Source organism: Prauserella muralis (assembly GCF_003202285.1).
GTDB lineage: Bacteria > Actinomycetota > Actinomycetes > Mycobacteriales > Pseudonocardiaceae > Prauserella_B > Prauserella_B muralis.
This window is the reverse complement of record NZ_MASW01000007.1, coordinates 283,402-394,223: the sequence shown is the minus strand read 5'-3', so window position 1 is coordinate 394,223 and position 110,822 is coordinate 283,402. Positions and strand designations below refer to the sequence as shown.

At 72.3% G+C, this 110,822-nt stretch carries 113 protein-coding genes and 1 tRNA gene (2 of these 114 only partly in view); 51 read left to right on the top strand and 63 right to left on the bottom strand.

What is annotated here, in order from left to right; all coding sequences use genetic code 11:
* The 3 genes in view from BAY60_RS31455 to BAY60_RS31445 are tightly spaced (each overlapping or abutting the next) and all read right to left on the bottom strand, a layout consistent with a single transcriptional unit that may run on beyond the window.
* Positions 1 to 652, bottom strand: partial view of a 3-hydroxyacyl-CoA dehydrogenase NAD-binding domain-containing protein gene (locus BAY60_RS31455; RefSeq protein ID WP_112285038.1) — the 5' portion only. Its footprint begins 302 nt before the window's first position; only the first 652 of its 954 coding nucleotides appear in the window; its start codon is at positions 650 to 652; the stop codon falls past the left edge of the window.
* On the bottom strand, positions 645 to 1,562 hold the full coding sequence (locus BAY60_RS31450; protein ID WP_112285037.1) for a beta-keto acid cleavage family enzyme: 918 nt from the start codon (positions 1,560 to 1,562) through the stop codon (positions 645 to 647). The genes BAY60_RS31455 and BAY60_RS31450 overlap by 8 nt, the downstream gene beginning before the upstream one ends.
* Positions 1,559 to 2,422: a TetR/AcrR family transcriptional regulator gene (locus tag BAY60_RS31445; RefSeq protein WP_112285036.1), complete on the bottom strand. Its 864-nt coding sequence runs from the start codon at positions 2,420 to 2,422 to the stop codon at positions 1,559 to 1,561. Before BAY60_RS31445 ends, BAY60_RS31450 begins: the two co-directional genes overlap by 4 nt.
* 213 nt (positions 2,423 to 2,635) lie before the next feature.
* Here BAY60_RS31445 and BAY60_RS31440 point away from each other — a divergent pair, with 213 nt between their 5' ends.
* Together BAY60_RS31440 and BAY60_RS31435 are read left to right on the top strand one after the other, a co-directional pair.
* Positions 2,636 to 3,883, top strand: coding sequence for a sensor histidine kinase (locus BAY60_RS31440; protein WP_112285035.1), 1,248 nt, complete (start codon positions 2,636 to 2,638; stop codon positions 3,881 to 3,883).
* The gene (locus BAY60_RS31435; protein ID WP_112285034.1) at positions 3,880 to 4,542 is read left to right on the top strand and encodes a response regulator transcription factor; all 663 of its coding nucleotides are present in this window, start codon (positions 3,880 to 3,882) and stop codon (positions 4,540 to 4,542) included. Before BAY60_RS31440 ends, BAY60_RS31435 begins: the two co-directional genes overlap by 4 nt.
* Here BAY60_RS31435 and BAY60_RS31430 read toward each other — a convergent pair.
* Positions 4,519 to 5,634, bottom strand: a complete 1,116-nt coding sequence (locus tag BAY60_RS31430; RefSeq protein ID WP_112285033.1) for a lycopene cyclase family protein — start codon at positions 5,632 to 5,634, stop codon at positions 4,519 to 4,521. The genes BAY60_RS31435 and BAY60_RS31430 overlap by 24 nt on opposite strands.
* A 30-nt stretch (positions 5,635 to 5,664) precedes the next feature.
* Here BAY60_RS31430 and BAY60_RS31425 point away from each other — a divergent pair, with 30 nt between their 5' ends.
* The 4 genes from BAY60_RS31425 (at position 5,665) to BAY60_RS31410 (ending at position 10,196) form a co-directional block, all read left to right on the top strand.
* Positions 5,665 to 7,230 (top strand): deoxyguanosinetriphosphate triphosphohydrolase family protein, encoded by a 1,566-nt coding sequence (locus BAY60_RS31425; RefSeq protein ID WP_112285032.1) that lies wholly within the window; start codon positions 5,665 to 5,667, stop codon positions 7,228 to 7,230.
* A 10-nt stretch (positions 7,231 to 7,240) separates the two neighbouring features.
* Complete coding sequence (locus tag BAY60_RS31420; protein ID WP_112285581.1) at positions 7,241 to 7,915, top strand: acVLRF1 family peptidyl-tRNA hydrolase; 675 nt, start codon at positions 7,241 to 7,243, stop codon at positions 7,913 to 7,915.
* 248 nt (positions 7,916 to 8,163) lie between these two features.
* Positions 8,164 to 9,792 carry an ABC-F family ATP-binding cassette domain-containing protein gene (locus tag BAY60_RS31415; RefSeq protein ID WP_112285031.1) on the top strand — a complete coding sequence of 543 codons (1,629 nt, stop codon included), beginning with the start codon at positions 8,164 to 8,166 and terminating at the stop codon, positions 9,790 to 9,792.
* 194 nt (positions 9,793 to 9,986) lie between these two features.
* Positions 9,987 to 10,196, top strand: a complete 210-nt coding sequence (locus BAY60_RS31410; RefSeq protein WP_005437638.1) for a helix-turn-helix domain-containing protein — start codon at positions 9,987 to 9,989, stop codon at positions 10,194 to 10,196.
* Here BAY60_RS31410 and BAY60_RS31405 read toward each other — a convergent pair.
* Positions 10,183 to 11,511, bottom strand: a complete 1,329-nt coding sequence (locus tag BAY60_RS31405; RefSeq protein ID WP_112285030.1) for a glycosyltransferase 87 family protein — start codon at positions 11,509 to 11,511, stop codon at positions 10,183 to 10,185. The two genes, BAY60_RS31410 and BAY60_RS31405, sit on opposite strands and share 14 nt — an antisense overlap.
* 132 nt (positions 11,512 to 11,643) lie before the next feature.
* Between BAY60_RS31405 and BAY60_RS31400 the strand changes: the two genes are divergently transcribed.
* From BAY60_RS31400 to BAY60_RS31380, 5 genes are all read left to right on the top strand, one after another.
* On the top strand, positions 11,644 to 13,512 hold the full coding sequence (locus tag BAY60_RS31400; RefSeq protein ID WP_112285029.1) for an ABC transporter ATP-binding protein: 1,869 nt from the start codon (positions 11,644 to 11,646) through the stop codon (positions 13,510 to 13,512).
* 11 nt (positions 13,513 to 13,523) lie between these two features.
* Positions 13,524 to 14,222: an alpha/beta hydrolase gene (locus BAY60_RS31395; RefSeq protein WP_112285028.1), complete on the top strand. Its 699-nt coding sequence runs from the start codon at positions 13,524 to 13,526 to the stop codon at positions 14,220 to 14,222.
* 95 nt (positions 14,223 to 14,317) lie between these two features.
* Entirely contained in the window at positions 14,318 to 14,581 is a 264-nt protein-coding gene (locus BAY60_RS31390; RefSeq protein ID WP_342769804.1) for a class I SAM-dependent methyltransferase, read from the top strand.
* A 42-nt stretch (positions 14,582 to 14,623) separates the two neighbouring features.
* Complete coding sequence (locus BAY60_RS31385; protein ID WP_112285027.1) at positions 14,624 to 15,808, top strand: LCP family protein; 1,185 nt, start codon at positions 14,624 to 14,626, stop codon at positions 15,806 to 15,808.
* An 87-nt stretch (positions 15,809 to 15,895) separates the two neighbouring features.
* Complete coding sequence (locus tag BAY60_RS31380; protein ID WP_112285026.1) at positions 15,896 to 16,567, top strand: DNA alkylation repair protein; 672 nt, start codon at positions 15,896 to 15,898, stop codon at positions 16,565 to 16,567.
* 16 nt (positions 16,568 to 16,583) lie between these two features.
* On the opposite strand, the gene BAY60_RS31375 is transcribed toward BAY60_RS31380, so the two are convergent.
* The 6 genes from BAY60_RS31375 to BAY60_RS31350 form a co-directional block, all read right to left on the bottom strand.
* Positions 16,584 to 17,048, bottom strand: coding sequence for a peroxiredoxin (locus BAY60_RS31375; RefSeq protein ID WP_112285025.1), 465 nt, complete (start codon positions 17,046 to 17,048; stop codon positions 16,584 to 16,586).
* A 190-nt stretch (positions 17,049 to 17,238) separates the two neighbouring features.
* Positions 17,239 to 19,095, bottom strand: coding sequence for an EAL domain-containing protein (locus BAY60_RS31370; protein ID WP_112285024.1), 1,857 nt, complete (start codon positions 19,093 to 19,095; stop codon positions 17,239 to 17,241).
* Positions 19,096 to 19,264: 169 nt separating this feature from the next.
* On the bottom strand, positions 19,265 to 20,719 hold the full coding sequence (locus BAY60_RS31365; protein WP_112285023.1) for a cytochrome P450: 1,455 nt from the start codon (positions 20,717 to 20,719) through the stop codon (positions 19,265 to 19,267).
* A gap of 101 nt (positions 20,720 to 20,820) precedes the next feature.
* Positions 20,821 to 21,867 (bottom strand): ribonucleotide-diphosphate reductase subunit beta, encoded by a 1,047-nt coding sequence (locus BAY60_RS31360; protein ID WP_112285580.1) that lies wholly within the window; start codon positions 21,865 to 21,867, stop codon positions 20,821 to 20,823.
* 23 nt (positions 21,868 to 21,890) lie between these two features.
* Entirely contained in the window at positions 21,891 to 24,380 is a 2,490-nt protein-coding gene (locus BAY60_RS31355; RefSeq protein WP_245992895.1) for a ribonucleoside-diphosphate reductase subunit alpha, read from the bottom strand.
* 195 nt (positions 24,381 to 24,575) lie between these two features.
* Entirely contained in the window at positions 24,576 to 26,030 is a 1,455-nt protein-coding gene (locus BAY60_RS31350) for a flavin-containing monooxygenase (RefSeq protein ID WP_112285022.1), read from the bottom strand.
* A gap of 89 nt (positions 26,031 to 26,119) precedes the next feature.
* On the opposite strand from BAY60_RS31350, the gene BAY60_RS31345 reads away from it, so the two are divergent.
* A complete protein-coding gene (locus BAY60_RS31345) occupies positions 26,120 to 27,142 on the top strand; it encodes an AraC family transcriptional regulator (RefSeq protein WP_112285021.1) in 1,023 nt (340 codons plus the stop codon).
* Positions 27,143 to 27,173: 31 nt separating this feature from the next.
* Here BAY60_RS31345 and BAY60_RS31340 read toward each other — a convergent pair whose 3' ends face one another.
* Positions 27,174 to 27,785, bottom strand: coding sequence for an acetoacetate decarboxylase family protein (locus BAY60_RS31340; RefSeq protein WP_211330533.1), 612 nt, complete (start codon positions 27,783 to 27,785; stop codon positions 27,174 to 27,176).
* Between the two features lie 140 nt (positions 27,786 to 27,925).
* Positions 27,926 to 28,771: an enoyl-CoA hydratase-related protein gene (locus BAY60_RS31335; protein WP_112285020.1), complete on the bottom strand. Its 846-nt coding sequence runs from the start codon at positions 28,769 to 28,771 to the stop codon at positions 27,926 to 27,928.
* A gap of 145 nt (positions 28,772 to 28,916) precedes the next feature.
* Here BAY60_RS31335 and BAY60_RS31330 point away from each other — a divergent pair, with 145 nt between their 5' ends.
* From BAY60_RS31330 to BAY60_RS31290, 9 genes are all read left to right on the top strand, one after another.
* Positions 28,917 to 29,708 (top strand): TIGR03084 family metal-binding protein, encoded by a 792-nt coding sequence (locus BAY60_RS31330; RefSeq protein WP_112285019.1) that lies wholly within the window; start codon positions 28,917 to 28,919, stop codon positions 29,706 to 29,708.
* Positions 29,705 to 31,411, top strand: coding sequence for an acyclic terpene utilization AtuA family protein (locus BAY60_RS31325; RefSeq protein ID WP_112285018.1), 1,707 nt, complete (start codon positions 29,705 to 29,707; stop codon positions 31,409 to 31,411). The genes BAY60_RS31330 and BAY60_RS31325 overlap by 4 nt, the downstream gene beginning before the upstream one ends.
* Complete coding sequence (locus BAY60_RS31320) at positions 31,408 to 32,556, top strand: acyl-CoA dehydrogenase family protein (RefSeq protein WP_112285017.1); 1,149 nt, start codon at positions 31,408 to 31,410, stop codon at positions 32,554 to 32,556. Before BAY60_RS31325 ends, BAY60_RS31320 begins: the two co-directional genes overlap by 4 nt.
* On the top strand, positions 32,553 to 34,160 hold the full coding sequence (locus tag BAY60_RS31315; RefSeq protein WP_112285016.1) for an acyl-CoA carboxylase subunit beta: 1,608 nt from the start codon (positions 32,553 to 32,555) through the stop codon (positions 34,158 to 34,160). The genes BAY60_RS31320 and BAY60_RS31315 overlap by 4 nt, the downstream gene beginning before the upstream one ends.
* Before the next feature lie 7 nt (positions 34,161 to 34,167).
* Positions 34,168 to 36,135, top strand: a complete 1,968-nt coding sequence (locus tag BAY60_RS31310) for an acetyl/propionyl/methylcrotonyl-CoA carboxylase subunit alpha (protein ID WP_112285015.1) — start codon at positions 34,168 to 34,170, stop codon at positions 36,133 to 36,135.
* Position 36,136: 1 nt separating this feature from the next.
* Positions 36,137 to 37,297, top strand: a complete 1,161-nt coding sequence (locus BAY60_RS31305) for an acyl-CoA dehydrogenase family protein (protein WP_112285014.1) — start codon at positions 36,137 to 36,139, stop codon at positions 37,295 to 37,297.
* Between the two features lie 13 nt (positions 37,298 to 37,310).
* A complete protein-coding gene (locus tag BAY60_RS31300) occupies positions 37,311 to 38,144 on the top strand; it encodes an SDR family oxidoreductase (protein WP_112285013.1) in 834 nt (277 codons plus the stop codon).
* Positions 38,141 to 38,758, top strand: a complete 618-nt coding sequence (locus BAY60_RS31295; RefSeq protein ID WP_112285012.1) for a TetR/AcrR family transcriptional regulator — start codon at positions 38,141 to 38,143, stop codon at positions 38,756 to 38,758. Before BAY60_RS31300 ends, BAY60_RS31295 begins: the two co-directional genes overlap by 4 nt.
* A gap of 130 nt (positions 38,759 to 38,888) precedes the next feature.
* Positions 38,889 to 40,004, top strand: coding sequence for an epoxide hydrolase family protein (locus BAY60_RS31290; RefSeq protein WP_112285011.1), 1,116 nt, complete (start codon positions 38,889 to 38,891; stop codon positions 40,002 to 40,004).
* A 134-nt stretch (positions 40,005 to 40,138) separates the two neighbouring features.
* Here BAY60_RS31290 and BAY60_RS31285 read toward each other — a convergent pair whose 3' ends face one another.
* Positions 40,139 to 40,792 carry a class I SAM-dependent methyltransferase gene (locus tag BAY60_RS31285; protein ID WP_211330532.1) on the bottom strand — a complete coding sequence of 218 codons (654 nt, stop codon included), beginning with the start codon at positions 40,790 to 40,792 and terminating at the stop codon, positions 40,139 to 40,141.
* 39 nt (positions 40,793 to 40,831) lie between these two features.
* On the opposite strand from BAY60_RS31285, the gene BAY60_RS31280 reads away from it, so the two are divergent.
* Positions 40,832 to 41,272: a helix-turn-helix domain-containing protein gene (locus BAY60_RS31280; protein ID WP_112285010.1), complete on the top strand. Its 441-nt coding sequence runs from the start codon at positions 40,832 to 40,834 to the stop codon at positions 41,270 to 41,272.
* Between the two features lie 14 nt (positions 41,273 to 41,286).
* Here BAY60_RS31280 and BAY60_RS31275 read toward each other — a convergent pair whose 3' ends face one another.
* Positions 41,287 to 42,036 carry a class I SAM-dependent methyltransferase gene (locus tag BAY60_RS31275; protein WP_112285009.1) on the bottom strand — a complete coding sequence of 250 codons (750 nt, stop codon included), beginning with the start codon at positions 42,034 to 42,036 and terminating at the stop codon, positions 41,287 to 41,289.
* A gap of 353 nt (positions 42,037 to 42,389) precedes the next feature.
* On the opposite strand from BAY60_RS31275, the gene BAY60_RS31270 reads away from it, so the two are divergent.
* The gene (locus BAY60_RS31270; protein WP_245992894.1) at positions 42,390 to 43,616 is read left to right on the top strand and encodes a DUF222 domain-containing protein; all 1,227 of its coding nucleotides are present in this window, start codon (positions 42,390 to 42,392) and stop codon (positions 43,614 to 43,616) included.
* A 57-nt stretch (positions 43,617 to 43,673) separates the two neighbouring features.
* Here the strand turns inward: BAY60_RS31270 and BAY60_RS31265 are convergent, their stop codons facing one another.
* Both BAY60_RS31265 and BAY60_RS31260 read right to left on the bottom strand, forming a co-directional pair.
* On the bottom strand, positions 43,674 to 44,138 hold the full coding sequence (locus BAY60_RS31265) for a nucleoside deaminase (protein ID WP_245992893.1): 465 nt from the start codon (positions 44,136 to 44,138) through the stop codon (positions 43,674 to 43,676).
* Between the two features lie 67 nt (positions 44,139 to 44,205).
* Entirely contained in the window at positions 44,206 to 44,826 is a 621-nt protein-coding gene (locus BAY60_RS31260) for a TetR/AcrR family transcriptional regulator (protein WP_112285007.1), read from the bottom strand.
* Between the two features lie 47 nt (positions 44,827 to 44,873).
* Between BAY60_RS31260 and BAY60_RS31255 the strand changes: the two genes are divergently transcribed.
* From BAY60_RS31255 to cutA, 4 genes are read left to right on the top strand one after another with little or no spacing between them, the layout of a single operon-like run.
* Positions 44,874 to 45,626: an SDR family oxidoreductase gene (locus tag BAY60_RS31255; RefSeq protein ID WP_112285006.1), complete on the top strand. Its 753-nt coding sequence runs from the start codon at positions 44,874 to 44,876 to the stop codon at positions 45,624 to 45,626.
* The gene (locus BAY60_RS31250; protein ID WP_112285005.1) at positions 45,623 to 46,408 is read left to right on the top strand and encodes an SDR family NAD(P)-dependent oxidoreductase; all 786 of its coding nucleotides are present in this window, start codon (positions 45,623 to 45,625) and stop codon (positions 46,406 to 46,408) included. The genes BAY60_RS31255 and BAY60_RS31250 overlap by 4 nt, the downstream gene beginning before the upstream one ends.
* Positions 46,409 to 46,436: 28 nt before the next feature.
* On the top strand, positions 46,437 to 47,021 hold the full coding sequence (locus tag BAY60_RS31245) for a TetR/AcrR family transcriptional regulator (protein WP_112285004.1): 585 nt from the start codon (positions 46,437 to 46,439) through the stop codon (positions 47,019 to 47,021).
* A gap of 43 nt (positions 47,022 to 47,064) precedes the next feature.
* A complete protein-coding gene (gene cutA / locus BAY60_RS31240; protein ID WP_112285003.1) occupies positions 47,065 to 47,388 on the top strand; it encodes a divalent-cation tolerance protein CutA in 324 nt (107 codons plus the stop codon).
* Positions 47,389 to 47,391: 3 nt separating this feature from the next.
* Here cutA and BAY60_RS31235 read toward each other — a convergent pair whose 3' ends face one another.
* The 8 genes from BAY60_RS31235 to BAY60_RS31200 all read right to left on the bottom strand — a co-directional run bounded on the left by BAY60_RS31235 (position 47,392) and on the right by BAY60_RS31200 (position 55,297).
* Positions 47,392 to 48,513 (bottom strand): acyl-CoA dehydrogenase family protein, encoded by a 1,122-nt coding sequence (locus tag BAY60_RS31235; RefSeq protein ID WP_112285002.1) that lies wholly within the window; start codon positions 48,511 to 48,513, stop codon positions 47,392 to 47,394.
* A 141-nt stretch (positions 48,514 to 48,654) separates the two neighbouring features.
* Positions 48,655 to 49,848: an acyl-CoA dehydrogenase family protein gene (locus tag BAY60_RS31230; protein WP_112285001.1), complete on the bottom strand. Its 1,194-nt coding sequence runs from the start codon at positions 49,846 to 49,848 to the stop codon at positions 48,655 to 48,657.
* Positions 49,848 to 51,056 (bottom strand): acyl-CoA dehydrogenase family protein, encoded by a 1,209-nt coding sequence (locus BAY60_RS31225; protein ID WP_112285000.1) that lies wholly within the window; start codon positions 51,054 to 51,056, stop codon positions 49,848 to 49,850. The genes BAY60_RS31230 and BAY60_RS31225 overlap by 1 nt, the downstream gene beginning before the upstream one ends.
* A gap of 2 nt (positions 51,057 to 51,058) precedes the next feature.
* Positions 51,059 to 52,081, bottom strand: coding sequence for a phosphotransferase family protein (locus BAY60_RS31220; protein WP_112284999.1), 1,023 nt, complete (start codon positions 52,079 to 52,081; stop codon positions 51,059 to 51,061).
* 93 nt (positions 52,082 to 52,174) lie between these two features.
* Positions 52,175 to 52,636, bottom strand: coding sequence for a MaoC family dehydratase (locus BAY60_RS31215; RefSeq protein WP_112284998.1), 462 nt, complete (start codon positions 52,634 to 52,636; stop codon positions 52,175 to 52,177).
* A complete protein-coding gene (fabG, locus tag BAY60_RS31210; RefSeq protein WP_112284997.1) occupies positions 52,633 to 53,394 on the bottom strand; it encodes a 3-oxoacyl-ACP reductase FabG in 762 nt (253 codons plus the stop codon). The genes BAY60_RS31215 and fabG overlap by 4 nt, the downstream gene beginning before the upstream one ends.
* A 67-nt stretch (positions 53,395 to 53,461) precedes the next feature.
* A complete protein-coding gene (locus tag BAY60_RS31205) occupies positions 53,462 to 54,133 on the bottom strand; it encodes a DUF998 domain-containing protein (RefSeq protein WP_112284996.1) in 672 nt (223 codons plus the stop codon).
* A 39-nt stretch (positions 54,134 to 54,172) separates the two neighbouring features.
* Complete coding sequence (locus tag BAY60_RS31200) at positions 54,173 to 55,297, bottom strand: J domain-containing protein (RefSeq protein WP_112284995.1); 1,125 nt, start codon at positions 55,295 to 55,297, stop codon at positions 54,173 to 54,175.
* A gap of 119 nt (positions 55,298 to 55,416) precedes the next feature.
* Between BAY60_RS31200 and mmuM the strand changes: the two genes are divergently transcribed.
* Together mmuM and BAY60_RS31190 are read left to right on the top strand one after the other, a co-directional pair.
* Positions 55,417 to 56,283, top strand: a complete 867-nt coding sequence (mmuM, locus tag BAY60_RS31195; RefSeq protein WP_112285576.1) for a homocysteine S-methyltransferase — start codon at positions 55,417 to 55,419, stop codon at positions 56,281 to 56,283.
* A gap of 190 nt (positions 56,284 to 56,473) precedes the next feature.
* On the top strand, positions 56,474 to 57,247 hold the full coding sequence (locus tag BAY60_RS31190) for a mechanosensitive ion channel family protein (protein ID WP_112284994.1): 774 nt from the start codon (positions 56,474 to 56,476) through the stop codon (positions 57,245 to 57,247).
* A 350-nt stretch (positions 57,248 to 57,597) separates the two neighbouring features.
* On the opposite strand, the gene BAY60_RS31185 is transcribed toward BAY60_RS31190, so the two are convergent.
* From BAY60_RS31185 to BAY60_RS31135, 11 genes are read right to left on the bottom strand one after another with little or no spacing between them, the layout of a single operon-like run.
* Positions 57,598 to 57,957 (bottom strand): DUF6401 family natural product biosynthesis protein, encoded by a 360-nt coding sequence (locus BAY60_RS31185; RefSeq protein WP_112284993.1) that lies wholly within the window; start codon positions 57,955 to 57,957, stop codon positions 57,598 to 57,600.
* A 24-nt stretch (positions 57,958 to 57,981) separates the two neighbouring features.
* On the bottom strand, positions 57,982 to 58,296 hold the full coding sequence (locus BAY60_RS31180; RefSeq protein ID WP_112284992.1) for a gas vesicle protein K: 315 nt from the start codon (positions 58,294 to 58,296) through the stop codon (positions 57,982 to 57,984).
* Positions 58,289 to 58,480, bottom strand: a complete 192-nt coding sequence (locus BAY60_RS31175) for a gas vesicle protein (RefSeq protein WP_211330531.1) — start codon at positions 58,478 to 58,480, stop codon at positions 58,289 to 58,291. Before BAY60_RS31175 ends, BAY60_RS31180 begins: the two co-directional genes overlap by 8 nt.
* Positions 58,477 to 59,262, bottom strand: coding sequence for a GvpL/GvpF family gas vesicle protein (locus BAY60_RS31170; protein ID WP_112284990.1), 786 nt, complete (start codon positions 59,260 to 59,262; stop codon positions 58,477 to 58,479). Before BAY60_RS31170 ends, BAY60_RS31175 begins: the two co-directional genes overlap by 4 nt.
* Positions 59,255 to 59,608, bottom strand: a complete 354-nt coding sequence (locus BAY60_RS31165; RefSeq protein WP_112284989.1) for a gas vesicle protein — start codon at positions 59,606 to 59,608, stop codon at positions 59,255 to 59,257. Before BAY60_RS31165 ends, BAY60_RS31170 begins: the two co-directional genes overlap by 8 nt.
* The gene (gene gvpO, locus BAY60_RS31160) at positions 59,605 to 59,925 is read right to left on the bottom strand and encodes a gas vesicle protein GvpO (RefSeq protein ID WP_112284988.1); all 321 of its coding nucleotides are present in this window, start codon (positions 59,923 to 59,925) and stop codon (positions 59,605 to 59,607) included. The genes BAY60_RS31165 and gvpO overlap by 4 nt, the downstream gene beginning before the upstream one ends.
* 5 nt (positions 59,926 to 59,930) lie before the next feature.
* Positions 59,931 to 60,182, bottom strand: coding sequence for a gas vesicle protein GvpG (locus tag BAY60_RS31155; RefSeq protein ID WP_112284987.1), 252 nt, complete (start codon positions 60,180 to 60,182; stop codon positions 59,931 to 59,933).
* 4 nt (positions 60,183 to 60,186) lie between these two features.
* Positions 60,187 to 60,981, bottom strand: a complete 795-nt coding sequence (locus BAY60_RS31150) for a GvpL/GvpF family gas vesicle protein (RefSeq protein WP_112284986.1) — start codon at positions 60,979 to 60,981, stop codon at positions 60,187 to 60,189.
* A gap of 1 nt (position 60,982) precedes the next feature.
* Positions 60,983 to 61,384 carry a gas vesicle protein GvpJ gene (gvpJ, locus tag BAY60_RS31145; protein ID WP_112284985.1) on the bottom strand — a complete coding sequence of 134 codons (402 nt, stop codon included), beginning with the start codon at positions 61,382 to 61,384 and terminating at the stop codon, positions 60,983 to 60,985.
* Positions 61,381 to 62,424, bottom strand: a complete 1,044-nt coding sequence (locus BAY60_RS31140) for an SRPBCC family protein (protein WP_112284984.1) — start codon at positions 62,422 to 62,424, stop codon at positions 61,381 to 61,383. The genes gvpJ and BAY60_RS31140 overlap by 4 nt, the downstream gene beginning before the upstream one ends.
* Positions 62,425 to 62,428: 4 nt before the next feature.
* Positions 62,429 to 62,977 (bottom strand): hypothetical protein, encoded by a 549-nt coding sequence (locus BAY60_RS31135; RefSeq protein WP_112284983.1) that lies wholly within the window; start codon positions 62,975 to 62,977, stop codon positions 62,429 to 62,431.
* 218 nt (positions 62,978 to 63,195) lie between these two features.
* Here BAY60_RS31135 and BAY60_RS31130 point away from each other — a divergent pair, with 218 nt between their 5' ends.
* The gene (locus BAY60_RS31130; RefSeq protein WP_112284982.1) at positions 63,196 to 64,800 is read left to right on the top strand and encodes a serine/threonine-protein kinase; all 1,605 of its coding nucleotides are present in this window, start codon (positions 63,196 to 63,198) and stop codon (positions 64,798 to 64,800) included.
* 113 nt (positions 64,801 to 64,913) lie between these two features.
* Positions 64,914 to 66,935 (top strand): VanW family protein, encoded by a 2,022-nt coding sequence (locus tag BAY60_RS31125; RefSeq protein ID WP_112284981.1) that lies wholly within the window; start codon positions 64,914 to 64,916, stop codon positions 66,933 to 66,935.
* Positions 66,936 to 67,073: 138 nt separating this feature from the next.
* Here the strand turns inward: BAY60_RS31125 and BAY60_RS31120 are convergent, their stop codons facing one another.
* The 10 genes from BAY60_RS31120 to BAY60_RS31075 all read right to left on the bottom strand — a co-directional run bounded on the left by BAY60_RS31120 (position 67,074) and on the right by BAY60_RS31075 (position 75,955).
* The gene (locus tag BAY60_RS31120) at positions 67,074 to 68,468 is read right to left on the bottom strand and encodes an NADH-quinone oxidoreductase subunit N (RefSeq protein WP_112284980.1); all 1,395 of its coding nucleotides are present in this window, start codon (positions 68,466 to 68,468) and stop codon (positions 67,074 to 67,076) included.
* Positions 68,465 to 69,931 carry a complex I subunit 4 family protein gene (locus BAY60_RS31115; RefSeq protein ID WP_112284979.1) on the bottom strand — a complete coding sequence of 489 codons (1,467 nt, stop codon included), beginning with the start codon at positions 69,929 to 69,931 and terminating at the stop codon, positions 68,465 to 68,467. Before BAY60_RS31115 ends, BAY60_RS31120 begins: the two co-directional genes overlap by 4 nt.
* A 16-nt stretch (positions 69,932 to 69,947) precedes the next feature.
* Positions 69,948 to 71,726, bottom strand: a complete 1,779-nt coding sequence (locus BAY60_RS31110) for a proton-conducting transporter transmembrane domain-containing protein (protein WP_245992892.1) — start codon at positions 71,724 to 71,726, stop codon at positions 69,948 to 69,950.
* 8 nt (positions 71,727 to 71,734) lie between these two features.
* Positions 71,735 to 72,040, bottom strand: coding sequence for an NADH-quinone oxidoreductase subunit NuoK (gene nuoK / locus BAY60_RS31105; protein ID WP_112284978.1), 306 nt, complete (start codon positions 72,038 to 72,040; stop codon positions 71,735 to 71,737).
* Complete coding sequence (locus BAY60_RS31100; RefSeq protein ID WP_112284977.1) at positions 72,037 to 72,600, bottom strand: NADH-quinone oxidoreductase subunit J; 564 nt, start codon at positions 72,598 to 72,600, stop codon at positions 72,037 to 72,039. Before BAY60_RS31100 ends, nuoK begins: the two co-directional genes overlap by 4 nt.
* Before the next feature lie 28 nt (positions 72,601 to 72,628).
* On the bottom strand, positions 72,629 to 73,555 hold the full coding sequence (locus tag BAY60_RS31095) for an NADH-quinone oxidoreductase subunit H (RefSeq protein ID WP_112284976.1): 927 nt from the start codon (positions 73,553 to 73,555) through the stop codon (positions 72,629 to 72,631).
* Positions 73,548 to 74,528 carry a hypothetical protein gene (locus tag BAY60_RS31090; protein ID WP_112284975.1) on the bottom strand — a complete coding sequence of 327 codons (981 nt, stop codon included), beginning with the start codon at positions 74,526 to 74,528 and terminating at the stop codon, positions 73,548 to 73,550. The genes BAY60_RS31095 and BAY60_RS31090 overlap by 8 nt, the downstream gene beginning before the upstream one ends.
* Positions 74,519 to 74,869: an NADH-quinone oxidoreductase subunit A gene (locus tag BAY60_RS31085; RefSeq protein WP_112284974.1), complete on the bottom strand. Its 351-nt coding sequence runs from the start codon at positions 74,867 to 74,869 to the stop codon at positions 74,519 to 74,521. The genes BAY60_RS31090 and BAY60_RS31085 overlap by 10 nt, the downstream gene beginning before the upstream one ends.
* A gap of 262 nt (positions 74,870 to 75,131) precedes the next feature.
* A complete protein-coding gene (locus BAY60_RS31080; RefSeq protein WP_112284973.1) occupies positions 75,132 to 75,494 on the bottom strand; it encodes a DUF8129 domain-containing protein in 363 nt (120 codons plus the stop codon).
* Entirely contained in the window at positions 75,491 to 75,955 is a 465-nt protein-coding gene (locus BAY60_RS31075) for a hypothetical protein (protein WP_112284972.1), read from the bottom strand. Before BAY60_RS31075 ends, BAY60_RS31080 begins: the two co-directional genes overlap by 4 nt.
* Positions 75,956 to 76,078: 123 nt before the next feature.
* On the opposite strand from BAY60_RS31075, the gene BAY60_RS31070 reads away from it, so the two are divergent.
* Positions 76,079 to 76,789: a DUF2267 domain-containing protein gene (locus BAY60_RS31070; RefSeq protein ID WP_342769798.1), complete on the top strand. Its 711-nt coding sequence runs from the start codon at positions 76,079 to 76,081 to the stop codon at positions 76,787 to 76,789.
* Positions 76,790 to 76,880: 91 nt separating this feature from the next.
* Here BAY60_RS31070 and BAY60_RS31065 read toward each other — a convergent pair whose 3' ends face one another.
* Genes BAY60_RS31065 through BAY60_RS31055 form a run of 3 tightly spaced genes read right to left on the bottom strand, consistent with a single transcriptional unit; the run spans position 76,881 to position 78,417 of the window.
* A complete protein-coding gene (locus BAY60_RS31065; RefSeq protein WP_112284971.1) occupies positions 76,881 to 77,594 on the bottom strand; it encodes a metallophosphoesterase family protein in 714 nt (237 codons plus the stop codon).
* Entirely contained in the window at positions 77,591 to 77,854 is a 264-nt protein-coding gene (locus BAY60_RS31060) for a BON domain-containing protein (RefSeq protein WP_112284970.1), read from the bottom strand. The genes BAY60_RS31065 and BAY60_RS31060 overlap by 4 nt, the downstream gene beginning before the upstream one ends.
* Positions 77,851 to 78,417, bottom strand: a complete 567-nt coding sequence (locus tag BAY60_RS31055; RefSeq protein WP_425466509.1) for a nucleotidyltransferase family protein — start codon at positions 78,415 to 78,417, stop codon at positions 77,851 to 77,853. The genes BAY60_RS31060 and BAY60_RS31055 overlap by 4 nt, the downstream gene beginning before the upstream one ends.
* 89 nt (positions 78,418 to 78,506) lie before the next feature.
* Between BAY60_RS31055 and BAY60_RS31050 the strand changes: the two genes are divergently transcribed.
* Positions 78,507 to 78,698 carry a DUF2795 domain-containing protein gene (locus BAY60_RS31050; RefSeq protein WP_112284968.1) on the top strand — a complete coding sequence of 64 codons (192 nt, stop codon included), beginning with the start codon at positions 78,507 to 78,509 and terminating at the stop codon, positions 78,696 to 78,698.
* An 87-nt stretch (positions 78,699 to 78,785) separates the two neighbouring features.
* Entirely contained in the window at positions 78,786 to 80,180 is a 1,395-nt protein-coding gene (locus BAY60_RS31045; protein WP_112284967.1) for an aldehyde dehydrogenase family protein, read from the top strand.
* 19 nt (positions 80,181 to 80,199) lie between these two features.
* On the opposite strand, the gene BAY60_RS31040 is transcribed toward BAY60_RS31045, so the two are convergent.
* Entirely contained in the window at positions 80,200 to 80,676 is a 477-nt protein-coding gene (locus BAY60_RS31040) for a YbhB/YbcL family Raf kinase inhibitor-like protein (protein WP_425466508.1), read from the bottom strand.
* A gap of 251 nt (positions 80,677 to 80,927) precedes the next feature.
* Positions 80,928 to 81,926: a selenide, water dikinase SelD gene (selD, locus tag BAY60_RS31035; protein ID WP_112284965.1), complete on the bottom strand. Its 999-nt coding sequence runs from the start codon at positions 81,924 to 81,926 to the stop codon at positions 80,928 to 80,930.
* 72 nt (positions 81,927 to 81,998) lie between these two features.
* Here selD and BAY60_RS31030 point away from each other — a divergent pair.
* The 3 genes from BAY60_RS31030 (at position 81,999) to selB (ending at position 85,136) form a co-directional block, all read left to right on the top strand.
* Positions 81,999 to 82,093 (top strand) — tRNA-Sec (locus BAY60_RS31030).
* Positions 82,094 to 82,116: 23 nt separating this feature from the next.
* Positions 82,117 to 83,409, top strand: a complete 1,293-nt coding sequence (gene selA / locus BAY60_RS31025; RefSeq protein ID WP_112284964.1) for an L-seryl-tRNA(Sec) selenium transferase — start codon at positions 82,117 to 82,119, stop codon at positions 83,407 to 83,409.
* Positions 83,397 to 85,136 (top strand): selenocysteine-specific translation elongation factor, encoded by a 1,740-nt coding sequence (gene selB, locus BAY60_RS31020; RefSeq protein WP_112284963.1) that lies wholly within the window; start codon positions 83,397 to 83,399, stop codon positions 85,134 to 85,136. Before selA ends, selB begins: the two co-directional genes overlap by 13 nt.
* A gap of 40 nt (positions 85,137 to 85,176) precedes the next feature.
* Here selB and BAY60_RS31015 read toward each other — a convergent pair whose 3' ends face one another.
* From BAY60_RS31015 to map, 4 genes are all read right to left on the bottom strand, one after another.
* Positions 85,177 to 87,198 (bottom strand): CocE/NonD family hydrolase, encoded by a 2,022-nt coding sequence (locus BAY60_RS31015; protein ID WP_112284962.1) that lies wholly within the window; start codon positions 87,196 to 87,198, stop codon positions 85,177 to 85,179.
* Positions 87,199 to 87,217: 19 nt separating this feature from the next.
* Positions 87,218 to 88,489, bottom strand: coding sequence for an ATP-grasp domain-containing protein (locus tag BAY60_RS31010; protein ID WP_112284961.1), 1,272 nt, complete (start codon positions 88,487 to 88,489; stop codon positions 87,218 to 87,220).
* Positions 88,490 to 88,557: 68 nt separating this feature from the next.
* Positions 88,558 to 89,187: an alpha-ketoglutarate-dependent dioxygenase AlkB gene (locus tag BAY60_RS31005; protein WP_112284960.1), complete on the bottom strand. Its 630-nt coding sequence runs from the start codon at positions 89,185 to 89,187 to the stop codon at positions 88,558 to 88,560.
* Positions 89,188 to 89,219: 32 nt separating this feature from the next.
* A complete protein-coding gene (map, locus tag BAY60_RS31000) occupies positions 89,220 to 89,999 on the bottom strand; it encodes a type I methionyl aminopeptidase (protein ID WP_112284959.1) in 780 nt (259 codons plus the stop codon).
* Between the two features lie 82 nt (positions 90,000 to 90,081).
* On the opposite strand from map, the gene BAY60_RS30995 reads away from it, so the two are divergent.
* The 4 genes from BAY60_RS30995 to BAY60_RS30980 all read left to right on the top strand — a co-directional run bounded on the left by BAY60_RS30995 (position 90,082) and on the right by BAY60_RS30980 (position 92,763).
* Positions 90,082 to 90,348, top strand: coding sequence for a helix-turn-helix transcriptional regulator (locus BAY60_RS30995; RefSeq protein ID WP_112284958.1), 267 nt, complete (start codon positions 90,082 to 90,084; stop codon positions 90,346 to 90,348).
* A 197-nt stretch (positions 90,349 to 90,545) separates the two neighbouring features.
* Positions 90,546 to 91,154 carry a dihydrofolate reductase family protein gene (locus tag BAY60_RS30990; RefSeq protein ID WP_112284957.1) on the top strand — a complete coding sequence of 203 codons (609 nt, stop codon included), beginning with the start codon at positions 90,546 to 90,548 and terminating at the stop codon, positions 91,152 to 91,154.
* A gap of 53 nt (positions 91,155 to 91,207) precedes the next feature.
* Entirely contained in the window at positions 91,208 to 91,531 is a 324-nt protein-coding gene (locus BAY60_RS30985) for a YciI family protein (protein ID WP_112284956.1), read from the top strand.
* A complete protein-coding gene (locus tag BAY60_RS30980) occupies positions 91,528 to 92,763 on the top strand; it encodes an RNA polymerase sigma factor (protein ID WP_112284955.1) in 1,236 nt (411 codons plus the stop codon). The genes BAY60_RS30985 and BAY60_RS30980 overlap by 4 nt, the downstream gene beginning before the upstream one ends.
* A 28-nt stretch (positions 92,764 to 92,791) precedes the next feature.
* Here the strand turns inward: BAY60_RS30980 and BAY60_RS30975 are convergent, their stop codons facing one another.
* Positions 92,792 to 93,151 carry an MmcQ/YjbR family DNA-binding protein gene (locus BAY60_RS30975; RefSeq protein WP_112285573.1) on the bottom strand — a complete coding sequence of 120 codons (360 nt, stop codon included), beginning with the start codon at positions 93,149 to 93,151 and terminating at the stop codon, positions 92,792 to 92,794.
* A gap of 231 nt (positions 93,152 to 93,382) precedes the next feature.
* On the opposite strand from BAY60_RS30975, the gene trxA reads away from it, so the two are divergent.
* On the top strand, positions 93,383 to 93,742 hold the full coding sequence (gene trxA, locus BAY60_RS30970) for a thioredoxin (protein ID WP_112284954.1): 360 nt from the start codon (positions 93,383 to 93,385) through the stop codon (positions 93,740 to 93,742).
* Between the two features lie 43 nt (positions 93,743 to 93,785).
* The gene (locus tag BAY60_RS30965; protein WP_112284953.1) at positions 93,786 to 94,058 is read left to right on the top strand and encodes a metal-sensitive transcriptional regulator; all 273 of its coding nucleotides are present in this window, start codon (positions 93,786 to 93,788) and stop codon (positions 94,056 to 94,058) included.
* A 12-nt stretch (positions 94,059 to 94,070) separates the two neighbouring features.
* Here the strand turns inward: BAY60_RS30965 and BAY60_RS30960 are convergent, their stop codons facing one another.
* From BAY60_RS30960 to BAY60_RS30945, 4 genes are read right to left on the bottom strand one after another with little or no spacing between them, the layout of a single operon-like run.
* On the bottom strand, positions 94,071 to 94,952 hold the full coding sequence (locus BAY60_RS30960; RefSeq protein WP_112284952.1) for a galactose-1-phosphate uridylyltransferase: 882 nt from the start codon (positions 94,950 to 94,952) through the stop codon (positions 94,071 to 94,073).
* Positions 94,949 to 96,376: a glycosyltransferase gene (locus tag BAY60_RS30955; protein WP_112284951.1), complete on the bottom strand. Its 1,428-nt coding sequence runs from the start codon at positions 96,374 to 96,376 to the stop codon at positions 94,949 to 94,951. Before BAY60_RS30955 ends, BAY60_RS30960 begins: the two co-directional genes overlap by 4 nt.
* Before the next feature lie 10 nt (positions 96,377 to 96,386).
* Positions 96,387 to 96,647 (bottom strand): SHOCT domain-containing protein, encoded by a 261-nt coding sequence (locus BAY60_RS30950; protein ID WP_112284950.1) that lies wholly within the window; start codon positions 96,645 to 96,647, stop codon positions 96,387 to 96,389.
* Between the two features lie 13 nt (positions 96,648 to 96,660).
* Positions 96,661 to 96,903, bottom strand: coding sequence for a PLDc N-terminal domain-containing protein (locus BAY60_RS30945; protein WP_112284949.1), 243 nt, complete (start codon positions 96,901 to 96,903; stop codon positions 96,661 to 96,663).
* A 135-nt stretch (positions 96,904 to 97,038) separates the two neighbouring features.
* Here BAY60_RS30945 and BAY60_RS30940 point away from each other — a divergent pair, with 135 nt between their 5' ends.
* Together BAY60_RS30940 and BAY60_RS30935 are read left to right on the top strand one after the other, a co-directional pair.
* Complete coding sequence (locus BAY60_RS30940; protein WP_112284948.1) at positions 97,039 to 98,469, top strand: DUF4389 domain-containing protein; 1,431 nt, start codon at positions 97,039 to 97,041, stop codon at positions 98,467 to 98,469.
* A 55-nt stretch (positions 98,470 to 98,524) separates the two neighbouring features.
* On the top strand, positions 98,525 to 98,794 hold the full coding sequence (locus tag BAY60_RS30935) for a PASTA domain-containing protein (protein ID WP_112284947.1): 270 nt from the start codon (positions 98,525 to 98,527) through the stop codon (positions 98,792 to 98,794).
* Between the two features lie 35 nt (positions 98,795 to 98,829).
* On the opposite strand, the gene BAY60_RS30930 is transcribed toward BAY60_RS30935, so the two are convergent.
* On the bottom strand, positions 98,830 to 100,227 hold the full coding sequence (locus tag BAY60_RS30930) for an FAD-binding oxidoreductase (RefSeq protein WP_112284946.1): 1,398 nt from the start codon (positions 100,225 to 100,227) through the stop codon (positions 98,830 to 98,832).
* A gap of 70 nt (positions 100,228 to 100,297) precedes the next feature.
* On the opposite strand from BAY60_RS30930, the gene BAY60_RS30925 reads away from it, so the two are divergent.
* Positions 100,298 to 101,188 carry a LysR substrate-binding domain-containing protein gene (locus tag BAY60_RS30925; protein WP_112284945.1) on the top strand — a complete coding sequence of 297 codons (891 nt, stop codon included), beginning with the start codon at positions 100,298 to 100,300 and terminating at the stop codon, positions 101,186 to 101,188.
* On the opposite strand, the gene BAY60_RS30920 is transcribed toward BAY60_RS30925, so the two are convergent.
* On the bottom strand, positions 101,172 to 101,564 hold the full coding sequence (locus BAY60_RS30920; protein ID WP_112284944.1) for an HPF/RaiA family ribosome-associated protein: 393 nt from the start codon (positions 101,562 to 101,564) through the stop codon (positions 101,172 to 101,174). The genes BAY60_RS30925 and BAY60_RS30920 overlap by 17 nt on opposite strands.
* 140 nt (positions 101,565 to 101,704) lie before the next feature.
* Between BAY60_RS30920 and BAY60_RS38150 the strand changes: the two genes are divergently transcribed.
* Both BAY60_RS38150 and BAY60_RS30910 read left to right on the top strand, forming a co-directional pair.
* Positions 101,705 to 101,962: a hypothetical protein gene (locus tag BAY60_RS38150; RefSeq protein ID WP_112284943.1), complete on the top strand. Its 258-nt coding sequence runs from the start codon at positions 101,705 to 101,707 to the stop codon at positions 101,960 to 101,962.
* Positions 101,959 to 104,532, top strand: coding sequence for a cation-translocating P-type ATPase (locus BAY60_RS30910; protein WP_112284942.1), 2,574 nt, complete (start codon positions 101,959 to 101,961; stop codon positions 104,530 to 104,532). The genes BAY60_RS38150 and BAY60_RS30910 overlap by 4 nt, the downstream gene beginning before the upstream one ends.
* 54 nt (positions 104,533 to 104,586) lie before the next feature.
* On the opposite strand, the gene BAY60_RS30905 is transcribed toward BAY60_RS30910, so the two are convergent.
* A complete protein-coding gene (locus tag BAY60_RS30905) occupies positions 104,587 to 105,090 on the bottom strand; it encodes a flavodoxin family protein (protein ID WP_112284941.1) in 504 nt (167 codons plus the stop codon).
* A gap of 163 nt (positions 105,091 to 105,253) precedes the next feature.
* Between BAY60_RS30905 and recD2 the strand changes: the two genes are divergently transcribed.
* The 3 genes from recD2 to fdh all read left to right on the top strand — a co-directional run.
* The gene (recD2, locus tag BAY60_RS30900) at positions 105,254 to 107,467 is read left to right on the top strand and encodes an SF1B family DNA helicase RecD2 (RefSeq protein ID WP_112284940.1); all 2,214 of its coding nucleotides are present in this window, start codon (positions 105,254 to 105,256) and stop codon (positions 107,465 to 107,467) included.
* A 287-nt stretch (positions 107,468 to 107,754) separates the two neighbouring features.
* On the top strand, positions 107,755 to 108,039 hold the full coding sequence (locus BAY60_RS30895; protein ID WP_112284939.1) for a hypothetical protein: 285 nt from the start codon (positions 107,755 to 107,757) through the stop codon (positions 108,037 to 108,039).
* 59 nt (positions 108,040 to 108,098) lie between these two features.
* On the top strand, positions 108,099 to 110,822 hold the 5' portion of the coding sequence (gene fdh / locus BAY60_RS30890) for a formate dehydrogenase (protein WP_112284938.1). Its footprint extends 537 nt past the window's final position; the window shows 2,724 of its 3,261 coding nt (coding positions 1-2,724); the start codon lies at positions 108,099 to 108,101; its stop codon lies beyond the right edge, outside the window.

Here is a 110,822-nt window from a genome sequence, read left to right as displayed (position 1 = left end):
TGTCGATCTGCTCGACCGTCGCCTCCCCGTTGGCCACCATGTGCAGCGCCTCGCGCCACAGCGCCTCCTGCAGCCGGTTGGCGATGAACCCGGGCAGCTCCCGGTCCATCGTGATCACCGACTTGCCGAGGTGGCGGTAGAACGCGCTCGCCCAGTCCACGGCCCAACGCTCGGTGCGCTCGCCGCCGACCACTTCGACCAGCGGGATGAGGTAGGGCGGGTTGAACGGGTGGCCGACCACGAGCCGTCCCGGGGTGGCGGCCTCGGTCTGCATCTCGGTCATGCCGTAACCGGAGGTGGACGAGGCGATGACGACGCCGGGCGGGGTCACCGCGTCGATGTCGGCGAGCAACGAGCGCTTCACCGCCAGGTCCTCCGGGGCGCTCTCCTGGACGAAACCCGCGCCGTCCACCGCCTCGGCGAGGCTCGGCAGCACCGTCAGGTTGTCCGGGGACGCGCCGTCGGCGAGCCCCAGTTCGGTGAGCGCGGGCCATGCGCCCTCCACGATGCGGGCGAGCCTGCCCTCGGCGCCGTCGCCGGGGTCCCAGGCGCGCACCTGGTAGCCACGCGCGAGGAAGTGCGCGGCCCAGCCTCCGCCGATCACCCCGGCGCCGACACAGGCGACGGTGCGGACCTCCGTGGGGTCAGGCACGGGCGGCCTCCCGCAGCCCGAGCAGCTCACGGGCGTCGGCGGGGGAGGCGATGGCGCCGCCGAGGTCCTCGACGATCCGCACGGCCCGCTCCACGAGCTGGCCGTTGGTGGCCTTGACTCCCTTGGCGAGGTACAGGTTGTCCTCCAGGCCGACGCGCACGTGCCCGCCGAGCAGCGCGGCGTGCGCCACCCAGGGCAGCTGGTTGCGCCCGATCGCGAACGACGCCCACTGCGCGCCGTCCGGCAGCATGTTCACCATCGTCTGCAGCAGCTCGGGGTTGGCGGGTGCGCCGTACGGGATGCCCATGCACAGCTGAAACAGGGGCGGCGCGTCGATCAGGCCCTCCTCGATGAGGGTGGTGGCCAGCCACAGCTGCCCGGTGTCGAAGATCTCCAGCTCGGGCTTCACGCCGAGCTCCTGAATGCGCTTGGCGCCGGCTCGCAGCATGTCCGGTGTGGACACGTAGAGCTGGTGGCCCTCGCCGAAGTTGAGCGATCCGCAGTCGAGGGTGCAGATGTCGGGCAGCAGCTCCTCGACGTGCGGCAGCCGGTCGTGGGCGTTGACAAGGTCGGTGCCGTCGACCGGCTTGAGCGGGTCCTCGTCGTCGAGGACGAGGTCGCCGCCCATGCCCGCGGTCAGGTTGACCACGACGTCCACGCCGGACTCGCGCACGCGCCGCACGACGTCGCGGTAGAGCGCGACGTCGCGGGAGCCCTGGCCGGTGTCGAGGTCGCGCACGTGGATGTGCACGACGGCGGCCCCGGCGTTCGCGGCTTCGATGGCGGAGGCCGCGATCTGCTCGGGCGTGACCGGCACGTGCTCGCTCTTGCCGACCGTGTCGCCCGCGCCGGTGAGCGCGCACGTCACGATGACCTTGTCGTTGCCTGCCCTGACTGGCCTGGGGTTCACTGTCCCTCCTGGACGATGTTGCGGTCGATGAAGTCCTTCAGGTGCTCACGCATCGCCTCCACCGAGCTGCCGGGCTTGCCGGTGAGCACCTGGATGCCGAGCCCGTCGATCAGCGCACTGAGCTGCGTGGTGATCTCGTCCGGATCGCGGGTGCGGAACACTCCCTGCTCCTGTCCGCTGCGGATGGTCATCGCGATCGTGCGGAACCAGCGGTCGTAGGAGTCCCAGTACAGCGACCGCAGCTCCGGGTTGAGCGCGCTTTCGTTCCACACCTGCAGCCAGACCGACCACTCGTCGCGCAGCAGCCCTTCCGTGGGCAGCTGCAGCTCCACCAGCCGCAGCAGCCGCTCGTGGGCGTTGTCGATGGTGTGCAGCTCCGCCACCTGCCGGTCGAAGGCCAGCTTGACGTTGCGGCGCAGCGCCTCGTTGAGCACGTCGTCCTTGGTGGGGAAGTAGTAGTGGATGCTCGCCGTGCTCGTCCCGCACTCCTTGGCGATGTCGGCGATCCGCACGCGGTGGTAGCCGCGGGTGGCGATGAGCTCCCACGCCGTTTCCAGGATCCGCCTGCGCGGCTCCGGCTGCGGCCCGTCGACCGGCGCGCTCGCCGAGCGTGCCGTCGGTGCGGGGACCGCGGTGACGGTGACCGCGTCGTCACTGCCGTTGAGCAGCCAGTTGACCGTCACCCCGGAGTACTCGGCGATCCGTACCAGCTCGTGCGGCGAGAAGCGCCGGGTTCCCTTGAGCGATTTGGACAGTTTGGTCTCGTCCAGCCCGATCGCGGTGGCGAACTCGCGTTGGGCGCCCGCCCTGACCGGAATCAGGCTTCGCACCCGCTTGCGCAGTTCGTCCGTCTCGGCCACGCCGCACGACCCTAGCCACGCCTTGCGATATGCGCAAGTCTACTGACTCATCAGTCAGCTTGCGCAAGTTGCGGGTGTCGCGCCGCTGTCCGATGTGGACGGTGCGCTCCATGTTTCGTATAACAACCTATACGGCGGCGCCTGGGTGCGCTGCCCGCCGGTTCCCACCTCGGAGGGAGGTGCTCGTCCGCAGTGATCTGCAAGGATCACAGGGTGATTCGGCGGATCCTGGGCCCGGTGGTGGACCGGAGCACGTATCGCCGCTGGACGTATCTGATCCTCGGCGGCGCACTTTTCGTGCCGTACCTGCTGTTCGGCGCGATCGTGGTGCCCTCGGTGGTGCCGATGGCGGCCGGGGTCGGTGCGGCGGTCGTGATCGGCGGTGCCGCCGCCCTCGCCGTGCTGGCGGCCACCTCCGTGCTGCCGGCCGTGCGTGCGCTGGAGACCGCCGCCGTACGGGAGCTGCTGGGCGACCCGGTGCCCGACGCGGCCGGCGCCGCCGCCGACGGGGCCGCCCGGGTGCGCTCGGGGGTGCTGTTCGCCGCGCACGTGCTCACCGGGGGCGTGCTGAGCGCGGTGAGCCTCGTGCTCCCGGTGGTGTTCGTGCTCTCGCTCGCCGTGCCGTTCACCGGCAGGTTCGGTGTGGGCGCCGAAGGCAGCACCGCGTTTCCGCAGGGCTGGGCGAGTGCCTGGCTGCCCGCGGCGTCGTTGCTGGCCATGCTGGCGCTGTTCCACGCCGTGTCCGCCGCCGGTGCACTGCTGACGCGGCTCGCGGTGGCGCTGCTCGGGCTGTCGCCCACCGACCGCATCGCGGCGCTCGAACGGCGCACCGAGCGGCTGGCCGAGCGCAACCGCCTCGCCCGTGAGCTGCACGACTCGGTCGGGCACGCGCTGAGCGTGGTGTCCCTGCAGGCCGGGGCCGCCCGCCGCACGCTGCGCCGGGACCCGGACACCGCCGAGCAGGCGCTGCTGGCGATCGAGGACTCGGCCCGTGCCGCGCTCGACGACCTCGACCACGTGCTGGGCCTGCTCCGCGAGCAGACGCCGGAACGCGCGCCGCGGGCTGAGCTCACCCGCCTGCCGTCCCTGGTTGCCGCCACCAGGGAAGCGGGGATGACCGTCGAGTGCGACGTGCGGGGCGACCTCGCGGCCGTCGGCCCCGTGGTGTCCCGCGAGGCCTACCGGATCGTGCAGGAATCGCTGACCAACGCCCTGCGGCACGCCGGTAAGGTCCCGGTCACCGTCGCCGTGCACGTGTCCGGAGGGGAGCTGGCACTGCGTGTCCGCAACCCGCTCGGCGCCGCCTCCGGCGCCCGCCGCCGCTCCGGTGGGGGCAGCGGGCTGCGGGGCATCACCGAGCGTGCCGAGCTGCTCGGCGGGCGGGTGCGCACGGGGCGGCAGGGCGAGGCCTGGGAGGTCGCGGTGTGGTTGCCCACGGGCAGGCGAGGGGAGGGAGCATGACGATCGGGGTGCTGCTCGTCGACGACGAGCAGCTGGTGCGCACCGGGCTGCGGACGATCCTGGAGTCCGAGCCGGACCTCGCCGTCGTGGGCGAGGCCGCCGACGGCACCGAGGTGCCCGGCCTGGTGTCGCGGACGCGCCCCGAGGTGGTGCTCATGGACGTCCGGATGCCCACGGTGGACGGCATCAGGGCCACCGAGCATCTCATGTCCACCATGGACGCTCCACCGAAGGTCGTCGTGGTCACCACGTTCGAGAACGACGACTACGTCTACGACGCCCTGCGAGCGGGGGCGAGCGGGTTCCTGCTCAAGCGATCGCGGCCCGAGGAGATCGTCGCCGCCGTCCGCACCGTCACGGCAGGGGACTCGCTGCTGTTTCCCGCCGCGATCCGGCGGCTCGCGGCCCGGCACGGCACCGGGCGCGGTCCCGGCGGCCTGCGCGAGGCCGGCCTCACCGAACGCGAGGAGCAGGTACTCCGCCTCATGACCACCGGGATGTCCAATGTGGAGATCGCGGGGGAGCTGTTCCTCGGCGTCGAGACCGTCAAGACCCACGTCGGGAACCTGCTCGCCAAGCTCGGCGCTCGCGACCGCACCCAGGCGGTGATCAGGGCCTACGAGTCGGGCTTCGTCTCACCGGACGAGAGCGGGGCGTAGCCGCCACGGCACGGCGGCGAACAGCTCGGCCATCGCCGCGGCCGTGCCGGCCACGTCGTCCCTGCCCGAGGTGAAAGCGCGCTGCCGGTGGCAGGGCAGGGCGAAGAACAGCGAGAAGAACCCGGGCACGTCGCGGGGCGGCAGCCGCAGCAGCGCCCGCAGCGCATGCCTGCGCAGTGCGTGCACCGCCAGCGCGCGGGGCGACCAGATCGCCCGCCACGCGGCGCGCGCCGCCGCGTCCGGTCCCGCCCGCAGCCCGTCGGCCAGCGCCGCCGCCACCCGCGGAGCCAGCGCCAGCGACGCGGCGACGCTGAACCCGGTGGCGGGGTGGACTAGCCCGGCCCGCGCCCCGAACGGCACCGTGCGGCCGGGCCGCGGCACCGGCGGGTCGAGCCGGATGCGCACCTGCTCGGCGGGGTGGGCGGCGACGTCGAACCCGCGGGCGGCCAGCCGCCCGCGCAGCACGCCGAAGGGCAGGCCGGGCCTGCGCGCCAGCGACGTCTCCTCCACCAGCACCCGGCCGCCGCCGAGCGGCACCACATAGAGAAAGCCCGGCTCGTCGGCCGGGCTGCGTGCCCAGTCCATGAACACGGGCGTGCCCGCGGGCGCCAGGCCTGCGGCGGCGCGCTCGGGCAGCACCAGCCCGAACGCCGTCTGCTCGGTGCCGCCCGGCCGCGTGCCCCGCGCGTCCACGACGACGGAGGCGGCCAGCCTGCGGCCGTCGGCGAGCCGCACGATCGAGCCGTACCGCCCGTGCGCCACTCCCGTGGCGGTTCCGGCGACCGCGGTGACCCCCGGCTCCGTCAGCCAGTCACGCAGCCCGGCGTTGTCCAGCACGGTGAACTCCCTGCCGACGACGGTGCCCGCCGCGAGCACGTGGCTCGCCGTCGCCGCGACCGCCGTGTCCGGCAGCGAGGGCACCTCGTCGCGCCACAGCGCGTAGGTGCTGCGCCACGCCCGCTCCGGCGCCGGGTCGGCCAGCACCGTGCCCAGACCCTCGCGGGCGCACGCGGCGGCCACCGCCCTGCCGGCGGGCCCGCCGCCCAGCACCACGACGTCCGCGTCGTCCGCGTCGTCCGCGAGTGCAGCCATGAACGGATGAGATCACATACGGTGTTGCGCATGGGAGCAGAACCGGACCCACGGGCAGCTCGCAGGGACCCGGCCGCCGAGCGGGGAGGCTTCGCCGATCTGGCGACCAGCCCGTTCCGCGTGGACCGTGACCGCGTCGCCGCGTCGCCGTTCTTCGCGCGGCTCGGCGGGGTCACCCAGGTGGTCAGCGCGGGCGGCTCCGGGCTGCTGCACAACCGGCTCACCCACAGCCTCAAGGTCGCGCAGGTCGCCAGGGTCATCGCGGAGCGGATCCTGGCCGCGGAGGAGTCGCGGGAGCTGGCGGAGAAGCTGGGCGGCTGCGACCCGGACGTGGCCGAGGCCGCGGCGCTCGGCCACGACCTCGGCCACCCGCCGTTCGGTCATCTCGGTGAGCAGGTGCTCGACCGCATCGCCCGCCACCGCTACGGCCTCGCCGACGGTTTCGAGGGCAACGCGCAGACGTTCCGCATCGTCACCACCACCGAGGTCGGCGGACCCACGCCCGAGGGGCTGAACCTGACCGCCGCCGTGCGGGCGGCGCTGCTGAAGTACCCGTGGGCGCGGCTGCACTACCCGGACCCGCATCCGGCGCACATGAGCGTGCCCCCGCGGGGCGCCGCGGAGCCCGCCGAGGCACCGGGCACCGGGTCGGCGAAGTTCTCCGCCTACTCCACCGAGCTGGACGACGTGGCGCAGGCCAGGGAGCCGTTCGCGGGCCGCGTGGAGGCGTGGCAGCAGACGGTGGAGGCCTCGGTGATGGATCTGGCCGACGACATCGCCTACGCCATCCACGACCTGCAGGACTTCCACCGCATCGGCGTGCTGCAGCACGCGGCCGTGGCCACCGAGCTGCGGCAGTGGCTCGACGACCGCGCCGAGTTCGCCGCGCTGCCGGGCGGGGCGCTGCGCGAGGAGCACCGCAACCCCGGCCGCTCGCTGGAGACGCTGCGCCGCCGCATGCACGTCAAGGACGCGTGGGTGGTGGACGACGAGGCGTTCGCGCAGGCGGTGGCGCGCGTCCACGCCGAGCTGGTGGAGGACCTGCTGGCCATCCCCTTCGACGGCTCGATCGAGGCCGAGCAGGCACTCGCGACCTTCTCCGCGCGCTGGACGGCCCGGCTGGTCGAGGGCGTGGTCGTGCATCCGGCACCCTCGACCCGCACCGGGCACGTCACCCTGCGCCAGGCGCAGTGGCACGAGGTGCAGGTGCTCAAGTTCGTGCACCGGCGGTTCGTGCTGCAGCGCGCGGACCTGGCCCTGCACCAGCGTGGTCAGGCGAGCCTGCTGACGTCGCTGGTGGACGCGCTCGACGCGTGGCTGGCCGACCGCGACGAGGCCCGCCGCCTGCCGCGCAGGCTGTTCGACCTGGTGGAGCTGGCCCGCGCCGAGTACACCGCGCTGGCCCGCAACACCCCGGAGGTGCTGGTCGGCGCCACCGGCGAGCGGATCGAGGGCGCCGACGCGGTGCGTGGTCTCGCCCGCGGGCGCGCCGTCGTGGACTTCGTCGCGTCGCTCACCGACCGGCAGGCGGCGAGCATGCTGGACGCCATCACGGGCAGGACGAGCCAGCCGTGGTCGGAGTCGTTCGTGCTCTAGCGTGGGCGGGGTGGCGCGCACACGGCAGGTCAGCGGGGGTGGAAGGGCCGTCGAGGTGGAACCGGAGCGGCTGGCGCGGTGGTTCGCCCGCTTCGCCGAGCGCAACGGCGGCGTGATCGCCACCCGCCTCGGCCCCGGCGAGGTGGTCGTCACCGCCGCCGACGGCACCACCGCCACCGTGGCGGTGCCGTTTCCTCCGCTGCCCGTCGGTGACCGCGAGGCCGAGGGCCTGGCCGTGGAGGCCCTCGTCGAGCACGCGAGCAGGCCCCGCCGCCTCGGGCTGCTGCTGGTCCGCCTCGGCGGGCACAGCGTCGGCGTCGCCGAGGGCGACCGGGTCGTCGCGTCGCGGACCGGCCGGCACCTCGTGCACGGCCGCAGCGCGGCGGGCGGCTGGTCGCAGCAGCGCTTCGCGCGGCGGCGCGACGGCCAGGCGCGGCAGTCGCTGCGGGCCGCCGCCGACGACGCCGCCGAGATCCTGGCCTCACGGGCGTCCGGTTTGGACGGTGTGGTGCTCGGCGGCGACCGCAGAGCCCTCGACGAGCTGCGAGCCGACCCGCGCCTGGCGCCGGTGTTCGCCCTGGCTTCGGAGCGGGTGCTGGATGTCGCGGAGCCGAGGCGCACCGTGCTCGACGACGCCGCCCGCCGCGCCCGCGCGGTGGAAATCACCGTCCGCGACCCCGCCTGAAGCTCCCCAATGCCACATTCGTAGCGTTGAGCGCCACCAATGCGGCATTCGTAGCGTTGAGCGCCACCAATGCCGCATTGGGGAGCTTGCCGGGCGGCTCGGGGGTGAGCCGGGTCACCGGGGCCGAAAAGCGGTGGACGCCGGGCCTTACACTGGGAGCCGTGGTCGTTCGCTTGGAGTAGCCGCCCCGCCCCGTGCGGGTAGTCCACGCTGTCCAGGTCCGCTTTCCACACTCCCGGAGACTTCTCTTGATCACGGCCACCGGCCTCGAACTCCGTGCTGGTTCGCGCGTTCTGCTTTCCGGCACCACCCTGCGCGTGCAACCGGGCGACCGGATCGGCCTCGTCGGCCGCAACGGCGCGGGCAAGACCACCACGCTGCGCGTGCTGGCCGGCGAGGGCGAACCGTACGCGGGCGACCTCGAGCACGGCGGCGAGGTCGGCTACCTGCCGCAGGACCCGCGGGAGGGCGACCTGTCGGTGGCGGCGAAGGACCGCGTGCTGTCCGCACGCGGCCTCGACGCGCTGCTGCGGGACATGGAGAAGGCACAGACCGCCATGTCGGAACTGGTCGATGACGCCGAGCGGGACAAGGCGGTACGTCGCTACGGCAGGCTGGAGGAGCGCTTCGCCGCGCTCGGGGGCTACGCCGCGGAGAGCGAGGCCGCGCGGATCTGCGCCAATCTCGGCCTGGAGGAGCGCATCCTCACCCAGCCGCTGAGCACGCTGTCCGGCGGTCAGCGGCGGCGCGTGGAGCTGGCCCGCATCCTGTTCGCCGCCTCCGAGGCGGGCGCGGGCGGCAAGTCCGGCACCATCCTGCTGCTCGACGAGCCCACGAACCACCTCGACGCCGACTCGATCAGCTGGCTGCGCGGCTTCCTGAAGTCCCACGACGGTGGCCTCGTGGTGATCAGCCACGACGTCGACCTGCTCGCCGACGTCGTGAACAAGGTGTGGTTCCTCGACGCCACGCGCGCCGAGCTGGACACCTACAACATGACCTGGCAGCGCTACCTCGACGCACGCGCCACCGACGAGAAGCGGCGCAGGCGCGAACGCGCCAACGCCGAGAAGAAGGCCGCCGCACTGCAGAAGCAGGCCGCCAAGCTCGGTGCCAAGGCCACGAAGGCCGTCGCGGCGAAGAACATGGCGCGCCGGGCCGAGCAGATGCTGGCGAACCTGGACGAGGAGCGCCAGGCCGACAAGGTCGCCAAGATCAAGTTTCCCGCGCCTGCACCCTGTGGCCGGACCCCGCTCACGGCGGAGGGCCTGTCGAAGTCCTACGGTTCGCTGGAGATCTTCACCGGCGTCGACCTGGCGATCGACCGCGGGTCGAAGGTCGTCGTGCTGGGACTCAACGGCGCGGGCAAGACCACGCTGCTGCGCCTGCTCGGCGGTATGGAGACGCCGGACACCGGCTCGGTGGTGCCGGGCCACGGGCTGCGCATCGGCTACTACGCGCAGGAGCACGAGACGCTCGACCACGACGCCACGGTGTGGGAGAACACCCGGCACCTCGCCCCCGACACGGGCGCGCAGGAACTGCGGAACCTGCTGGGCTCGTTCCTGTTCAGCGGCGAGCAGCTCGACCAGCCCGCGGGCACCCTGTCCGGCGGCGAGAAGACGCGGCTGGCGCTCGCGGCGCTCGTGTCGAGCGCCGCGAACGTGCTGCTGCTCGACGAGCCGACCAACAACCTCGACCCGGCCAGCCGCGCGCAGGTGCTCGACGCCCTGCACAGCTACACGGGGGCCGTGGTGCTCGTGACGCACGACCCCGGGGCGGTGGAAGCGCTGCAACCCGAGCGGGTGATCCTGTTGCCGGATGGCACCGAGGATCATTGGTCGGATGATTATCTGGAGCTCGTGCAGCTCGCCTGAGTTGTTGGCAGGCCGCCATATTTGCCACGATGATCGTTAGTTGATGTCGGGTAAACACTGGATCGGCCCAATATGGCGCGGTTTGGACAGGATTTTGGCCCGTCGTCTGGCATTCGGCCGTCAGGTGTTCGATCATTGCGGCGGCAGGGGTCGAATGTGGCCCGAAACACCATACGGGCGGAAGGTGGATTGACGTGGCAGACCTGAAGAAGGGTGCGCGCATCACCGGAAACACGCGCGACAAGCTGGCCGCCGACCTGAAGAAGAAATACGAGAAGGGCGCGAGCATTCGGGCCCTCGCGGAGTCAACCGGACGGTCCTACGGTTTCGTGCACCGGGTGCTTTCCGAATCCGGTGTGCAGCTGCGGGGCAGGGGCGGCGCGACCCGCGTCAAGAAGAAGTAAGCCTGGTATCGCTCGGGCCGGTCTCGCTCGCGGTGCCTGAGCCGGATTCCGCGGCGCCGGGGGGAGCCGCGGGCCGGCCAGGGAAGCACAGCATCGCGCCCAGCAGCACCACCGGGTACACCAGGTAACCGAACCTCGTGGCCGGGGTCAGCATCGTGAACGCGCCGAGCCCCGCCGCGATGCGCAGCAGCGCGTCCGCACCGGTGCGGGGCGGACGTCGCACGAGCCACGCCAGGATCGCGACGGCCGCGGCTCCCAGCAGTCCGAACGCCAGCAGTTTCCCCGCGCCGCCTGCGCTCGCGATGAGATGGCCTGGCAGCGGGCTGGCCGCGGGGGAGCTGACCGCGCCGAGTCCCGCGGGGAAACGCAGCACGTGTTCGACGAACGCGCCGGGGTCCACCAGCAGCACCGGCACGTTCACCGCCGCGCATCCGGCGAGGAACACCAGTGCGTACCGCGCTGCCGCGCGCCCACCGAGCCGCACCAGCACGAGCGCCAGCAGCACCACCACGGCCGGGGCCACGATGAGTTTCGCGCTCGTCACCAGCGCCAGCACGAACGCCGACCACCCGGGCCGGTCGGCGGCGAGCGCGCACGCGAGCACGAGCAGCCCGACGATCGCGAGGTCGGGGCCCGCCGTGGCGAAGGTCAGCGCCGTCAGGGGAAAGACCACCACGAGCTGGGCGGCCCTGACGGGCACGCGCGGCCTGCCGAGCAGACGCAGGCCGCCCCACAGGCACAGCGCCGCGGTGAGCGCGAAGTACAGCCGCGCGTCGGTGAGGACGTCGCCCACCGCCGTGCCGCCGAGCACCGCCCTCGGCAGGCCGAACACCGCCATCACCGGCCCGTACGGCGTGTAGTCGTTCACCTCGGGTGGCCTGCCCAGCGCGGTGACGTCGACGTAGGGCGTGCCGGTGTCGAGCAGCAGGCTCGCCGACCGCTCGATGACCCACACCTCCGGCTGGGCGCTCCACGCCCCGGGAGCGGCAGCCCAGTCGCCGCCACGCAGCCTGGTGAGCAGCAGGGTCACCAGCGGCGCCACCATGCCGACCACGGCGACGACGCCGAAGCTCGTCCACCGGGAACGCCACCAGCCGGGCCGGTTCGTCGTCAGCGAAAGCCAGCAGGTGTGCGCGAAGGCCAGGCCGTAGCCGACGGCGGCGAAGCAAGCCCACACTCTGAACCCGTAGTGCTTGTCGGTCAGGGCCAGTGCCAGCGCATACGCCGTGCAGACGGCGTAGAGGACGGCGTCCAGCCGCAGCGGGCGCTCCGCCCATCCGGCCCGTACCCACTCCCGAACCAGCCCTCTCCCCATGGCGCAGGACCCTACCGCGCGGCAAAAGGGCTGGCGGGATCGGGAAGCATCACGTAGGACGGTGTGTTGTCCAGGACATATCGGGTCAATATCTCTACTTTGGTCTAGGTATGAGAAGGGGTGGGGCGGGCGATGGACAACACGTGGTCGCTGTTGAACGGGGCGATGAAGGCGCGCGACGCGCCGCGAGGGCTGCGCCGCGGGACGGTGCGCAGGGTCGCCCGGTTCGCCCGGCCACACTGGCGCAGGCTCGGCTTCTTCCTCGTGCTCACCGTCGTCGGGGCGGTGCTCGCCGTGAGTACGCCGCTGCTGGCGGGCCGCGTCGTCAACGCGATCGTGGCTGGGGGAGCGGTCGCCACCGTGGTGTGGCTCGCGCTCGCCATCGCCGGGCTGGCCATCGCCGACGCCGCGCTGGGGCTGGCCGAGCGCTGGCAGTCCGCCCGCATCGGCGAGGGGCTGATCTACGACCTGCGCCGCGCCGTGTACGAGCACGTGCAGCGCATGCCGATCGCGTTCTTCACCCGCACCCGCACCGGGGCGCTGGTCAGCAGGCTCAACAACGACGTCATCGGCGCCCAGCGCACGTTCACGGCGACGCTGTCCGGACTCGTCACCAACGTGATCCAGCTGGTGCTCTCGCTCGCCGTGATGCTCACGCTCTCCTGGCAGGTCACGCTGCTCGCGCTCGTGCTGCTGCCGGTGTTCGTGCTGCCCGCCCGCCGCATCGGCAGGCGCATGGCCGACCTGCAGCGGGAGTCCGCCGAGGTCAACGCGTCGATGACCACGCAGATGACCGAGCGGTTCTCCGCGCCCGGCGCCACGCTGGTGAAACTGTTCGGCAGGCCGCGAGTGGAGGCCGACGAGTTCGGCGCCCGCGCGGGACGGGTGCGGGACATCGGCGTGCGCACCGCGATGCTCACCCGCTGGTTCATGACCAGCCTGACACTGGTCTCGGCGCTGGCGCAGGCGCTGGTCTACGGCCTCGGCGGTTGGCTGGCGCTGCGCGGCGAGATCGCGGCGGGCACCGTCGTCGCGCTGGCACTGCTGCTGACCAGGCTCTACACGCCGCTGACCGCGCTGGCCAACGTCCGCGTCGACGTGATGACCGCGCTCGTGTCGTTCGAGCGCGTCTTCGAGGTCCTCGACCTGGAGCCGATGATCCGGGAGCGGCCCGATCCCCGCGCCCTGCCTTCCGGGGGCGTCTCCGTGGAGTTCAGCGACGTCCGCTTCAGTTACCCCTCGGCGGAGCGGTTCTCGCTCGCCTCGCTCGAAGAGGTGTCTACACTGGACAGCCGAGGTGGCGAGGAGGTGCTGCACGGGGTCAGCTTCCGCGCCGAACCGGGACAGATGGTGGCGCTCGTCGGCTCGTCGGGTGCGGGCAAGTCGACCATCGCCTCGCTGGTGCCGCGGCTCTACGATGTCGACTCCGGTTCGGTGCGGCTGTCCGGTGTGGACGTCCGCGACCTCTCCTTCGAGACGCTGCGCCGTACCGTCGGCGTGGTGACCCAGGACGGCCACCTGTTCCACGACACCATCCGCGCCAACCTCGCCTACGCCGCCCCGGAGGCAGGCGACGCCGAGATCTGGCACGCGCTGGAGCGCGCCCGGCTGGCCGAGCTGGTCCGCTCGCTGCCGGACGGGCTCGACACGGTGATCGGGGAGCGTGGGTACCGCCTGTCCGGCGGGGAGCGGCAGCGGCTGACGATCGCGCGCCTGCTGCTGGCCCAGCCCCGTGTCGTGGTGCTCGACGAGGCGACCGCCCACCTGGACTCCGAGTCGGAGGCGGCCGTCGGCGAGGCGCTCACCGACGCGCTCGCGGGGAGGACGGCGCTGGTCATCGCGCACCGGCTGTCTACGATCCGGGCAGCGGAACAGATCCTCGTGGTCGAGGAGGGCCGCGTGGTGGAACAGGGCACCCACGAGCAGCTGCTCGCCGCCGGAGGCCGCTACGCCGAGCTGTACCGCACCCAGTTCAGCGAGCAGGCGCCCAGCGCGGCGTGAGGAGGCAGCGGGTGGACGAGCAACGGCCGGGTCTCGCCGTGCGCCCGGCGCACGGCGAGGCGGCGGCGGTGGCCCTCGTGCTGCACGGCGGCGCCGAGCACGGGCTGAGCGAGGTCCGGCCGTGGCGGCTGGCCTACCTGCGCATGGTGCCCTTCGTCAGGGCGCTGGCCGCGGCGGGCGGGCGGCACGGCCTTGAGGTGCGCCTGCTGCGCAACCGGGTGCGCGGCTGGAACGAGCCGGCCTGCGACCCGCTGCGCGACGCCCGCTGGGCACTGGAGCGCATCCATGCCGAACGCCCGGGGCTGCCGGTCGTGCTCGTCGGCCACTCGATGGGCGGCAGGGTGGCGCTGCGCGCCGCCGACGACCCGGCGGTGCTCGGGGTGTGCGCGCTGGCGCCCTGGACCCCACGGGGCGAGCCGGTCGAGCCCGTCGCGGCGCGGTCGGTGCTCATCGCGCACGGTCTGCAGGACCGCGTCACCAAGCCCGGTGACTCGTATCACTACGCGGTGCGCGCCGCCGGGCACGCCGCCGACGTGGCCCGGTTCGAACTGGCGGCGGAGGGGCACGCGATGCTGCGCCGCGCAGGCGTGTGGACCCGGCTCGTCGTGGAGTTCGTCGCGCGCACTCTGGCTCTGCCCGGCGCCGGCGCGACCCTGCTGGACGCGGCCTGGACCAAACCGGAGCCGGAGCGGCTGCGAATACCGCTGTGAACGAGCCGGTCAGGACGGTGGACGTTGCGGTTGCAGGACCACCGCGAGGCCGAGGGCACTGACATCGAGGCGGTGGAACGGCACAGCAGACGTCGCTGCTCGCCGTCCGCCTGTTCGGCCAGGACCACGCCCGTACACTGGAACACTGGCGGGCGCGGCTCCTCGAGCCCCGGGACGACGTCGCCGGGCTCGGGTTCGACCAGGTGTTCCGCCGGATGTGGGCGTTCCACCTGGCGTGTTCGGAGGCGGGTTTTCCGTCCCGGCTACGTCCATGTCCCGCAGTTTTCCTTCGGCCGGGGCTGACCGACACAACCCGATCGGGGGACCGTGCGTCTCCCTCTGCGGAGCGTGCGGTTTAGTAGGGGCCGCAGGTCGGCAGCACGACGGCGAGCGGAGAGGTCATGACGTACGGCGGACACGGCGGGCAGTACGGCGGACAGCAGCCGCCTCCGGGTCGCCGGCCACCGCGCGGCCCCCGGCAGCACCAGAGCGCGCAGATGCTGCCTGTTCCCGGCAGCGAGCGGGCCAGGCAGGGGCCGCCGCGCAGGCCGCCGCAGCAGACCCGCGTCGCGCCGCCGCCGCACCAGCCGCCGCCCGGGCGTGGCGAGCCGCCGATGCCGCCTGCAAGGCCGCGCAAACGCAGGCGCTGGACCTTCGGGCGGGTCGTGATGGCCTTGTTCATGGTGTTCGTGCTGGTGCTGGCCTCGGTGTGGCTGTACCTCGAGTTCTCGATCAACCGGATCGACGCGCTGCCCGAGTACGAGGGTCAGCCCGCCGCCGCCGAGGGCACCAACTGGCTCATCGTCGGCTCCGACTCCCGGCAGGGTCTCGACGCCGAGGACAGGGCGCGCCTGGCCACCGGCGACTCCGGCGGCCAGCGCACCGACACCATCATGATCGCCCATCTCCCGGACAACGACACCGCGCCCACGCTGCTCAGCCTGCCCCGCGACTCGGTGGTCGAGATCCCCGGCCACGGCACCAGCAAGATCAACGCCGCGTTCGCGATCGGCGGTGCGCCCCTGCTGGCCCGCACGATCGAGCAGGCCACCGGGCTGCACATCGACCACTACGCCGAGATCGGCTTCGGCGGGTTCGCCAACATGGTCGACGCCATGGGCGGGGTCGAGATGGACATCCCGGCCGAGATGAAGGACCCAAAGACGGGGATCACCATCCCTGCGGGCAAGCAGACGCTCGACGGCGCGCAGGCCCTGGGGTTCGTGCGGATGCGCTACAGCTCCGCCACGCCGCGCTCGGACCTCGACCGCGTCGCCAACCAGCGCAAGTTCATCGGCGCGATGGCGAGCCAGATGGCCAGCCCGGCGACGTTGCTCAATCCCTTCGACGTGTTCCCGCTGCTCGCCGACGCGCCGGACGCGCTTACCATGGACACCGACGACCACCTGCACAACCTGGTGGGGCTTGCCTGGGCCATGCGGGGCATCTCCGACGGCGGGGTGGTCACCACGACGGTGCCGGTGACGTCCAGTTCGGCGGAGTACTGGGACGAGGCGAAGTCCCAGCAGCTGTTCGACGCCCTGCGCAACGACACGCCGCTGCCGGACAGCGTGATCTACAACTAGCGCCCCGGACGGCGAGCCGAAGGGCACCGTGGGCACGCATCGGGTACCGAAGGGCACCTTGGGCGCGGCGTGACACAGGAGGCACAGATGACCGAGACGCCGGTGGCCGACGTGCTGGCCGAGCTGGCCGCGCTCGAGGACCCCAAGATCCGCGAGGTGAACGAGAAGCACGGTGACGATCACGGGGTGAACCTCGGCAAGCTGCGCGCGCTCGCCAAGCGGCTCAAGACGCAGCAGGAACTCGCGGGCCGGCTCTGGGAGACCGGGGACAGCGCGGCGAGGCTGCTGGCGTTGCTGATCTGCCGTCCGAAGGCCTTCTCGCGGGACGAGCTGGACGCCATGGTGCGCGAGGCGCGGACTCCCAAGGTGCACGACTGGCTCGTGAACTACGTGGTGAAGAAGAGCCCGCATGCCGAGCAGCTGCGCCTGGCCTGGTCCGCCGATCCGGACCCGGTGGTCGCGAGTGCGGGCTGGGCGCTGACCACCGAGCGGGTGGCCAAGCAGCCCGGCGGCCTCGATCTCGCCGGACTGCTCGACGTGATCGAGGCGGAGATGAAGGACGCGCCCGATCGCCTGCAGTGGGCGATGAACCACTGCCTTGCCCAGATCGGGATCGAGCACGCCGAGCACCGCGCCCGCGCCATCGACATCGGTGAGCGCCTGCAGGTGCTCAAGGACTATCCGACTCCCCCGAACTGCACGTCTCCGTTCGCGCCCGTCTGGATCACCGAGATGGTGAGCAGGCAGCAGGGCGCGTAGGCCGGCTCGCGCCGCGTCAGGAGGCGGTCCGGTTGTGGTGGCGCAGCACCTCCAGCGCCTTGTCGGCGTGCACGGCCATCCGCAGCTCGCTCTTGATCACGCTCAGCACGGTCCGGTCGGTGCCGATGACGAACGTATGGCGCTTCGTCAGCAGGGGCCCGAGCTTGCGGCGCACCCCGAACTGCGCGGCGACCGTGCCGTCGGTGTCGGACAGCAGCGGGAAGTCGAAGCTGTGGGCCTCGGCGAACCGGCGCTGCTTGTCCACCGGGTCGGGGCTGATGCCCACGCGATGGGCGCCCGCGTCGCGGAACTCGGCAGCCAGATCGCGGAACTGGCAGCTCTCCGCGGTGCAGCCGGGGGTCATGGCGGCGGGGTAGAAGAACAGCACGACGGGACCGGTCTCGAGAAACCCGGACAGCGTCCGGGGCGTGCCGGTCTGGTCGGGCAGCGTGAAATCGGGGGCCAGCTCTGCCTGCTTCATACCGTGACCCTAGTGTCGCGCGCCGCCAACCCGGCCGGGAGCTGTGGCGAGGCCGGCATTCCCGCCGTGTCCCGCCGTGCCCTTGACGCTGTCGCCGTGCCGAAGGTGCCCGTGGGCACCTGATGCGTGCCCGCGGTGCCCTTCGGCTCGCGGCCCGAGCCGGCATCGGCTCCCGCGGGAACGGTCCGGGTCACCGGGGCCCGTGCTGCTCGATCAGGGACCTGATCTCCGCCCCGCTCGCGGCCCGCCCGAACAGCTCACCCCGGCCCGCGACGATGCCCAGCTCACGCAGCCTGCTCGCGTGCTCGGGGGTGTGGACCCCCTCCGCGCCGATCCGCCGGATCCCCAGCTCGCAGGCCCGCTCCATGAGGGTGACGAGGTGCTTGCGGGCGCCGTCGGCTTCCGGGCCCTCGCGGGCGAGCGCGTCGACCAGGGGCCCGGACAGGATGACGTACCCGACCGGCAGCTTGTTCGCGTGCGCCAGCTCCAGGTCGGCGGCACCCGACACCGCAAGGGTGATCTTGACGTCCAGCTCGGAGAGCACCGCCAGCGCCTCCGGCACCTCGCCGCGCGGGTCGAACAGCGCGATGCTGTCGGTGCACAGGCGCAGCTTGTCCGGCGGCAGCTTCGTCTGCTCCAGTTCGGTGCGGATGATGCCGACGAGGTTGGGGTCGATGGCCATGCGGGTCGGCAGCCGCACGCACAGGTCAGGGGCCGCACTGAACTGCTCGTGCCACGAGGCGGCCTCGGCCATCGACTCGGTGAGCAGCCACCGGCCGAGGTTGGCCGTCATGCCCGTGGTGTCGGCCAGTGGGTAGAACTCGTCGGCCTTCAGCACGCCGTGCTCGGGGTGCCGCCAGCGCAGCACGGCATTGACCACGGCCACCTCGTTGCTGCCGTCGAGCTTGACCGTCGGCTGGTACTCCAGCTCGAACTCGCCGTTCTCCAGCGCGCCGCCGATGACCGCGCCGATGCCGTAGCGGCGCCGGTCGAGGTGGTCGAGGTCCGGCTCGAACAGCATCCACTGGGCGCGGCCGTTCTCCTTGGCCCTGTGCAGGGTGATCTCGGCGGCCCTGTGCAGATCCTCCTGCGTCTGGCCCGCGGCGTCCTGCACCACGATGCCGACGCTGACGCTCACGGCGACGCCGTTGCCGTCGACGTAGCAGGGCTCGGCGAGCTCACGCATCGCGTCCTCGACGAGGTCGATCACACCGGCGCTGGACAGCTCGCCGTGCATCAGCACCGCGAAGCCGTCGCCGGACAGCCGCGCCACGAACGCGTCGTGCCCGGCGAACGCCGCCGCCAGTGTGCGGGCGACGTGCCGCAGCACCTCGTCGCCCGCGCCGGGCCCGAGCCCGTCGTTGACGACCTTGAAGCCGTCGATGTCGAAGTAGATGAGCGCCAGCTGGCCGTCGCCGGGCGCGGCCAGCGTCGCCTCCAGCTTGTTGACGAAGCTGCTGTGGTTGGGCAGCCCGGTGAGCGGATCCTGCACGTTCTGCCTGCGCAGCGTGTCGCGCAGCAGGTGCAGCTCGCTGACGTCCTCCACGATCAGCACCGGGTACAGCGAGCCCTCGCGGTCGCCGGGCAGCCCGGCGATGGTCACGTTCGTCCTCAGCGGACCGTCCTCGACGTGGTCGAGCTCCAGCTGCTCGCGGTGCCGCTGGCGGCCGTCGGCACGCAACTCGGCGAAGGCGGAGCGGATCGTCTCCGCCTCGTGCTCGGTGGCGGCGAGCGCGGCCGCGTCCGTTCCGGCGAGATCCTCCGGTTTGTGGCCGAGGATGCGCGTGAACGCCGGGTTCACGTCGAGGATGCGCCCGTCCTGATCCGTCAGCGCCACCCCGTGGGGTGACGCTGAGTAGAGTGTCGCGAGCCGGTGCACCGCCGCGTCCCTGGCCGCCTCTGCTTCGGCGCGTGCCTCGGCGGCGACGGCGGTGAGGATCCGTTCGAGTTCGTCGGCGGGAAGCTCGACACCGTTCGTGTCGGCGAGCCGCGCCGCCCAGCGGCGGGCGAGCCCCGTTGTCCCTGGTGTGTCACCAGGTTCCGGCACCGTGCACCTCTCCAGAAAGCGTTGAAGGCCAGCTCGGTGCCCTCGTGGTCGGCTGTGGCAGGCCACGACGAGACCGAGTTGGCCAGGAGCCCTGCCACAGCATCATGCACGACACAGGGTGTCTACCGGCTGGAAGGGTGGTTCTCCGACCGGCGGGGATCACTCTCCGTCATCGCAGGGGGTGGAGATCAACAGGCAGCCCGTCGACCGGCACCGGCAGCGACACGTAGTCCCAGCGGACCCGGTAGCCGTCCGGGACACTCCAGCGGAAGGTGCGCAGCATCTCGTGCAGCAGGGCCTTCACCTCGAACATGCCGAAGTGCATGCCGATGCACTTGTGCGCGCCGCCGCCGAACGGCATCCACGCGTAGCGGTGGGCCTTGTCCTCCCGGCGCGGCTCGGCGAAGCGTTCGGGGTCGAAGGTGTGCGGGTCGGTCCAGTGCCGCGGGTCGAAGTGGTTGATCGACGGCGAGATGCCGACCAGTGTGCCCGCCGGGATGTAGTGGCCGAGCACGTCGGTGTCGGCGACCGTCTTGCGGGACATGCTGGGCACCGGCGCCACCAGCCGCAGGGACTCCTTGATCACCAGGTCGAGGGTCCGCAGCCGGTCGAGCGCGGCGGCGTCGGGCGCCTCGGCGCCGAGGGCCAGCGACTCCTCCCTGGCCCGTTCCTGCCATTCGGGGTGCTTGGCGAGGTAGTAGGCGGCGGCCGAGCTCGTGATCGTGGACGTGTCGTGGGCGGCCATCATGAGAAAGATCATGTGGTTGACGACGTCGGCGTCGGAGAACCGCTCGCCGTCGTCGGCCGTCGCGTGGCACAGGGCCGAGAACAGGTCGTCGCCGTCGGCCGCGCGCTTGGCCGGCAGGTGAGCGGCGAAGTAACGCTCGAGCACGCGCCTGCCGTTGAGCCCGGCCCGCCACCGGCCGCCGGGAACGGGGTAGCGCACGACCGAGGTCGCCGCGCGCACGCAGTCGACGAACGCCCTGTTGATCCTGAGCGCGTCGCCGCCGCTGCGCATGTCCATGAACACGCGCGTCGCCACGTCGAGGGTGAGCTGCTTGAGCGACCAGTACAGGCGGGGACGCGGGGTCGCCGCCCACGCGGCGACCCCGGCCCGCAGGGTGGGAGCCATCGCCTCGACGTAGCCGTGCAGCCGGTCGCGGGTGAAGGCCTCCTGCATGATCCGCCGGTGGGCGTGGTGCTCGCCGAAGTCCAGCAGCATGAGCCCGCGGTGGAAGAAGCGCTCGATGAAGAACCGCCAGCCCTCCTGGGAGAACGCCTTGTCCTTGTTCACGAGCGCGAGCTGGGTGGCTTCCGCGCCGGTGAGCGTGACGATGCGCCTGCCGAAGGCGCCCGACCACCACACCGGCCCGTAGCGCTCGTAACGGCGCAGGCCGTAGTCCACGCCGTAACGCATGAGCCGCAGCGTGTGCCCGATCACCGGCGGGCCCGCGTCGCCGAGCACGGGCTTGAGCCCGCTGCCCGGCGGCGGTGGCGCCAGCTCGCCCTCGGGCCAGCGCCTGGCGAGGATGCGCTCGTCGACGGCGCGGGGCAGGGGCAGCGCCGTGAGCGGTGGCATCCGTTCGCGCAGCGTCTCGGTCATCCTGTCGACGGCTGTCACCATGGCGACCCTCTCCTCGCTGAGCCGGTCCCCACGGTCCCGCACTATTGGCAGGCTGACAAGAGGGGTCCCCCGGAAGGGCGCCCGCCCTGTGGAGCGGGGACTCAGTCCCAGTCGAGCGCGGCGCCGCTCTGGTACTCGATCACCCTCGTCTCGAAGAAGTTCTTCTCCTTCTTCAGATCCATGGCCTCCGACATCCACGGGAACGGGTTCTCCCGCTCTCCGAACGGCGGCGCCAGCCCCAGCTGCTGGGCGCGCCGGTCGGTGATGAAGCGCAGGTACTGCTCACAGGCCTGCGCCGTCAGCCCGAGCATGCCGCGCGGCATCGTGTCGCGGGCGTAGGCGACCTCCAGCTCGCACGCCTCGGCCAGCATGCCCCGCACCTCGGCCTGGAACGCCTCGGTCCACAGGTGCGGATTCTCCAGCTTGATCTGGTTGACGCAGTCGATGCCGAAGTTCAGGTGGATCGACTCGTCCCGCAGGATGTACTGGTACTGCTCGGCGATGCCGACCATCTTGTTGCGCCTGCCCAGCGACAGCACCTGCGCGAACCCGGTGTAGAACCACATTCCCTCGAACACCACGTAGAACGCCACGAGATCGCGCAGGAACGCCTGGTCGGCCTCGGCCGTACCGGTGGCGAAGTCCGGGTCCTCCAGGTGCTGCGTGTAGCGCAGGGCCCAGGCGTCCTTGTCCGCGATCGAGGGCACCTCGCGGTAGGAGTTGAACAGCTCGCCCTCCTCGAGGCCGAGGCTTTCGCAGATGTACTGGAAGGTGTGCGTGTGCACGGCCTCCTCGAACGCCTGCCGCAGCAGGTACTGCCTGCACTCGGGGTTGGTGAGGTGCCGGTAGACGGCCAGCACGATGTTGTTGGCCACCAGCGACTCGGCGGTGGCGAAGAAGCCGAGGTTGCGCTTGAGCATCAGCCGTTCGTCGGCGGTGAGCCCGCCGGGCGACTTCCACAGCGCGATGTCGGCCTGCATGGACACCTCGGTGGGCATCCAGTGGTTGCTGCATCCGGCGAGGTACTTCTCCCACGCCCAGCCGTACTTCAGCGGCAGCAGCTGGTTGACGTCGGCGCGGGCGTTGATCATCGCCTTGTCGTCGACGCTGACGCGGGCTGCGCCACGTTCGACGGTGAATCCCTGCATGGTCGTCACGGGTGGTCGTCCTCCTACTGGCAGGCTTCGCAGCCGGGGTCGTCGATGCGGCAGGCGTCCGCGCCGGCCGGCGGGCTCGCGGGCACGGCGGGGGAGACGGCGTTGAGCCTGCCGTCGGTGCCGTGCAGCGTGCTCTTCTCCACGTGCGTCGCCGACTGGGTACGCAGGTAGTAGGTCGTCTTCAGGCCCTTGTGCCACGCGTGGCGGTAGAGCTCGTCGAGCTTGCGCCCGCTCGGCGCGGCGAGGTAGAGGTTCAGCGACTGCGCCTGGTCGATCCACTTCTGCCGCCGGGAGGCGGCGTCGACGAGCCAGTGGCTGTCCACTTCGAACGCCGTGGCGTAGAGCCGTTTCACCTCGTCCGGCACCCGGCCGATCTCGCCGAGGCCGCCGTCGTGGAGCTTCAGGTCCGACACCATCTGCTCGTCCCACAGTCCTCGTCGCTTGAGCTCGCGCACCAGGTGCGGGTTGACCACGGTGAAGTCGCCGGACATGTTCGACTTGACGAACAGGTTGCGAAACAGCGGCTCGATCGACTGGCCGACCCCGCAGATGTTGGAGATCGTGGCCGTCGGCGCGATCGCCATGACGTTGGAGTTGCGCATGCCGGTGGTGCGCACGCGCTCCCGGAGCTCGTCCCAGTCCAGCGTGGACGAGAAGTCCACGTCGAGCGCGTCGCCCTCGCGCGCCTCGGCGAGCAGGCGCAGCGAGTCGATGGGGAGAATCCCCCGGCTCCACAGCGATCCCTCGAAGCTCTCGTACCGGCCGCGCTCCCGCGCCAGCCGCGACGACGCGGCGATGGCGTAGTAGCTCAGGTGCTCCATGCTGCGGTCGGCGAACTCCACCGCGGCCGGTGAGGCGCTGGGCAGGCCCAGTTCGAACAGCGCGTCCTGGTAGCCCATGATGCCCAGCCCGATGGGGCGGTGCCGCAGGTTCGACGCGGCGGCCTCCGGGATGGTGTAGAAGTTGATGTCGATCACGTTGTCGAGCATGCGCACCGCCGTGGTGACGGTCCGCTGGAGCAGGTCGGTGTCCAGCCCCTCCGCCGTGACGTGCCGCGCCAGGTTCACCGAGCCGAGGTTGCACACGGCCACCTCGTCGGCGTTGGTGTTCAGCGTGATCTCGGTGCACAGGTTCGACGAGTGGACCACCCCGGCGTGTTGCTGCGGCGAGCGCAGGTTGCACGGGTCCTTGAACGTGATCCACGGGTGGCCGGTCTCGAACAGCATGGTCAGCATCCGCCGCCAGAGGGTCACCGCGCGCACGCGGCGGAACACCCTGATCTCGCCCCGGTCGGCCGCGGCCTCGTAGGCGCGATAGCGCTCGGCGAACGCCGTGCCGTAGAGGTCGTGCAGGTCGGGCACCTCGTCGGGGGAGAACAGCGTCCACTCGGCGTCGGCCTCGACCCGGCGCAGGAACTCGTCGGGCACCCAGTTGGCCGTGTTCATGTCGTGGGTGCGCCTGCGGTCGTCGCCGGTGTTCTTGCGCAGGTCGAGGAACTCCTCGACGTCGATGTGCCAGGTCTCCAGGTACGCGCACGCCGCTCCCTTGCGCTTGCCGCCCTGGTTCACCGCGACCGCGGTGTCGCCCGCGATCTTGAGGAACGGCACGACGCCCTGCGACTGGCCGTTGGTGCCCTTGATGTGGGCGCCGAGGCCACGCACCGGGGTCCAGTCGTTGCCCAGCCCGCCCGAGTACTTCGCCAGCAGCGCGTTGTTGCGATAGCCCTGGAAGATGGCGCCGAGGTCGTCCTCGACCGTGGTGAGAAAGCACGACGACAGCTGCGGGCGGGTGGTGCCCGCGTTGAACAGCGTCGGCGTCGACGCCATGAAGCGGAACGTCGACAGCAGGTCGTAGAACTCGACGGCCCTCGCCTCGCGATCGTCCTCGCGCAGCGCCAGGCCCATCGCCACCCGCAGGAAGAAGGCCTGCGGCAGCTCGAACCGCGTGCCGTCGTGGTGCAGGAAGTAGCGGTCGTAGAGTGTCTGCAGGCCGAGGAAGCCGAGCTCGAGGTCGCGTTCCGGGCGGAGTGCGGCGGTGATCCGGTCGAGGTCGAACGTCGCCAGTTCCGGGCTGAGCAGCTCCAGCTCGATCCCGCGCCGCAGGTAGTCGCGGAAGTAGTCCGCGTAGCGGCCGGCCATCTCCTGCTGTCCTGCCTGCGTCGGCGTGCCCGCGAGGTGGCTCAGCGCCTCGGTGCGGGCCTTGTCCAGCAGCAGCCTGGCGCTCACGAACGAGTAGCCGGGCTCCTGCTCGACGAGTGTGCGCGCGGCCAGTACCGGCGCGAGCGCGAGCTCGTCGGCGGTGATGCCGTCGTAGACGTTGCGGCGCAGTTCGGCGAGCACGGGCTCGGCCGAGACGTCGGCGAGCCCGGCGACGGCCTCGCCGACGACCCGGGTCACCCGGTCCCAGTCGAGGGGCTCGAGGCCCCCGGCGGTGGTGCGGATCCGCAGCGCGGAGTCCGTGGTCCCGGCCGCGGCGGGCGGCCGGGGGGTGGTTTCGACAGACATGCACGACTCCTGAAAAAGGGTGCGTTCGGCCGGCCTGCCGGCGCGGGCCGGCAGGCTGACCCGGGTACGCGATCAGCTCACGACGTCCGGCGGCATACCCCCGCCGCCGGTGATCAGGAGACTACATGTTGGGGGTGAAGTTTGCTCGACACCCAAGATGTGGCGTGTCGGGGTGTTCCACGCCACGTCCCGAACTCAGCCGATCGTGAAGTCGGAGAGGTTGACGCGGCGGGTGCGCCTGCGGTATTCGAAGGTCCGGCCCGGCCAGTTGGTGACCACGCGGCCGTGCTCGTTGCGGTACCAGCTGCTGCACCGGGTCCACACCGAGCGGGCGAGCCTGTCCTGCACCTCGGTGTCCCAGGCCTGCTCGGACTCGGGGCGCACGTCGAGGCAGCGGCCGGGGTGGGCGTTCAGCAGGCGGACCGCGTCGCGGATGTAGCGGGCCTGGCTCTCCAGCATGTAGATGATCGAGCCGCCGCCGAGGTTGGTGTTGGGCCCGTACATCAGGAACAGGTTGGGAAACCCGGGAACCGTGATGCCCAGATGCGCGCGGGGTCCCTCGGCCCACGCCTCGGACAGCGACCGGTGGCCGAGTCCGTGGATCTTCAGGTGTGCCAGCATGTCCTGCGTCGCGAACCCGGTGCCGTAGATGATGACGTCCGCCTCGTGGTGCGTTCCGCCGGCGGTGCGCACGCCCGTCGGGGTCACCTCCGTGATGCGCTCGGTGACGAGTTCTACATTGGACCGCGTGAGTGCGGGCAGGTAGTCGTTGCTGAACAGCACGCGCTTGCAGCCCAGCGCGTAGTCGGGGGTGAGCTTGCGGCGCAGTTCGGGGTCGGCCACCTTCTCGCGCAGGTGTTTGCGGGTCTGCCGCGCGAACACCGGGGTGAAGCCCTGCCACCGGGAAAGGCACTGCTGCGCGAACTCGGCGTAGAGCCAGAAGCCGAGGCGGTCCAGTGTCTGCAGCAGCGGCAGCATCCGGAACGCCTTGTGGTGCCTGGGAGTGTAGGCGTGGTCGCGCTTGGGCATGATGTACTGCGCCGAGCGCTGGAAGACCGTGAGCCGCGCGGCCTTCGGCTGGATCTCGGGCACGAACTGGATCGCGCTCGCGCCGGTGCCGACCACCGCGATCCGCTTGCCGGTGAGGTCGCAGTCGTGGTTCCACTCGGCGGAGTGGAACCACTCGCCGCGGAAGCTGTCGATGCCGGGCAGGGGCGGCAGGGCAGGCCGGGACAGCTGACCGGTGGCCGGGATGAACGCCCGCGTCACGTACTCCTCGCCCTCGGCGGTGTGCACCCGCCACGCCGCGATGCCGGTGTCGAACTCGGCGGCGACGACCTCGCGGCCGAAGCGGACGTGGCTGAGCACGCCGTAGTGCCGCGCCGTGCGGTCGAGGTAGGCGTGGATGTCGGGCTGGGCGGCGTAGCGCCGCGGCCAGGCGAGGTTACGGGCGAACGAGAACGAGTAGAGCGGCGACGGCACATCGCAGCCGGAGCCGGGGTAGGTGTTCTCCCGCCAGACGCCACCGAGGTCGGCCGCCTTCTCGAGGACGACGAAGTCGTGCATGCCTGCCCTGCGCAGCTCGATCGCCATCGCGATGCCGCCGAAGCCCGCGCCGACGATGAGCGCGGTGGTGCGAGTGGTGGCCATGTCCGGAAAGGCTAGGTACCCCCATCCGGGTGCTCCAGGCCAGCCGCGGACAAGAAGTTGATATTTTCGGACACGTGAGTGTGCGAGCCGTGGCCGACTGGGACTTCCCGCGCGGGGTCGCGAGCGCGGCCCTGCTGGCCCGCTTCGCCGTCGAGCGGGGAATCCCCGAGCAGGAGGTGCTGGCCGGTACGGGCCTCGACGCCGCCACGCTGCACAACCCCCTCGCGCAGGTGGAGGCGCACCAGGAGCTGGCCGTCGCGCGCAACGTGCTGCGCGCGAGCGGCGCGGGCGAGGCCGAGCTCGGCCTCGCCGCGGGGCAGCGCTACCACGCGACGTCCTACGGCATCTGGGGCTACGCGGTCACCAGCAGCCGCACCGTGCGCGACGCCATGGAGCTGGCGCTGCGCTACATCGAGCTGACCTACGTGTTCTGCGTGCCGGAGCTGCGGGTCGAGGGCGAGAACGCGCACCTGCACTGCCACGACGAGAGCGTGCCCTCCGACGTGCGCGCGTTCCTGCTCGCGAGGGACATCGCGGCCATCTGCACGCTGATCCGCGAGCAGGTGGGCACGCCGCTGCGCGCGCGGGGCGTGGCGCTGCGGCTGCCCGAGCCCGCCGACGCCACACCGTTTCGGCAGGTGCTCGGCCTCGATCCGGAGTTCGGCGCGCCGCACACGAGGGTCAGCTTCGCCGCCCGGCTGCTGGACCAGCCGATGCCGCAGGCCAACGAGCACACGGCCGCGCTCTGCGAGCGCCAGTGCCGCGAGCTGCTGGCCCGGCGCCGGGAGCGCACGGGGATCGCGCGGCAGGTGCGCGACCGGCTGCTGGCCGCCGACGGGCTGCGGACCGGGATGGACGAGGTGGCGGCCGGGCTGGCGATGACGGTACGCACCCTGCGGCGCAGGCTCGCCGCCGAGGGCACCACGTTCCGCGCGCTGGTCGACGAGGTGCGGGAGGCCTACGCGGAGGACCTGCTGGCCACGCGGGGGCTGTCGGTGGAGCAGATCGCCTACCGGCTGGGCTACGGCGAGGCGTCCAGCTTCATCCACGCCTTCACCCGGTGGAAGGGCATGAGCCCGCGAGCCTACGTCGCGAGCACGCGCAGCGCGTGACAGCGGCGCGGGTGTGCCAGCACGCCCGGGGTCAGGAGCCGAAGCGCAGGCGGAAGTCCTTGAGGTGTGCCGAGAACAGGGGACGCCGGTCGGCGAGGTAGCCGAGCGGACCGTTCGGGTTGACGTTCCAGCTCGCCGAGGCCAGCATCGGCCTTCCGGTCGAACGCACCGGGGTGACCAGCGGCGTGCCGCTCATCGACTGGGCGATCGCGAACGCCGCGGGCGGGCCCACCGGAGGGCCGATCCTGGGGGAGAAGGCCGCGGTGGCGATCCAGTCGTCGCCGGCGCTGGCGGAGGCGGTGAAGGCCTTGCCGCCGGAGAACTCCAGTGTCGCCAGCTCCTTGGGGATGCCCCACAGCTCGCGGCCACCGGCGAGCGAGACCTCGCTGTCCACCCAGATCTCGGTGATGGTGCCGGTCGGCGTGCGGCCGCCGTGCACGGCCACGGTGGACAGCAGCTCGTGGTAGGACAGCTCGCCGGGCTCGGTGTAGTCGATCCAGGCGGTCACCACGATCGCGTGGCCGCGCAGCGTGACCGGCCGCACGACCGTGGGCACGCGGGGCAACGAGGCCCGCGGCACCGTCCACACCGACAGGTAGGCGTCGCCTGCGAGGTTCCAGGGCTGTGGCGGGTAACCGGACATGATCGTCAGTCCTCTTTCGAGCTGGTGTGCCGAGTCGTGAAGGCGCGCCGGAGGCCGCCCGGCGGCGAGCCGAAGGGCACCGTGGGTACCCACCAGGTACCCGAGGGGCCCGTGGGCTCGGAAGCGGGGGTGGCCACGGCTCAGTCCTCCTTCCACGGGAGGAAGGCGGGCAGGTCGGAGCCGACCCGGAGCCGGAACTCGGGTGGGCGCTTCTGCAGGAACGACAGCACGCCCTCCACCGAGTCCGGGTTGGTGGCGATGCTGGCGATGAGCTGCGAGTCCACCTCGTGCACCGGGAAGGGGGAGTCCATGTTGGACATGCGGTACAGCAGCTGGCGGGTCACGGCCACCGACACCGGCGCGGTGTTGGCGGCGAGGTCGGCGGCGAGTTCGTAGGCGGCGTCGAGCAGCCGCTCCGGCTCGTGGACGCTCTGCACGAGTCCGGCCGCGTGCGCCTCCTCGGCGTCGAACACGCGCCCGCTGATCATCCAGTCCATCGCGCGGCCGAGGCCGACCAGCTTGGGCAGAAACCACGCGGAGGCGCCCTCGGGGTAGATGCCGCGCCGGACGAACACGAAGCCGAACCGCGCGTCGGTGGCGGCGAGCCGGTAGTCGGCCGACAGCGTGATGGTGATGCCACCGCCGATGGCCGCGCCGCGGATGGCGGCGATCACCGGCTTGTTCATCGTGAACACGCGCTTGGAGACCCGGCCGGCCGGTTCCTGCCACTGCGTGCCGGGCTCGGTGGAGTCGAAGTCGAAGCCGCCCTGCGACAGGTCGGCACCGACGGAGAAGTCCGTGCCCTCGCCGGTGAGCACCACGACGCGCACGTCGTCGTCGGCGTCGGCGCGGCCGAGCGCGTCGGCCAGTTCGTCGGCCATGCGCACGGTGTAGCCGTTGCGGGCGTGCGGCCGGTTGAGCGCGACCGTCGCGATCCGGTCGGCGGTCCGGTACGTGATCTCGGTGTACTCGGCGTGCTCGGCCACAAGGGTCTCCCGGTGTCGTCGTTGACCTCACGGTATTGCACCACAGGGTTACTGGCAACGCGCCAACAAGCACGAAACAATCAAGCGTGCTTGATTTTTCGGCGGGCCGGTGCGAGGCTGCGGGCAGGCTCGAGGAGGTGCTGGTGTGGCGGATCTGAACGCGGTCCTGGACGATTTGGACGCGGAGAGCGGGGAGGTCGACGCGCTCGTGGTCGACCTGCCTGACGAACGGTGGTCGACGCCGACGCCCGCCGAGGGCTGGACGATCGCGCACCAGATCGCCCACCTCGCGTGGACCGACGACAAGGCCCTGCTCGCCGCACGCACCCCGGACGACTTCGGCGCCGAACTCAAACGCGCGCTCGCCGCGGGGGAGAACTATGTCGACGACGGCGCCGCCGAGCTCGCCGCCACACCGCCCGCCCGGCTGCTCCAGCGCTGGCGGGACGGCAGGGCCGAGCTGCGGGCCGCGCTCGCCGCGGTGCCGGCCGGCGAGAAGCTGCCGTGGTACGGCCCGCCGATGAGCGCCGCGTCCATGGCCACGGCGCGGATGATGGAGACCTGGGCCCACGGCCAGGACATCGCCGACGCCCTCGGGCTCACCCGCCCGCCCACGCGGCGGTTGTGGCACATCGCGCGCTTCGGCGTCCGGACCCGCGACTTCGCCTTCCAGCTCCGCTCGCTCGCCCCGCCCACCGAGGAGTTCCGGGTCGAGCTGACCGCGCCGGACGGCGACACCTGGACGTTCGGCCCCGCCGACGCCGCGCAGCGCGTCACCGGCAGCGCACTCGGCTTCTGCCTCGTGGTCACCCAGCGCCGCCACCCGGACGACACCGACGTCGAGGCCACCGGCGAGCAGGCCCGCGAGTGGCTCGGCATCGCGCAGGCCTTCGCAGGCCCGCCCGGCACGGGCAGGAAGGCGGGGCAGTTCACATGACGGGGGCGCCCACCGCAGGACTGCGCGTCGGCAACTGCTCCGGCTTCTACGGCGACCGGTTCTCCGCCATGCGCGAGATGCTCACCGGCGGGCCGCTGGACGTGCTCACCGGCGACTACCTCGCCGAGCTGACCATGCTGATCCTCGGCCGCGACCGGATGAAGGACCCCTCGCGCGGCTACGCCAAGACGTTCCTGCGCCAGCTGGAGGAGAACCTCGGGCTGGCCAAGGACAACGGCGTCACGATCGTCGCCAACGCGGGCGGGCTCAATCCCGCCGGCCTCGCCGACGCGCTGCGGGAGCTGGCGGACCGGCTCGGCCTCGACGTCACCATCGCCCACGTCGAGGGCGACGACCTGCTGCCGCGCGCCGGAGAGCTGAACCTGGGCAGCCCGCTCACCGCCAACGCCTACCTCGGCGCGTGGGGCATCGCCGAATGCCTGCGTGCGGGCGCCGACGTGGTGGTCACCGGCCGCGTCACCGACGCCTCGGTGATCGTCGGGCCCGCCGCCGCGCACTTCGGCTGGGCCCGCGACGACTACGACGCGCTCGCGGGCGCCGTCGCCGCCGGGCACGTCATCGAATGCGGTGCGCAGGCCACCGGCGGCAACTACGCTTTCTTCACCGAGCACGCGATCGGCACGCCGGGCTTCCCGATCGCCGAGATCGCCGCCGACGGCTCGAGCGTCATCACCAAGCACGACGGCACCGGCGGCGCCGTCACCGTCGGCACGGTCACCGCCCAGCTGCTGTACGAGATCGCGGGCGCCCGCTACCCCGGCCCCGACGTCACCGCCCGGTTCGACACGATCGAACTGGCCCAGGACGGCCCCGACCGGGTGCGGCTGAGCGGCGTGCGCGGCGAGCCGCCACCGCCGACGCTCAAGGTGTGCCTCAACCGCCTCGGCGGGTTCCGCAACGAGGTCACCTTCGTGCTCACCGGCCTCGACATCGACGCCAAGGCCGCGCTCGTCCGCGAGCAGCTGGAGACGGCGCTGAAGGCCAACCCGCCCGCGGAGGTGCGCTGGACGCTCGGCCGCACCGACCACGCCGACGCCGACACCGAGGAGGCGGCGAGTGCCCTGCTGCACTGCGCCGTCAAGGACGCCGACCCGAAGGTGGCCGGGCGCGCGTTCAGCGGTGCGGCCATCGAACTGGCGCTGGCCAGCTACCCGGGCTTCCACGTCACCGCACCGCCGTCGGACGCCTCGCCGTACGGCGTCTACACCGACGCCTACGTCGACGCCCGCGAGGTGCCGCACGTGGCGGTGCTTCCGGACGGCACGCGCGTGGACATCGCGGCCGCGACCGAGATCCGCGCGCTGTCCGACGTCGACGATCCGGCACTGCCCGAGCCGCTGCCGCAGGGGCCTGCCCGGCGCGCACCGCTGGGCCTCGTCGCCGGGGCGCGCAGCGGGGACAAGGGCGGCAGCGCCAACGTCGGCGTGTGGGCGCGCACCGACGAGGCGTGGCGCTGGCTCGCGCACACCCTCACCACCGCCGAGCTGCGCACGCTGCTGCCGGAGACCGCGGAGCTGCCCGTGCGCCGGTACCTGCTGCCCAACCTGCGCGCCGTGAACTTCGTCGTGGACGGCCTGCTCGGCGAGGGCGTGTCGTCCCAGGCGCGGTTCGACCCGCAGGCCAAGGCGCTCGGCGAGTGGCTGCGCAGCAGGCAGGTCGACATCCCGGAGGTGCTGCTGTGACCGACCCGTTCGCCACCCCGGAGCGGCTCGCGCTGCGCAAGACCGTGCGCCGGTTCGTCGAAGCCGAGGTGCTGCCGCATCTGGACGGCTGGGAACGCGCGGGCGAGCTGCCCAGGGACCTGCACCGCAAGGCTGGCGAGACCGGGCTGCTCGGCGTCGCGTTTCCCGAGCACGTCGGCGGCGGGGGCGGCGACTACCTCGACGCGCTGACCGTCACCGAGGAGATCCACTACGCGGGCGGCTCCGGCGGGCTCATCGCCTCGCTGTTCACGTGCGGCATCGCGGTGCCCCACATCGCCGAGGCCGGTGACGCGCGGCAGATCGACCGCTGGGTCCGCCCCACGCTCGCCGGGGAGCTGATCGGCTCGCTGGCCGTCACCGAGCCCGACGGCGGCTCCGACGTCGCGTCCGTGCGGACCACGGCCCGCCGCGAGGGAGACCACTACGTCGTCAACGGCGCGAAGACCTTCATCACCTCCGGCTGCCGTGCCGACTTCGTCACCACCGTGGTGCGCACCGGCGAGCCGGGCGCGCACGGGCTGTCGCTGCTGGTGGTGGAGCGCGGCACGCCCGGGTTCACGGTGACCCGCAAGCTGGACAAGATGGGCTGGCACTGCTCGGACACCGCGGAACTGTCGTATGCCGACGTCCGCGTGCCCGCCGAGAACCTGGTGGGCGCGGAGAACAGCGGGTTCGCCCAGGTGGCCACCCAGTTCGTCACCGAACGGCTCTCGCTGGCCGTGCAGGCCTACGCCACCGCGCAGCGTGCGCTCGACCTCACCGTCGAGTGGTGCCGCCTGCGCGAGACGTTCGGCAGGCCGCTCATCTCCCGCCAGCTGGTGCAGCACAAGCTCGTCGAGATGGCGCGGCGGGTGGACGTGGCGCGCACCTACGTGCGGCAGGTCGCGCTGCGGCACGTGGCGGGCGAGGAAGTCATCGCCGAGGCCTGCTTCGCCAAGAACACCGCTGTCGAGACCGGCGAGTGGGTGGTCAACGAGGCCGTGCAGCTGCACGGCGGGCTCGGGTACATGGCCGAGTCCGAGGTGGAACGCCACTACCGGGACATGCGCATCCTCGGCATCGGCGGTGGCACGAACGAGATCCTGGCCGGACTGGCGGCGAAACGATTGGGGTACACGTCGTGACGATGTTGCGGTCGCGTTTGGACACGGCGGGCGAGGACTACGCCGCGTACCGCGAGGCCATGCTCGGCAAGCTGGCGGAGCTGGAGGCAGAGCACGCGAAGGCCGTCGAGGGTGGCGGAGAGAAGTACGTCGCCCGCCACCGCAAGCGCGGCAAGCTGCTCGTGCGCGAGCGGATCGAGTTGCTGCTGGACGAGGACGCGCCGTTTCTGGAGCTGTCGCCGCTGGCCGGGTGGGGCAGCGACTTCCACGTCGGCGCCAGCGTCGTCGCCGGGATCGGCGTGGTCTCCGGCGTCGAGTGCATGATCATCGGCAACGACCCGACCGTGCGTGGCGGGTCGAGCAATCCGTGGACGACGCGCAAGATCTTCCGTGCCGCCGACATCGCGCTGGAGAACCGGCTTCCCGTGATCAACCTGGTGGAGTCGGGAGGCGCCGACCTGCCGACCCAGAAGGAGATCTTCATCCCCGGCGGGCGGCTGTTCCGCGACCTCACGCGGCTGTCCGCCGCGGGCATCCCGACCATCGCCCTCGTCTTCGGCAACTCCACCGCGGGTGGCGCGTACGTGCCGGGCATGTCGGACCACGTGGTGATGATCCAGGAGCGGTCCAAGGTGTTCCTGGGCGGGCCGCCGCTGGTGAAGATGGCCACCGGCGAGGAGTCCGACGACGAGTCGCTGGGCGGCGCCGAGATGCACGCCCGCACGTCCGGCCTCGCCGACTACCTCGCCCGCGACGAGCCCGACGCCATCCGGATCGGGCGCGGCATCGTCGGCAGGCTCAACTGGCGCAAGCAGGGGCCCGAGCCCGCACCCGTGACGCCGCCACGGTACGACGCCGAGGAACTGCTCGGCATCGTGCCCGAGGGGCTCAAAGTCCCGTTCGACCCGCGCGAGGTGCTGGCGCGGATCGTCGACGGCTCCGAGTTCGACGAGTTCAAGCCGCTCTACGGCGACAGTCTGGTCACCGGCTGGGCGCGCGTGCACGGCTACCCGCTGGGAGTCCTCGCCAACGCGCGCGGCATCCTGTTCAGCGAGGAGTCGCAGAAGGCGGCGCAGTTCATCCAGCTGGCCAACCAGACGAACACGCCGCTGCTGTTCCTGCACAACACCACCGGCTACATGGTGGGCAGGGACTACGAGCAGGGCGGGATCATCAAGCACGGCGCGATGATGATCAACGCCGTGTCCAACAGCAAAGTGCCGCACATCTCGGTGCTCATCGGCGCCTCCTACGGGGCGGGCCACTACGGCATGTGCGGCCGTGCCTACGATCCGCGGTTCCTGTTCGCCTGGCCCAGCGCCAAGTCGGCGGTGATGGGGCCGCAGCAGCTCGCGGGTGTGCTGTCCATTGTGGCCAGGGCGGCGAGTGAGGCACGCGGCCAGGCCTACGACGAGGACGGGGACGCGGCGATGCGGGCCGCCGTGGAGTCGCAGGTGGAGGCCGAGTCGCTGCCGATGTTCCTCTCCGGAAGGCTCTACGACGACGGCGTGATCGACCCGCGCGACACCCGTACCGTGCTCGGGCTGTGCCTGTCCGCCATTCACAACAACCCCGTCCAGGGTGCCCAGTTCGACGGCACCGGCTTCGGCGTCTTCCGGATGTGACTCGCTGATGATCTCGAACCTGCTCGTCGCCAACCGCGGGGAGATCGCCCTGCGGATCTTCCGTTCCTGCCGCGACGCCGGAATCGGCACCGTGGCCGTGCACTCCGACGCCGACGCACGCGCGCCGCACGCACTGGCCGCCGACGCGGCCATCCGGCTGCCCGGCGACAGTCCCTCCGACACCTACCTGCGTGCCGGCCTGCTCGTGCGGGCCGCCCTCGACGCGGGTGCCGACGCCGTGCACCCCGGCTACGGCTTCCTCGCCGAGAACGCCGGGTTCGCCCGCGCCGTGCTCGACGCCGGGCTCACCTGGGTGGGTCCCTCGCCGGAGGCCATCGAGACGATGGGCTCGAAGGTCGAGTCGAAACGCCTCATGGCCGAGGCCGGTGTGCCGGTGCTCGCCGAACTGGACCCCGAACGCGTCACCGAGGCCGACCTGCCGGTGCTGGTCAAGGCCTCGGCCGGTGGCGGGGGGCGGGGCATGCGCATCGTGCGGGACCTCGGCGGGCTGGCCGAGGCCGTGGAGAGCGCCCGCGCCGAGGCCGCCTCGGCGTTCGGCGACCCGACGGTGTTCTGCGAGCGCTACCTGGAGACCGGCAGGCACATCGAGGTGCAGGTGCTCGCCGACGGCCACGGCGCGGTGTGGGCGGTGGGGGAGCGCGAGTGCTCCATCCAGCGGCGGCACCAGAAGGTGGTCGAGGAGGCGCCCTCGCCGCTGGTGGACGAGCCCATGCGGGAGCGGCTGTTCGACGCCGCCCGCAAGGCGGCCAAGGCGATCGACTACGTCGGCGCGGGCACGGTCGAGTTCCTCGCCCGCGACGACGGCGAGTTCTTCTTCCTGGAGATGAACACGCGCCTGCAGGTGGAGCACCCGGTCACCGAGTGCACCACGGGGCTCGATCTCGTGGACTGGCAGGTGCGCATCGCCGAGGGCGAGCGGCTGCCCGACGAGCCTCCGCAGCGCGGCGGGCACGCCATCGAGGTCCGGCTCTACGCCGAGGACCCGGCGCAGGACTGGCAGCCGCAGAGCGGCCCTGTGCACCGCTTCGCCGTGCCGGGCGTGACGGCCGAGTTCGCCGTGCGGCCCGGCGTGGCCTCCGGGCTCCGGCTGGACAGCGGCGTCGCCGACGGGTCGGTGGTGGGCGTGCACTACGACCCGATGCTGGCCAAGGTGATCGCCTGGGCGCCGACCCGCGCGGCGGCCGCGCGCAGCCTCGCGGGCGCGCTGGCCCGGGCGCACATCCACGGCCTGGTCACCAACCGCGACCTGCTGGTGAACGTCCTGCGGCATCCGGCGTTCCTGGCAGGCGAGACCGATACGGCGTTCTTCGACCGGCACGGGCTCGGCACCCTCGCCACCCCGCTCGCCGACGAGCGGGCGGTGCGGCTCTCGGCGCTGGCGGCGGCGCTGGCCGACGCGGCGGAGAACCGGCGTGCGGCACGTGTGCTGGGCGGGCTGCCGAGCGGCTGGCGCAACGTGGTGTCGGCGCCGCAGCGCAAGGCTTACGTGGTGGCGGGCGAGCGGCACGAGATCGCCTACCGGCTCGGCCGCGACGGCCTGCACGCCGAGGGCTTCGACGACGTGGTGCTGGTGGAGGCGACCCCGGAGCGGGTGGTGCTGGAGGTCGGCGGCGTCCGCAGGACGTTCGACGTGGGCCGCTACCCGGGGCTGGTGGCGGTGGACTCGCCGCTCGGCCCGGTGAGCCTGGAGCCGGAGCCGAGGTTCACCGACCCGGAGTCCGAGGTGGCCGCGGGCTCGCTGCTGGCGCCGATGCCCGGCACCGTCGTGCGGGTCGCCGTGGAGCAGGGCGCCGCCGTGCGCGCGGGTGAGCCGCTGCTGTGGCTGGAGGCGATGAAGATGGAACACCGGATCGTGGCCCCGGCCGACGGTGTGGTCACCGACCTGCCGGTGACGGTGGGTCAGCAGGTGGAGCACGGCGCGGTGCTCGCCGTCGTGCAGGGCGAAGGGGAGTGAGATGACGTCGTTCACGGAGTCCGAGGAACGGCTGGCGCTGCGCAAGGCCGTCGGCGAGCTGGCCCGCGGCTACGGCCACGAGTACTACCAGGAGAAGGCCCGCGGCGGCGGGCACACGACCGAGCTGTGGGACGAGGCCGGCAGGCTCGGCTACCTCGGCGTCGCCGTGCCCGAGGAGTACGGCGGCGGGGGCGCCGGGATCGGCGACCTGGCGGCCGTGTGCGAGGAGTTCTGCGCGGCGGGCACGCCGATGCTGCTGATGGTGGTGTCCCCGGCCATCTGCGCCACGGTGATCGCGCGGTTCGGCACCGACGAGCAGAAGCGGCGGTGGCTGCCCGGGTTCGCCGACGGCAGCGTGCGCATGGCCTTCGGCATCACCGAGCCCGACGCCGGGTCCAACTCGCACCGCATCACCACCACGGCCAAACGCGACGGTGGCGACTGGATCCTCAACGGACGGAAGGTGTTCATCTCCGGCGTCGACGAGGCCGACGCTGTGCTCATCGTCGGGCGCACCGAGGACGCCAGGACCGGCAGGCTCAAGCCCGCGCTCTACATCGTGCCCACGGACGCGCCCGGGTTCGAGTACCAGCGCATCCCGATGGATCTCGTGTCGGCGGACAACCAGTTCTCGCTGTTCCTCGACGACGTGCGCCTGCCCGGCGACGCCCTGGTCGGCTCCGAGGATGCCGCCATCGCCCAGCTGTTCGCCGGGCTGAACCCGGAACGGATCATGGGCGCGTCGTTCTCCGTCGGCATCGCGCGCTACGCGCTGGACAAGGGCGTGGCCTACGCGAAGGAGCGCAGCGTGTTCGGCGCGCCCATCGGCTCGCACCAGGGGCTCGCGCACCCGCTGGCGCAGGTGAAGATCGAGCTGGAGCTGGCCAAGCTGATGACGCAGAAGGCCGCCTCCCTCTACGACGGCGGCGACGACTTCGGCGCCGGGGAGGCCGCCAACATGGCCAAGTACGCGGGCGCCGAGGTCGCCATCCGCGCCGTCGACCAGGCGGTACAGGTGCACGGCGGCAACGGGCTCGCTTCGGAGTACGGCCTGGGCACGCTGCTCGGCGCGGTACGTGTGGGCAGGATCGCTCCCGTGAGCCGTGAGATGGTGCTGAACTTCGTGGCGCAGCACAGTCTCGGACTGCCCAAGTCGTACTAGAACGGAGCTTTTCATGAGCACACTCGCGGGCAAGACCCTGATCATGTCCGGCGGCAGCCGGGGCATCGGCGAGGCGATCGCCGTGCGCGCGGCGCGCGACGGCGCCAACGTGGCGCTCATCGCCAAGACCACCGAGCCGCACCCCAAGCTGCCCGGCACGATCCACACGGCCGCCAGGGCCATCGAGGAGGCGGGCGGCAAGGCGCTGCCGATCGTCGGCGACATCCGCGACGACGAGGCCGTCGAGGCGGCGGTGGCGCGCACCGTCGAGCAGTTCGGCGGCCTCGACATCGTGGTGAACAACGCCAGCGCCATCGACCTGACGCCGTCGGAGCACATTCCGATGAAGCGCTACGACCTGATGCAGGACATCAACGCGCGCGGGTCGTTCCTGCTGTCGCGCACCGCGATCCCGCACCTGCGCCAGTCGGCCAACCCGCACGTCCTCACGCTGTCGCCGCCGATCCGGCTCGAGGAGAAGTGGTTCCAGGCCGGTCACCTCGCCTACAGCATCGCGAAGTACTCGATGAGCCTGGTGACCGTGGGCCTCGCGGCGGAGCTGCGGGAGGACGGTGTCGCGGTCAACTCGCTGTGGCCGCGCACCACGATCGACACGGCGGCGATCCGCAACGTGGTGGGTGAACAGCTCACCAGCCGGTCGCGCACCCCGGAGATCATGGCCGACGCCGCGTACGCGATCCTGACCAAGCCGAGCCGCGAGGCGACGGGACGGTTCTTCATCGACGACGAGGTGCTGGCCGCCGAGGGCGTCACGGACCTGTCGCAGTACCGGATCGGGGACAGGGAAGAGGACCTGCAGCTCGACTTCTGGGTTGATCCGGCTTGACGACCAGGGAACCGCAGCAGGAGCGCAGCCGCACGACGCGGCGGCGGCTCATCGACGCCGCCGTGGAGTGCCTTGCCGAGCGCGGCTGGCACGGCACGACGGTGAGCGTGATCGCCGAGCGGGCCGGGGTGTCGCGCGGGGCCGCGCAGCATCATTTCCCGACCCGCGAGGATCTGGTGGTCGCCGCCGTTGCCTTCCTCGGCGAGGAGCAGATCACCGAGCTGCGGCAACGCGCGGCCGCGCTGCCGCAGGGGCCGTCGCGGGCCGGGCCGGTGGCGGAGATGCTGCTGAACCTGTTCACCGGCCCCAAGTTCCGCGCCGCACTGCACCTGTGGGTCGCGGCGTCGACCGACGAGGCGCTGCGCGAGGTGCTGGTGCCACTGGAGGCGCGCGTCGGCCGCGAGGCGCACCGGGTGGCGCTGGAACTGCTCGGCGCCGACGAGGCCCAGCCGGGCGTGCGCGAGACCGTGCAGGCCACGCTCGACCTCGCGCGCGGCCTCGGCCTGGCGAACCTGCTCACCGACGACACCAGGCGGCGCAACCAGATCATCCGCCAGTGGGCACGGATTCTCGAACCGACGGTGGCGGCGACGGCCGACTCGGCGGCGTCCTGAGCCGACGCCGCGGGTGTGGGACCGCCAGATCGATCCTGGCCTGCTGGAAGCCGCGGCCTCGCTGACCACCATGAACCGTCCGTGTCCGGACATCCCTGGCTCCTGTCCCGCGACGACTAGCCTGGTCGTCATGCCATCGACGCGCTCCGTCATCCAGGTCGCCGACGAGGACCTGGAGCAGCTCCGTGCCAGGCTGCGGGCTACCCGGTGGCCGGCGCGGTGGCCGCTGAGCGGATGGGGTGCGGGCACCGATGGCGGCGAGCTGCGCCGCCTCGTCGAGTACTGGGCGGATGGCTTCGACTGGCGGGCGCAGGAAGCGATGATCAACGCCCTGCCGTCCCGCTTCGAGACGGTCGCGGGGGTGCCGGTGCACTACCTCCGCTTCGATGGTGAGGCCGCGGACGCGGCGCCGATCGTGCTGACGCACGGCTGGCCGAGCACGTTTCTGGAGCACGTCGGACTCGCGAAACGGCTGGCGCGCCCTTCCGAGTACGGCGCGGTGGGAGCGACGGCGTTCACGGTGATCGTGCCCTCCCTGCCGGGCTTTCCCTTCACCCCGCAGTGGCCCGACCTGCCTGCCCTGGCGACGCACGAACTGTGGCACCGGCTGATGACCCAGCTCGGCTTCCCCCGCTACCTCGCCCATGGCGGGGACCTCGGCGCCGGTGTCAGCACCCGGCTCGCCGCGGCCCACCCCGACGCGGTGCTGGGCATCCACGTGCTCGCCGTTGCCGATCCGGAGCGCCAGGACGGTCTGACGGAGCAGGAACGAGCCTACGTCGCGCAAACCGCGCGATGGCACGCCGAGGAAGGCGGTTACGAGCACCTCCAGCGCACGCGGCCACTGTCGGCCGCCTACGCGCTCAACGACTCGCCCGCTGGGCTCCTGGGATGGCTGCTGGAGAAGTACCACGCGTGGACCGACCACGAAGACGGTGCACCGGGCTTGAGCGACGACCTCATCCTGACGCAGACCAGCCTGTACTGGTTCACCGGCGCCATCGCGCCGTCATTCCGTCCGTACTGGGAGCACAGGGCCTTCCCACCTGGCCCGGTCTCCGTCACCGTCCCCACGGCTCTGGCGGTGTTTCCCGCCGACCTCGTGCAACCACCCCGCAGCTGGGCCGAACGCGGTTACCACCTCACTCGCTACACCCGCATGCCCCGGGGAGGGCACTTCGCCGCCCTCGAACAGCCGGACCTGCTCGCCGCCGACATCCGCGCCTTCGCCCGCACGCTGCGCTGAACGCCGATGTCCTCGTACCAGATGTACGAGCGCCGCTCGATGAACACTGCGCATCATCGCGACGCATCCAGATCATCCCAGTGGGCACGGATTCTCGAACCGACGGTGGCGGCGACGGCTGCCGCATCCTGAGGTCAGCGCGGTCCCTCCGCGGGGTTGGTACCCAGAACGCAGGCGACCGGGGGATCGAGGTCGAGTATCTCGACGCGCAGGTGTGCGAAGCCCGCATCGGCGAGCAGGTCGCGCAGCTGGCGGGCGGCCTCGTCGGTCGTGTCGCGGTTCGCACCGGGGCGGCGCGGTTGGCTGACGAGTGCGATCCGCCCGCCGGGCCGCAGCAGGCCCCGCAGGTCGCCGAGCCGTTGTGCCGGGTCCGGCCAGAACCACAGCGAGTTCACCGACAGGATGGCGTCGAGCGGCCCATCGACGTGCGGGAGCCGGTCCACGGAGGCCTGGACGAGTCGCACGCGCCCGGCGCGGACCGCGGCACGGTTGCGGCGGCTCGCCCTGCGGACCATGAGCGCGGAGTGGTCGATCCCGTAGACGCGACCCTGGGGAATGCGGCGGGCGAACTCGGCGACGGCGACGCCCGGGCCGAAGCCGATCTCGAGCACGCGGTCCGCGGGACCCGGTTCCAGCAGGGACACCGCCCAGCGGTTGCGCTGCCGGTTGGAGGGGCGATGCGCCATGAGCCAGCCGGCCATCCGCCCGCCGAGGCCTCGCGGATGCCCGAACTGCCGCACCATGCCGCTGAGCACGCGTTGCTTGAGGGGCTCGTTCGTTGTCGTCATGATCCCGAGTGAACGGCTTCAAGTACGCTTGAAGTCAAGATGACGACGGAGCAGTGGACGATCGGTGAGCTGGCGCGCCGCGCGGGCGTGGCCACCTCCGCCCTGCGCTACTGGGAGGACCTCGGTCTGTTACCGGCGCCCGACCGCGCGGCGGGTCAGCGACGCTACCCGCCTTCGGCCGTCGCCCTGGTGGGCGAGATCCTCGTCCTGCGCGACGTGGGCTTCACGCTGCGCGAGATCCGCGAACTCCTCGCCGCCCGTTCCTCGGGCGCCAAGGAATGGCGCGAGCTGCAGGAACGCAAGCTCGCCGAACTCGACCGGCGCATCGCCCAGGCCCAGGCGGCACGCACCGCGATCGCCCACGGCCTCGCCTGCCCCTACGAGGACGTCCACGACTGCCCCACCTTCGGCAACCTGCTCGCCGCGCGGCTCGCCGGAGCGTCCCTCGACGAGGTGCACTCCCGGTTCCACTCTCGCTGAGCGGGGTACGGCGATCAGCCGGCCTCGAGGACGAAGAACGGGAAGCTCGGGAACGTGTCGAGCAGGTGGACGTCATCGGGGAACCGCTCGGCTGCCGCCGGGACGGGCCGGGGTTCGCTGAGGGCCGCGAGCCGGAACCCGGCCGCAGTGAAGGCGTCGGTCATCGCGTGCAGGGGCCGGTGCCAGAACGTCAGCCGCGCGGCCCGGCCACCCATGGCCCAGTCCTCGGTCCAGCTGTAGGTCTTGAAGTAGTCGGGGCGTGGCCCGCTCTGGCGATGGATGAGGTTGATCGCCATGGGGTGGTTGACCGAGGCGATGAGCCTCCCGCCGGTCCTCAGCACGCGCCGCAGCTCGGCGAGCGTCGGTCCCCAGTCCCGCAGGTAGTGCAGCACCAGGGACGCCACGACATCGTCGAACGAGTCGTCGGGGAAGGGCAGCGGTCCGGCCAGATCGGTATGCCGCAGGTCCGCGTCGGCGCCGAGCCGCCGCCGGGCCTGCTCCAGCATCCCGGCGCTGGCGTCGATGCCGGTCACGACGGCGCCCCGGTCGCGGAGTGCCGCGAACAGCGGGCCTGCTCCGCAGCCGGCGTCGAGGACCCGCCGACCCGCCACCGCCCCGGCCAGCTCCAGGGCCGCGGGCCGTTCGTAGTAGGCGTTCAGGAGACTGGACTCGTTCTCGGCCGCATAGGCACCGGCGATGCCGTCGTAACCGCTCGCCTGGGACGCGTCAGGGGGTACGGCATGGGCCTGCTGGTGCCACGTCATGGGGTCGATCCTGGCATGACCGCATGACTCACGAGACGGTCGTGGTGGGTTGCGTTTCCGCTTATTGGCGGCATTCTGTGTGGTCTCTTTGTGGTGCGGTTTTGTGGGTGGTCCGGTTTAAAGACGGCTGCGGAGGTGTGGGGGTGGCTGGGTTTTGCTGTTCGGCTTGCGTTCCGCTGTGGCGCCTACCGCATATCCCGCTGCGGACCGGCTTGCAGGTGGTCCGGTTTACAGACGGCTGCGGAGGCGTGGGGATGGCTGGGTTTTGTTTTTGGGGTTGCGTCCGTTTTCTGGCGCCTTTTTGAAAGTGTTTCGGGTGTGCATTCCGTGAACCTTGTTGGTAGACTGCTACTGTGACTGGGGTTCTTGATTGGCTGATCGATCCGGACACCGTGGACTGCCATTCCGGCGCCTTTTTCGGGTTGCGGGACGACGAGATCGCGGAGATGTCGGATCGGGTGATCCTGGATGTGATCACCTCGGCGCAGCGGCTGATCTGCCGCGCGCAGGCGGTGCAGGCCCGCGCCATCCACCACCTGGCCACCCTGCGGCAGGGATCGCGGTGGGTGGCCGACGAGATCGCCCCCGAACTCGGGGTGTCCCGGCAGGCCGCGCACACCCAGGTGGCGGTGGCGGCGGATCTGTGCACCCGGTTGCCGGCGATGCTGGCGGCGATGGACGTCGGGCAGATCGACGCGGTCAAGGCCCGCAAGATCGCCGAGGTCACCGCACCCCTGTCCGACGCCCACGCCCGCGAGGTGGATGCGCGGCTGGCGGGCCGGGTCGCCGGCAAGGACCCGGCCGGAGTCCGGCGCACCGCCCGACGCGCAGTGCAGGCCGTCGACCCCCACGGCGCGGCCGAACGCGCCGCACGGCGCCGCCGGGAGCGGCGGGTAGAGCTGGCCCACGAGGACGACGCGATGAGCTCGCTGTGGGCGTATCTGCCGGCCGAAACCGGCTCCGCCTGCTACACCCGCATCGACACCCTCGCCCGGTCACTGAAGACCAGCGGTGAGCCCCGCACGCTGGACCAGTTGCGGGCCGACGTGCTCGCCGACCTGATCCTCGGCAAAGCCACCGGCAGCCGGGCAGCGGCGCAGGTGTTCGTGCACGTGCCCCTCGACGCCGCGCTGCAGGTCAGCGAACGGGGGTGCGAACTGGCGGGGCACGGCCCGATCCCGGCCCCGCTGGCGCGGCAGATCATGGCCGACCCGCACAGCGTCTGGCGCAAGGTCACCACCGACCCCGCCTCCGGCGCCGTGCTCGACGTCGGCCGCACCCGCTACCGGCCCCCCGCCGCACTCGCCGACTTCGCGCGGGTCCGCGACCGGGAATGCCGCGCCCCAGGCTGCCACCGGCCCGCCCACCACTGCGACCTCGACCACAACCACGAATGGCACCACAACGGTCGCACCGCCGCCTGCAACCTGTGCTGCCTCTGCGAACACCACCACCACCACCACCTCAAAGACCAACCCGGCTGGCACTTCGACCTCGACGAGCACACCGGCGAACTACACATCACCACACCAGCCGGCAAAACCCACACCACCCGACCCGAACCGATTATCGAACCGTGAGCCGGGTCGGCGCGCAGGCGCTTCGCGCCGACCGAGCATCGAGGGTCGGTTTCGCGGTCACTCCCGCACCGGAACGCCGATGTCCTCGTACCAGATGCCGGGACGCCGCTCGATGAAATCGCGCATCATCGCGACGCACTCGGCGTCGTCGAGCAGCGTGATGGCGACACCGTGCTCGGCGAGCCAGTCGTGCCCGCCGGAGAACGTCGTGGCCTCACCGATCACGACGCCGGAGATGCCGAACTGACGGACCAGGCCGCTGCAGTACCAGCACGGCGACAGGGTCGTGACCATGATCGTGTCGCGGTAGTGCGGCCGGCGTCCCGCGTTGCGGAACGCGTTCGTCTCGGCGTGCATCGACGGATCGCCGTCCTGGACCCGCCGGTTGTGGCCGCGGCCCAACAGTTCGCCGTCGACGGAGAACAGCGCCGCGCCGATGGGCACGCCGCCCTCCGATCCGCCGAGTCGGGCCTCCTCCTTGGCCACGGCCAGCAGGGCGGCAGCGTCCGTCACGTCCGTCACGTCCCTCAACTTACCCGCCGTCAGGGGTGGCACGAGGGCTGAGCGACCGCTTAGTATGTCGCGGACGTCAGCGACGATGGGAGGTGGCGCCGAGCATGCGCAGCGCGAGCTCGCCATACTCCTTGCCCAGTGCCTCCGGGGACTTCCGGGCGCGCTCGGTGTACCAGCGCGCGACGTCGATGCCCAGCGACAGGATGGCGCGGGCCGCCGTGCCCGGATCGGTGACCGTGAAGTCGCCCGACTCCACACCCGTGACCACGAGGTCGCGCACGATCCGTTCGATGCGCCGCCGCAGGCCGGCGACCACCTCGTACTCCGTCTCGGGCAGCGCGCCCAGCTCGTACTGCACCACCCTCGCGACGGTGTGCCTGCGGGCGTGCCAGGCCACGAACCGCTCCACGATCTCGCGCATCGCCTCGACGGGCGAGTCGTTCTCCTCGGCGGCCGACTCGACCAGTCCCAGCGCCTGCTCGTGCCCGCTGCGGCTGATGGCGAACAGCAGCGCGGCCTTCGACGGGAAGTGCACGTACAGCGCCGCCGGGCTCATGCCCGCGTTGGTGGCGATGTCCCGGGTGGTGGTGGCGTGGTAGCCGCGCCGCGCGAACGACTCGACCCCGGCCAGCATCAGCCTGCGTGCGGTTTCCGGCTGGACATCGGGCCACAAGTCGGCCGGCAGCGACATCGTCATGCCAGGATTGTAAGCGAGCGCTTAGCGCGGATTGGAGATTGGCTGCAGTGAACTCGCTCAAGGATCGCGTCGCCATCGTGACAGGCGCCAGCAGGGGTATCGGGCTCGGCGTCGCCAAGGAGCTGGTGGAACGCGGCGCGAAGGTGTGCATCACCGCCCGCAAGCCCGACCCGCTCGCCGAGGCCGTCGAGGAGCTGGGCGGCAACGCCGTCGCACTCGGTGTGCCCGGCAAGGCCGACGACCCCGCGCACCAGGACGAGGTGATCGCCCGCACCCTGGACGCCTTCGGCAGCGTCGACTTCCTGGTCAACAACACCGGCATCAACCCCGTGTACGGGTCCATCCTGGACGTGGAGCCCGACGCGGCCGCCAAGATCTTCGCCGTCAACGTGCTGGCCCCGCTCGCCTGGACCCGCAAGGTCCGCGACGCGTGGATGGGCAAGCACGGCGGCGCCGTGGTCAACGTGGCCTCCATCGCCGGGCTGCGCGCCTCGCCCGGCATCGGCATGTACGGCGTCAGCAAGGCCGCGGTCATCCGGCTCACCACCGAGCTCGCCGTCGAGCTCGCGCCCGGCATCCGTGTCAACGCCGTGGCGCCCGCCGTGGTGAAGACCAAGTTCGCCACCGCCCTCTACGAGGACCGCGAGGACGAGGTGGCCTCGGCCTACCCGATGAAACGGCTCGGCGTGCCCTCCGATGTCGCCGGGGCCGTCGGGTTCCTGCTCTCCGAACAGGCGGGCTGGATGACCGGCCAGACGCTCGTGCTCGATGGCGGCGTGACCCTGGGCGGCGGCCTGTGAGCATCGACCTCGACGGCGCCGGTGTGGTGATCACCGGCGGCGGCCGCGGCATCGGGGCCGCGCTCGCGCGGTCGCTGGCCGGGCAGGGTGCGCGGGTCGTGGTCGCCGACCTCGACGCCGACGGCGCGAACGCGGTGGCCGGCGAGGTCGGCGGCACCGCCGTCGCCGGGGACGTGGCGAGCGAGCAGGGCGTGCGCGCACTCGTCGCCGAGGCGCGCACGGCGCTCGGCGAGATCGACCTGTTCTGCGCCAACGCCGGCGTCGCGCCGCACGGCGGGCCGGACGCCGCCGAGGAGGCCTGGGCGCTCGCGTGGGAGGTCAACGTGATGGCCCACGTGCGGGCGGCGCGGGAACTGCTGCCCGCGTGGCTCGACCGTGGCCGCGGGCACTTCCTCGCCACGGTGTCCGCCGCGGGCCTGCTCACCAGCCTCGGCTCCGCGCCCTACTCGGTGAGCAAGCACGGCGCGCTCGCGTTCGCCGAATGGCTGTCCGCGACCTACCGGCACCGGGGCATCACCGTGCAGGCCGTGTGCCCGCAGGGAGTGCGCACCAAGATGCTCGCCGACACCGGCACGGCGGGCCAGCTCATCATGGGGGCCACCGCCATCGAGCCCGAGCAGGTCGCCGATGCGTGCCTCGCCGGGCTGCGCGACGGGCGGTTCCTGATCCTGCCGCACCCCGAGGTCGCCGACTACTACGCCGTGCGCGCCACGCAGACCGACCGCTGGCTCGGCGGCATGAACAAGCTCCAGCGGAAGGTGGAGCACGAGGCGGGCGGATGAGCGCGCCCGCTGGCCTATCCTGCCTGGCATGACCGGACCGGACGACACGCGCGCGGTGCCGAGGCGCCTGCTCTCCGAGGCGACCCGCCTGTTCGCCGAGCAGGGCTTCGACCGCACCAGCGTGCAGGAGATCGTCGCGGCGGCCGGGGTCACCAAGGGAGCGATGTATCACTACTTCGGCTCCAAGGACGACCTGCTCTACGAGATCTACGCCAGGGTGCTGCGGGAGCAGACCGAGCGGCTGGAGAAATTCGCGGCCACCGAGGAGCCCGTGGCACGGCGGCTGTTCGCCATCGCCGCCGACGTCGTGGTGAGCACCATCGCCAACCTCGACGACACCACGATCTTCCTGCAGTCCATGCACCAGCTCAGCCCCGAGAAACGCCGGACGGTGCGTGCCGAGCGGCGGCGCTACCACGAGCGGTTCCGCGGGCTCATCGAGGAAGGCCAGCAGACGGGGGAGTTCCGCACCGACAAACCGGCCGAGGTCGTGGTCGACTTCTTCTTCGGCGCCGTCCACCACCTCGGCTACTGGTACCGCGAGGGCGGCAGGCTCTCGGCGCAGGAGGTCGGCGACCACTTCGCCGACCTCCTGCTCAGTTCCCTGCGCTGACGCGGCACGGCGGCCCCGGCCCGCCACACCTAGGGTGGAGGCCATGCCGACCGACCACGTCATCGTCGCGACGACAACGGACTCCGAGGACGCCGCGCGCAAGCTCGCCGCGAGCGCCATCGACACCCGACTCGGCGCGTGCGCCCAGATCGTCGGCCCCATCACGAGCGTCTTCCGCTGGGAAGGCGCCGTGGAGACCGCCAAGGAATGGCGGGTCGAGGTCAAGACCGCAGCCGACCGGGCGCAGACACTCGTCGAGCACCTCACCGAACAGCACACCTACGACGTGCCCGAGGTGATCGTCACGCCGATCACCGCCGGGCACGCCGAGTACCTGTCCTGGCTCGTCACCGAGACCAGGGGGTGACCCTCACGCGGGCAGGTCCACCAGCCCGCCCAGCACGTCCCGGTGCCTGCCGGGCGTGCCGAGCGCGATCTCGTCGGCTTTGGCGCGCTTGAGGTACAGGTGCGCGGGGTGCTCCCACGTCATACCGATCCCGCCGTGCAGCTGGACGCACTCCTCGGCGGCGTGCACGGCCACCGGTGCGCAGTACGACTGGGCCACGGCCACCGCCACGCCCGTGTCGTCGCTGTCCGCGGCCAGCGCGTCGGCGGCATACCGGGCGGCCGCGCGGGCGGCCACCAGCTCCAGCCACACGTCCGCGATCCGGTGCTTGAGCGCCTGGAACGAGCCCACCGGGCGGCCGAACTGGTACCGGCCCCTGACGTAGGCCACCGTCTCGTCGAGGCACCACTGCGCCACGCCGAGCTGCTCCGAGGCGAGCAGCCCCGCACCGGTGAGCAGCGCGCGGTCCAGCGCGTCCCGCGCGGAACCGGCCAGCCGCTGCGCGGGCGCGTCGGTGAAGGTCACGTCGGCGATGCGGCGGGTCAGATCCAGCGGCACCGCCTCGTCGACCGTCACCCCCGCGGCCGTGGTGTCCACGGTGTACAGCGCCGGGCCGTCCGGTCCGGTCGCGGGCACCACCAGCACGTCGGCGGCGGAGGCGTCGGCCACCGTGCTCACCGTGCCGCGGAGGGTGCCGTCGCCGGCGGCGGTGACCGAAGAGGGGAACGCCGCCCCGGGCACCGCCGACAGCGGCACGGCCAGCGCACCGGTCGTCTCGCCGGAGGCCAGCCGCCGCAGCAGCTCCGCCACCGGCTCGGCGGCCGTGTCGGCGCCGAGCAGCGCCGTGGTGGCGAGCACGGCGCTGCCCAGGTACGGCACGGGTGCCACGCTGCGGCCCAGCTCCTCCAGCACCAGCGCGGTCTCCCTGGCCGAGGCGCCCTGGCCGCCCAGCTCCTCCGGCACGTGCAGCCCCGCAAGGCCCAGCTCGGCTCCCAGCGTGCGCCACAGCTTCGCGTCGTACGGCTCGGTGCTCTCCACCCTGGCCAGCAGTGCCGAGGGCTCGCAGCTGTCGGTCAGCAGGTCGCGGACACTGGCCCGCAGGTCGTTCTCGACATCGGAGTACAACAGGTTCGGAGCAGTGCTCATCGGGTCAGGCCCTCCTGTGCTGGCCGGCGGGTCCAAAGCTCCCCAATGCGGCATTGGTAGCGCTGGGCGCTACCAATGCCGCATTGGTGGCGTTGGACGCTACGAATGTGGCATTGGGGAGCTTTCCGCCGCGCGGTGCGTTCATCGGGGCAGGTCCTTCCAGGCGACGTCCTTGTCCACCCGCGGTTCGGACGGCAGCCCGAGAACCCGCTCGGCGATGATGTTGCGCAGGATCTCCGAGGTCCCGCCCTCGATGGAGTTGCCCTTCGCACGCAGGTACCGGTAGCCCGCCTCGCGGCCGGTGAAGTCGACCAGCTCCGGCCGCCGCAGCGTCCAGTCGTCGTAGCGCAGGCCCTGCTCGCCGAGCAGCTCGACCTCCAGCCCGGACAACGCCTGCGACAGCCGCGCGAAGGCCAGCTTCATCCCGGAGCCCTCCGGCCCCGGCTGGCCGACGGCGAGCTGCTGGCGCAGCCGCGTACCGGCCAGGCGGAACGCCTCGGCCTCGGCCCACAGCCGCAGCAGCCGGTCCCGCAACTCCGGCGTGCGCAGCTCCGGGTGCTCGCGCCAGGTGGCGGCCACCTTGCCGACCATGCCACCCTCCCGCGGGATGGCGTTGCCGCCGATGGCGACCCGCTCGTTCATCAGCGTCGTCTGCGCGACCTGCCAGCCCTCGCCCACCTCGCCGAGCCGGTGCGCGTCGGGGATGCGCACGTCGGTGAGGAACACTTCGTTGAACTCCGCCTCGCCGGTGATCTGGCGCAGCGGCCGGACCTCCACGCCCGGCGCCGTCATGTCGCACACGAAGTACGTCATGCCCTTGTGCTTCGGCACGTCCGGGTCGGTGCGGGTCACCAGGATCGCCCAGCGTGCGGTGTGCGCGCTGGAGGTCCACACCTTCTGCCCGGTGACCACCCAGTCGTCGCCGTCGCGCACCGCGCGGGTGGCCAGCGCGGCGAGGTCGGAGCCCGCGCCGGGCTCGCTGAAGAGCTGGCACCACACCTCCTCGCCGGTCCAGAGTGGACGCAGGAAGCGCTTCTTGTTCTCCTCGCTGCCGAACCGCAGGATCGTCGGCGCCGCCATGCCGAGCCCGATGCCGATGCGGCGCGGGTTGTTGTCCGGCGCGCCCGCCGCGGCCAGTTCGGCGTCCACGACACCCTGCAGCTCGCGGGGCGCGTTCAGCCCGCCGAGCCCGGCGGGGTAGTGCACCCACGCCAGCCCGGCGTCGAACCGGGCACGCAGGAACTCCAGCCGGCCGGTCGTCGCCGGGTCGTGTTCGGCCAGCAGGTCGCGCACCCGCGCCCGCAGCCCCTCGGCATCCACAGTGGACTCGCTCATCAGCGGTACCTCTTCAGCTCACGGCGGGCCAGTGACTGCTTGTGCACCTCGTCCGGCCCGTCGGCGAGGCGCAGCATCCGGGCGGCGGCCCACAGCTCGGCGAGCGGGAAGTCCTGGCTCACGCCACCCGCGCCGTGTGTCTGGATCGCCTTGTCGAGAATCCACTCCACCGCGGCGGGAGTGGCGATCTTGATGGCCTGGATCTCGGTGTGGGCGCCCCGGTTGCCGACGGTGTCCATCAGCCACGCGGTCTTGAGCACCAGCAGCCGCAGCTGCTCGACGCGCACCCGCGCCTCGGCGATCCAGTCCTGCACCACACCCTGGTCGGCGAGCGGCTTGCCGAACGCCACGCGCGACGTGGCCCTGCGGCACATCAGCTCGATGGCGCGCTCGGCCATGCCGATCAGCCGCATGCAGTGGTGGATGCGGCCGGGGCCCAGCCGGGCCTGCGCGATCCCGAATCCGCCGCCCTCCTCGCCGATGAGGTTCTCGGCGGGCACCCGCACGTCGTCGAACACGACCTCGGCGTGCCCGCCGTGGTCGCCGTCGGTGTAGCCGAACACGTGCATGCCCCGCCTGACCGTCATGCCCGGCGTGTCCCTGGGCACGAGCACCATGCTCTGCTGGCGGTGCGGCTCGGCGTCGGGGTCGGTCTTGCCCATGACGATGAAGATCCGGCAGTCCGGGTTCATCGCGCCGGAGATGTACCACTTGCGGCCGTTGATGACGTAGCTGTCGCCGTCGCGTTCGATGCGGGTGGCGATGTTGCGGGCGTCGGAGGAGGCCACGTCCGGCTCGGTCATCGCGAACGCCGAGCGGATCTCGCCGTCCAGCAACGGCCGCAGCCACTCCTTGCGCTGCTGCTCGGTGCCGAACATCGCCAGCACCTCCATGTTGCCGGTGTCCGGCGCGGCGCAGTTCAGTGCCACCGGAGCCAGGTGCGGGCTGCGGCCGGTGATCTCGGCCAGCGGCGCGTACTGCAGGTTGGTCAGCCCGGACCCGTGCTCTCCGGGCAGGAAGAAGTTCCACAGCCCGCGCTTGCGGGCCTCGGCCTTGAGCTCCTCGACGACCGGGACGCTCGTCCAGGGGTCGTCCCGCTGTGCCAGCTGCTCGGTGAACACCGGTTCGGCGGGGTAGATGTGGGATTCCATGAACGCCAGCAACTGCTCGCGCAGCTGTTCGGTCCTGGCATCGAACGCGAAGTCCATGACTAGTCCTCCTTGAGCGCGGCGTTGCCGTGCGCCACCAGCGGCGCGACGCCGGAGCCGATCCTGTCGAAGCCTTCCCCGACCGTCTGGCCGTGGCTGAAGCGGTAGTAGATGCCCTCCAAGATCACGGCGAGCTTGAAGAACGCGAAGCCGACGTACCAGCTCAGGCCCGACACGTCCCGCCCGGAGCGCTCGGCGTAGCGGGCGACGACCTCGTCGGTGCCCGGGTAGCCCGGTGCGGCGCTGACGTTGCTGACGAAGCTCAGGTCGAGTGTCGAGCGCTCGGCGTAGGCCACCATGAGGGCGATGTCGGTGAGCGGGTCGCCCAGCGTGGACATCTCCCAGTCGAGCACGGCCTTGATCTCGTCGTCGGTGCCGACGAGCACGTTGTCGAGCCGGTAGTCGCCGTGCACGATCGTCGGCTCGGGGGAGGCGGGCAGCCGCCCGGCGAGCCGCTCGTGCAGCTCGTCGATGCCGGGAAGGTCGCGGCTGCGGGAGGCGTCGAGCTGCTTCTTCCACCGCCGCAGTTGCCGCTCCAGAAAGCCCTCCGGCCTGCCGAAGTCGGCCAGCCCGGCCTCGGCCGGGTTCACCGCGTGCAGGTCGACGAGCGTGTCGATGAGCGAGTCGGCGATGGCGCGGGTGCGCTCGGCGCCCAGCCGCTCCAGCTCCTCCTTGCCGCGGTACGGAGTGCCCTCGACGAACTCCATCACGTAGAACGGCGCGCCCAGCACGTCGGGGTCCTGGCACAGCAGCAGCGTCCGCGGCACCGGCACGGGAGTGGGGCCGAGCGCGCTGATCACGCGGTGCTCACGACCCATGTCGTGCGCCGTTGGCAGGACGTGTCCCAGCGGAGGGCGGCGCACCACCCACCGTCCGGTGCCGTCGCTGACGACGTAGGTCAGGTTCGACCGGCCGCCCTGGACGACCTCGGCGGTGAGCGGCCCGGTGACGAGGCCGGGCCGCTCCCGGTCGAGATGGGCGCGCAACCGCGCCAGGTCGAGCCCCGGTGGATCCTGATCACTCACGGTGACCTCCTTGTCGCGTGAGACCGGCGGTACCGACCGGTCGGTATGTCGAGACGCCGCTCCGTGCGACGGCGGCGCGCCCGGCGCACGGGTCTAGGGAACCAGGACCGCGACCGTCTCGGCCACGCACGCGGGTTTGCTCTGGCCGTCGATCTCGATCGTCCACCGCACGACGGCCCGCACGCCCTGCTCCGACGGAGTGACCTCGGCCAGTTCCGCGGTCGCCCTGATCTTGGAGCCGACCGGAACCACCTGCGGGAAGCGCACCTTGTTGAGGCCGTAGTTGATGCCCATGCGCAGGCCCTCGACGCGGTAGACCTGCTGGCCGAACATCGGGATCAGCGACAGGGTGAGGTAGCCGTGGGCGATGGGGGCACCGAAGGGACCCTCGGCGGCGCGCTGCGGATCGACGTGGATCCACTGGTGGTCGCCGGTGGCGTCGGCGAACAGGTTCACCTGCTCCTGGGTCACCGTGTGCCAGTCGCTCTGGCCCAGCCGCTCGCCCGCGGCGCCGGTGAACTCGTCGAGGCTGCCGAACACGCGCACGCCGCTCATGCCTTCGGCCCGCCCGCCACGTAGACGACCTGGCCGGACACGAACGACGACTCGTCGCCGACCAGGAACGAGACCACGTTGGCGATGTCGTCGGGCTGGCCCACCCTGCGCACCGGGATCTCGGCCGCGGCGGCGGCTTTGAAGTCGTCGAAGTTCATGCCGACGCGCTCGGCGGTGGCCGCGGTCATCTCGGTCTCGATGAACCCCGGCGCGATCGCGTTGACCGTGACGCCGAACTTGCCGAGCTCGATGGCCAGGGTCTTGGTGAAGCCCTGCAGGCCGGCCTTGGCGGTGGAGTAGTTCGCCTGGCCGCGGTTGCCGAGGGCGGAGGTGCTGGAAAGGTTGACGATGCGGCCCCAGCCCTGCTCGGTCATGTGCTTCTGCGTCGCGCGGCTCATCAGGAACGAACCCCGCAGGTGCACGTTCATCACCGAGTCCCAGTCGGACTCGCTCATCTTGAACAGCAGGTTGTCCCTGGTGATGCCGGCGTTGTTGACGAGCACGGTGGGCGGCCCGAGCTGCTCGGCCACGGCACTCACGGCGGAGTCGACGGCGTCGGCATCGCTGACGTCCACGCTGAGGCCGATCGCGCGGCCACCGTCGGCGGTGATGGCTTCGGCGCCTGCCTTGGCGCCCGCCTCGTCGAGGTCGAGCAGGGCGACGGCGAACCCGTCACGCGCGAGGCGCCTGGCGACGGCGGCGCCGATGCCGCGGCCTGCCCCGGTGACGATCGCGACACGGGAAGCGGACTCGGTCACTTCATCCTCCTCATCGAGTAAGCGTGCGCTTAGCAACCTACCAGAGGATGTCCCGGACGAGATGGCGTCAGGTGGTGGCGAGGCTGTGCTGAGGCGCGGGCGAGCGCAGCAGGCCCACGCCGAGGAACAGGACGGCGACGACCTCGTTGAGCGCCATCAAGCGCTCCACGAGCCCGAGCGGGATGGCCCGCCACCAGGCCTCGCCGCCCGCGAGCATGAGGCCCACCGCCGTGAGGATCACCCCGAACCACGCCAGCGACGTCAGTGCCAGCAGGCGCGCCAGCCAGCGCAGCGGCGCCGACGAGGGGAAGCTGGCCCGTGCCGCCGCCAGCACCGCCAGCGGCAGGCAGACGAACGCCACGATGCTGGCGTAGCGGTGGATCGTCCCGGCGAGGCTGGGGCCCACCGACCAGTCCGTCTTGGGAAACACCATCACCGTGAGCAGGCCGAGCACCCACGCCGCGCCCAGCACGGTCGTCGCCGACAGCGCGCGTACCCGGCCCTGCCGGACGAGCGTGCCGAACACCGCCGCCGACCCGGCCGCGACCAGCAGCACCGCGACGTCGAACAGCCACCTGTCGGGTCCGAGCGCGTACTCGCTGATGGTCCTGCGGACGGGGTCGATGCCGTCACTGGAGGGCAGCAGATGCAGCAGCCCCATGAGCAGGGAGCCGGTGAGCAAGGACGTGACGCCGACCACGGGCAGGGCCGGGCTGCTCGGTGCAGATGTGTCCGCCATGCCCGACATTGAGCCACAACCCGCGTGAACCGGGTGTGATCAGCGCCGGTCGGCGGAGCCCGCGACCCTGGCGAGCACCGTCCTGAACACCTCGCGATCTACAGTGGACGGATCGGCGGCCAGCCACGCGCCGATCTCGTGCACGAACTGCTCCGGCGTCATCGGCGGCGCCGTCCCCTGCGGCTCCGGCTCGGTGCTGAGCGCGCCCGCCCGGCTCGGGTACACGACGAGGGCGCCGCGTACCTCGACATCGGGCAGGAGCGCCCGGAACGCCTCGACGCTGTCCGGCAGCCTGCTGCCGCCACCGCGGAAGCGCCTGCCGTTGCGCAGCAGCACCCCGTCACCGGTGCTGTAGTGCCCCGGCAGCCACAGCTTCGACTCCACCAGCACCAGCCGTCTGCCGCACAGCACCGCGTGGTCGACGTCGGCGAACACCGAGTCGGGCCAGGAGAGCCCGTGGAAGATCCGCGCGCCGGGCAGCCGCGTGAGGTAACGGGAGAGCAGGTCGGCCGTGAGCCGTTCACCGACCTGGTCCGGATCGGCGCCGGGTCGGCCGAACACCGTGCGCCCGCCGAACTCGCTGCGAAACGCCCGCACCGTGCGCAGGGTCGCCAGGTACCTGCGGCCGAGCAGCACCGCGACGCAGCCCGCGGCGGCGAGCACGACCAGCCAGGTGACGAGCACCGGCGTGGAGAAGGCCGACGGCGCGAGCAGCACCGGCAGCGCGAGCGCCAGCAGCGCACCCACGGCCGCCACGGTGGGCGCATGCCCCGGCGAGCCGGGCCGCGCGTAGTGCACGCGGGTGACCGCGTCCACCGTGTGCCACCACGGGATCGCCTCGACATCCAGCCGGGGCGCGGGCGGCACGAAGTCCGGGTCCTCCCCGAAGCGGCGTGGCCGGGACCGGGGGCGCCACTGCGGCCGGGGCCGGGTGGCCGTGGCGACCGGCAGCGTCTCGGTGGGCTCGTCGTCACGGTCGTACTCCGCGCGCCGCACCGGATCGGTGAGTGTTTCGTAGGCCTCGCGCAGCAGGCGGAAAGTTCCCGTCGTGCCGCCGGTGTCGGGATGCATCGACCGCGCGAGCGCGCGATACGCCGACTTGATCTCCGCGGGCGTGGCGTCGGGACGCACGCCGAGGAGCTCGTAGTAGTCGACATCGTGCACGGGCCGCACCTCCTTGGCAGCGCACACGATATGGCGTGGGCGCGGGGATCCGCGCACCGGCCGCCGCCATATTGACGAGCACCACCCCGTAGGCTGAACGCGTGCGGCTGGACGGTCCGATGGTCCTGGACGGTGGTCTGGCGACCGAACTCGAAGCGCGCGGGCACGACCTGTCGGACGCGCTGTGGTCGGCCCGCCTGCTCGCCGACGCACCGGACGAGATCGTGGCCGCGCACGAGGCGTTCTACCGTGCCGGGGCCGACGTCGCCATCACCGCGAGCTATCAGGCCAGTTTCCCCGGCTTCGCCGCCGCCGGAATCGGCAGGGCGGAGGCCGAGACACTGCTGCGCCGCAGCGTGGAGCTCGCCGCGCGCGCCAGGGACCGGGTGCCCGGTACCCGGCGCCGGTGGGTCGCCGCCTCGGTGGGGCCGTACGGCGCGATGCTCGCCGACGGCTCGGAGTACCGCGGCCGTTACGGGCTGAGCAGGCGGGAACTGGTGGCGTTCCACCGGCCCCGGCTGGAGGTGCTCGCCGCCGCGGGGCCGGACGTCGTCGCCCTGGAGACGATCCCCGACGCCGACGAGGCCGAGGCGATGCTCGATGCGCTGGCGGGCCTCGGTGTCCCCGCGTGGCTGTCGTACACGGTCGAGAGCGGCCGCACGCGAGCGGGACAGCCGCTCGCCGACGCGTTCTCCGTCGCGGCCGGCCGCGACGACGTGCTCGCCGTCGGCGTCAACTGCTGCGCGCCCGGCGAGGTCGCCGAGGCGGCCGCGCTCGCCCGGGAGGTGACCGGCAAACCGGTGGTCGCCTACCCGAACAGTGGCGAGAGCTGGGACGCGCGGCGGCGCACGTGGATCGGACGGTCCCGCTTCGCCGCCGCGGACGTCGCGCGCTGGCGGGCCGAGGGAGCCGAGTTGCTCGGCGGCTGCTGCCGTGTCGGGCCTGCCGACATCGGCGCGCTGGCTCACTCGTTGAGGCTCCCCTGAACGAGCGATATTTCCCGCCTGAAACAGCGCACCGATAACAGGCATGTGACGCTCAGGTTCCGGGTACTCCGACGCCACAGAAACAGTGGTCCGGCAGCCGGGCTTCGTGTGGACCGTCCATCAGCGACAGTCCACACGGTCTGGTGCGACCGGAAACGGCCCAGTCGGCCACGGAAAGGACGGAAGCCGGATGAACATAACGGAATCCTTCAACGACATGCTTCGGTCGGTCATCACGTTCCTGCCGAAGTTCGCCGCCTTCCTGGTGATCCTGCTCATCGGCTGGCTCATTGCGAAGGGCTTGCGCAAGCTCGTCACGATGCTGCTGCACCGGCTGGGTTTCGAGCGCGCCGTCGAGAAGGGCGGGATCAAGCGGGCTCTCGAGCGGTCCAAGTACGATGCGAGCGGCCTGATCGCCGCGCTCGTCTACTACGCCGTTCTGCTGATCGCGCTGCAGCTGGCGTTCGGGGTGTTCGGTCCCAACCCGGTCAGCGCCATGCTGACAGCCATCGTGGCGTGGCTGCCGCGGGCCATCGTGGCCGTCATCATCATCGTCGTGGCCTCCGCCATCGCCGGTGCGGTGCGTGACCTGCTCGGCAGTGCGCTGAGCGGGCTGAGCTACGGCAACTTCGTGGCCCGGCTGGCGCAGGTGTTCATCGTGGCACTCGGTGTCATCGCCGCCCTGAACCAGGTCGGGGTCGCCACGACGGTGACGACGCCGGTGCTCGTGGCGGTGCTGGCCACCGTCGGCGGCGTGCTCGTCGTCGGTGTCGGCGGCGGCATGGTGCGGCCGATGCAGCAGCGCTGGGAGCGCTGGCTGGGCCGCGCCGAGCAGGAGATGCCCAACGCGAAGGGCCAGACCCAGGCGTACCAGCGCGGCCGTGAGGACGCGATGCGTGCGCAGACCGAGCCGTTCCAGTCCCCGGCGGTCGGGCAGCAGACGCCGCAGGACCACCCGAGGTAAGCACCCGGCAACGGACAGCGGCGGCGGGAGCACGGCCGGTGCCCCGCCGCCGCTTCGCGCGCGGGGGACGCTACGGCACCGAGCCGACAGCCAAGCCGCCACCGGATACGACCGCCCGGCACCGAGCCGAAGGTGCCCGTGGGTACACGATGCGTACCCAAGGTGCCCTTGGGCTCGCTCGGTGGTGGCCCGGGGCGTGCGTGTGGGTTCCCGGTGTTGGTCGGTGCCGGGGGCGAGCCGAAGGTGCCCGCGGGTACACGATGCGTGCCCAAGGTGCCCTTGGGCTCGCTCGGTGGTGGCCGGTAGGTACCGAAGGTCACCTTGGGCTCGGCGGCGGCGCTGAGGATGCGCTAGAAGAACAGCAGCGGGTCGACGTCCCCGCTGTTGACCACCACGGTTCCCGCGGCGGCCAGCAGGCACACCGCGGCGAGGCGGAGGGTGACCCAGTCGCCTGGTTCCGGCCGCCATCCCGCGCTCGTTCCCGAGCCGTCCTGCACGCCGCGGGCGTAACCGGCGAGCTCGACGGGGCCGACATGGCTGCCGCTCAGCGCGAGGATGTCGCGGACGGCGGCTGCGTGCTGGTCGACGGTGGCGAGCAGCCCGGGTGCGAGCGCGCTGAGGGACAGGCCCGCACTGCCCAGCCTGTCGGCCAGTGCTGCCAGCTCACGACGCGCGGCGGACTCCTGCCACGCCCTCAGCAACCAACTCATCGCCGGACAGCATACGAAAACCCTTCATTCGGAAAGAAGGGGGCCCAGCGGTCCGAGGTCGATGTTGAGGTCCTCCGGCTCCAGCCCGAAGTGTTCCCGCAGCTCGACCATGCGTTCCTCCAGTCGCATGAGGGTGAGACCGATGCGCTCGACCTGGTCGTCGCTCAGCCCACCGTCCTCGACTCTGCGCAGCGCCTGGCGCTCCATGAGCTGGCGGAGCAGCTCGACGATGGTCAGCACGAGCCCGGCCAGCCCCTTCTCCACGGACTCCGGGTCGGTGCCGATGCGCTCGGCCAGCGGATTGCGACGGGCTACGGGGCCGCGCTCGGGCTCAGCCATCGGCGGCCGCCCGTTCCAGCGTGCTCGCCGAGGTGATGAGTGCCCGCAGCGAGACGTGCACCAGGTCGACCTCGGCGATGCATAGGGTCACCTCGCCGGAGAGCACCACCCCGCCCGCGAGCACACGGTCGAGCAGGTCGACCAGCGAGATGCGGCGCTCGGGCGCCGCGTCGACCTCCCTCACTGGACCACCCCCGCGAACGAGTAGGGCGGCCACGGCCCGGTCAGCTCCAGCCGGACGCCGCGCCGGGTCCCGGCCAGCGCCTCGACCTGCCGGGCCAGCTCCTCGGCGCGGTCGTCGTCGACGAGGTAGGCGCCGTTGAGCACCATCCAGCCGCGCTCCCGCGACAGCGCCGGGTCCTGCGGCGGATGCCGCCGTGCGGAGACGGCCAGCCGGGCCAGGGCGGTGTGCAGGTGCTCGGCGTGCGCGGCCGCCTCCCGCTGCGCCGCCTCACGTGCCGACAGCTGCGCCTTGCGCCGCAGCAGGTACGCGGTGCCGGCGCCCTGCCCGGAGCCCTCGGCAGGGGCGGCGGCATCCTCCGCGAGGGCGTCCGGGTCGGCGTAGGCCTTCACCCCCCACTCGGTGCGCCCGGCCAGCAGCTCCAGCGCGGCGGTGAAGTCGGCGCGCCGTTCGGCGAGCAGCCCGCGCACGCGGTCCTCGCCCAGGTAGACGGTGGCCAGCCGCAGCGGCACGGCCGCCGTGGCCGCCCGTGCGGCGGCCGTGACCACCGTGTCGTGCGCGCGTGCCGTGGCGGCCAGCCAGTCGAGGTCCTCCAGGTTGCGCCGCAGCGCCTCCTCACCGAACTCGGCGAGATCCACCGGGCTGACCAGCGCGGTCAGCTCACCCTCGGTCAGCGGCCGCACGGGCGCGCCACCGACACCGCGGTCGGTGCCCAGCCGCTCGGCGGCGAGTCCGGTGGTCACGGCGTAGACCCACAGTGCCTGCTCCGGGTGTTCCTCAGCCATCGCGCTTGCCGTCCTTCGGCGCCTCCAGCTGCTCGATCCGTTCCCGCAGCCTCCGGTTCTCCTGCTTGAGCTCCCGCTGGTCGTTGCCGCCGGTGAGCCACGGATCGTGCTCCCACCAGTCGATGCCGACCTCCTTCGCCGTCTCCAGCGAGGCCACCACCAGCCGCAGCTTGATGGTGAGCAGCTCGATGTCGAGCAGGTTGACCTGGATGTCCCCGGCGATGACCAGGCCCTTGTCGAGCACCCGCTCCAGGATGTCGCCGAGGTTGGCCGGCTGGTGGTTGCCTCCGCCCCCGGAGCTCTGCATGGGGCTGACGGACGACGCGGGCTGCACGGGTCCCGTCATCGTGCGCCCCCGTTCGCGCGGTCGCCGCTGCCCCGCGAGTAGCGGCGCGTCCGCCGGTAGGCCAGCAGCTCGCCCCGCAGGTCGAGATCCGCCTCGTACAGCGCCAGCAGGTCCGCCGACGACGGGATGCGGCTCTCCTCGACCACCTCGATCTCGACCCGCCACCCGTCGTCGGTGGGCTCGGCGGACACGGCTCCGACGGTCTGCTTGCCCGCCAGCCGGGCGATGTGCTCCAGCGCCAGCTCCGCGGCCTCGGCGGCCGCCAGGTCCGCCTCGTCGGCGGCGCGGTCCGGCGTTTTCGGCTGTTGGTCCGCCACGGGTGTCACTCCTCTCCCGGCGCGCTGTCCGCCGGGGGCGCGGCCATGCGTTCCATGGCCTCCTGCTGCACCCGGCGCTCCTCCTCGGGCGAGATCTCGCCCGCCGCGCGTGCCTGCTCGGCGGCCTCGAGGTCACGCCGCACGGAGGAGGCGTCGTGCAGCTCGGAGTCGACCCGCTCCTGGATGACCTCGGCCAGCGCGATCACGCCGCGCACCGGGGCCAGCGGAAGGCCGAACACCAGCGAGAGCAGTCCCATCTCGTCACTCCTGCTGCGGTTGTTGCGTGACCACGAAGTCGTACGGCGCGAGCGGCCCGAGCAGGCGCAGCTCGACGCGGTCCCGCCACTCGCCGGCGAGCTCGCCGACGGCCTGCTCCAGGTCCTGCTGTGCGGCCACCTCCGCGAGGAACGCGACGTGCACGGCGTCCTCCTCGTGGGTCGGCTCGCGCACGTTGACGGTCGTCGCCAGCTCGCCGAGCGCGTCGAGCGCGTGCTGGGTGTCGGCCTCGCGCTTGGCGGCGATGGCGTTGTTGATCAGCTCGCCCAGTGCGATCCGCTCGTTGCGGGTGGCGTCCGCAGGCTTGTCGCGGATCTCCTCGCGAAGCTGCGCGGCCTCCTCGTTCTCGGTGACGATCTCGCGCAGCACGGCCTGCTCGTCGTAGCGGCCCTTGAGCACGTACTCGGCCTTGCCCTCCAGCTCCTGCAGCGCGGCGTGGAACTCGTCGTGGTGCTCGGCGAGCAGCTCCCGCTCCACCGCCTCCGAGCCGGTGAGCACGGCGCCGAAGCGCAACGGCAGCACCGGCGCCTCGGCCGACGTGGCGTCGAGGATGCGGGCGTGTGCGGCCAGATCCTCCGGCTTGCCGAGCGGCCGGTCGGCCCTGATCTCGCTCACCAGGGCCGCCAGCTCGCCGTGCCGGACGGCCTCGATGGGGCTGGGCGGGTCGCCCACCCCCCGCGCCTCCGGGTCGGTCTCCACGTCGGCGGGCACGATGCCGTACACGTAACAGACGGTCTGCTCCGCGGTGTCCTCCCGCGGTTTCTCGGTCTGCTGCGCCATGTCAGTCGCCCTTCCGTCCTCTGCCTGCGGACTGTGCCTGCTCGTCCTCACCGAGGAAGTCACGCAGCTTGTCTCCTGCGGCCTCGATCGCGCCCTTCGTCTTGGATCGGGCGCCGCCCTGGGACATGTCCTGCATCAGGTCCGGCAACCCCTTCTGCTCGTTGTCGGAGATGTCGAGACGGTTCACCGCCTCGGCGAAGCGCAGGTAGGTGTCGACGCTGGCCACGACGATCCGGGCGTCGATGGTGAGCAGTTCGATGCCCACGAGCGAGACGCGGACGTAGGCGTCGATCACCAGCCCCTTGTCCAGGATCGTGTCGATGACGTCGGCGAGGCTGGAGGAGGACGGGCGGTCGAACCCGCCTCCCCCTCCGCCTCCGGCCGGCTGAACGGCTGTGGTCATGAACGGCCTCCACGGGTGCCGCGCCTTCTCGGGCGCGGGCTTTCCTCGGCTTCGTCGGTGTCCTCGGGTTCCGGCTCGGCGCCGGCTTCGTCGGTGTCCTCTTCGGACTCGCGCTCGCGGGCTTCGTCGGTGTCCTCGGTGTCCTGGTCGGACTCGCCGGACTCGGTGTCCTCGGACTCACCGGTGTCGACGACCTCGCCGTCGCGGATCTCGCCGCGCCAGCCCTCGATCTCGTCGGCATGGAGCAGTGACTCGGTCATCACGTGCCTGCGGAAGTGCTTGAGCTCCAGGCGGGCCCGGCGGCCCTGCGCGCGCCACAGGTTGCCGGTGCGCTCGAAGAATCCCTGCGGGTGATACTCGAGGACCAGCAGGATGCGGGTCAGGTTCGGTGCGAGCTCGTGGAAGGTCACCGCGCCGTCGACGTAGCCCTTCTCACCGGAGGAGCGCCAGACGATCCGGTCGCCAGGCACCTGGTCCAGAATCGTGGACTCCCACGTGCGGTGCGACCAGAAGACCTGGGCCTTCCACTTGAGCCGTTCGTCGGAGACCTGCTCGACGTTCTCGACCTTCTTCATGAACGTCGGGAACTCGGTGAACCGGGTCCACTGGTCGTAGGCCAGGTCCACCGGCACGCCCACGTCGATGCTCTCGACGATGTTGGTGACCTTGAGCGGGTCGTCCGAGCCCTTGCCGCCGCCACCGCCGCCGAGAGCGCTGCCGAGCTTCTCCTTGAGCCCGGTGAGCCCGGCGCCGACCGCGGCCTTGAGGGCCGGTTTGCCGGTGAGCGCCGACAGCAGTCCTCCCGAACCGTTGCCGGACGCGTAACCGTTGAGCCGCTCGGCCGTCGAGCCGATCCGCCCCGTCACCGCCTTCACGGCACGCGTCGTCAGTGTTCCCGTGAGGTCCTGCAAAGCCTGCCGCAGCTGGTCGGACGGATCCGCCGACTGGGCCGCGCCGCCCGCCTTGCCTGCCGTGCCGGCGGCGCGCCCCGCGGTGTCGCGGGCCTGGTTCTTGGCGCGCTGCGCCGTCCTGGTGGCCATACGATCACCTCCGGGTGCGCCGCACGGGCGCCCGCTGCGTGGAGCCGCGCGACTGGCCGGAGCTGCGTGGCTGCGCCGACCGCCTGCGCCGGACCGGCCGCCGCTGCTCCTCGTCGGAGTCGGACTCGGGTTCGGGCTCCTGCTCGTCGCCGGCGTCGGCCTCGTCGTAGTCGGCCTCCGCCTCCCGCTCGGTGCCCTGCTCAGCGGTCTCCGGCTCCTGGCCGGTGTCGTCCTGCTCGTCGTCGGCGCCGCCGCGACGCGGGGCACCACCGGAGGCCAGGCGCTCGTTGAGCGAGCCGATGCGCTCCGTGGCCGCCGACATCGCCGCCGACCTGGCCGCGCCCAGCAGGTCGCCCTTCACGCTCTCGGTGATCTGGCCGAGCTCAGGTGAGGACGCGAGCTTGCCCGCTCCCTGCCGCAGCAGCGCACCGGGCCCCCCGACCTTGCCGGTGGCACTCGCCGCGGCGAGCATCAACGCCAGCCGCCCCTTGCGGGAGCGGCCGAGAAGGTAGCCGGCGCCGACTGCGACGGCCACCTGTGCACCGCGTTTCACGATCGATCTCCCTCGATCATCAGCTGGTTGACCCGGGCGAGGTTCGATGCCGAACCCGCCGGGCTGGGGACCCGATCGAGTTACCACCGGCGAGTGATAACAAAACGCTTCCATTCCCGTTACCGCAGGATTGCTCCAGGTGGCGCAACGCGTGCGGGGTCCTTGGCGGGGCCGTGGAGGGCGACGCTCTAGTCTGTCGGGGTGACAGGGAGGCACCGTTGAGTGACGACGAGGGTCGGCTGGTCGCGGGCCGGTACCGCCTGCTGAGCCGGATCGGCAGCGGCGCCATGGGTGTCGTGTGGCGAGCCGTCGACGACCGCCTGGACCGCACGGTGGCCGTCAAGCAGCTTCTGCTGCCTCCCGGGCTGAACGAGACCGAGGGGGAGAAGGCCCGGCAGCGCGCGTTCCGCGAGGGGCGCATCGCCGCGCGGCTGCAGCACCCCAACGCCATCTCGGTCTACAACGTGGCCGATCACGAGGGCGCGCCCGTGCTGGTCATGGAGTACCTGCCGTCGCACAGCCTTTCCGCCGTGCTGGCCGAGCGCGGCACCCTGCCGCCGGTCGAGGTGGCGCGCATCGGTGCCCAGGTCGCCTCCGCGCTCGTCGCCGCCCACGCGGCCGGGGTGATCCACCGCGATGTCAAGCCCGGCAACATCCTGCTCGGCACCGACGGCGTCACCAAGATCACCGACTTCGGCATCTCCCGCGCCGCGGGCGACATCACGGTGACGAGCACCGGACTGCTCGCGGGCACCCCCGCGTTCCTGTCCCCGGAGGCGGCGCGCGGCGCGGAACCCGGCCCGGCCTCCGACGTCTTCTCCCTCGGCGCCACCCTGTACGCCGCCGTCGAGGGCGTCCCGCCCTTCGGCAACACCGAGAACGAGATCGCCCTGCTGCACACGGTCGCCACCGGCCAGGTGATCCCGCCGCGCCAGGCCGGGCCACTCACCCCGCAGCTGGAGGCCATGCTGCGCGCGGAGCCGTCCGCGCGGCCGACCATGCAGCAGGTCGCCGAAGGGTTGCAGGCGGTGGCCGAGGGCCGGATGCCGATCGTGCCGCCCGCGGCCGAACCGCCGACCCTCCCGGCGACGATGGCCGCTGCGCCGCCCCGGCGCCCGGCCACACGGGTGGACATGCGGCCCGCCACCGGGATGTCGCATCCCGCGCCACCCCCGCAGGCCCCGCCCGCCGGCGTGCGGCCCTCGCCGGACGGGCGCAGGCCGCAACGTTCCACCAGGCGCATCGCCCTCACCGCACTGGCCGTGCTCGCCGCCGCGGCGATCGGCATCCTCGTCGCCGAGCTGATCGTCAATGCCGACGACGGCGAGCCGACCGCGGGCAGGACGCCCGCAGGCGGCTCGGCATCGTCCAGCGTCGAGCTGAGCTCGCCGCCCACCGAGCAGCAACCGCCACCGTCCAGTCCGGCGCCGGAACCGGCACCCGAGGTCTCCGAGGGCGAGCTGGAACAGGCGGTGGCCGACTACTACGCGCTGGTGCCCGGCGACACCGAGAGCGCCTGGGAACGGCTCGGCCCGGGGCTGCAGGCGCAGGGCAGGGAGAGCTACGACCGGTTCTGGGGCGAGATCAAGAAGGTGGAGATCGTCAGCGGGCCACGGGCACTCGACGACGAGACCGTGCGGGTGGGCCTGGAGTTCACCGTCGGCGGCGGTGACGTCTATCGCGAGGCGCACCGCCTGGGCATGGTGATCGTGGACGGGACGCCGCTGATCGACTCCGACGAGGTGCTGTCCTCGCGCAAGGTCAAGGGCGACGAAGGACGGGGCGGCGACCGGGACAAACCGGGCGAAGATGACGACAACTGACGTCTCGGCCCGGCGGCCGGGGTCCGTGATCGGGCATGCGCGCCTGGTGAGATAGTTTTGTCCGGCTCACGCCGCCAGATCCGTCATTTCAGTGATCACCAGTCGGGGATGCCTTGGACGAGGACAACAGCTCCACCGAACAGCAGACCGAGGGGGACGGGCCCGAGCCGGCACAGCCGGAGCCCGCTTCCGACTCCGGCGCGGATGCGGATTCCGGTGCGGACGCCGAGTCCCGTGCCGAGCCGGAACCCCGGTCCGATGCCGCTGCCGGATCCGAGCCCGAACCTGGATCCGATGCCGCTGCCGGCACCCAGCGCTCGCGCAGGCCGGCACTGCGCAGGGCCGGGATCATCGCTGGTGCCGTCGTGGGCGCGCTCGCGCTGATCTACGCCCTCGACCTGCTCGTCAGCCAAGGCGACGTGCGCCGCGGCGTGACCATCGCCGGTGTGGACGTCGCCGGGCTGAGCCAGGACGAGGCCGAGCAGGTGCTGCGGCAGCAGCTGCAGCCCCGGCTGGGTGAGGCCGTCGAACTCGACGCGGGCGATGTCACCCACACCCTCGACCCCACCGAGGTGCGCCTGCGCGTGGACTGGGCGGCGACCGTGCGCGAGGCGGCCGACCAGCCGCTCAACCCGTTCACGCGCCTGACGTCGCTGTTCACCAGCGAGGAGATCGGCGTCGTGTCCTACGCCGACGACGCGCGGCTCGCCGCCGCCGTGCGGCGGCTGCTCGACGAGGTGAACCGGGAACCCGCCGAGGGCACCGTGCGCTTCGCCGGGACCACGCCCATCCCGGTCGATCCCGCTCCCGGCCTGCGCCTTTCCGCGGACGTCGCGACCGAGCAGATCCTGCGGCACTGGGCCTCGCCCGACCCGGTCCGGCTGCCGGTGGACGTGCTGCCGGTGCGCACCACGCCCGAGTCGGTGCGCACCGCGCTGGAGACCGTGGCGATCCCGGCCGTCTCCGCGCCGATCACCATCCGTGGCGAGGGCCGGGAGTCCGTGCTCACCCGCGACGCGATCGCGCGAGCGCTGCGGTTCGACGCCGCCGACGACGGCAGCCTCACCCCGCGCCTGGACAAGCGGACCGTGATCGACGCCGCAGGCACGCCGCTGGCCTCCACCGAGCAACGCGGCAGGGACGCCCGCATCGTGTTCGCGGGCAACGGGCCGCGCATCGAGGAGTCCCGGCCGGGCAGGGGCATCGACTGGGACGTGACGCTGCGGCGCCTGCTGGACGTGCTCACCAGGCAGGGCGAACGCGCCGTCACCGCGCCCTACGTCGACCAGCCCGCGTCGCTGACCACCGACGAACTCCGTTCGTTTGGCATCAAGGAGGTCATCGGCGAGTTCACCACCAGCGGGTTCGCCTACGACTCCGGCATCAACATCCGGCAGGTCGCCAAGGAGGTCAACGGCGCCGTCGTCGAGCCGGGCGAGACGTTCAGCCTCAACGGCCACACCGGGCCGAGAGGACTGGACCAGGGCTACGTCTACGCCGGGATCATCGAGAACGGTGCGCCGGGGCGCGCCGTCGGCGGCGGAATCTCGCAGTTCGCGACCACGCTCTACAACGCCGCGTACTTCGCCGGGATGCGCGACACCGAGCACAAGGAGCACAGCTACTACATCAGCCGGTATCCCGAGGCCCGCGAGGCGACGGTGTACCAGAACCCGGACGGCAGCAGCGTCATCGACCTGAAGTTCACCAACGACAGCCCCACCGGCGTCGCGATCCAGACCATCTGGACGCCGACGGACATCACGGTGAAGCTGTGGGGCACCAAGCGATACCAGGTCGAGTCGGTCACCGGGGAGCGCTTCAACTACACCTCGCCGCCGACGGAGACGGGCACCCTCGGCGACTGCGTACCCAGCAGCGGGACGAGCGGCTTCAGCAACACCGACACGCGCATCATCCGTGACGCCGAGACGGGCAAGGAGATCCGGCGCGAGACCCGCACGGTCGTCTACCGGGGCCAGCCCGCGATCGTCTGTCCCGAACCGGAGCCGGAACCGGAACCCGAGCCGGAGCCCAAGCCGGAACCGGACCCGAAGCCCACCCAGTCCACCGAGCCGGAACCGGACCCGAGCCAGGACCCGGACTCCGGGCAGACCACCACCGACGCGGGCTAGCTGTACCCGGCCGGGTACAGCTAGCCCGGGTCCGGACACCGCGCCGCCGGCCGCCGGATCCGTCACCACGGCCGCGAGCCCAAGGTGCCCTTGGGTACCGGATGCGTGCCGAGGGTGCCCTTCGGCTCGGTGCCGTGCCTAGCCGGACGGTGCCAACACGGCCAGCACCGGGCCTGCCAGCAGCCCGAGCGCGACGGTGGCCGGGGCCGTGGCGTAGGCGGCGGCGCGCGACCACGGGGCAGGGGCGCCGATCGCGTCACCGGGTTCGGTGCCGCGCATCGCGGGAGCGATCCAGCGCAGGTAGTAGAACACGCTCGCGACCGTGTTCACCGCGGCCACCACCACCAGCCAGCCGTAGCCCGCGTCCCAGGCGGCCGTGAACACGGCCACCTTGCCCGCGAACACCGCGGTCGGCGGCGTGCCGACGAAGCCGAGCAGCAGCACCACCAGGCACAGAGCCAGGTACGGGTACCGCCGCCGCAGCCCCCCGTAGTCACCGGGAGACGCCGCCCGCGGCAGCGCGCACACCACCGCGAACGCACCGACGTTCGTCACCGCGTACCCGGCCAGGTAGTACAGCAGCCCGGGCAGCGCCAGCGTGCTGCGGGTCGCGGCCACCACCGCCAGCAGCACGTAGCCGACCTGGCTGATCGTCGAGTACGCCAGCAGCCTCCGGACGTTGTCCTGGAAGAACGCGGCCAGGTTGCCCAGCGTCATGGTCGCCGCCGCGACCACCGCGAGCAGCACCGGCCACGCCAGACCGGCGGGCTGCAGCACGTCGGCGGCGAAGCGGTACACGGCGACCAGCGCGCCGATCTTCGGCACCGTGGTCACCAGCGCCGCCACGGCCGGCCGCGTGCCCTCGGTGACGTCGGGAACCCAGAACTGGGCCGGCGCCGCACCCGCCTTGAACAGCAGGCCCGCCAGCACGGCGACCGCGCCGATCGCGACCGCCGCACCCGGGCCCGTCCGCAGCCCCGCGTAGGACGTCGCGCCCCCTGCCCCGAGCAGCAGCACGACGCCGAACAGCATGGTCGCACTCAGCAGCGCGCCCAGCAGGTAGAACTTCAGCGCCGCCTCCGTGCCGGGGGAGTCCTTGGCGAACGCCGTCAGCGCGTACAGGGGGATGGTCGCCACCAGATAGGCCGCCACGAGCAGCAGCAGGTCGAGCGAACCCGCGAGCAGCACGGCACCGACCGCGCTCAACAGCACGAGCACCACGAACTCGCTCTCGCGCGCGTGACCCCGGGTCTCGTCGGTGGCCAGGCACAGCACGAGCAGCACCGCCACCACGACCGCGATCCGGGTGCCGCCGAGCGCGGCGTCCACCGCGTACGAGCCCTCGAAGGCGGTGCCGCCTTGCCTGCCCCACAACACGATCGTCGCGGCGAGCGCACCGGCACAGGCCGCCGCGCCCACGACCCGGACCACCCACTGCCGCCCTCGCGGCAGGAACGAGCCCAGCAGCAGGCACAGCACGGCCGCGAGAGCCAGTATCTCCTCCGGAAGCGACAGCAGCAGGCTTGTCGTCATAGGACGCTCGCAGCCGGTTCGATCACGTCGAGCAGGAAGCGCGGGAACAGTCCGATCGCGACGGCCAGCAGCATGAGCGGTCCGATCGCGACGGTCTCGGTCAGGGTCAGGTCACCGGCCACCCGCGTCTTCGTGGGTCCGAGAAAGACCTGCTGGTAGGCACGCAGGAACAGCACCGCGGTGATGAGCACGCCGAGCAGCGCGAAGCCCACCGGAACCGGAGCGGCGCCGATCGAGCCGGTGAAGATCTGGAACTCGGCGATGAAGCCGGAGAAGCCGGGCAGCCCGAGCGAGGCGAACACCGCCACCGCCGTGATCCCGGCGAACGCGGGCAGCTGCCGCGCCAGCCCGCCGTAGGAGGCCATGTCGTAGGTTTTGCCGCGCTCGAACAGCACGCCGGACAGCAGGAACAACGCCCCGGTGATGAGGCCGTGGCTCACCATCTGCGTCACCGCACCCGTCACCGCGAGCTGACGGGCCTGGGCCTCGGTGTCGGCGAGCATGGCCGCCGCGCCGACCGCCAGCACCACGTAGCCCATGTGGTTCACCGACGTGTAGGCGATCATCCGCTTGAAGTCGCGTTGCGCGAGGGCGACGAGCGCACCGTAGAGCACACTCACGATGCCGACGGCCAGGATGACGGGTGCGTACGCGCGCCAGGTCTGCGGCAGGATCGGCATGGCGATCCGCACGAAGCCGTAGGTGCCCATCTTCAGCAGCACCCCGGCCAGGATCGCCGAGCCCGCCGCGGGTGCGTCCACATGCGCCGGGGGCAGCCACGTGTGCACCGGCACCGTCGGCGTCTTCACCGCGAGTCCCACCACGATCGCCAGCATCACCAGTACCGCCACGGCGCCCTTGCCCGCCATCGGATCCTGCCGCGTGAGGTCCAGCATGTCGAAGGTGTGCGGGGACGCGGCCAGGTACAGCCCGATGAACCCCAGCAGCAGCGCCAGCGAGCCGAGGAAGGTGTAGAGGAAGAACTTCACCGCGGCCCGCGCCGCGCCGCTGTGCCCCCAGCCCGCGATCACGAAGTACATGCCCACGATGGACAGATCGAAGAAGACGAAGAACAGCAACAGATCCAGGGCGACGAACACGCCGAGGCACACCGTCTCCAGGAACAGGAACAGGGCGGCCAGCGAACGCACGCGGTGCGTCTCGCGCAGCGAGTACACGGCGCAGGAAAGGAACAGCACGGCCGTGAGCGCCACGAGCGGCAGGCTCAGCCCGTCCACGCCGACGTGGTAGCCGGAACCGACGGTCGGGATCCAGTTCACCTGGGTCTCGTAGCCGAACCCGGAGGCGCCGGGGGAGTAGCCGATCCACAGCGCCACGACCAGCGCCAGCACGAGGGCGCTGACCGCCACCCACGTCCAGCGCACCACCCGGTCGCTCGCGCCCGGCGCGGCCAGCAGGGCCAGCGCGGCCACCACCGGCAGGAAGACCACGATGCTCAGCACGCGTGCGACACTCCTCTCACAAGATCACCAGCAGCAGTGCCAGCAGCGCCAGCGCGACCACCGCCTGTGCGTAGTACTGATGCAGTTGCCCCGTCTGCGGGCGGCGCGCCAGCCTGCCCATGGCCCGCGCGCCACGCGCGACGCCCCGCACCGCGCCGTCGACCGACCACTCGAGGCGGTTGCCGGCGAGCCGCGCTGCCGCCGTGGCGACGGCAGCACTGAGCCGCACGCCGCCGTCGACGACGCGCTCGTCGAACCGGGCGCACGCCGACGCCATTGCATCGAGCGGCCGCACCACCGCGAGGCGAGCCGCCTGCTCCAGCCGTAGCCAGCCCGACAGCACGTCCTGCTCGGCAACCTCACCCCGGACGTGGACGAGCGCGGCCGCCGCCGTCGCCGCCGCGGCGGCCACGAGCGCCGACGCGAGCAGCTCCGGCCACTTCAGCGGAGGCAGCCACGGCAGGGCAAGCAGTCCCAGCGCGGCCGCTCCCGCCGCCAGCGGCAGCAGTGGCGCCCACCGCCACGGGCCGATCGCGACCCGTTGCGCGTCCCCGTGGGCGGGCGCGGAGAGCGCCAGCGTCAGCGCACGGCCCGCGTAGGCGGCGCTCAGCGCGGTCGCCGCAAGGCCGAGCAGGTACAGCGGCACGGACCGGTGCAGTACCTCCGCCAGCAGCGCGTCCTTCGCCAGCCAGATCGACAGCGGGGGCAGTCCCGCGAGACTGAGCGCGCCCACGGCGAACGTCACACCGACCACCGGGTGCCGCCGGGCCGCGCCGCGCAGGCCGGGGAAGCTCTGCGTGCCGAGTGCGGCCAGCCACGCGCCCGCGCACAGGAACAGCAGGCTCTTGGTGGCCGCGTGCGCCACCAGCTGCGCCGTGCCGCCCGCGACGGCGCCCGCGCCCGCCGCCAGCACCATGAAGCCCACCTGGGCACACGTGGAGGCCGCCAGCAGTTGCTTGAGATCTCGCTGCACGACGGCGACCGCGCCCAGAGCCAGCGCCGTCGCCACCCCGGCCCACATCGCCAGCCACCCGGCCCACGGCGTGGCACCCAGCAGCGGCTCCAGCCGCAGCAGCAGGTAGGCGCCCGCCGCGACCATCGTCGCCGAGTGCAGCATCGCCGACACCGGGCTCGGGCCCGCCATGGCCCGGGACAGCCAGAAGGAGAACGGCAGCTGCGCGGACTTGCCGAACGCCGCGAGCAGCACCCCGGCGGCCACGACGTCGCGCCAGCCGTCCGGCAGCTGCGCCAGTTGATGCAGGCCCAGGGCGCCCGCGCCCCCGGCCAGCGCCGCCCCCGCCGCGACGTACAGCCCCAGGTCGGCGCCCCGGGTGGCCAAGAACGCGATCGTGCCCGCGCGCGCCCGGCCGGGCTCGGCCCAGTGGAAGCCGATGAGCGCGTAGGAGGCCGCGCCCATCACCTCCCAGCCGAGCAGCAGCGGCACCAGGCCGGTCGCGGTGACCGTCACCAGCATCGCGTCGGCGAACAGCAGCATGAGCCCGAAGAACCGCGCTCCCAGCTCGCCGACCGAGAAGGCGAGCACCGCGAGCAGCACCGAGGGCACCAGCACCACCAGGGCCGCCGAAAGGCCGTCCACGCGCAGCGCGAACGGCATGCCGTCGAGAAACTCCGCCGAGATCGCCGGCCTGGTCAGTGCCGCGGTGATCGCCAGGCCCAGCAGCAGCGCCGACACGGCGAGCCCCGCCGGGGCCGCGGCCCGGTCGGCCCTGCGCCCGCCCAGCAGCAGCGCCGCACCGGCCACCAGCGGCACGCCGACGAGCAACCACAACACCATCGCCGGCCTCAGCCCTTCAGGTCCGCGGTCATGTCGGTCATGTCCACGTCCCGGGCCCGGAACACGGCCGTGGTCACCGCGAAGCCCGCGGCCATCTCGACCGCCATCACGGTGACCGCGATGAGCACGAGCACCTGGCCGTCGGCCTGCCGCGGCGACGAGAAGTACCAGAACGCCGCGGCGCCCACGATCACCGCGTTCAGCATCAGCTCCAGCCCCATCATGATCATCACGATGGACTGCTGGGACAGTGCGCCGTAGAGGCCGACGCTGAACAGCGCCGCGGCGAAGAGCAGGTAGTCCTGCACACTCATCGGCCGACCCCTCCCCGTACCGGGTCGTCCGGACTCCGCCGGTCCAGCCGGTCGCCGTAGCGGTCGTAGCGCCCGCGGTGCGTGGCGAGCACGACCGTGGTGACGATCGTGGCGAACAACGCGAGCCCGACCACGATCATCACGAGCATCTTCGAGCCCATGATCGCCTCACCGAGCGCGTGCGCGGGATCCGCTGGCCGCGCGGCGCCCGACGAGGGCCAGTCGACGAGGTAGACGACGGCGGTGAGCACCGCGAACGTCCCGGCGGAGATGCCCAGTGCTCCCTTCTGGTTGTGCACCATGGTCATCGGCATCAGGCCGGCCGGGTTCATCATGTACATCACCATGAACAGCACCATGATGACCATTTCCATGATCATCATGAGCAGGACGAGCACACCCAGGTAGGCGAGGTCGACCAGCAGCACGGTGACGGCGGCGAACACGAACGACGCGAGCAGCGCGAACGTCGCCCGCGCCATCGAGTCCACCCGGAACACCGCGACACCGGACGCGACGGCCCCCGCCGCGCAGAGCCAGAAGACGATCTGCTGCCACATTCCTACCTCCCACGGGCCGCGGATCCCTTCACCGGGCCACGACCACAATGGACACGATGAGCGCCTGTACGAGCGTCGCCGGGATCAGCACCAGCCAGGCGACCTCGGCGAAGCGCTCCATCCGGACCGTGGGCAGCCGCCTGCCCGCCCACACGAGCGCGGCCAGCACGGCCGCCGTCTTGAGCACCGACCACAGCCAGCCGGGCAGCAGCGGACCGCTGCCGCCGCCGAGGAAGAGCGCGACCGCCATGCCCGAGCCCGACACCAGCAGGGCCCAGCGTCCCGCGAGGAACACCAGCCGATCCACACCGGACAGTTCCGAGGCGGCGCCGCCCGCGACGTCCAGGCCCAGCGGATGGTCGAACGGCGGCCAGAACGCCATCGCCGCCACGGTGAGCAGGAACACGGCGAACGCCACCGGCATCCACACCACGAACCACAGCTGCTGCTGTGCGGCCACGATGTCGGCCACCCGCAGCGACCCGGCGCCGATGGCCGCCGTGGTGAGCGCGAACATGTGCGGCAGCTCGTAGCACACGCCCTGCGCCACGAACCGGTAGCCGCCGGAGAGCCCGAACGCCGAGTTGCCTCCCCAGCCCGCGAGCCACACCGCCGCCCAGGCGACGACCTCCATCGCGTTGAACCACACGACGCCCACCGGCAGGTCGCCGACCGACCAGCGGCCGAGCGGCGTCACCAGCGACGCGAGCACTCCCGCCAGCAGCAGCACCACACCGGCCGCACGCCACAGCAGCGCATCCGCGGCGAGTGTGCTCCTGCGCTGCCGCACGAGCAGCCCGGCGGCCGACCGCAGCGGAGCGGCCGCCGCGACCCCGGGCGCGGTTCCCGCCGTGCGGGCCGTCAGCACCGAGCCGAACATCGCCGCCGCGACCGCGAACGCCGCGAGCACGACGGGCAGCAGCAGCGCCGACCACCACGGGGCCTGCTCAACCATCGGCCACCTCCGTGTGCGCGAGCGTCTCGACGGCCGGATCGAGGCTGGCCACCGCGATCCGCGCCACGGCAAGCTCCCGGCCCTCCAGCAGCCGGGGCAGTGCCTCCACCATCCACTGTGCCGCGTCGGTGTGCCGAGGCGGGTCGTCGTGCCGGTGCGAGACGGCCTCCGCCGCCCGGTGCAGCCGGGCGAGCGCGTCCCCGGCGAGTGCGGGCGGCGCGTCGGCGTCGTCGACCCGCCCGATGCCGGCCAGCGACCAGCGCAGCAGCCGGGATCGGCGCACCCACGCAGCCCAGCGCTGCAGGCGGCGTTCGGGAGCCTGGCCGGTCAGGACCTCGTCGCGCAGCCGCCGTGCGGCCAGCGCCGCGTCGTGCGCTCCGGCGACGGACAGCACCCGCGCACACGTGTCGAGCCTGGCGGCGGCCGCCGGAACCGGTTCGTCGGCGGCGCGGGTGGCTGCCAGCCCGGTCAGCTGGACGCGGGCGGACTGGATCACGTCGCCCTGCAGCACGGTGTGCACGACGAGCCCGGCGGGCCAGTCGGGCAGCACGGGTCCCAGCGGCACGGTCAGCTGGTCGAGCGCGAGCCCGTCGCGGTCGGCGTCGCGGTCGGCCATCTCCGGGTCCAGGCCACTGTGGACGGCCGAGGCGGCGTGGTCCCGTTGTCGCGCTGGATCGTGCAGCTCGGCCACCGCGGCGTCCAGTGCGGAGGCGGCGGCAGGGCCGGACGGGACGTCGGCCCTGGCTCTGGGCGCGGTCATCGACTGCCACACCCGCAGCAGGTATGGCTCGACCTCGGCGTGCGGCGTACCCGCCACGACGAGCAGGTTCGCCTCGGCGGGGCAGGCCGCGACCCGCCAGCCCCGCTCGCGGGCCAGCCGCTCGACGGCCAGCCGCGCCCAGGTGCCCCCGGGCACCTCGGCCACCAGCGGGCGGATGTCCGCCCAGCGCAGCAGTCGCGCTGTCAGGTCCACCGCAGCGCTCCTTCCCGCCAGGCGTAGACCACGCCGGCCATGAGCACGGCGAGGAAGACGAACATCTCGATGACGGCCTTGGTGCCCAGTTCAGCGACGACCAGCGCCCACGGGTACATGAAGACCATCTCCATGTCGAAGGCGAGAAAGATCATCGTCAGCGTGTACCAGCGCACGTGGAAGCGGGACACGGCATGCTCGGCGGGGTCGTGCCCGGAGAGGAACGGGCGCGTGCCGGTGACGGTCCGGCCGAGCCTGACCAGCAGGGCGCCGCCGTACAGCGCGCCGAGCACGCCTGCGACGAGCGCCACCACGAGAAGTGCGCCGCCGAAACCACCCATACTCATCGAGGGTATGGGCGCGACTGCTCGCCCGCGAATCGGCGAGCGCCCCGGTGGGGCAGCTCACCGGGGCGCTCGTGTGTCGCGTTGAGACAGTGGTTTCGGTCAGACGTCGCGCAGGGGCGAGCCGAAGGGCACCTTGGGTACCCGGTACGTACCCAAGGTGCCCTTCGGCTCGCGTTGCCGCCGTCGTGCTGCCCGGCCCCGCCGACGGTGCCGCCACATCGGTGTCCTCAGTGGCCTGTGCGGGGAGCGGGTTTCGTCAGTGGCGCTTGTCGGCCTTCGGATCCGCGGGCTGGGCGGGCACGCCGTGGGGCGGCGGATGAACCGGCTCGCCGCCGCTGTCGGCATTGACCTGCGAGCCCTTCGAACCGTGCCGGGTCGGCGGCGACTGCTCGGGGCGCACGTCGTGCTCGCCGGAACTGGGGGTCGCGCCCTGCTCCAGCTGTTCGATGCGGGCGTCCATCGCGGTCAGCACCGGTGCCCGGCTGGCGTGGGCCCGCTCGTACTCGCGCAGCTGCTCGATCTCGTCCCGGCTCAGCGAACGGATGCGGTCGCGCAACGCGGGCACGGGCAGGTGGTCGTAGTCGGCGAGGGGCAGGTTCTCGCGGTCCTGCGCAGTCACTCGTCACTCCTCTCGGATAGCGTGGCGTCGAGGGCGGCGATCGCGGCCTCGACCTCTTCCCGGACATCTGCCCTGCCGAGCGGCCGGGACCGTCCGGGACTGCCGACCGTGCGGACCGTGACCCCGTCGATCGGCTGCTGCTGCTCGTCCTCGTCGGGGTCGACCAGCAGCAGCGAACGCAGCGGCCCGGGATGGTCGGCGACCAGCCTGCGGACCTCGTCGGGCACCCCGCCGCAGGTCACCACGTCGATCGGCCTGCCGAGCGCGTCGGGCTCGGCCAGCAACCTGCGGGCCTCCGGCAGCGCCGCTGCGGCGGGCAGCTGGCACCACACGATCTGTCGCTCACCGGTCAGCTGCCGCCAGTCCGGTGGCAGCTCCCTGTGCATCTCGTCCCGGGCGGGATCGAGCACGAGCACGGTCGGCGCGGCGGTGTCTCCCTCCCAGACAACGGCGGTTCCCATGTTCGCTCCCATCGGTCGCAGTGAAGCTTTCCCGTGCTGGTGGTGTGCGAAACCGAATAGCCGGGCCCCGGCTGGGTACTCGCGGGCTGTCGGCTCGCACAGCCTGCGAAGGGAGGAAGCCCCGTGATCAAGTACCAGGATCTCGCGTCCTCGATCCAGCGGCGCGGGGAGCTGGAGACCGCCGAGCAGGCGCGCGCCGCCGCAACGGCCGTGCTGAGCACGGTCGCGCACTGCCTGCCGCCCGCGGACCGCGAGCGGATGGCCGAGCAGCTGCCGGGCATCCTCGACGACGCCGTGCTCGTACCGGGGCAGACCGAGCTGCGCGGCGGTACCGAGCTGATCATCGAGGTCGCGCAGCGGCTGCGCACCACGCCCGAGCGAGCCCGGTACCTCGCCAAGGCGGTCACCGACGGGCTGGACGAGCAGGACCCGGCGATGGTCGACGACCTGCGCACCCGCCTCGGCTCCGACCTGCTGGAGGTGCTGGGTGCCGACGGCGAGACACCGTCGCGGGCGGAGAGCGTGCGCCCCGAGGTGCCGACCGAGCTCTCCGACGCCGAGGTCGAGCAGGAGCTGCGCGGGCTCACCGGCTGGACCGGCGACCACACCGGCATCCAGCGCGAGGTCAACCTGCCCGCCGACCGGGTCCCCCCACTGGTCGAGCGGGTACAGCGCGAGGCCCGCCGGCTCAACGACCACGCGCACGCCGAGCCCACCGGTGACGGCGTGCGGTTCGTGCTGCGCACCGGGCAGAAGGGCGTCGTGACGCGGCCCGACATCGACCTGGCGCGGCGCATCGACCAGGCCGTGCTGGACATCGGATCCGGCGGCTGAGAAGGCGGCCTCGGCCGGGGCCCCGGCCGAGGGCGACCGCTGCCGGATTCGCGATGCCTTCGGCGGGCGCGCCTGCGTACACCGGTCCTCGCTACGCGTCCAGGCAGTACACCGTGAACGCCGAGCGGATCACGGGCTGGGCCACGTTGCGCACTCGCACGCCGCCCGGCGTGACGCCGCGCTCGGTGCCCATGTGCGCGTGGCCGTGCAGGACCAGGTCCGTGCCCGTCGCGTCCACGGCCTCCCCGAGCTGGTAGGCGCCCAGGAACGGGTAGATCTCCAGCGGCTCGCCGTGCAGCGTGTCCGGCACCGGCGAGTAGTGCAGCAACGCCACCCGCACGTCACAGGCCAGCGAGTCCAGCGCCGTGCGCAGCTTGTCCGCGATCTCCACGGTGTGGCCGACGAACGCCTTCATCTCCGGCTCACCGAACGCGCTGGCGCAGCGGCCCTCGAAGCCCCCGCCGAAGCCCTTGACTCCCGCGACGCCGAGCCGCTTGCCGCCCACCGGAAGGACGGTGCCATCACCCTCCAGCACCTCGATGCCGCTGTCAGTGAGGACGCCGGTGACCTCGCTCGCCGCGTCGGCGTGGTAGTCGTGGTTGCCCAGCACAGCCAGCACCGGCACCCCGACGTCGTGGAACTCCCTGGCGACCACCCTGGCCTCCTCGGGCGTGCCGTGCCGGGTCAGGTCACCCGCCAGCAGCAGCACGTCCGCGTGCTCGGGCAGCTTCTCCAGCGCGGGTCGCAGCCTGCCCTGGGCGTCCTCGCCGAGATGCACGTCACCGACGGCCGCGATGCGGATCATCGCAGCACCTCCGGCTCGCCCGGTTCGCCCGCCTCCACCACGCGGACGTCGTTGTGCAGTCGCAGTTCCGGTTCGCGCTCGTGCAGCACGGCGTCGAGTTCCTCCTTGCACTGCTGGGACGACACCGACCCGGACAGGTACACGTGCTCGCCCCGGACACTCACCTGGATGCCGAGCTCGGCGGTCCGCGAGTCCTCGGCGATCACCCTGCGCAGCCGCGCGGCGAGGTACTCCGGCGCCTCACCGGTCGTCTCGCTCATCGGTCACTCCCTCCCGCGGCCTGGCCCGGCGTGCCCGCGACGTCGCGGGCGCTCACCACGCCCAGGTCCGCGATCAGGGCCAGAAAGGCCCTGGCGTACGGCGATCCGGCCGTCTCCCTGACCACGGCCGGCCAGTCCACCTGCTCACGCAGTGCCCGCGCGATGGGCAGCAGCGGCGTGTAGTCGCAGCGGTGCGGGCCCAGCACGAGCAGCTTGTCCACGAGCAGCTCGGTGGCGGGCAGCACCGGCGCCATGGCCGACCCGATGCGCTGCTCGCGCGCCCGGTCGAGCAGTTCCGTGGTGACGGGCCGCTGGTTGGGCCGGAAGATCAGGTCGACGAGGCAGTCCCCGTCGTAGACCTTCGTCAGCCAGTCCTCCGGGGGGTCGACGGGCCGCATGCCCTCGGCGACGAGCACCTTGCGCGCCAGCGGCGCGTCGTGCTCGGTGACGAACACGTCCACGTCGTGCTCGGACGGCGGCCCGCCGTGCGCGTACACCGCGCAGCCGCCGGCGAGCGCGAACCGGATGCCCTCCGCGCGGAGCGCGTTGGTCACCCGCGTCATGGTCCGGAGCAACTGCTGCTGATCGACGTCCACCGTGGCCGGTTACCCGCCCGGGGGCACGGGTATGCCGCTGGCGGAGGTGAGACCCCATGCCGCAGCCCAACCCCGTGCAGATGCAGAAGTACCTCGGTGGAGTCGACTACCCGTGTGGTCGCGACGACCTGGTGGAACACGCGAAGAGCAAGGGCGCCGATGACGAGGTGCTCGACCACCTGCGCTCGCTGCCCGATCGCACCTATGACGGGCCCAACGCCGTGAGCGCGGAGTACTCGAAGAGCTGAGCGCCCGGGTCAGCGCACCCCCGGGCGAGGGCGGCCACGTTTACCGGAGGCGGAGACGGACCACCCTCGCCGGGAGGAGGTGCGCCCATGACTGATCTCGCCGTTGAGCTCGACCTGCCCGCCGCCGGGCCGGACGAGCCCCACATTCGTATCGACAACCCGGTCGACGGCACGCTCGTGGGCCGGGTCGCCACCGCGACCAGGGAGCAGACCGCCGCGCTCGTCGAGGCGGCCCGGCAGGCCTCGCGCGCGTGGGCACGCACACCCGCCACCGAGCGGGGCGCGGCGCTGCGCTCGGCCGCCGCCGCGCTGCGCGAACGCGTGGACGACCTGGCGAGGGTGAACCAGGCCGAGACCGGCAAGTCCGTCGAGGACGCCCGAGGCGGGGTGCTCGCGGGAGCGGGCACGCTCGAGCAGTATGCCGAGCTGGGCCCGCTGCACCGGGGTCGCAGCCTGCTCGGTGATGTCACCGCCACGGACCTGATGGTGCCCGAGCCCCGGGGCGTCGTGGCGGTGCTGACGCCGTGGAACGACCCCGTCGCCGTCGCCTGCGGCCTGCTCGGCGCGGCGCTGGTCACCGGCAACACCGTGGTCCACAAACCCAGTGAGCGCTGCCCGCACACCGGGCTGCTGGTGGCCGAGCTGATCAGCCCGTACTTCCCGGAAGGCGTGTTCAACCACCTCGCGGGCGACGGCCAGGCAGGTGCCTGGCTGGCCGAGAACCCGGCCGTGGACGTCGTCGCCCACGTCGGCAGCACCCGCACGGGCAGGGCGATCGCCGAGGCCACGGCCCGCACCGGCGCCAAGGCGCTGCTGGAGAACGGCGGTAACGACCCGCTTCTCGTCGCCGAGGACGTCGACCCGGTGTGGGCGGCGGGGCAGACCGCCACCGGCGCGTTCGCCAACAGCGGGCAGATCTGCGTCTCCGTGGAACGGGTCTACGTGCACCGCGCGATCGCCGAGCCGTTCCTCGGCGCGCTCACGCGGGAGGCCGAGCGGACCGGCCTGCTGCCCCTGGTCGACGAGGCGCACAGGGACAAGGTGCACGAGCACGTCACCAGCGCCATCGCCGACGGCGCGCGGCCGTGTGCGGGGGGCGTGGTGCCCGAGGGGCCGGGCTCGCAGTACCCGGCGACCGTGCTGGCCGACTGCACCCCGGACATGCTCGCGATGCGGGAGGAGACGTTCGGGCCGGTGGCCGCCGTGCGCGTGGTCGACGACTTCGACCAGGGCCTCGCCGAGGCCTGCGACGACGCGTACGGGCTGGCCGCGACCGTGCTGACGCGATCCATGGAGCATGCGCAGCGCGCCTGGCGGGACCTGCCCGTGGGCACCGTGAAGGTCAACGCTGTGTTCGGCGGCGCTCCGGGCGGTGCCGCGCAGCCGCGGGGTGCCAGCGGCCAGGGCTACGGCTACGGCCCGGAACTGCTCGACGAGATGACCACCACGAAGGTCGTGCACGTCGAGCCCGCTCCGGGCTGAGCCGGAGCGGGCGGGCGCCTCACCGGCCGAAAAGCCCCACCAGGGTTCCGGTGGCGAGGGTGTGGCCGTCGACCGCGGCGTGGACGTCCTCGGCGCTCGCACCCTCGCCGAGGCCCAGTGGGCGGTCCGCCGCGTACAGCTTGAAGAAGTAGCGGTGCTCGTCGTCGCCCACCGGCGGTTGCGGCCCGTCCCAGCCGAGGTTGCCGAAGCCGTTGCGGCCCGGCACGGCCCCGTCCGGCAGCTGGCCCTCCGGCACGCCGGTCTGCTCGGGGTCGATGCCGGTGAGCACCAGGTGGCCGAACGTGCCGCCCGGCGCGTCCGGGTCCTCGCACACCAGTGCGAGCTCCTCCGTGCCGTCGGGCACGCGGTTCCACTCCAGCGGGGGCGAGACGTTGCCGCCCTGCCGCGAGTAGCGGTCGGGGATCAGCGTGTTGTCGGTGAACGCGGCGCTGCGCAGCTCGAGCCCGGAGGCCACCGGCCGCGGACCGTCGCCGATGTCCGGATCGCCGCGGCTGGTGCCCCGGTTGCCCTTCGGGCCCGCCGCACGCTCCGGGTCGCCCTTCGGGCGGGGCGGGTGGTCCCGCTCCAGCCGCTCGTTGGCGGCCCGGTCGGCGTGCTGGTCGGGCGCCACCGTCTCGTCGTACTCGGCACGCAGGCGGGTGCGCTTGATGTCGTAGCTGTGGCTTCCTGGATCTGGCATACCCAGCGGATTACCGCCCCGCCGGGCCGGTGAAACCCGGTCGGCCTTCAGCGCACCACCACCGTCCGGCCGTCGTCGCGGCGGGGCACCAGTTCGCCGATCACCGGAGCGCCGGGCACCTCACCCGCGAGCAGCAGCCCACCCGAGGTCTGCGCGTCGGCCAGCAGCAGCGCGGTGTCCTCGTCCACCCGGGACAGCTCCGCGTGCGGGCGCACCCAGTCCAGGTTGCGGCGGCTGCCGCCGGGCACGAACCCCTCCCGCAGCGACTCCCTCGCCCCGGCGACGTAGGGCACCGCCGCCGCGTCCACGACGGCGGTGACGCCGCTGGCGCGGGCCAGCTTGTGCAGGTGCCCGAGCAGCCCGAAGCCGGTGACGTCGGTGGCGCAGGTGATCCCGGCGGCGACGGCCGCGCGTGAGGCCGTGTCGTTGAGCGTGGTCATCACCTCGATGGCCTCCTCGAACCGCTCGGCGGTCGCCTTGTGCCGTGCGTTGAGCACGCCCAGCCCGAGCGGTTTGGTCAGCGACAGCGGCAGCCCCGCGCGGCCGGTGTCGTTGCGCAGCAGGCGATCCGGGTGCGCTGTGCCGGTGACGGCCAGCCCGTACTTGGGCTCCGGATCGTCCACACTGTGCCCGCCCGCGAGGTGGCAACCGGCGCCGCCGCACACGTCCAGGCCACCACGCAGCGTCTCGGCGGCCAGCTCGAACGGCAGCGTCTCCCTCGGCCAGCAGAGCAGGTTCACCGCCACCAGCGGCTGTCCGCCCATCGCGTAGACGTCGGAGAGCGCGTTGGCCGCCGCGATCCGGCCCCAGTCGTAGGGATCGTCGACGACCGGGGTGAAGAAGTCGGTGGTGGCGATCACCGCGCGCTCGCCGTCGAGGCGCACGGCGGCCGCGTCGTCGCCGTCGTCGAGGCCGACGAGCAGCTCGCCTGCCGCCTCGAAGGGCGGGGCGGCGGTCAGCCCGCTCACCACCTCCTCCAGCTCTCCCGGCGGGATCTTGCAGGCACACCCGCCGCCGTGCGCGTACTGGGTCAGTCGGTAGGCCATGTCACCATGCTCGCGCGCATGCTCGCGCTGCACATCTCGGCGAGCCCTGCGAGGATTCGGGGTATGTCCCAGGGAGGCGCTTCCGGCCTGGTGACCGGCGCGGTCTTCAAAACCGTTGAACGGCAGGCACTGCCGTTGGCGGGTTCGATTCCCGTTCGCCTCCGCCACGCGAGGTGCGCCGGGGTGCGGCATGGGTGATCCTCGCCGCCGCATCCCGCGCACCGACGCGCTGCTGGCCGAGCCGCGGCTGGCCAAAGCCGCCGACACGCTCGGCCGGGCCCTGGTCAAGTCCGCGGTCGTGGCGGCGCAGGACCGCGCGCGGGCCGGGGAGATCGCGCCCGAGGACGTCGCCGAGGCCGCCCTCGCGGCCCTGCCGCCGACCGCCTCGTCGCTGCGGCCCGTGGTCAACGCCACGGGCGTGCTCGTCCACACCAATCTCGGCAGGGCGCCGCTGTCGGCGGCCGCGCTGGACGCCGTGCGCGCGGCGGGCGGCGCGACCGACGTCGAGTTCGACCTCGCCACCGGGCAGCGGGCGCGCCGCGGGCGGGGCGCCCTCGCCGCGCTGGCCGACGCGGTCCCCGACGCGGGCGGGGTGCACGTCGTGAACAACAACGCCGCCGCGCTGCTGCTGTGCGCGCTGACGCTCGCGCCGGGCAGGGAGATCGTGATCAGCAGGGGAGAGCTGGTCGAGATCGGCGACGGCTTCCGCATCCCCGAACTGCTGGCGGCAGCGGGCGCGCGGCTGCGCGAGGTCGGCACGACCAACCGCACGCGGGTCGCCGACTATGCCGGCGCGCTCGGGCCGGACACCGGGTTCGTGCTCAAGGTGCATCCGTCCAACTTCCGCGTCACCGGTTTCACCAGCGAGGCTGGCATCGCCGAGCTGGCCGGGCTCGGCGTGCCGGTGGTGGCCGACATCGGCTCCGGGCTGCTGTGCCCGCATCCTGCGCTGCCCGGCGAGCCGGATGCCACGAGTGCGCTGCGCGCGGGCGCGGCGCTCGTCACCGCCAGCGGCGACAAACTGCTCGGCGGGCCACAGGCGGGACTCCTGTTCGGCGAGCGGGACCTGGTGGAGCGGCTGCGCAGGCATCCCGTCGCGCGGGCGCTGCGCGTGGACAAACTCACGCTCGCCGCACTGGAGGCGACGGTGCGGGGCACGCCGCCGCCGGTGCGTGCCGCGCTCGACGCCGACCCCGCTCGCCTGCGCGAGCGCGCCGAGCTGCTGGCGGACGCGCTGGCCCGGCGCGGCGTCGACGCGTCCGCTGTGGACAGTGTCGCCGCGGTCGGAGGCGGTGGCGCGCCCGGTGTGGAGCTGCCCAGCGCCGCCGTGAGCCTGCCCGCCCGCTGCGCCGAGGCACTGCGCGCGGGCACGCCGCCCGTGGTGGGCCGCGTCGAGCACGGCCGCTGCCTGCTGGACCTGCGCACCGTGGAGGAGGACGACGACGGCAGGCTGCTGGAGGCGGTGGCGCGATGCGGGTGCTAGCCACCGCGGGGCACGTCGACCACGGCAAGTCCACGCTGGTGCGCGCGCTGACGGGCATGGAGCCCGACCGGCTCGCCGAGGAACGGCGCCGCGGCCTCACCGTCGACCTGGGCTTCGTGTGGACCCGCATCGGTGAGCACGTGCTCGCGTTCGTGGACGTGCCAGGGCACGAGCGGTTCGTGCCGAACATGCTCGCCGGTGCCGGGCCGGTGGCCGCCGCGGTGTTCGTGGTGGCCGCCGACGAGGGCTGGCAGGCGCAGTCCGCCGAACACCTCGCGGCGCTCGACGCGTTCGGTGTGCGGCACGGGTTGCTCGTGGTCACCAAGGCCGACCGCGCCGACCCGGAGCCGGTGCTGCGCGACGCCCGCGACCGCCTGGCGGCCACCACGCTCGGCGACGTGCCGGGTGTCGCGGTCAGCGCGCACACCGGCGCCGGGCTGGACCGGCTGCGCGGGGAGCTCACCACGCTGGCGGACAGGCTGCCGCCACCCGACCCTGCCGCCGACGTGCGGCTGTGGGTCGACCGCGTGTTCACGGTGCGCGGCGCGGGCACGGTCGTCACGGGCACCCTCGGAGCCGGAACCCTGCGCGCCGGGGACGAACTGGAGTTGTCCGCGACCGCGAGGCGGGTCGGCGTGCGTGGCCTGCAGTCGCTGGGCGAGCCCTGCGAGGAGGTGGGAGCCGTCGCGAGGGTGGCGGTGAACCTGCGGGGCACCGGGCGCGACGACGTGCGCCGGGGCGACGCGCTGCTCACGCCGGGCGCCTGGCGGGCCACGGTCGAGGTCGACGTGCGGTTGCGCGGCGACAAGGCCGACGATCTGCATCGGGAACTGGTGCTGCATGTCGGCGCCGCCTCCGTGCCGTGCCGGATCCGTCCACTGGGGACAGATCTGGCGCGGCTGTCGCTGCGGGAGGCTGTGCCGCTGCGCGCCGGGGACACGGGCCTGCTGCGGGATCCCGGTGAGCATCGCGTGCCCGCCGGGATCGAGGTGCTCGATCCGAACCCACCCGGCCTGCGCCGGAGGGGCGCCGCGAGGGAGCGGGCGCTGGAGCTCGACGGCGGCGACCCGGCGGCCGCCTACCTGCGGCGGCACGCGGCCGTCCCGGTCACCGAACTGCGGGCCCTCGGCTGGTCCGGGGTGGGCAGCCGGGTCGGGGAGTGGGCCGTGGATCCCGGACTGCTCGCCGCGCTGCCCGGCCGGGCGGCCGAGCGGTTCGCAGCCTGGGCGGAGCGGAACCCGCTGGCCGCGGGCATGCCCGCCGAGGCGCTGCGCCGCGCACTCGGAGTCCCCGCGGACCTGCTGGGCACCGTACTGGCCGGGTCCGGGCTGGAACTGCACGACGGGCTGGTGCGCAGGCCCGGGGCGGTGGCCGTGCTGCCCGCGGCCGTCGACCGGGCCGTCACCGAGCTGGAACGCCGGTTCGCGGACGAGCCGTTCCGCGCCCCTGAGGCGGCGGAGCTGGCGGCGCTGCGGCTCGGGCCGCGGGAACTGGCCGCCGCGGAGCGCGCCGGACGGCTGCTGCGCATCGCCGACGGCGTCGTCCTGCCCGCCGACGCGGCCGAACGCGCCCGCGCCGTGCTCGGTGCGCTCGCGCAGCCGTTCACGGTCAGCGCCGCCCGCCGCGCGCTGGGCACCACCCGCCGCGTCGCCGTCCCGCTGCTGGAGTACCTGGACGGCCAAGGGCACACCGAGCGCGCCCCGGACAGCACCCGCCGCCTGCGCTGACGTCTTCTCCACCCGGCGCCGGACACGGCTCGCCGGCACCTCACACGTGGTCGCGGGGAATCGTGGCGTCCCACTCCCGGGAGTACACGCGCTGCCCGCTCTCGTAGGCGTCCAGTTCGGCGTGCACCACGAACTCGGTGGCGGTGCACGTGAGCGTGGTCCGGGTCCTGGTGGCGACCCGCCAGTCGCCGCGGGCGAAGCCCATGCGCCAGGTCACGTCGCCGGAGGCCGACGTGACGTCGTCGCCGACCCACTCGTACCGCTCGTCGGCGCGCCGCTCGACGTCGATGCCGGTGTCGGTCAAGCGCACCGTGCCGAGATCCTTCACCACCTCCAGCGCCGAGCGGTAGTCGACGAGATCCCGGGACACCTGCCAGCGTTCCTCGCCGGGACGCAGCTGCAGGGTCTCGATCGGCTCCGCGCCCTCGGGCTCCCCGAACGGCTCCGGTGCCGGGTCGTCGTCCCGGACCGGCCGCACGGGCAGCAGCAGGTCGCTGCCGCCGGTGAACACGCTCAACCGCACCGGTTCCGGCGGCGGCCAGGCCAGTGGCCAGTAGGACGTCGAGATCGCGACGCGGATCCGGTGCCCGGCGGGGAATGCCTGCGCCACCCCGTTCAGCGGCACCCGCACCCGGTAGCGTCTGCCCGGTTCCAGCGTCTCCGGCTCGGCGTGACCGTCGCGGTGGGTGAGGTTCAGCAGTCCGTACGTCACCCTCGTGGCCTTGCCGTCAGGCGCCACATCGGACAGCCGCACCGCGATCATCGCGTTCGGACGGTCGGCCGCCACGTCCAGCTCCAGCAGCGGCGAGCCCAGGATCTCGCAGCGCTCGGGGAGCACCTCGGTGTCGAACACCAGCGAGCCGCCGTCCTCCTCGCGCTGGTCGTAGGGCAGGTCGGGCGGGGCGTTGTAGGAGCACCACTTGCCCGCGAACTGGCCCACCGACAGCGGCGAGCGCACGGTCAGCTCCTCCTCGGCCACCTCCTCGCCCTGGGCGGCGATCCGATGCCGGGCCAGTGGCAGCCTTCTCGGCTCCAGCTTCGGCGAGGGCCAGCTCGGCTCCCCGATCCAGCGGCCTGGCCGCTCGACGTACGCGGTCGAGGGCGGCACGCTCTCCTGCATCCAGATGCGCAGGGCAGGCTCGTCCATGAGCCCGTTGTCGGCGCCCTTGAGCCAGTGGTCCCACCAGCGCACCAGCTCCTGGAGGAACCCGATCGCCGGGCCCGGCTCACCCAGGTGCGGGTACTTGTGCGACCAGGGGCCGATCAGTCCCTTGCACGGCACGGTGAGCCCGGCCAGCAGCCGGAACACGGAGTTGGAGTAGCCGTCGGCCCAGCCGCTGACGGCCAGCACGGGGCAGCCGACGGCGGAGTAGTCCTCGCACACCGAGCCGTGCCGCCAGTAGTCGTCGCGGCGCTGGTGGCGCAGCCACTCGATCAGCCACGGCTCGCCGTGCTCCAGCCGGTCGAGCCACATCTCCCGCCAGCGCTCACCCACCACCGCGGGATCGGGCGGGGACGAGTTGTAGGCGAACATCGTCGAGGCCCACGAGAGGTTGTCCGAGAGCAGGCAGCCGCCCATGTAGTGCACGTCGTCGGCGTAGCGATCGTCGGTGGCGCTGAGCGCGGCGACGGCCCCGAGGCTCGGCGGACGCCGCGCCGCGACCTGGAGCGCGTTGAACCCGCCCCAGGAGATGCCCATCATGCCGGTGTTGCCGTCGCACCAGGGTTGCTCGGCCAGCCACGCCAGGATCTCCTCGCCGTCGGCCAGCTCACGCTCCAGGTACTCGTCGGCGAGCAGGCCATCGGAGTCGCCGCTGCCGCGCAGATCCACCCGCACCGAGGCGTAGCCGTGCCCGGCGAGGTAGGGGTGGTGCGTCGAGTCCCTGCGTGCCGTGAGATCCCGCCTGCGGTAGGGGATCAGCTCCAGGATCGCCGGCACCGGATCGAGATCCGAGGGCACCGGCCGCCAGATTCGCGCCAGCATCGTGGTCCCGTCGGAGAGCGGGATCCGGACGTTGTCGTCCACCCGGACCGCGTTCGGCAGCGAGGTCACCGTCCGCAAGGGCACACCCTCCAGGGCTTCAGTCGTCGTCGAACTCGAACGGCAGCGCCGCGACGCAGCGTTCGTACTTCTTCTTCAGCTCGTCCTCGTCGTTCGCGCCCACCATGATGTCGGCGAGCTCGAAGCTGTAGCTGTCCCGTTCGTACTGTTCGGACAGCCGCACGCCCTCCTTCGTGACGACCTGCACGGTCACGCCGGGGATGTCCTCCTCGACCCGGGCGATCTCCTCGGCCGTGGGCGCCCTGCGCACGACACCGTCGGTGAAGCGGCGCAGGAACCACTTGCCCGCCGTGGCGTAGCGACCCTGGCGGTGGGGCATGTCGGGGTCGCGCCCCAGCGCGAGGCTCACCATGCAGTGATGGTTGGCCACCCCGTCGACGTGCTCGAACAGCTGCGCGTGCGACTGCGAGAGCCGGGGGTTGACCTCCAGCACCCAGATCCGTTCGGTGTCGAGGTCGATGAAGAACTCGATGTCGAAGGTCGTGGAACGCAGGCCCATCTGCACGGCGACGCGCTTGGAGATGTCGCTGACGCGGTCGGTGAGATGGCGCGGCAGCGTCGAGGGGTACTGGTAGCGCAGGAAGCTCGACGTGCCCGGGTAGTTGACCGAGTCCACCACGCCGTAGACGTGCGGCTCGTGGTGGTAGCGGTAGCCCTCCACGGTCACCTGCGCCCCGCCGACCGCCTCCTCGGCGATGCACGCGCGGCTGCCGGCCTCGGCGACCGCGGGCGGCACGTCCAGCCGGTTCAGGACCGCGTCGAACGGCCCGCTCACGTCGCCGATCTCCTCGCGGATGGCGCTGAGCGCCTCGGTGAACTGGCTTTCGTCGTCGATGTGGAACGCCAGCTTGGACGACGCCGACTTCACCGGCTTGAGCCAGACCGGGTAGTCCAGCCCCTGGGGCAGCGCCGTGTCGGTGTCGGGATCGACCACGGCGAAAGCCGGGTACTCGTCGATCACCTCGCGTTGCTCGAGCCTGCTCCAGTACTTGTGCTCGCACTTGGCGATGGACTCCAGGCTCGTGCTGGGCAGCCCGTACCGTTCGCACAGCACGGGCGTCAGCGAGGTCACCGGAAAGTCCCAGTACCCGGTGACGGCGTCGATGGGCCCGTCGAAGGCGTCCAGCTGCGCGCGCGCCTGCTCCAGCGACTCGTCGTAGTCGGCCTCACCGATGCGCATGCCCTCGACGTCGAGCAACCGGTGGAAGCGGTAGTCGTGCGCGCCGGGGAGGCGCCGGAGCAGCTCCAGGTTCGGCTCGTCGAGCCCCAGCACGAAGATGTTATGCGGCACGGACTGTCTCCCTTGGTGAGCGATCGACGCCCCCAGGTTTGTCCGGTTGGCGAAAAGCTAAACCGCGCTCAGCGCACGCCGCGGGGCCGGAACTGGATGCTGATTCGCGGCCCGACGGGCTTGGTGGTCTTCGGTACGGCGTGTTCCCACGTGCGCTGGCAGGAGCCGCCCATGACGAGGAGGTCACCGTGACCGACGGTGTGCCGCAGCGTGCCGCCGGAGCCGCCGCGCGGGCGCAGCAGCAGCGCGCGCGGGGCGCCCACCGACAGGATCGCCACCATCGTGTCGTCGGTGCTGCCGCGGCCGATGGTGTCGCCGTGCCAGGCGACGCTGTCGCGGCCGTCGCGGTAGTAGCACAGGCCCGCCGTGCGGAACGGCTCGCCGAGCTCGGCGCGGTAGTGGGCCGTCAACGCCGACCTCGCCTCGGCCAGCACCGGGTCGGGCAGGGGGTCGTCCTCGCCGTAGAAGCACAGCAGCCGCGGGACGTCCACCGTGCGGTCGTACATGCGCCTGCGCTCGGCCCGCCACGGCACCCCGGTGGCGAGCCGCTCGAACACCGCATCGGCGCCCGTGAGCCAGCCGGGCAGCAGGTCGATCCACGCGCCGTCGCCCAGCACGGTCCTGCGGACGTCGCGCAGCGGCCCCAGCTCCGTGGGGCCTGCCGCGTCGAACAGCGACCCCTGCAGTGCGTGAGTCATGCCCCGACCCTAGCGCATATCGAACAGGTGTTCTACTTTTGCCGCGACGGCTGCCGGGTCAGCACGCGGGCGCCGTCGCCGGTGATCGCGATCGTGTGCTCGGAGTGGGCAGTGCGTGAGCCGTCGGCCGAGCGGATGGTCCAGCCGTCCGGGTCGACGACGATCCGGTCGGTGGTGCGGGCGAACCAGGGTTCCAGCGCCAGCGTCATGCCCGCGCGCAGCGTGAGGCCCCGGCCCGCGCGGCCGGTGTTGGAGACGTGCGGGTCCTCGTGCATGGTCCTGCCGAGCCCGTGGCCGCCGAACTCCCCGTTGACGGCGTAGCCGTGGCCGGTGGCGACCGCCTCGATCGCCGCGGAGATGTCGCCGAGCCGGTTGCCAGGGCGCGCCGCCTCGATACCGGCGGTCAGCGCTTCCTCGGTCGCGCGGACCAGTCGCAGGTCCTCCTCGGCCGGGGTGCCGACGATGACGGTGCGGGCCGCGTCCGCGACCCAGCCGTCGATGCCCACCGCGAGATCCATCGTGAGAACGTCCCCGTCGCGCAGCGCGTAGTCGTGGGGCAGCCCGTGCAGCACCGCGTCGTTGACCGAGAGGCAGGTGACGTTGCGGAACGGGCCGTTGCCGAAGGACGGGGCGTAGTCCCAGTAGCAGGACCGCGCCCCGCGTTCGCGGATCCGGCCGCGGACGTGGTGTTCCAGGTCGAGGAGGTTGACGCCCACGTCGGCGAGCTCGCTGAGCTCGGCCAGGACCTCGGCGACGAACCGCCCGGTGACCTCCATCCGTTCGATCTCCGCGGGCGACTTCAACTCGATCATGGGACTCCACCTGTCAAGCGTTGGTATAATAATACCAACGTAGCACTTGCGGTATTAAAGTACCAACGCCTAACCTGGTGCCGTGGTTCGCAATCCGCTCACGCCCGAACAGATCGAGGCGGGCAGGCGCCTCGGGAAGCTGCTGCGTGAGGCGCGGGCAGACCGAGACCTCGGTGAGGTGGCGCGTGCGGCTGGCATGTCGCCGGAGACGTTGCGCAAGATCGAGACCGGCCGGCTCCCGACCCCCGCCTTCGGCACGATCGCCGCTCTCAGCGATGTGCTCGACCTGCCGATCCAGGACCTGGCCGCCGCGTGGCGCAACGCCCCACGGCTCGAGGCGGCCTCGTGACGGCTGCGTCCGTTCGCTAGCCCGATGCCCCCGGCGGCGCGGGCTCGGCACCGACGGCGGCCATCGCGCGCGCGATCCGGGCGCCCGCGAAATTCGCTCGACGAAATCCGGCAGGAGGTGTCGGATCGCGGCACCGGTGTTCGTGGCAGGGGTGAGGCCACCCACGAGGGGGGCGAGCACGCGAAGGAACGGCGAACATGAAGCTGACGACCATGACCCAGCTCACCGTCGACGGAGTGATGCAGGGAAACGGCGCCGCGTCGGACGACCGCAGGAACGGATTCGAGCGCGGCGGATGGGCCCGGGGCGCGGGCGACGACGACACCAGGGCGTTCATCACGCGGACCTACCAGCGCGCCGAGGCGTTCCTGTTCGGCCGGCGCACCTACGAGTTGTTCGCCGGCTCCTGGGGGGCGCACGACGAGATGCGGGCACATCCCATCGGCGTGGCGCTGAACGAGGCGCCCAAGTACGTGGCCTCGACCACGCTCACCGCACCGCGCTGGAAGGACACGACCGTGCTCCGCGGTGACCTCGCGGCGGCACTCCGCGACCTGAAGGCCACGCCCGGGGGTGAGCTGCAGGTGCACGGCAGTGGTGTCCTGACCCGCTGGCTGCTGGACAACGACCTGGTCGACGAGATGACGCTGATCGTCATCCCGGTGATCCTCGGGCAGGGCGCGAGACTGTTCCCGGAGACCGGTCCCGATCGTGCGCTCGACCTGGTCGAGTCGCGGGTCGACTCGAAAGGCGTGACGATCCAGGTCTGCCGGCCCGCCGGGCGCCCGCGGTATGCCACGGCCTGACGTCCCCGACCACCGAACCACGCTGTTTTGCCACCAGAGGAGATGAGCTTCCGATGCAGTACCTGGTTTCCGTGATCGACGACAAGAGCAATCCCGGCAGCACGGACCGGCAGCCTGCCATCAGCGCGTTCAACGAACGGCTGATCGCCGAGGGCTACTGGGTGTTCGCGGGTGGACTCGCGGACACCGACACGGCCACGGTCATCGACAACCGCGGCGACGAGGCGGTGTTGACCGACGGGCCGTTCGTGGAGTCGAAGGAGTACCTCGCCGGCGTCTGGGTGTGGGACGTCCCCGATCTCGACGTGGCGCTCAAGCTCGCCACCGAGGCGTCGAAGGTCTGCGACCGCAAGATCGAGGTGCGGCCGTTCCTGTGAGCGACGTCGAGGCGGCGATCATCCGGGCCCACCACGAGGAGTGGGCGCGGGTGGTCGCCGCCCTGGCCAGGCGCTTCGGTGACCTCGACCTGGCCGAGGAAGCGGCCGCCGAGGCGTTCGCGACCGCTGTCGAGCGGTGGCGGGCCGACGGTGTGCCGCCCAACCCGGGAGCCTGGCTGACCACGACCGCCACCCGCAGGGCCATCGACCGGCTCCGCCGCGAGACCAAACGCGACGACAAGTACCGGGAGGCTCAGTTGCTGCACGACAGCACCCCGCCCGAGCCTCCCGGCGCCATCGGCGACGACCGGCTCCGGCTGATCTTCACCTGCTGTCACCCGGCGCTGGCGATGCAGGCCCGCGTGGCGTTGACCCTGCGCATGGTCGGCGGCCTGACCGTGCCCGAGATCGCCCGTGCCTTCCTGGTGCGGCACACCACCATGGAGCAGCGCATCACCCGTGCGAAGGCCAAGATCAAGGCAGCGCGCATCCCGTACCGGATGCCCTCCGCCGACGACCTGCCTGCCCGGGTCACCGGCGTCCTCGCCGTGCTGTTCCTCGTCTTCAACGAGGGCTACCTGGCCAGCGGCCCCGACACCGATCCCGTACGGCACGACCTGACCACCGAGGCGATCCGCCTCACCCGCCTGGTCCGTGCGCTCCTGCCGCAGGACGGGGAAGTGGCCGGGCTGCTGGCGCTGATGCTGCTCACCGAGGCCCGCCGCCCCGCCCGGATCTCGGCCAACGGCGAACTGGTCGCGCTCGACGAGCAGGACCGCGGGGCCTGGGACAGGGAACTCATCGCGGAAGGTCATCAGCTGGTGCGCGAGCGGCTCGCCGCTGCCGCCGCGGGCGTGGCTCCGGGCCGCTACCAGATCCTCGCCGCGATCAACGCCGTGCACACCTCCGCCCGCGACATCCGCGACACCGACTGGTCGCAGATCCTGGCCCTCTACGACCAGCTGGTCCGCCTCGATCCCTCGCCGATTATCGCCCTCAACCGGGCCGTCGCCGTCGCCGAGATCGACGGGCCGGAGGTGGCACTGGCCATCGTCGACGGCCTCACCGAGGCGTTGGCCCACTATCACGCCTACCACGCGACCCGCGCCGACCTGCTGCGCAGGCTGGGCCGGAGCGAGCAGGCACGCGCGGCCTACGACCGGGCCATCGAGCTCGCCGGCAACACCGGCGAGACCGCCTACCTCACCCGCCGGCGCGACCAACTGCGGTAGGGGCCGGCAACGCCCGCGGAAGGCGGGCTCAGCCCGGGCCGTGCGGGTGGGCGAGGTCGTAGGCGCGGGAGAGCTTCTTGGGGACGACCATGCGCCACGCGTCGACGACCAGCTCGCGGGCCTCGGCCGGGTCCAGTGCCGCCAGCTCGGCGTGAACCCAGTTGAAGCGCAGCTCCGACGCCGACGGCAGCTGGAACTTGTGCGGCTCGCTCGCGACGAGGGCCGCCCGCTCCTCCTTGGGGAACGCGAAGCCCATCACCGTCTCGTCGAGGGAGAACCCCACGTAGACGATCTGCCCCACGCGGAACCTGAGCCTCCCGCGGACGTAGACCTGGTACGAGCGCTCCAGTCCGGTGCCCAGCGCCCGGACATCCTCGATCACCGCCATGCTCGAAACCCCCTGCGTCATGGGGCGGGCCGCCTGGTGCGCACTCGTCCGGGAAGTCAGGTACGCGAGGCCGGCCGCGACGGCCGCGGGTGGGCGGCCAGCACCGGTCCAGTATGCCGCTCGCCACGACGACCGGGCCGCCGACGGCAGGCCGGCCGCGGGAATGCTCCGGCGCGGCGCTGCGTTGTCATACCCGTACGGGTATCAATGACTCTCCGCAGGAAGGCTGACATGGCAACCGTCGAGCTGACCAACGACAACTTCAAGGACGTGGTGTCGCAAGGGGGCACCGTGTTCGTGGACTTCTGGGCCTCGTGGTGCGGCCCCTGCCGGATGTTCGCCCCGGTTTTCGAGCAGGCCTCCGAGCAGCACCCCGACATCACGTTCGGCAAGGTGAACACCGAGGAGCAGGTCGAGCTCGCGCAGACGTTCGGCATCTCCTCGATCCCCACGCTGATGGCGGTGCGCGACGGCGTGGTGCTCTACGCCGAGCCCGGCGCCTTGCCTGCCCAGGCGTTCGAGCAGCTGATCTCCAAGGTGCGCGAGGTCGACATGGACGAGGTTCGCCGGGAGATCACGCGCGCCAGCTGACCGGTACCCTGAGGGGTACCCGGACGGGACGGAGGAGTGTGGCGTGGAACTGAACGAGGATGTGGTGACCGACGTGCTCAAGCGCCTGCGCCGTGCGCAGGGGCAGGTCGGTGGTGTGATCCAGATGATCGAGGACGGCCGCGACTGCAAGGACGTGGTGACGCAGCTGGCCGCCGTCTCCCGCGCGCTCGACCGTGCCGGCTTCAAGATCATCGCCAGCGGCCTCACCGAGTGCGTGCGCAACGCGGACAGCGACTCCCCCCAGTTCGCGGCCGACAGGGCGGAGCTGGAGAGGCTGTTCCTCTCCCTGGCCTGACCGGGCGCGAGCTCAACAGGCCAACCGGCGACGCAGCCTGCGCGCCGCCTCCTCCGGGGTGGTGGTGAGCACGCCGATCCCGGTGGCCAGTTCCAGGCCCGCCGGCACGCTCAGCCTCGGCACGAGATCGAACGACCAGCACAGGAACGGCGCCCGCTCCCACCCGGCGGGCGCCGTTCGCACGATCAGGTTGTAGGCGGGATCGGCCAGCTCGGCGCACAGCGCGGCGAGCAGCGCCCGCAGCGCCTCCGCCACCGCCCCGAGCTCGCACTCGGGCACCGCGGCGAAGTCCGCCCTGCGGCGCACCGGCGCGAGACGCACGGCGAAGTCGGCCTGCGGCGCGAACGGCGTCAGTGCCACGGTGTGGTCGTCGGCACGCACCAGCCTGCGCTCGTCCGGCGGTTCCGCATCGCCGCCGCGCTCGCGGGCGGCCGCCAGTTCCCTGCGGGTCGCCGCCGAGAGCACGGGCAGCGCCACCACCTGGGAATGCGGGTGGGCCTGCGAGATGCCCGCCGCCGCGCCGCGGTTGCGGAACACCACGACCTGCGCCGCGCCCTCGCGCAGCGCGCGGTGCCGCCGCTGCCACGCCAGCAACACGTCGGCCACCTCGTCCACCGGTGCGGTGGCGAGATCCCACGTGTGCGACGGCGACTCGATGACCACCTCGTGCGCACCCGACAGCGGGAACCGGTTGGGCACCGACCGCACCCGCCAGCCGGGCTGCCCGGAACCCTTCGCGGAGGGCAGCCGCCACGTTTCCGGTGGCGTGTCCTCGCCGGGGCCAGGGCAGAAGGGGCAGGCGCCGCCCGGGCGCGGCCGGGCCGCACGCCGCGGCGCCACCAGCACCCACTCGCCGCGCAGGCGGTCCCTGCGCAGCTCACCCCGCGCGGTCATCGCGCCGCGGCGGGGGTCCGGGCGTGCAGGAACGCGTCGCGGCACTGCCGCGAGCAGAACCGGTAGCCGCCACCGGGCTGATCCAGCTCCAGTTCCGGGTCGCCGTCGAAGGTGGTCATCCCGCACACCGGATCGTGCGAGCCCGCCCTGGCCCGCACGGTGGCCGCCGTCTCGCCCCTGGCCAGCCCTTCGAGCAGCACCAGCTCGTCCAGCAGCAGCCTCGGCAGCAGGAAGTGCCTGCGCACTCGCTCGTGCCCGGAGGCGGCCAGCCCCGCCGCCCGCGCCGGATCGGCGAGCAGCGCCGCCAGTGCCTCGGCGCAGCCGGCGACGGAGTCGACGAGCACGCCGCCCTGGCCGTCGGCCACCTGCAGCGGGATACCGCCCGCGCGCCCGGCGACGATGGGCGTGCCCTTCCACAGCGCCTCGGACACCACCAGCCCGAAGCCTTCCCGGATCGACTTCTGCACCATCACCGACGACATCCGCTGGAACGCGTTGACCTCCACGTTGCCGACTCCGGTGAGGTTGGTGAACAGGTGGATGTCCTCCTCGTCCTTCGTGGCCACCGAAATCGCGCGGTAGATGTCCCAGGCCTCCGGGTCGTCGAGCGCCATCGACCCCACCATCGCCAGCTGCAACCCGGGTACCGAAGGGCGGACCATCCGGTAGGCCTCGATGACGCCCAGCGGGTCCTTCCACGGGTCGAAGCGCGACACCTGGGTCACGAGTGGACGGTGGGGCTCGATGCCGATCCAGTTGAGCACCGCCTGTGCCGTGCGGTCGTCGAGTGACATGTTCTTCGGGCTCAGCGGATCGATCGCGGGCGGCATGATATCCACCCGCCCGGCCTCCAGATCGGGCGGCGCGAACTGGGCCATCGTGAACACGGTGGCGTCGTACGGCGCGAGGAACGGCCTGAGGTAGTCCCAGACCTGGGGGTTCGGCTCGGCCGTGTCGATGTGACAGCGCCAGATCCACGACGCGTCGCCCGCGTCGAGGAACGACGGTATCGCGATCGGCTGCGGGTCGTGGACGAACACGAAGTCGTAGCGCGCGAAGTCGTCCTCGGCGGCGAGCTCCGCGGCGTTCTGCCGCGCGGTCTGCTCGTACAGCGCCCGTTCCTCGGCGGTGATCGGGGTCGACGCGCCCTGCAGCGCGTTGTGCAGTTTCTTGGTGACGGAGAAGAACGGCGGTGTGCCGCTGATGATCCGCCACGTCGCCGCGATGCCCAGGTCGTTGTACAGCGGCACTGCCGAGCGCAGCAGCTCGGACACTCCGCCGCCGTAGGGCGTCGCGCTCAGGTGCAGCACCCTGGCGCCCCTGAGCCTCCGGGCGACGTCCAGCAGCGGGTCCATGATCTCGTCGGGCACCACCGAGCGGTATGCGGCGGCCGACAGCTCGCCGACGTCGACGGTCTGCAGCACGGCGGGCCCGCTACCGGCGCAGTGCCGCGCTGCGGCGCTGGTACTCGTCCTCGTCGATCTCGCCACGGGCGAACCGCTCGTCGAGGATGCGTTGCGCGTCGGGTGGCGTGTCGCGGTGTCCGCCGCCCTGTGCCGGGGTGGCGAAGCGGCGCAGCAGGAGCACCACGACGGTGATCACCCCGCCCCACAGCAGCACCATCGAGATCAGCATGAGCAGGCCGCCCAGCCAGCCGCCGCCCGCATACCCGTGGCCCCAGTCCCAGTACGGCATGGGTTCACCTCACTCAGTCGAAGGGCACCGTCCCGCGTCGCCTGCCGAAGAACAGGTAGGCCAGCGGGCCGGCGTAGTTGATGGCGATGACGGACGCCCAGACGCGTTTGGAGCCGTTCACCTCGTCGGGCGTCCTGCGGGCCAGGTCGGTCCACGCGAAGGCGGCCAGGCCGATCTGCACCACGGCGGAGCCCGCCAGCACGGCCTGCTCCGGTCTGCTCAGCTCCCGCCAGCGCCTGTGCTTGCTCGTTGCCATGTGGCCACTGTCGCAGGGCTTCCGCCTCGCGCGCAGGGGCCGGACGGCCCCCGCGGCAGGGACCTTGGACCGATGTGGCCGCCCGCCCGCGTGGCGGATCGTCCGGGACGACATCCAGGAAAGGAGGCGGCCGCGATGACTTCCGCCCCGCATTACCCGGTCCGGGTGCAGGCGCGCCTCGACCCCGAGCTGTCCCGCTGGCTGTGGCTGGTGAAGTGGCTGCTCGTGTTCCCGCACTACGTCGTGCTGGCCCTGCTGTGGCCCGCGTTCGTGGTGCTCACCGCGGTGGCGTTCGTGGCGATCCTGGTCACGGGCCGCTACCCGAGGTCGATCTTCGACTTCAACGTCGGCGTGCTGCGCTGGACCTGGCGCGTGCACTACTACGCCTACGCCGCACTCGGCACGGACCGCTACCCGCCGTTCACGCTCGACGACGTGCCCGACTACCCGGCGCGGCTCGACGTGGCCTACCCGCGGCAGCTGTCCCGTGGCCTGGTGCTGGTGAAGTGGTGGCTGCTCGCGATCCCGCACTACCTGATCTGCGTGCTGCTGGTCGGCGGCGGTTTCTGGTTCGGCTGGCCGTTCGGCGGCGACGACGACTTCACGTGGGCCGCGGGCGGACTCGTCGGCGTGCTCGTGCTGATCGCGGGCGTGCTGCTGCTGGTGACGGGCAGCTACCCGAAGCCGCTGTACGACTTCGTGCTCGGCATGGACCGCTGGGCCATCCGGGTCGGCGCGTATGCCGCGCTGATGACCGACGAGTACCCGCCGTTCCGGCTCGACGAGGGCGGTGACGACCCTGCGGGCCCGGTGGACGGTGGTGCCACGGCACCGGCCCCGGCCACAGCGCACGAGCCCGCGCCGCCGCAGGGCCGCGGCTGGACGCCCGGACGCGTCGCCTCGGCCATCACCGGCGCGCTGGTGGCCTTCGCGGCGATGGGCCTGCTCACCGGTGGCGCGGCGCTGCTGTGGGCCGACCGGGTCGAGCGTGACGCCGACGGCTACCTTTCCGGCTCGGCGACCTTCGCCACCGCGGGCCACGCGATCGCCACCGGGGACATCGAGGTGGAGAGCGCCGCCGTGGACTGGGGCCCGCTGCCGCAGCTGCTCGGCGACGCGCGGATCCGCGTCACCGGCCTCGGTGAGCAGGACGACGTGTTCCTGGGCGTCGCGCCCGCGGACGAGGCCGCCCGGTACCTGTCGGGCAGCGAGTACGCCACCGTCCGCGACTTCGCCGACGGCAGCCTGTCCATCCACAGTGGAGGAACGCTGCGCTCGGTGCCCGCAGCGGCGGACATCTGGGTGGCCCAGACCTCCGGGACCGGCACGCAGACGCTGCAGTGGCCGATGCGCGAGGGGGAGTGGACGGTGGTCGTCGCCAACGCGGATGGCTCGCCCGGCGTGCAGGTGCGCGCCGAGGCCGGCGCGACGGCGCCCGGGCTGCCCTGGCTGGCGTTCGGCGTGCTCGCGGTGGGTGTGCTGTTGCTCGGTGTCGCGGCCGCCCTCATCGCGGTCGCGGCCGCGCGGGCCTCGCACGACCGCGGTTCCCTCACCGGGGTGGGCTAGCGCGGGTTGGTGCGGGGCCGGGACAGAACCGGCCCCGCACCCCTACAATCGGGACATGCGTCGACCGCGACCGGTGACCGAGGTACCCGATGTGGTGGGCCTCGGCGCCGAGGACGCCTGCGAGATCGTGCGCCGCGCAGGCCTGGTGCCCGTCGGCCCGGACGGCGCCGACGAGCCGACCACCGGTGTCGTCACGGCCCAGCGGCCGGTCGGCACCGCGGGCGCCGAAGAAGGCGCCGAGGTCGTGCTCTGGACCCACCCGGGCCGCGATGCCACCGCCGACGTGCATCCGCCGTCCCCGGTCGAGAGCGCCGTTCCCGTCTGACACCCGACCGTTGCCGGTCACGGGTCGTCAACGTCTCACTCTACAAAGGACTCACCGGGTGCGATGTTGTGGTTGACCCGGAACAGGTTCCGCGGGTCGTAGCGCGCCTTGACCGCCCTCAGCCGCGCGAACGTGTCCGCGTCGTAGCCGGTGCTCGCCCGGGCGGGCCTGCCGTAGACGAAGCCCAGCGCGCGACCCGGGGACAGGCGGGCCAGCGCCGCGAGCAGCCGGTCGTGGACGGCGCGGGCGGCCTCCGCCTCGACGGCGCCGTCCAGCCCCGACAGCACCCGCACCAGGTACCGCGCGTCGCGGTGCCCGACCGCGTTTCCCCCCGTGGGCGGGCAGGCCAGCGCTCCGCCGAGGTGCCGGACGTCGACCACACACGGCACCGGTGATCCGGGGCCGGCGAGCTCCCGGATCGCGCGCAGCGCGTCGTCGTCCAGCTCGCGCACGAACGCGTTGTCGCCGAGGTAGGCGTGGGGCTCGTCCGGGTCGTTGTAGAGCGAGCCGGACTCGGTGAAGGGCAGCTCCCGCAGCGTGTCGGCGAGCAGGGGAGCGGCCGTCCGCAGGGGAGCCATGAGCCGTTCCCCGTCCTCGCGCCGCCCGGCGAAGGCGATCCGCACGCTTACGATGTGCCTGCCGCGCAACGGCTCCGGCGCACTCGGCAGGTCGGGCACCGGCACCATCGCCAGCGAGGACGTCAGCTCGACGGGCAGTGTGGCCGTCCAGTCGCGGAAGGCCTGCAGGACCTGCTCGGTGTGCTCGCCGGAGAACAGCAGGCCGCCGCCGTAGAGCCGCGCCACCGGCACGAGCTCGATCTGCAGACCGGTCACCACGCCGAAGTTGCCGCCTCCGCCCCGCAGGGCCCAGAACAGGTCGGCGTCGTCGGCGCGGGCACCCACTGTGCGCCGCAGGCCGTCGGCGGTGACGACCTCGATCCGCCGCACGCGGTCGGCGGCGTAGCCGTAGCGGCGCGCGAGCGGCCCGAGGCCGCCCGCGAGGGTGTAGCCGACGGCGCCGACGTGCGGCGCCGACCCGCTCAGCGGTGCCAGCCCGTACGGCGCGGCCGCCGCGATCACCCGCTGCCAGCGGGTGCCCGCGCCGATCCAGGCCGTCCGTGCGTCCGGGTCCACCCGGACCGTGTCCATGCGGTGGGTGGTGACGAGCACGGAGCCCTCCGGGGCCGTCGCCGACTGGCCGTGCCCGGTCGCCTGCACGGCCACCGGCAGCCCGCGCGCCGCCGCGTGTCCGACGGCGGCCTGCACGTCACCCGCCGCGCGTGCGCCCACGACGAGCGCGGGCCGGTGCCGGGCGCCGGTCTGGAAACCGGAGAGTTCGTCGTCGTAGCCGGGGTCGCCGGGAGTGAGCACCGGGCCCGCCACCTGGTCACGGAGTGGGGCAGCGGAGAAGGGTGCCGGGGTGTGCGTGGTCATGGCTCCACGATCGGCCGCGGCGGTCCATAAGTCCAACAGCTGGTTCTTCTACCAGCTAGAATCGGCAGTTATGGAGCTGCGGCAGCTGCGCTACTTCCTGACGGTCGCCGAGGAGGCCAGCTTCACCCGTGCCGCTGCCCGCCTGCACGTCGCGCAGCCCGGGGTCAGTGCGCAGATCCGCAGCCTGGAGCGGGAGCTGGGCCAGCCGCTGCTGGATCGCTCGGCGCGCGCGGTACGGCTCACCGAGGCGGGCGCCGCGGTGCTGCCCTACGCCAGGGCCGCGCTCGCCGCCGTCGAGGACGTGCGCACCGCCGTCGACGAGCTGACCGGTCTGCTGCGGGGGAAGGTCGCCGTGGGCATGGTGGCGGGCAGCGCGGCGCTGGGAGTGCCCGAGGTGCTCGCCGCGTTCCACGACGCGCACCCCGGGGTCGAGGTGACGCTCACCGAGGCCGACACGGACCCCATGCTCGACGCGCTCCGGGCCGGGCGGCTCGACGTGGCCATCGCGGCCTTCGCCGGTGCCGCGCCCGATGGCATCGAGACCCGCACCCTGAGCGACCAGCCGCTCGTCGCGGCCGTCGGCGAGGGCGACCCGCTGGCGGGCCGCCGCGGGGTGACGCTGGCGGAGCTGGGTGACCGTGCACTGATCGGGATGCGCCCTGGCACGGCGATGCGGGCGATCCTGGACGCGGCCTGCGCGGCGGAGGGCGTCGCGCCGCGGATCGCGTTCGAGGCGGGCAACCCGCAGGTGCTCGGCGACCTCGCGGCCAGGGGACTCGGGGTCGCGATCCTGCCGGAGTCGACCGCGCGGGCGCGGCCGGACCTGCGGGTCGTGCCCGTCACCGTGCCGCCGATGCGCGGCCGGGTGGCGCTGGCGTGGCGGGCGGAGGGCCCCAACGGACCCGCCGCCAGGGCGTTCATCGAGCACGCCCGCGCCCGCCTGGCTACCCCTCCGGAGTGAGCGGCTGTCGCGCGTCGCCGTGCCGCCAGCTGCCCGGCTGCGACTGCCTGCCCCGGATGGCCTCCCAGTCGCGGGCGGCCTTCTCCAGCCGCCTGCGCAGCCGGTCGTGAGCCAGATCCACGGCCTGCCGTGCGTTCTCGCCGTCCGCCTGCGCCGTGACGATCCGGCCGCGCAGGTCCACCGTGGCGTGAACCTCCACCTTGCGCTTCACGGCGGGGTCCTCGTGCCGGGTCAGGCTCACCCTGGCCGCGTGCACCGGCTCCGGGGCGTAGTGCAGAGCGGCGCGCACCCGTTCGGCGGCGTAGTCGCCCGCACCGGGCAGCCTGCCGTGCAGGTGGACCTGAACCTGGATCTCGTCGGGTGTCGTTCGTTCCATGCCCTCACGGTGCCCGGCGCCCGCAGCGGCCACACAGGGTCGGAGGTCCCTGCGGAAGGGGCCTTCCGCCGCCTGCGCGACCCGCTCGCGCACTCGTAGCGTCGATCGGACAACAGCGGAGAGTCCTGGAGGGGAAACCGATGAGCATGCTGACCCAGCAACCGACTGCCGTGCAGCGGCACCTCGCCGCGCGCGCACTCGCCGGACGCGCCAGGGACGCCGCCGAGCTGGCCGAGCTGCTCGAGATGACCGGGCTCACCGCGGCCGAGGGCAGGTTCCCGCCTCCCGACGAGCCCGAGCCCGTCGCGAGCGGCGAGCCCGGGCCCACCGTGGACGCCGAGGAGACCCGCAGACTCGCCAGGACGCTGCTCGCGGCGTACGCGGCCGCGGCTCGGTGAGCGCGCCGCCGCCGACAGTCGAACGCGACGGCCTCACGGCGGCGGAGGCCGCGGACCGGTTGCGCCGGGATGGGCCCAACGTTCTGCCCACGGGCCGGCGACGGCATCCCCTGCTGCTGCTCGGCGCGCAGCTGGTGCACTTCTTCGCGCTCATGCTGTGGGTGGCTGCCGGGCTCGCGCTGATCGCGGGCACACCGGCGCTGGCCATCGCCATCGCGGTGGTCGTCGTGCTCAACGGCGCGTTCTCGTTCGCCCAGGAGTATCGCGCCGACCGCGCGGCCGACCGGTTGCGCGACCTGCTGCCCGCTCGGGCGACCGTGCGCCGCGACGGCCGGGCCGTCGTGGTCGGTGCCCAGGATCTCGTGCCCGGCGACCTTGTCCTGCTGGAGGCGGGCGACCGGGTGAGCGCGGACTTGCGGTTGGTGGCAGGCCAGCGGCTCGCGCTCGACGAGTCGATGCTCACGGGGGAAAGCGAATCGGTGCGCCCCGGCGTGGGCGCAACACTGTCCGCGGGCACCTACGTCGTGGAGGGACACGGCGAGGCGGTCGTGACCGCGACGGGAACCCGAACACGGTTGGCCGGGATCGCCGCCGTCACCGAGCGTGCGCACAGGCCGCGCAGCCCGCTCGCGGCGCAGCTGCACCGGGTGGTGCGCCTGGTGGCGCTTGTCGCAGTCGGAGTGGGGGTGCTGTTCTTCCTCGCGGCTGTGGGGCTCGGCCAGCCCAGCGGCGAGGCGGTGCTGCTCGCCATCGGCGTCACCGTGGCGCTCGTGCCGGAGGGGCTGCTGCCGACCGTCACGCTGTCGCTCGCGAGGGCGGGGCAGCAGATGGCGCGGCAGCACGCACTGGTGCGCAGGCTCGAATCGGTGGAGACACTCGGCGCCACGACGTTCATCTGCACCGACAAGACCGGCACGCTGACACGCAACGAGATGTCGGTGGTCGGGGTGTGGACCCCGGCCGGGCAGGTGACGGTCACGGGGGAGGGCTACGCGCCCGAAGGCGCGCTCACCGGTGCCGCCGAGGCGATCCGCGCAGCCAGGAGGCTGGCCGGATCGGCCGCGCGCTGCTCGCCGGACGCACACGCCGTCCAGCGGAGCGGTCCCTGGCGGCCCGTCGGCGATCCGATGGAGGTTGCGCTGCACGTGCTCGCCGCGCGGGCGGGTGCGCCCGGAGCGCCGCCACCGGCAGTGCGGCACCCGTTCGACCCGCACCGGCGGCGCTCGTCGGTGCTGGATGCCGATGGCCTGCACGTCACCGGCGCACCCGACTCGGTGCTGCCCCGGTGCACGCACGTGCCCGCGGGCGCCGGGGAGGCCCTCGTCGCGTTCAGCGCGCGCGGGCTACGGGTCCTGGCCGTCGCCCGGCGAGGCCCGGTCCCCGCCATGGCCGGTGCCGACGACGCGGAGCGTGATCTCCAACTGCTCGGGCTCGTCGGTCTGGAGGACCCGCCGCGGGCGGACGTGGCGGAGGCGATCGCGTCCTGCCGCGCTGCGGGCATCAAGCTGGCCATGATCACCGGCGACCACCCCGGCACGGCCGCCGCCATCGCTGCCGAGATCGGCCTGCTCGGCGAGCACGGCCTCGTGCTGCGCGGCGACGAGTTGCCAGCCGGCGACGACGCCCTCGGCGCGCTGCTCGACCGCGACGGGGTGGTCGTGGCGAGGGTCGCGCCCGAGGACAAGCTCCGCATCGCTGGCGTGCTGCAGGCAAGGGGCCACGTGGTGGCAATGACCGGCGACGGTGTCAACGACGGACCCGCCCTGCGCACGGCCGACATCGGCGTGGCCATGGGTGCCTCCGGCACCGACGTGGCGAGGGAGGCCGCCGACCTGGTGCTGCTGGACGATCGCTTCTCCACCATCGTCACGGCCGTCCGGCTGGGCAGGGCGACCTTCGCCAACATCCGCCGGTTTCTCACCTACCACCTCACCGACAACGTCGCCGAGTTGACGCCGTTCGTCGTGTGGGCCCTCTCCGGCGGCGAGATCCCGCTGGCCATCACCGTGCTTCAGGTGCTCGCGCTCGACATCGGCACGGACCTGCTGCCCGCGCTGGCGCTGGGCGCCGAGCCACCCAACCCGAGGACCATGCGGGGCAGGGCCCGGATCGGCGCCCTCATCGACGGTCGCGTCGCGCGTCGCGCGTTCGGTGTGCTGGGGCCCGCCGAGGGCATCGCCACGATGGTGGCGTTTCTGGGGGTGCTGCTCGCCGGTGGCTGGCAGCTCGGTACGGCGCCGCCGACGGGCCTGCTGGCGATGGCGTCCGGCACGGCGTTCGCCACCATCGTGCTGGCCCAGCTGGCCAACGCCTTCGCCTGCCGCAGCGAGTCCCGGTGGATCGGCCGCGTCGGCGTGCGCGGCAATCCCTTGCTGCTGTACGCGGTGGTGTTCGAGCTGGGCATGCTCGCGGCGTTCCTGTTGCTGCCGCCGCTGCCGGAGCTGCTGGGCGGCTCCCTGCCGAGCGTACTCGGCTGGGCTCTGGCGTGTGTGGCCATCCCGGCGGTCCTGCTGGCGGACACCCTCCACAAGGCTCTGCGGTCGCGCCTGAGCCGCCCCCGGCAGCAATAACGGCCCGTCGCCGACGTCGTCTCGTCAGCGACGGGCCGTTGTCACTGTGGTGGCTCAGCCGAGCTTGGCGGCCAGCTGCTCGCCCCAGCGGCGGGCGCGCTCGGTCTCGCCCTCGGCGAGCGGGCCGGTGGTGCCCTCGACATAGAAGGTCTCCGCCTTCGCGGCGGCGTCCCCGCCGAGCTTGCGCAGCTGCCGGTGCGCCGCGTGGGCCGCCGAACCGGGCAGCTTCGGCTTGCTCACCTTCGTGTCGAACGCGGCGACGTGGACGTGGCGCGGCAGGCGGAGCCCGGCGAGCCACTCGCGAATGCCGTCGCCCTTCGACACGAGGCCCTCGGTGGCCTGCTTGGCGGCGTCGGCGCGGGTGGAGGCACGCGTCATGCCGAACGCGTGGGTCGGCCCGCCCACCACCACCAGGCCGACGTCGGTGCCGATCTCGGACGGCGCGGTGCTCACTTCCAGCAGTTCCACGTCCAGGTGGGGCGTCAGTCCCGCCGCCACCGCCTTCGCGATGGTCTGCGTGTTGCCGAACATCGACTCGAACACGACGAGTGCGCGCATCGTGGGTCTCCTTCCCGGGTTGTCCCTGTCCACCACGATCCGGGCCCGCGGGGGAGGTGAGCAGAGGCGGACGCCCCGAGGTGGCGGGACCTTCGGCCACCGGCCACGGGCGGGGCGTGGTAGGAGTGGAGCCGGTCGGTGGTCGTGGGGTGAGGGGCGAGCAGTGGCGGAACCGGTTCGCGGGTCGGTGCTGGAGGCCACCCTGGAGCGGATCACCTTCGCCAACGAGGAGACCGGCTACACGGTCGCGCGCGTGGACACCGGCCGGGGCGGCGAGCTGGTGACCGTCGTGGGTGCGCTGCTCGGCGCCCAGCCCGGCGAGGTGCTGCGGATGCGCGGCCGGTGGGGCTCGCACCCGCAGTACGGCAGGCAGTTCCACGTCGACGACTACACCACCGTGCTGCCCGCCACCGTGCAGGGCATCCGCCGCTACCTCGGCTCCGGGCTCGTCAAGGGCATCGGGCCCAAGCTCGCCGACGCGATCGTGGCCCACTTCGGCGCCGGCGCGCTCGACGTCATCGAGACGGCGCCCGACCGGCTCGTGGAGGTGCCCGGTCTCGGCCCCAAGCGCACGAAGCTCATCGCGATGGCGTGGGAGGAGCAGCGAGCCATCAAGGAGGTGATGGTCTTCCTGCAGGGCATCGGCGTGTCCACGTCGCTCGCGGTGCGCATCTACAAGCAGTACGCGGACAAGGCCATCGACGTCGTCCGAAGCGAGCCCTACCGGCTCGCCTCCGACGTGTGGGGCATCGGGTTCAAGACCGCCGACACCATCGCCCGCTCCGTCGGCATCCCGCACGACAGTCCACAACGGATCAAGGCCGGGCTGCAGTTCACGCTCTCGGAGGCCTCCGGCGACGGGCACTGCTTCCTGCCGGACCAGCAGCTGATCGCCGAGGCGGTCAAGGTCTTGCACGTCGACGCCGGACTGGTGATCGACGCGCTGGCCGAACTGGTCGCCGAGGAGGGCGTCGTCCGGGAGGAACTGCCCGGCGCCGACCCCGCCGGGGGCAGCGAGGCAGCCATCTACCTGCCACCCTTCCAGCACGCCGAGGTGGCGCTGTCGGCGCAGCTGCTGCGACTGCTGCGCACGTCGGCCGAGCGGATGCCCGCGTTCGGCGGCGTCGACTGGGACAGGGCACTGGCCTGGCTGCACCGGCAGACCGGCGCGGAACTGGCGCCCGAGCAGGAGTCGGCCGTGAAGCTCGCGCTCACCGAGAAACTCGCCGTGCTCACGGGTGGTCCCGGCTGCGGCAAGAGCTTCACCGTGCGCTCGATCGTCACGCTCGCCACGGCCAAGAAGGCCCGGATCGTGCTCGCCGCGCCCACCGGCCGTGCGGCCAAACGACTCACGGAGCTCACCGGGCACGAGGCCGCGACCGTGCACCGGTTGCTGGAGCTCAAACCGGGCGGCGACGCCGCCTACGACAGGGACCGGCCGCTGGAGGCCGACCTCGTCGTGGTGGACGAGGCGTCGATGCTGGACCTGCTGCTGGCCAACAAGCTCGCCAAGGCGATCGCGCCGGGAACGCACCTGCTGCTGGTCGGTGACGTCGACCAGCTGCCGTCGGTCGGCGCGGGTGAGGTGCTGCGCGACCTGCTCGCCGACGGCACGCCCGTGCCGCACGTGCGGCTGACGCGCATCTTCCGCCAGGCCGGTGAGTCGGGCGTGGTCACCAACGCCCACCGCATCAACGCGGGCGACTACCCGCTCACCCAGGGGCTCGGCGACTTCTTCCACTTCAGCATCGACGATCCCGGCGAGACCGCCACGATGACCGTCGACGTGGTGGCCAGGCGCGTCCCGGCGAAGTTCGGCTTCGATCCCCGGCGAGACGTGCAGGTGCTCGCCCCGATGCACCGGGGGCCCGCGGGCGCGGGCGCGCTGAACGCGCTGCTGCAGCAGGCGCTCACCCCACCGCGGCCCGGACTGCCCGAGCGCCGCTCCGGTGGGCGCGTGTTCCGACCGGGCGACAAGGTGACGCAGCTGCGCAACAACTACGACAAGGGCGCGAACGGTGTCTTCAACGGCACGCAGGGCGTGGTGACCGAGGTCGATCTCGACGAGCAGACGCTCACCGTCCACACCGACGACGACGAGGACGTCGACTACGAGTTCGCCGAACTCGACGAGCTCGCCCACGCCTACGCCGTCAGCATCCACCGCTCCCAGGGCAGCGAGTACCCGTGCGTGGTCGTCCCGCTCACCACGAGCGCCTGGATGATGTTGCAGCGCAACCTGCTCTACACGGCGGTCACCCGGGCCAGGAGGCTGGTCGTGCTCGTGGGATCGAGGAAGGCGATCGGGCAGGCCGTCCGGACGGTGGGCGCCGGTCGCCGCCATACCGCGCTGGCCCACCGGCTGCGGGGTGGCTAGCCGCCGCGCGCTCGCGCTCGCGGCACACCAGGCAGACGACGGTGGTGCCGACCGGCCTGCCGTCGGGGTCGGTCAGCGACGCGATCCGGGCGGCCCGGTAGCCGCACTCGCCGCACACGATGGCGGGGGCGTCGGCGTGGAGCCGGACGGTGTCGGGACCGGTTGTCGAGGTCACAGCTTCGTACTCCTCGGGTCGGGTGTCGTTGGGCCGAACGGCGGGTACCCGGCACGCACGCTGACACACGTCGCTGAGCCGAAAGTGTTTCCGATTTCGCGCGGAGGTCGCCGTGCCGACGAGGCAGCAGGTGCGAGAACTGCTGGATGCGGGCCTGGACTACAGCGAGGCGGGCAGGCGACTGGGCATCGCGCCCGGGCTGGCCTACCTGATCGCCACCGGCCAGCCCGCCGACGCCGGCGACGTGCCCAGCCCCGAGGAGCGGGCCTGGCGCGGCCTGATGCCGGCGAGCCAGCAGCTGTCGAACCCCGAGCCGGAGAACCCGACCGGCGCTGACCAGGTGCGGTCGTGGATCCGTGCCCGGGTGCAGGACGATGCCCAGATGCGGGGTGTTTGAACTCGCGCATCGGCGGGTACCGCAGCGGACGCCAACGTCACGGCAACGGGAGGTCGCGGATGGGCGTGCGGCAGTGGATCGAGGGCTGGCCGGTCCTGCGGCAGTGGAGCGACGGTGACCCGAGCGGTCGCGGCGCGGCCGCCAAGAGCCGGGTCAGCGACGAGCTGGCGCCGCGCACGCGCGAGGCGGACAAGGTCGTCAAGTCGATCTGCCCCTACTGTGCCGTGGGCTGTGGCCAGAACGTCTACGTCAAGCAGGACAAGGTCACCCAGATCGAGGGCGACCCCGACTCCCCCGTCAGCCGCGGCAGGCTCTGCCCGAAGGGCTCGGCCAGCCTGCAGCTCACCACCGGCTCGGCCCGGCAGCACCAGGTGCTCTACCGCAGGCCGCACGGCACCGACTGGGAGACGCTCGACCTGGACACGGCGATGGACATGATCGCCGACCGGGTGATCGCCAGCCGCGAGCGGGGCTGGCAGTGGGAGGCCGACGGGCAGCGGGCCCGGCGCACCATGGGCTTCGCGAGTCTCGGCGGCGCCACGCTGGACAACGAGGAGAACTACCTCATCAAGAAGTTGTTCACCGCGCTCGGCGCCATCCAGATCGAGAACCAGGCCCGCGTTTGACACTCCTCCACGGTTCCCAGTTTGGGGACCTCCTTCGGTCGCGGTGGCGCGACGACGTTCCAGCAGGACCTGGCCAACTCCGACTGCATCGTGATCCAGGGCTCCAACATGGCCGAATGCCATCCGGTCGGGTTCCAGTGGGTCATGGAGGCCAAGGCGCGGGGAGCCAAGCTGATCCACGTCGATCCCCGCTTCACGCGCACCAGTGCGCTCGCCGACGTGCACGTGCCGCTGCGTGCCGGAACGGACATCGCGTTCCTCGGCGGCATCGTCCACTACGTACTCCAGCAGGAGCAGTTCTTCCGCGACTACCTGCTCGCCTACACCAACGCCCCGATGATCGTCAGCGAGAAGTTCGCCGACACCGAGGACCTCGACGGCGTGTTCTCCGGGCTGGACCCCGAGTCGCGCAGCTACGACGTCGAGACGTGGCAGTACGAGGGCGCCGAGGTGCAGGCCGCCTCCGGCAAGCGGGACCAGCACTGGCAGCGGCGCACCCACGCGGGGCGTGGCGAGGCACACGGCTCCGGTGGCGCGGAGATCGGCACGGAACCCAAGCGCGACGAGACACTGCAACACCCGCGGTGCGTGTTCCAGATCCTCAAGCGGCACTACGCCCGGTACACGCCGGAGGCGGTGGAGCAGATCTGCGGCGTGCCACAGGAGAAGTTCCTCCAGGTATGCGAGCTGCTGAGCGAGAACTCCGGCCGGGAGCGCACGAGCGCGTTCGCCTACGCCGTGGGCTGGACCCAGCACACGGTGGGCGTGCAGTACATCCGCACGGCGGCGATCCTGCAGACGTTGCTGGGCAACATCGGCAGGCCCGGCGGCGGCATCCTGGCGCTGCGCGGGCACGCGTCGATTCAGGGCTCCACCGACATCCCGACCCTGTACAACCTGCTGCCCGGCTACATTCCCATGCGGCACGCGCATTCCTGGGAGGATCTGGCCACCTTCGTGCAGGGCGAGGCCGCGGAGAAGGGCTACTGGGGCAACATGGAGTCCTATGTGGTCAGTCTGCTGAAGGCGTGGTGGGGCCCCCACGCCACACCGGAGAACGAGTTCTGCTTCGACTACCTGCCGCGGCTGACCGGCAGCCACAGCACCTACGAGACGGTGATGGAGCAGCTGAAGGGCACCTGCGAGGGCTACTTCCTGCTCGGCGAGAACCCGGCCGTCGGCTCGGCCAACGCCAAGATGCAGCGGCTCGGCATGGCCAACCTGGACTGGCTGGTGGTACGGGACTTCTCGCTCATCGAAAGCGCCACGTGGTGGAAGGACGGTCCGGAGATCGAGACCGGTGAGCTGAGCACCGACGACATCAAGACCGAGGTGTTCTTCCTGCCCGCGGCGGCCCACACGGAGAAGGACGGCAGCTTCACCAACACGCAGCGGCTGCTGCAGTGGCATCACCAGGCCGTCGAGCCCGAGGGCGACGCGCGCAGCGACCTGTGGTTCATCTACCACCTCGGCCGCAGGATCAGGGAGAAGCTGACGGCCGCGGCCGCCGACGGCACGCAGAAGGATGCCGACCGCGAGCGCGACCGGCCGGTTCGGGAGCTCACCTGGGACTACCCGGTGAAGGGAGAGCTGGCCGAGCCGGACGCCGAGGCCGTGCTGGCCGAGATCAACGGCTGGAACGCCGACGCCGAACCGCTGAGCAGCTACGAGCAGCTCAAGGCCGACGGTTCCACCGCCTGCGGCTGCTGGATCTACTGCGGCGTCTACGCCGACGGGATCAACCAGGCCGCGCGGCGCAAGCCCGGCACCGAGCAGAACTGGGTGGCCCCCGAGTGGGCGTGGGCGTGGCCGCTGAACCGGCGCATCCTCTACAACCGCGCCTCGGCCGACCCGGACGGCAAGCCGTGGAGCGAGCGCAAGGCCTACATCTGGTGGGATGCCGAGCAGGAGAAGTGGACCGGGCACGACATCCCCGACTTCAAGGCCACCAAGCCGCCGGACTTCCAGCCGGAGGAGGGTGCCAAGGGGCCGGACGCGCTGCGCGGCACGGACGCCTTCGTCATGCAGGCCGACGGCAAGGCGTGGCTGTACGTGCCTGCCGGGCTCACCGACGGCCCGCTGCCCACGCACTACGAGCCGCAGGAGTCGCCGTTTCCGAACCTGCTGTACCGCCAGCAGCGCAACCCGGTGCGGCAG

Bases quoted from the DNA above. Each gene is read 5' to 3' on its own strand.
- BAY60_RS31435 (WP_112285034.1), top strand. From the start codon at position 3,880: ATGACGATCGGGGTGCTGCTCGTCGACGACGAGCAGCTGGTGCGCACC.
- BAY60_RS31060 (WP_112284970.1), bottom strand. From the start codon at position 77,854: ATGAGCGAGACGACCGGTGAGGCGCCGGAGTACCTCGCCGCGCGGCTG.
- BAY60_RS31050 (WP_112284968.1), top strand. From the start codon at position 78,507: ATGCCGCAGCCCAACCCCGTGCAGATGCAGAAGTACCTCGGTGGAGTC.
- BAY60_RS31360 (WP_112285580.1), bottom strand. From the start codon at position 21,867: ATGCAGGGATTCACCGTCGAACGTGGCGCAGCCCGCGTCAGCGTCGAC.
- BAY60_RS31055 (WP_425466509.1), bottom strand. From the start codon at position 78,417: ATGACGCGGGTGACCAACGCGCTCCGCGCGGAGGGCATCCGGTTCGCG.
- BAY60_RS31405 (WP_112285030.1), bottom strand. From the start codon at position 11,511: ATGGGGAGAGGGCTGGTTCGGGAGTGGGTACGGGCCGGATGGGCGGAG.
- BAY60_RS31155 (WP_112284987.1), bottom strand. From the start codon at position 60,182: ATGGGACTGCTCTCGCTGGTGTTCGGCCTTCCGCTGGCCCCGGTGCGC.
- mmuM (WP_112285576.1), top strand. From the start codon at position 55,417: ATGGTCCTGGACGGTGGTCTGGCGACCGAACTCGAAGCGCGCGGGCAC.
- BAY60_RS31100 (WP_112284977.1), bottom strand. From the start codon at position 72,600: ATGTGGCAGCAGATCGTCTTCTGGCTCTGCGCGGCGGGGGCCGTCGCG.
- BAY60_RS31110 (WP_245992892.1), bottom strand. From the start codon at position 71,726: ATGGTGTTGTGGTTGCTCGTCGGCGTGCCGCTGGTGGCCGGTGCGGCG.
- BAY60_RS30960 (WP_112284952.1), bottom strand. From the start codon at position 94,952: ATGACCGCGCGGGGTGAGCTGCGCAGGGACCGCCTGCGCGGCGAGTGG.
- BAY60_RS31310 (WP_112285015.1), top strand. From the start codon at position 34,168: ATGATCTCGAACCTGCTCGTCGCCAACCGCGGGGAGATCGCCCTGCGG.
- BAY60_RS31275 (WP_112285009.1), bottom strand. From the start codon at position 42,036: ATGACGTGGCACCAGCAGGCCCATGCCGTACCCCCTGACGCGTCCCAG.
- BAY60_RS31120 (WP_112284980.1), bottom strand. From the start codon at position 68,468: ATGACGACAAGCCTGCTGCTGTCGCTTCCGGAGGAGATACTGGCTCTC.
- trxA (WP_112284954.1), top strand. From the start codon at position 93,383: ATGGCAACCGTCGAGCTGACCAACGACAACTTCAAGGACGTGGTGTCG.
- selA (WP_112284964.1), top strand. From the start codon at position 82,117: ATGGGTGATCCTCGCCGCCGCATCCCGCGCACCGACGCGCTGCTGGCC.
- BAY60_RS30935 (WP_112284947.1), top strand. From the start codon at position 98,525: ATGCGTCGACCGCGACCGGTGACCGAGGTACCCGATGTGGTGGGCCTC.
- BAY60_RS30950 (WP_112284950.1), bottom strand. From the start codon at position 96,647: ATGCCGTACTGGGACTGGGGCCACGGGTATGCGGGCGGCGGCTGGCTG.
- BAY60_RS31365 (WP_112285023.1), bottom strand. From the start codon at position 20,719: ATGGTGACAGCCGTCGACAGGATGACCGAGACGCTGCGCGAACGGATG.
- BAY60_RS31075 (WP_112284972.1), bottom strand. From the start codon at position 75,955: ATGGGAACCGCCGTTGTCTGGGAGGGAGACACCGCCGCGCCGACCGTG.
- BAY60_RS31225 (WP_112285000.1), bottom strand. From the start codon at position 51,056: ATGGACTTCGCGTTCGATGCCAGGACCGAACAGCTGCGCGAGCAGTTG.
- BAY60_RS31005 (WP_112284960.1), bottom strand. From the start codon at position 89,187: ATGACTCACGCACTGCAGGGGTCGCTGTTCGACGCGGCAGGCCCCACG.
- BAY60_RS38150 (WP_112284943.1), top strand. From the start codon at position 101,705: ATGAGCATGCTGACCCAGCAACCGACTGCCGTGCAGCGGCACCTCGCC.
- BAY60_RS30975 (WP_112285573.1), bottom strand. From the start codon at position 93,151: ATGGCGGTGATCGAGGATGTCCGGGCGCTGGGCACCGGACTGGAGCGC.
- BAY60_RS31065 (WP_112284971.1), bottom strand. From the start codon at position 77,594: ATGATCCGCATCGCGGCCGTCGGTGACGTGCATCTCGGCGAGGACGCC.
- BAY60_RS31235 (WP_112285002.1), bottom strand. From the start codon at position 48,513: ATGAGCACTGCTCCGAACCTGTTGTACTCCGATGTCGAGAACGACCTG.
- BAY60_RS31180 (WP_112284992.1), bottom strand. From the start codon at position 58,296: ATGGCTGAGCCCGAGCGCGGCCCCGTAGCCCGTCGCAATCCGCTGGCC.
- BAY60_RS31400 (WP_112285029.1), top strand. From the start codon at position 11,644: ATGGACAACACGTGGTCGCTGTTGAACGGGGCGATGAAGGCGCGCGAC.
- BAY60_RS31205 (WP_112284996.1), bottom strand. From the start codon at position 54,133: ATGGCGGACACATCTGCACCGAGCAGCCCGGCCCTGCCCGTGGTCGGC.
- BAY60_RS31190 (WP_112284994.1), top strand. From the start codon at position 56,474: ATGAACATAACGGAATCCTTCAACGACATGCTTCGGTCGGTCATCACG.
- BAY60_RS31280 (WP_112285010.1), top strand. From the start codon at position 40,832: ATGACGACGGAGCAGTGGACGATCGGTGAGCTGGCGCGCCGCGCGGGC.
- BAY60_RS31085 (WP_112284974.1), bottom strand. From the start codon at position 74,869: ATGGGTGGTTTCGGCGGCGCACTTCTCGTGGTGGCGCTCGTCGCAGGC.
- BAY60_RS31380 (WP_112285026.1), top strand. From the start codon at position 15,896: ATGACCGAGACGCCGGTGGCCGACGTGCTGGCCGAGCTGGCCGCGCTC.
- BAY60_RS30920 (WP_112284944.1), bottom strand. From the start codon at position 101,564: ATGGAACGAACGACACCCGACGAGATCCAGGTTCAGGTCCACCTGCAC.
- BAY60_RS31165 (WP_112284989.1), bottom strand. From the start codon at position 59,608: ATGACGGGACCCGTGCAGCCCGCGTCGTCCGTCAGCCCCATGCAGAGC.
- BAY60_RS31230 (WP_112285001.1), bottom strand. From the start codon at position 49,848: ATGAGCGAGTCCACTGTGGATGCCGAGGGGCTGCGGGCGCGGGTGCGC.
- BAY60_RS31355 (WP_245992895.1), bottom strand. From the start codon at position 24,380: ATGTCTGTCGAAACCACCCCCCGGCCGCCCGCCGCGGCCGGGACCACG.
- BAY60_RS30945 (WP_112284949.1), bottom strand. From the start codon at position 96,903: ATGGCAACGAGCAAGCACAGGCGCTGGCGGGAGCTGAGCAGACCGGAG.
- map (WP_112284959.1), bottom strand. From the start codon at position 89,999: ATGATCGAGTTGAAGTCGCCCGCGGAGATCGAACGGATGGAGGTCACC.
- selB (WP_112284963.1), top strand. From the start codon at position 83,397: ATGCGGGTGCTAGCCACCGCGGGGCACGTCGACCACGGCAAGTCCACG.
- BAY60_RS30930 (WP_112284946.1), bottom strand. From the start codon at position 100,227: ATGACCACGCACACCCCGGCACCCTTCTCCGCTGCCCCACTCCGTGAC.
- cutA (WP_112285003.1), top strand. From the start codon at position 47,065: ATGCCGACCGACCACGTCATCGTCGCGACGACAACGGACTCCGAGGAC.
- selD (WP_112284965.1), bottom strand. From the start codon at position 81,926: ATGGCCTACCGACTGACCCAGTACGCGCACGGCGGCGGGTGTGCCTGC.
- BAY60_RS30985 (WP_112284956.1), top strand. From the start codon at position 91,208: ATGCAGTACCTGGTTTCCGTGATCGACGACAAGAGCAATCCCGGCAGC.
- BAY60_RS31325 (WP_112285018.1), top strand. From the start codon at position 29,705: ATGACGGGGGCGCCCACCGCAGGACTGCGCGTCGGCAACTGCTCCGGC.
- nuoK (WP_112284978.1), bottom strand. From the start codon at position 72,040: ATGAGTGTGCAGGACTACCTGCTCTTCGCCGCGGCGCTGTTCAGCGTC.
- BAY60_RS31095 (WP_112284976.1), bottom strand. From the start codon at position 73,555: ATGGTTGAGCAGGCCCCGTGGTGGTCGGCGCTGCTGCTGCCCGTCGTG.
- BAY60_RS31340 (WP_211330533.1), bottom strand. From the start codon at position 27,785: ATGTCCGGTTACCCGCCACAGCCCTGGAACCTCGCAGGCGACGCCTAC.
- BAY60_RS31215 (WP_112284998.1), bottom strand. From the start codon at position 52,636: ATGAGCGGCGTGCGCGTGTTCGGCAGCCTCGACGAGTTCACCGGCGCC.
- BAY60_RS31350 (WP_112285022.1), bottom strand. From the start codon at position 26,030: ATGGCCACCACTCGCACCACCGCGCTCATCGTCGGCGCGGGCTTCGGC.
- BAY60_RS31375 (WP_112285025.1), bottom strand. From the start codon at position 17,048: ATGAAGCAGGCAGAGCTGGCCCCCGATTTCACGCTGCCCGACCAGACC.
- BAY60_RS31290 (WP_112285011.1), top strand. From the start codon at position 38,889: ATGCCATCGACGCGCTCCGTCATCCAGGTCGCCGACGAGGACCTGGAG.
- gvpJ (WP_112284985.1), bottom strand. From the start codon at position 61,384: ATGACCACAGCCGTTCAGCCGGCCGGAGGCGGAGGGGGAGGCGGGTTC.
- BAY60_RS30940 (WP_112284948.1), top strand. From the start codon at position 97,039: ATGACTTCCGCCCCGCATTACCCGGTCCGGGTGCAGGCGCGCCTCGAC.
- BAY60_RS31170 (WP_112284990.1), bottom strand. From the start codon at position 59,262: ATGGCTGAGGAACACCCGGAGCAGGCACTGTGGGTCTACGCCGTGACC.
- BAY60_RS30905 (WP_112284941.1), bottom strand. From the start codon at position 105,090: ATGCGCGCACTCGTCGTGTTCGAGTCGATGTTCGGCAACACGCAGACC.
- BAY60_RS31430 (WP_112285033.1), bottom strand. From the start codon at position 5,634: ATGGCTGCACTCGCGGACGACGCGGACGACGCGGACGTCGTGGTGCTG.
- BAY60_RS31245 (WP_112285004.1), top strand. From the start codon at position 46,437: ATGACCGGACCGGACGACACGCGCGCGGTGCCGAGGCGCCTGCTCTCC.
- BAY60_RS31305 (WP_112285014.1), top strand. From the start codon at position 36,137: ATGACGTCGTTCACGGAGTCCGAGGAACGGCTGGCGCTGCGCAAGGCC.
- BAY60_RS31285 (WP_211330532.1), bottom strand. From the start codon at position 40,792: ATGACGACAACGAACGAGCCCCTCAAGCAACGCGTGCTCAGCGGCATG.
- BAY60_RS31385 (WP_112285027.1), top strand. From the start codon at position 14,624: ATGACGTACGGCGGACACGGCGGGCAGTACGGCGGACAGCAGCCGCCT.
- BAY60_RS31185 (WP_112284993.1), bottom strand. From the start codon at position 57,957: ATGAGTTGGTTGCTGAGGGCGTGGCAGGAGTCCGCCGCGCGTCGTGAG.
- BAY60_RS31260 (WP_112285007.1), bottom strand. From the start codon at position 44,826: ATGACGATGTCGCTGCCGGCCGACTTGTGGCCCGATGTCCAGCCGGAA.
- BAY60_RS30925 (WP_112284945.1), top strand. From the start codon at position 100,298: ATGGAGCTGCGGCAGCTGCGCTACTTCCTGACGGTCGCCGAGGAGGCC.
- BAY60_RS31425 (WP_112285032.1), top strand. From the start codon at position 5,665: ATGGGAGCAGAACCGGACCCACGGGCAGCTCGCAGGGACCCGGCCGCC.
- BAY60_RS31150 (WP_112284986.1), bottom strand. From the start codon at position 60,981: ATGGCGCAGCAGACCGAGAAACCGCGGGAGGACACCGCGGAGCAGACC.
- BAY60_RS31045 (WP_112284967.1), top strand. From the start codon at position 78,786: ATGACTGATCTCGCCGTTGAGCTCGACCTGCCCGCCGCCGGGCCGGAC.
- BAY60_RS31300 (WP_112285013.1), top strand. From the start codon at position 37,311: ATGAGCACACTCGCGGGCAAGACCCTGATCATGTCCGGCGGCAGCCGG.
- BAY60_RS31140 (WP_112284984.1), bottom strand. From the start codon at position 62,424: ATGGCCACCAGGACGGCGCAGCGCGCCAAGAACCAGGCCCGCGACACC.
- BAY60_RS30990 (WP_112284957.1), top strand. From the start codon at position 90,546: ATGAAGCTGACGACCATGACCCAGCTCACCGTCGACGGAGTGATGCAG.